The organism is Pseudomonas sp. B34(2017), from assembly GCF_002112915.1.
In the GTDB taxonomy this organism is placed as follows: Bacteria; Pseudomonadota; Gammaproteobacteria; order Pseudomonadales; family Pseudomonadaceae; genus Aquipseudomonas; species Aquipseudomonas pharyngis.
Genome location: NZ_NEJA01000003.1, coordinates 170,456 through 284,136 on the forward strand (window position 1 = coordinate 170,456; position 113,681 = coordinate 284,136).

Annotated in this window: 101 protein-coding genes (2 of these 101 running past the window's edge); 59 read left to right on the forward strand and 42 right to left on the reverse strand. The window is 61.2% G+C overall.

The features are described from left to right. A protein-coding gene (locus CAF80_RS10400; RefSeq protein ID WP_039765022.1) for a LysE family translocator crosses the window boundary here: on the reverse strand, positions 1-33 show its 5' portion. It extends 597 nt beyond the left edge of the window; the window shows 33 of its 630 coding nt (coding positions 1-33); the start codon lies at positions 31-33; the stop codon falls past the left edge of the window. Between the two features lie 144 nt (positions 34-177). Between CAF80_RS10400 and CAF80_RS10405 the strand changes: the two genes are divergently transcribed. Further along, positions 178-651 (forward strand): Lrp/AsnC family transcriptional regulator, encoded by a 474-nt coding sequence (locus tag CAF80_RS10405; RefSeq protein WP_007954205.1) that lies wholly within the window; start codon positions 178-180, stop codon positions 649-651. A 37-nt stretch (positions 652-688) separates the two neighbouring features. Here CAF80_RS10405 and lpdA read toward each other — a convergent pair whose 3' ends face one another. Further along, positions 689-2,089 carry a dihydrolipoyl dehydrogenase gene (gene lpdA, locus CAF80_RS10410; protein ID WP_074689859.1) on the reverse strand — a complete coding sequence of 467 codons (1,401 nt, stop codon included), beginning with the start codon at positions 2,087-2,089 and terminating at the stop codon, positions 689-691. A gap of 210 nt (positions 2,090-2,299) precedes the next feature. Between lpdA and hflK (CAF80_RS10415) the strand changes: the two genes are divergently transcribed. The 5 genes from hflK (CAF80_RS10415) to cfaB all read left to right on the forward strand — a co-directional run bounded on the left by hflK (CAF80_RS10415) (position 2,300) and on the right by cfaB (position 9,613). After that, positions 2,300-4,246 (forward strand): protease modulator HflK, encoded by a 1,947-nt coding sequence (gene hflK, locus CAF80_RS10415; protein ID WP_074689861.1) that lies wholly within the window; start codon positions 2,300-2,302, stop codon positions 4,244-4,246. Then, a complete protein-coding gene (hflC, locus tag CAF80_RS10420; protein WP_045121726.1) occupies positions 4,243-5,289 on the forward strand; it encodes a protease modulator HflC in 1,047 nt (348 codons plus the stop codon). Before hflK (CAF80_RS10415) ends, hflC begins: the two co-directional genes overlap by 4 nt. Next, positions 5,286-6,344, forward strand: a complete 1,059-nt coding sequence (gene hflK, locus CAF80_RS10425; RefSeq protein ID WP_074689863.1) for a protease modulator HflK — start codon at positions 5,286-5,288, stop codon at positions 6,342-6,344. Before hflC ends, hflK (CAF80_RS10425) begins: the two co-directional genes overlap by 4 nt. Further along, positions 6,341-8,248, forward strand: a complete 1,908-nt coding sequence (locus tag CAF80_RS10430) for a heavy metal translocating P-type ATPase (protein WP_074689865.1) — start codon at positions 6,341-6,343, stop codon at positions 8,246-8,248. Before hflK (CAF80_RS10425) ends, CAF80_RS10430 begins: the two co-directional genes overlap by 4 nt. 177 nt (positions 8,249-8,425) lie before the next feature. Next, a complete protein-coding gene (gene cfaB / locus CAF80_RS10435; RefSeq protein ID WP_085667318.1) occupies positions 8,426-9,613 on the forward strand; it encodes a C17 cyclopropane fatty acid synthase CfaB in 1,188 nt (395 codons plus the stop codon). A 2-nt stretch (positions 9,614-9,615) separates the two neighbouring features. Here cfaB and cls read toward each other — a convergent pair whose 3' ends face one another. Next, positions 9,616-11,055, reverse strand: a complete 1,440-nt coding sequence (cls, locus tag CAF80_RS10440; protein ID WP_039765034.1) for a cardiolipin synthase — start codon at positions 11,053-11,055, stop codon at positions 9,616-9,618. A 146-nt stretch (positions 11,056-11,201) separates the two neighbouring features. On the opposite strand from cls, the gene CAF80_RS10445 reads away from it, so the two are divergent. After that, the gene (locus CAF80_RS10445; RefSeq protein WP_007954220.1) at positions 11,202-11,720 is read left to right on the forward strand and encodes a DUF3617 domain-containing protein; all 519 of its coding nucleotides are present in this window, start codon (positions 11,202-11,204) and stop codon (positions 11,718-11,720) included. A gap of 46 nt (positions 11,721-11,766) precedes the next feature. Here the strand turns inward: CAF80_RS10445 and CAF80_RS10450 are convergent, their stop codons facing one another. From CAF80_RS10450 to folE2, 6 genes are read right to left on the reverse strand one after another with little or no spacing between them, the layout of a single operon-like run. Further along, positions 11,767-13,104, reverse strand: coding sequence for a dihydroorotase (locus CAF80_RS10450; RefSeq protein WP_085667319.1), 1,338 nt, complete (start codon positions 13,102-13,104; stop codon positions 11,767-11,769). Between the two features lie 3 nt (positions 13,105-13,107). Further along, a complete protein-coding gene (locus CAF80_RS10455) occupies positions 13,108-13,668 on the reverse strand; it encodes a carbonate dehydratase (RefSeq protein ID WP_074689871.1) in 561 nt (186 codons plus the stop codon). Next, positions 13,665-14,540, reverse strand: coding sequence for a metal ABC transporter substrate-binding protein (locus CAF80_RS10460; RefSeq protein WP_085667320.1), 876 nt, complete (start codon positions 14,538-14,540; stop codon positions 13,665-13,667). The genes CAF80_RS10455 and CAF80_RS10460 overlap by 4 nt, the downstream gene beginning before the upstream one ends. Positions 14,541-14,551: 11 nt before the next feature. Then, complete coding sequence (locus tag CAF80_RS10465) at positions 14,552-15,418, reverse strand: metal ABC transporter permease (RefSeq protein WP_085667321.1); 867 nt, start codon at positions 15,416-15,418, stop codon at positions 14,552-14,554. Then, positions 15,418-16,086, reverse strand: coding sequence for a metal ABC transporter ATP-binding protein (locus CAF80_RS10470; protein ID WP_085667322.1), 669 nt, complete (start codon positions 16,084-16,086; stop codon positions 15,418-15,420). The genes CAF80_RS10465 and CAF80_RS10470 overlap by 1 nt, the downstream gene beginning before the upstream one ends. Further along, entirely contained in the window at positions 16,083-16,979 is an 897-nt protein-coding gene (gene folE2 / locus CAF80_RS10475) for a GTP cyclohydrolase FolE2 (protein WP_039765046.1), read from the reverse strand. Before folE2 ends, CAF80_RS10470 begins: the two co-directional genes overlap by 4 nt. An 84-nt stretch (positions 16,980-17,063) precedes the next feature. Between folE2 and CAF80_RS10480 the strand changes: the two genes are divergently transcribed. After that, positions 17,064-18,263: an N-acetylmuramoyl-L-alanine amidase gene (locus tag CAF80_RS10480; protein ID WP_085667323.1), complete on the forward strand. Its 1,200-nt coding sequence runs from the start codon at positions 17,064-17,066 to the stop codon at positions 18,261-18,263. Here the strand turns inward: CAF80_RS10480 and CAF80_RS10485 are convergent. Then, positions 18,260-18,634, reverse strand: a complete 375-nt coding sequence (locus CAF80_RS10485; protein ID WP_039765049.1) for a hypothetical protein — start codon at positions 18,632-18,634, stop codon at positions 18,260-18,262. The two genes, CAF80_RS10480 and CAF80_RS10485, sit on opposite strands and share 4 nt — an antisense overlap. A gap of 221 nt (positions 18,635-18,855) precedes the next feature. On the opposite strand from CAF80_RS10485, the gene zigA reads away from it, so the two are divergent. Further along, positions 18,856-20,061 (forward strand): zinc metallochaperone GTPase ZigA, encoded by a 1,206-nt coding sequence (gene zigA / locus CAF80_RS10490; RefSeq protein WP_085667324.1) that lies wholly within the window; start codon positions 18,856-18,858, stop codon positions 20,059-20,061. Next, a complete protein-coding gene (locus CAF80_RS10495) occupies positions 20,061-20,711 on the forward strand; it encodes a DUF1826 domain-containing protein (RefSeq protein WP_074689881.1) in 651 nt (216 codons plus the stop codon). Before zigA ends, CAF80_RS10495 begins: the two co-directional genes overlap by 1 nt. 4 nt (positions 20,712-20,715) lie before the next feature. Here the strand turns inward: CAF80_RS10495 and CAF80_RS10500 are convergent, their stop codons facing one another. Then, positions 20,716-21,072, reverse strand: coding sequence for an NADH:ubiquinone oxidoreductase (locus CAF80_RS10500; RefSeq protein WP_074689883.1), 357 nt, complete (start codon positions 21,070-21,072; stop codon positions 20,716-20,718). Between the two features lie 25 nt (positions 21,073-21,097). On the opposite strand from CAF80_RS10500, the gene CAF80_RS10505 reads away from it, so the two are divergent. Continuing rightward, positions 21,098-22,069 carry a GTP-binding protein gene (locus CAF80_RS10505; RefSeq protein WP_074689885.1) on the forward strand — a complete coding sequence of 324 codons (972 nt, stop codon included), beginning with the start codon at positions 21,098-21,100 and terminating at the stop codon, positions 22,067-22,069. A 1-nt stretch (position 22,070) separates the two neighbouring features. Here CAF80_RS10505 and CAF80_RS10510 read toward each other — a convergent pair whose 3' ends face one another. Then, entirely contained in the window at positions 22,071-22,484 is a 414-nt protein-coding gene (locus tag CAF80_RS10510; protein ID WP_039765057.1) for a DUF3301 domain-containing protein, read from the reverse strand. Between the two features lie 117 nt (positions 22,485-22,601). Here CAF80_RS10510 and pdxY point away from each other — a divergent pair, with 117 nt between their 5' ends. Beyond that, positions 22,602-23,474 (forward strand): pyridoxal kinase PdxY, encoded by an 873-nt coding sequence (gene pdxY / locus CAF80_RS10515; protein ID WP_039765058.1) that lies wholly within the window; start codon positions 22,602-22,604, stop codon positions 23,472-23,474. Positions 23,475-23,591: 117 nt separating this feature from the next. On the opposite strand, the gene CAF80_RS10520 is transcribed toward pdxY, so the two are convergent. Continuing rightward, the gene (locus CAF80_RS10520; protein WP_003229693.1) at positions 23,592-24,074 is read right to left on the reverse strand and encodes an acyl-CoA thioesterase; all 483 of its coding nucleotides are present in this window, start codon (positions 24,072-24,074) and stop codon (positions 23,592-23,594) included. 282 nt (positions 24,075-24,356) lie between these two features. Between CAF80_RS10520 and CAF80_RS10525 the strand changes: the two genes are divergently transcribed. Next, positions 24,357-26,120: a cation:proton antiporter gene (locus tag CAF80_RS10525; protein WP_039765059.1), complete on the forward strand. Its 1,764-nt coding sequence runs from the start codon at positions 24,357-24,359 to the stop codon at positions 26,118-26,120. Between the two features lie 21 nt (positions 26,121-26,141). Here CAF80_RS10525 and CAF80_RS10530 read toward each other — a convergent pair whose 3' ends face one another. From CAF80_RS10530 to uvrD, 4 genes are all read right to left on the reverse strand, one after another. Beyond that, a complete protein-coding gene (locus CAF80_RS10530; protein ID WP_007954245.1) occupies positions 26,142-26,549 on the reverse strand; it encodes an SMI1/KNR4 family protein in 408 nt (135 codons plus the stop codon). Positions 26,550-26,687: 138 nt separating this feature from the next. Next, complete coding sequence (locus tag CAF80_RS10535) at positions 26,688-27,566, reverse strand: Tim44 domain-containing protein (RefSeq protein WP_039765060.1); 879 nt, start codon at positions 27,564-27,566, stop codon at positions 26,688-26,690. A gap of 175 nt (positions 27,567-27,741) precedes the next feature. Further along, positions 27,742-28,182, reverse strand: a complete 441-nt coding sequence (locus CAF80_RS10540) for an EamA family transporter (RefSeq protein WP_085667325.1) — start codon at positions 28,180-28,182, stop codon at positions 27,742-27,744. A gap of 121 nt (positions 28,183-28,303) precedes the next feature. Continuing rightward, complete coding sequence (uvrD, locus tag CAF80_RS10545) at positions 28,304-30,487, reverse strand: DNA helicase II (protein ID WP_007954248.1); 2,184 nt, start codon at positions 30,485-30,487, stop codon at positions 28,304-28,306. A gap of 259 nt (positions 30,488-30,746) precedes the next feature. Here uvrD and CAF80_RS10550 point away from each other — a divergent pair, with 259 nt between their 5' ends. The 3 genes from CAF80_RS10550 (at position 30,747) to CAF80_RS10560 (ending at position 34,952) form a co-directional block, all read left to right on the forward strand. Then, entirely contained in the window at positions 30,747-33,620 is a 2,874-nt protein-coding gene (locus CAF80_RS10550; RefSeq protein WP_085667326.1) for a GGDEF domain-containing phosphodiesterase, read from the forward strand. A gap of 150 nt (positions 33,621-33,770) precedes the next feature. Further along, entirely contained in the window at positions 33,771-34,637 is an 867-nt protein-coding gene (gene hexR, locus CAF80_RS10555; RefSeq protein ID WP_007954250.1) for a transcriptional regulator HexR, read from the forward strand. Between the two features lie 108 nt (positions 34,638-34,745). After that, positions 34,746-34,952, forward strand: coding sequence for a PA3496 family putative envelope integrity protein (locus CAF80_RS10560; RefSeq protein WP_074689891.1), 207 nt, complete (start codon positions 34,746-34,748; stop codon positions 34,950-34,952). Here CAF80_RS10560 and CAF80_RS10565 read toward each other — a convergent pair. Next, positions 34,894-35,856, reverse strand: coding sequence for a LysR family transcriptional regulator (locus CAF80_RS10565; RefSeq protein ID WP_039765068.1), 963 nt, complete (start codon positions 35,854-35,856; stop codon positions 34,894-34,896). The genes CAF80_RS10560 and CAF80_RS10565 overlap by 59 nt on opposite strands. Positions 35,857-36,046: 190 nt before the next feature. On the opposite strand from CAF80_RS10565, the gene CAF80_RS10570 reads away from it, so the two are divergent. Beyond that, the gene (locus tag CAF80_RS10570) at positions 36,047-37,462 is read left to right on the forward strand and encodes an acetyl-CoA carboxylase biotin carboxylase subunit (RefSeq protein ID WP_007954255.1); all 1,416 of its coding nucleotides are present in this window, start codon (positions 36,047-36,049) and stop codon (positions 37,460-37,462) included. Between the two features lie 11 nt (positions 37,463-37,473). Beyond that, positions 37,474-39,282 carry a sodium-extruding oxaloacetate decarboxylase subunit alpha gene (oadA, locus tag CAF80_RS10575; protein ID WP_039765069.1) on the forward strand — a complete coding sequence of 603 codons (1,809 nt, stop codon included), beginning with the start codon at positions 37,474-37,476 and terminating at the stop codon, positions 39,280-39,282. Positions 39,283-39,386: 104 nt separating this feature from the next. Here oadA and CAF80_RS10580 read toward each other — a convergent pair whose 3' ends face one another. The 5 genes from CAF80_RS10580 to CAF80_RS10600 all read right to left on the reverse strand — a co-directional run bounded on the left by CAF80_RS10580 (position 39,387) and on the right by CAF80_RS10600 (position 45,997). Next, on the reverse strand, positions 39,387-40,775 hold the full coding sequence (locus CAF80_RS10580; RefSeq protein ID WP_371916410.1) for an autotransporter domain-containing protein: 1,389 nt from the start codon (positions 40,773-40,775) through the stop codon (positions 39,387-39,389). 278 nt (positions 40,776-41,053) lie between these two features. After that, positions 41,054-44,011 carry an autotransporter domain-containing protein gene (locus CAF80_RS10585; protein ID WP_085667328.1) on the reverse strand — a complete coding sequence of 986 codons (2,958 nt, stop codon included), beginning with the start codon at positions 44,009-44,011 and terminating at the stop codon, positions 41,054-41,056. A gap of 221 nt (positions 44,012-44,232) precedes the next feature. Further along, positions 44,233-44,904: a GNAT family N-acetyltransferase gene (locus CAF80_RS10590; protein ID WP_085667329.1), complete on the reverse strand. Its 672-nt coding sequence runs from the start codon at positions 44,902-44,904 to the stop codon at positions 44,233-44,235. 12 nt (positions 44,905-44,916) lie between these two features. Continuing rightward, positions 44,917-45,363 (reverse strand): GNAT family N-acetyltransferase, encoded by a 447-nt coding sequence (locus tag CAF80_RS10595; protein ID WP_039765078.1) that lies wholly within the window; start codon positions 45,361-45,363, stop codon positions 44,917-44,919. Positions 45,364-45,373: 10 nt separating this feature from the next. Next, positions 45,374-45,997, reverse strand: coding sequence for an FMN-binding negative transcriptional regulator (locus CAF80_RS10600; protein ID WP_085667442.1), 624 nt, complete (start codon positions 45,995-45,997; stop codon positions 45,374-45,376). A 92-nt stretch (positions 45,998-46,089) separates the two neighbouring features. On the opposite strand from CAF80_RS10600, the gene CAF80_RS10605 reads away from it, so the two are divergent. Then, a complete protein-coding gene (locus CAF80_RS10605) occupies positions 46,090-47,658 on the forward strand; it encodes a PLP-dependent aminotransferase family protein (protein ID WP_085667330.1) in 1,569 nt (522 codons plus the stop codon). On the opposite strand, the gene CAF80_RS10610 is transcribed toward CAF80_RS10605, so the two are convergent. The 4 genes from CAF80_RS10610 to CAF80_RS10625 form a co-directional block, all read right to left on the reverse strand. Then, positions 47,640-52,262: a dermonecrotic toxin domain-containing protein gene (locus CAF80_RS10610; RefSeq protein WP_085667443.1), complete on the reverse strand. Its 4,623-nt coding sequence runs from the start codon at positions 52,260-52,262 to the stop codon at positions 47,640-47,642. The genes CAF80_RS10605 and CAF80_RS10610 overlap by 19 nt on opposite strands. A gap of 117 nt (positions 52,263-52,379) precedes the next feature. After that, a complete protein-coding gene (locus tag CAF80_RS10615; RefSeq protein WP_085667331.1) occupies positions 52,380-53,480 on the reverse strand; it encodes a polyamine ABC transporter substrate-binding protein in 1,101 nt (366 codons plus the stop codon). Further along, on the reverse strand, positions 53,477-54,502 hold the full coding sequence (locus tag CAF80_RS10620) for a histone deacetylase family protein (protein WP_039765085.1): 1,026 nt from the start codon (positions 54,500-54,502) through the stop codon (positions 53,477-53,479). The genes CAF80_RS10615 and CAF80_RS10620 overlap by 4 nt, the downstream gene beginning before the upstream one ends. A gap of 132 nt (positions 54,503-54,634) precedes the next feature. Next, complete coding sequence (locus CAF80_RS10625) at positions 54,635-55,633, reverse strand: AraC family transcriptional regulator (RefSeq protein WP_085667332.1); 999 nt, start codon at positions 55,631-55,633, stop codon at positions 54,635-54,637. Positions 55,634-56,025: 392 nt separating this feature from the next. Here CAF80_RS10625 and CAF80_RS10630 point away from each other — a divergent pair, with 392 nt between their 5' ends. Next, positions 56,026-56,436, forward strand: a complete 411-nt coding sequence (locus tag CAF80_RS10630; protein ID WP_085667333.1) for a hypothetical protein — start codon at positions 56,026-56,028, stop codon at positions 56,434-56,436. 163 nt (positions 56,437-56,599) lie between these two features. Here the strand turns inward: CAF80_RS10630 and CAF80_RS10635 are convergent, their stop codons facing one another. From CAF80_RS10635 to aspA, 3 genes are all read right to left on the reverse strand, one after another. Next, complete coding sequence (locus tag CAF80_RS10635) at positions 56,600-57,604, reverse strand: asparaginase (protein ID WP_085667334.1); 1,005 nt, start codon at positions 57,602-57,604, stop codon at positions 56,600-56,602. A 99-nt stretch (positions 57,605-57,703) separates the two neighbouring features. Then, positions 57,704-59,149 carry a sodium:alanine symporter family protein gene (locus CAF80_RS10640; protein WP_039765093.1) on the reverse strand — a complete coding sequence of 482 codons (1,446 nt, stop codon included), beginning with the start codon at positions 59,147-59,149 and terminating at the stop codon, positions 57,704-57,706. Positions 59,150-59,590: 441 nt separating this feature from the next. Beyond that, complete coding sequence (gene aspA, locus CAF80_RS10645) at positions 59,591-61,015, reverse strand: aspartate ammonia-lyase (RefSeq protein WP_039765095.1); 1,425 nt, start codon at positions 61,013-61,015, stop codon at positions 59,591-59,593. 180 nt (positions 61,016-61,195) lie between these two features. Between aspA and CAF80_RS10650 the strand changes: the two genes are divergently transcribed. The 5 genes from CAF80_RS10650 to CAF80_RS10670 all read left to right on the forward strand — a co-directional run bounded on the left by CAF80_RS10650 (position 61,196) and on the right by CAF80_RS10670 (position 64,912). After that, the gene (locus CAF80_RS10650; protein ID WP_085667335.1) at positions 61,196-62,113 is read left to right on the forward strand and encodes a LysR substrate-binding domain-containing protein; all 918 of its coding nucleotides are present in this window, start codon (positions 61,196-61,198) and stop codon (positions 62,111-62,113) included. Positions 62,114-62,329: 216 nt separating this feature from the next. Then, on the forward strand, positions 62,330-62,821 hold the full coding sequence (gene purE / locus CAF80_RS10655) for a 5-(carboxyamino)imidazole ribonucleotide mutase (RefSeq protein WP_007954291.1): 492 nt from the start codon (positions 62,330-62,332) through the stop codon (positions 62,819-62,821). A gap of 10 nt (positions 62,822-62,831) precedes the next feature. Beyond that, complete coding sequence (locus tag CAF80_RS10660) at positions 62,832-63,914, forward strand: 5-(carboxyamino)imidazole ribonucleotide synthase (protein ID WP_011336621.1); 1,083 nt, start codon at positions 62,832-62,834, stop codon at positions 63,912-63,914. Between the two features lie 112 nt (positions 63,915-64,026). Beyond that, complete coding sequence (locus CAF80_RS10665) at positions 64,027-64,272, forward strand: GlsB/YeaQ/YmgE family stress response membrane protein (RefSeq protein ID WP_003229635.1); 246 nt, start codon at positions 64,027-64,029, stop codon at positions 64,270-64,272. Positions 64,273-64,375: 103 nt separating this feature from the next. Next, positions 64,376-64,912 carry a DUF3299 domain-containing protein gene (locus tag CAF80_RS10670; protein ID WP_039765102.1) on the forward strand — a complete coding sequence of 179 codons (537 nt, stop codon included), beginning with the start codon at positions 64,376-64,378 and terminating at the stop codon, positions 64,910-64,912. 47 nt (positions 64,913-64,959) lie between these two features. Here the strand turns inward: CAF80_RS10670 and CAF80_RS10675 are convergent, their stop codons facing one another. Both CAF80_RS10675 and CAF80_RS10680 read right to left on the reverse strand, forming a co-directional pair. Then, positions 64,960-65,859, reverse strand: a complete 900-nt coding sequence (locus CAF80_RS10675; RefSeq protein ID WP_074689919.1) for a D-hexose-6-phosphate mutarotase — start codon at positions 65,857-65,859, stop codon at positions 64,960-64,962. A gap of 57 nt (positions 65,860-65,916) precedes the next feature. Beyond that, positions 65,917-66,321 carry an acyl-CoA thioesterase gene (locus CAF80_RS10680; RefSeq protein ID WP_003229628.1) on the reverse strand — a complete coding sequence of 135 codons (405 nt, stop codon included), beginning with the start codon at positions 66,319-66,321 and terminating at the stop codon, positions 65,917-65,919. A 377-nt stretch (positions 66,322-66,698) separates the two neighbouring features. On the opposite strand from CAF80_RS10680, the gene CAF80_RS10685 reads away from it, so the two are divergent. After that, the gene (locus tag CAF80_RS10685) at positions 66,699-67,997 is read left to right on the forward strand and encodes an MFS transporter (protein ID WP_085667336.1); all 1,299 of its coding nucleotides are present in this window, start codon (positions 66,699-66,701) and stop codon (positions 67,995-67,997) included. Between the two features lie 14 nt (positions 67,998-68,011). On the opposite strand, the gene CAF80_RS10690 is transcribed toward CAF80_RS10685, so the two are convergent. Next, entirely contained in the window at positions 68,012-68,503 is a 492-nt protein-coding gene (locus CAF80_RS10690; RefSeq protein WP_039765106.1) for a nucleotide-binding protein, read from the reverse strand. Beyond that, positions 68,500-69,558: a helix-turn-helix domain-containing protein gene (locus CAF80_RS10695; RefSeq protein WP_085667337.1), complete on the reverse strand. Its 1,059-nt coding sequence runs from the start codon at positions 69,556-69,558 to the stop codon at positions 68,500-68,502. Before CAF80_RS10695 ends, CAF80_RS10690 begins: the two co-directional genes overlap by 4 nt. Positions 69,559-69,745: 187 nt before the next feature. On the opposite strand from CAF80_RS10695, the gene CAF80_RS10700 reads away from it, so the two are divergent. The 7 genes from CAF80_RS10700 (at position 69,746) to CAF80_RS10730 (ending at position 78,922) form a co-directional block, all read left to right on the forward strand. Next, positions 69,746-70,747, forward strand: a complete 1,002-nt coding sequence (locus tag CAF80_RS10700; protein WP_039765110.1) for a phosphate ABC transporter substrate-binding protein PstS — start codon at positions 69,746-69,748, stop codon at positions 70,745-70,747. A gap of 424 nt (positions 70,748-71,171) precedes the next feature. Next, complete coding sequence (locus tag CAF80_RS10705) at positions 71,172-73,205, forward strand: ABC transporter permease subunit (RefSeq protein WP_170844920.1); 2,034 nt, start codon at positions 71,172-71,174, stop codon at positions 73,203-73,205. 16 nt (positions 73,206-73,221) lie between these two features. Beyond that, positions 73,222-74,892, forward strand: a complete 1,671-nt coding sequence (pstA, locus tag CAF80_RS10710; RefSeq protein ID WP_011336614.1) for a phosphate ABC transporter permease PstA — start codon at positions 73,222-73,224, stop codon at positions 74,890-74,892. A gap of 93 nt (positions 74,893-74,985) precedes the next feature. Then, a complete protein-coding gene (gene pstB / locus CAF80_RS10715; RefSeq protein WP_007954333.1) occupies positions 74,986-75,819 on the forward strand; it encodes a phosphate ABC transporter ATP-binding protein PstB in 834 nt (277 codons plus the stop codon). A 124-nt stretch (positions 75,820-75,943) separates the two neighbouring features. Then, a complete protein-coding gene (phoU, locus tag CAF80_RS10720; RefSeq protein WP_007954334.1) occupies positions 75,944-76,705 on the forward strand; it encodes a phosphate signaling complex protein PhoU in 762 nt (253 codons plus the stop codon). Positions 76,706-76,882: 177 nt separating this feature from the next. Beyond that, positions 76,883-77,839, forward strand: a complete 957-nt coding sequence (locus tag CAF80_RS10725) for a response regulator (protein WP_039765117.1) — start codon at positions 76,883-76,885, stop codon at positions 77,837-77,839. A gap of 186 nt (positions 77,840-78,025) precedes the next feature. Continuing rightward, positions 78,026-78,922, forward strand: coding sequence for a M23 family metallopeptidase (locus tag CAF80_RS10730; protein ID WP_039765119.1), 897 nt, complete (start codon positions 78,026-78,028; stop codon positions 78,920-78,922). Positions 78,923-78,928: 6 nt separating this feature from the next. Here CAF80_RS10730 and CAF80_RS10735 read toward each other — a convergent pair whose 3' ends face one another. The 3 genes from CAF80_RS10735 to phoB form a co-directional block, all read right to left on the reverse strand. Then, positions 78,929-80,269, reverse strand: coding sequence for a hemolysin family protein (locus tag CAF80_RS10735; protein ID WP_007954342.1), 1,341 nt, complete (start codon positions 80,267-80,269; stop codon positions 78,929-78,931). Between the two features lie 111 nt (positions 80,270-80,380). Continuing rightward, positions 80,381-81,667: a phosphate regulon sensor histidine kinase PhoR gene (phoR, locus tag CAF80_RS10740; protein ID WP_254778420.1), complete on the reverse strand. Its 1,287-nt coding sequence runs from the start codon at positions 81,665-81,667 to the stop codon at positions 80,381-80,383. Positions 81,668-81,806: 139 nt separating this feature from the next. Beyond that, complete coding sequence (phoB, locus tag CAF80_RS10745) at positions 81,807-82,496, reverse strand: phosphate regulon transcriptional regulator PhoB (RefSeq protein WP_003229608.1); 690 nt, start codon at positions 82,494-82,496, stop codon at positions 81,807-81,809. A gap of 151 nt (positions 82,497-82,647) precedes the next feature. Here phoB and CAF80_RS10750 point away from each other — a divergent pair, with 151 nt between their 5' ends. Further along, a complete protein-coding gene (locus CAF80_RS10750) occupies positions 82,648-83,031 on the forward strand; it encodes a hypothetical protein (protein WP_064600493.1) in 384 nt (127 codons plus the stop codon). 63 nt (positions 83,032-83,094) lie between these two features. Here the strand turns inward: CAF80_RS10750 and ubiA are convergent, their stop codons facing one another. Together ubiA and CAF80_RS10760 are read right to left on the reverse strand one after the other, a co-directional pair. Continuing rightward, positions 83,095-83,985: a 4-hydroxybenzoate octaprenyltransferase gene (gene ubiA / locus CAF80_RS10755; RefSeq protein ID WP_074689927.1), complete on the reverse strand. Its 891-nt coding sequence runs from the start codon at positions 83,983-83,985 to the stop codon at positions 83,095-83,097. Beyond that, positions 83,985-84,536: a chorismate lyase gene (locus CAF80_RS10760; RefSeq protein ID WP_074689928.1), complete on the reverse strand. Its 552-nt coding sequence runs from the start codon at positions 84,534-84,536 to the stop codon at positions 83,985-83,987. The genes ubiA and CAF80_RS10760 overlap by 1 nt, the downstream gene beginning before the upstream one ends. Positions 84,537-84,735: 199 nt before the next feature. Between CAF80_RS10760 and CAF80_RS10765 the strand changes: the two genes are divergently transcribed. The 3 genes from CAF80_RS10765 (at position 84,736) to CAF80_RS10775 (ending at position 86,539) form a co-directional block, all read left to right on the forward strand. Continuing rightward, entirely contained in the window at positions 84,736-84,903 is a 168-nt protein-coding gene (locus CAF80_RS10765; protein WP_007954349.1) for a rubredoxin, read from the forward strand. 21 nt (positions 84,904-84,924) lie between these two features. Next, positions 84,925-86,073: an NAD(P)/FAD-dependent oxidoreductase gene (locus tag CAF80_RS10770; protein ID WP_074689930.1), complete on the forward strand. Its 1,149-nt coding sequence runs from the start codon at positions 84,925-84,927 to the stop codon at positions 86,071-86,073. Positions 86,074-86,263: 190 nt separating this feature from the next. Beyond that, positions 86,264-86,539 (forward strand): HU family DNA-binding protein, encoded by a 276-nt coding sequence (locus CAF80_RS10775; RefSeq protein ID WP_003213368.1) that lies wholly within the window; start codon positions 86,264-86,266, stop codon positions 86,537-86,539. A gap of 99 nt (positions 86,540-86,638) precedes the next feature. Here CAF80_RS10775 and CAF80_RS10780 read toward each other — a convergent pair whose 3' ends face one another. The 3 genes from CAF80_RS10780 to CAF80_RS10790 are packed head-to-tail and all read right to left on the reverse strand — an operon-like array spanning position 86,639 to position 88,798. Next, on the reverse strand, positions 86,639-87,583 hold the full coding sequence (locus CAF80_RS10780; protein WP_039765128.1) for a phosphatidate cytidylyltransferase: 945 nt from the start codon (positions 87,581-87,583) through the stop codon (positions 86,639-86,641). Then, complete coding sequence (locus CAF80_RS10785; RefSeq protein WP_085667338.1) at positions 87,580-88,179, reverse strand: 1-acyl-sn-glycerol-3-phosphate acyltransferase; 600 nt, start codon at positions 88,177-88,179, stop codon at positions 87,580-87,582. The genes CAF80_RS10780 and CAF80_RS10785 overlap by 4 nt, the downstream gene beginning before the upstream one ends. Beyond that, positions 88,166-88,798, reverse strand: coding sequence for a CDP-alcohol phosphatidyltransferase family protein (locus tag CAF80_RS10790; RefSeq protein WP_039765131.1), 633 nt, complete (start codon positions 88,796-88,798; stop codon positions 88,166-88,168). The genes CAF80_RS10785 and CAF80_RS10790 overlap by 14 nt, the downstream gene beginning before the upstream one ends. Positions 88,799-89,489: 691 nt before the next feature. Here CAF80_RS10790 and tssA point away from each other — a divergent pair. From tssA to CAF80_RS10895, 22 genes are all read left to right on the forward strand, one after another. Continuing rightward, positions 89,490-91,052 carry a type VI secretion system protein TssA gene (gene tssA / locus CAF80_RS10795; RefSeq protein WP_039765132.1) on the forward strand — a complete coding sequence of 521 codons (1,563 nt, stop codon included), beginning with the start codon at positions 89,490-89,492 and terminating at the stop codon, positions 91,050-91,052. Between the two features lie 32 nt (positions 91,053-91,084). Further along, positions 91,085-91,588 carry a type VI secretion system contractile sheath small subunit gene (tssB, locus tag CAF80_RS10800; RefSeq protein WP_003229587.1) on the forward strand — a complete coding sequence of 168 codons (504 nt, stop codon included), beginning with the start codon at positions 91,085-91,087 and terminating at the stop codon, positions 91,586-91,588. Positions 91,589-91,616: 28 nt separating this feature from the next. Next, positions 91,617-93,092, forward strand: coding sequence for a type VI secretion system contractile sheath large subunit (gene tssC / locus CAF80_RS10805; RefSeq protein ID WP_011336600.1), 1,476 nt, complete (start codon positions 91,617-91,619; stop codon positions 93,090-93,092). A 9-nt stretch (positions 93,093-93,101) separates the two neighbouring features. Then, positions 93,102-93,509, forward strand: coding sequence for a type VI secretion system baseplate subunit TssE (gene tssE / locus CAF80_RS10810; protein ID WP_039765135.1), 408 nt, complete (start codon positions 93,102-93,104; stop codon positions 93,507-93,509). Positions 93,510-93,520: 11 nt separating this feature from the next. Beyond that, the gene (locus CAF80_RS10815; RefSeq protein WP_085667339.1) at positions 93,521-94,045 is read left to right on the forward strand and encodes a PAAR domain-containing protein; all 525 of its coding nucleotides are present in this window, start codon (positions 93,521-93,523) and stop codon (positions 94,043-94,045) included. 57 nt (positions 94,046-94,102) lie between these two features. Beyond that, entirely contained in the window at positions 94,103-95,071 is a 969-nt protein-coding gene (locus CAF80_RS10820) for a DUF6402 family protein (protein ID WP_074689936.1), read from the forward strand. Beyond that, entirely contained in the window at positions 95,068-95,481 is a 414-nt protein-coding gene (locus CAF80_RS28545; protein WP_074689938.1) for a hypothetical protein, read from the forward strand. Before CAF80_RS10820 ends, CAF80_RS28545 begins: the two co-directional genes overlap by 4 nt. Before the next feature lie 49 nt (positions 95,482-95,530). Next, positions 95,531-95,974, forward strand: coding sequence for a hypothetical protein (locus CAF80_RS10825; RefSeq protein WP_074689940.1), 444 nt, complete (start codon positions 95,531-95,533; stop codon positions 95,972-95,974). Between the two features lie 17 nt (positions 95,975-95,991). After that, entirely contained in the window at positions 95,992-96,423 is a 432-nt protein-coding gene (locus CAF80_RS10830) for a hypothetical protein (RefSeq protein ID WP_074690212.1), read from the forward strand. Between the two features lie 27 nt (positions 96,424-96,450). Beyond that, positions 96,451-98,238 carry a type VI secretion system baseplate subunit TssF gene (gene tssF / locus CAF80_RS10835; protein WP_011336593.1) on the forward strand — a complete coding sequence of 596 codons (1,788 nt, stop codon included), beginning with the start codon at positions 96,451-96,453 and terminating at the stop codon, positions 98,236-98,238. After that, positions 98,202-99,209, forward strand: a complete 1,008-nt coding sequence (tssG, locus tag CAF80_RS10840; RefSeq protein ID WP_039765146.1) for a type VI secretion system baseplate subunit TssG — start codon at positions 98,202-98,204, stop codon at positions 99,207-99,209. The genes tssF and tssG overlap by 37 nt, the downstream gene beginning before the upstream one ends. A gap of 11 nt (positions 99,210-99,220) precedes the next feature. Beyond that, complete coding sequence (gene tssH, locus CAF80_RS10845) at positions 99,221-101,878, forward strand: type VI secretion system ATPase TssH (protein ID WP_074689942.1); 2,658 nt, start codon at positions 99,221-99,223, stop codon at positions 101,876-101,878. A gap of 10 nt (positions 101,879-101,888) precedes the next feature. Further along, positions 101,889-103,415, forward strand: coding sequence for a sigma-54-dependent Fis family transcriptional regulator (locus CAF80_RS10850; RefSeq protein ID WP_074689944.1), 1,527 nt, complete (start codon positions 101,889-101,891; stop codon positions 103,413-103,415). 93 nt (positions 103,416-103,508) lie between these two features. Continuing rightward, entirely contained in the window at positions 103,509-103,649 is a 141-nt protein-coding gene (locus tag CAF80_RS10855) for a hypothetical protein (RefSeq protein WP_003229566.1), read from the forward strand. Between the two features lie 18 nt (positions 103,650-103,667). Beyond that, entirely contained in the window at positions 103,668-104,861 is a 1,194-nt protein-coding gene (tagH, locus tag CAF80_RS10860) for a type VI secretion system-associated FHA domain protein TagH (RefSeq protein ID WP_039765152.1), read from the forward strand. A gap of 5 nt (positions 104,862-104,866) precedes the next feature. Further along, positions 104,867-105,367 (forward strand): type VI secretion system lipoprotein TssJ, encoded by a 501-nt coding sequence (gene tssJ, locus CAF80_RS10865; RefSeq protein WP_011336587.1) that lies wholly within the window; start codon positions 104,867-104,869, stop codon positions 105,365-105,367. Between the two features lie 2 nt (positions 105,368-105,369). Then, positions 105,370-106,701 carry a type VI secretion system baseplate subunit TssK gene (gene tssK, locus CAF80_RS10870; RefSeq protein ID WP_039765155.1) on the forward strand — a complete coding sequence of 444 codons (1,332 nt, stop codon included), beginning with the start codon at positions 105,370-105,372 and terminating at the stop codon, positions 106,699-106,701. A 5-nt stretch (positions 106,702-106,706) separates the two neighbouring features. Further along, positions 106,707-107,582 carry a type IVB secretion system protein IcmH/DotU gene (gene icmH / locus CAF80_RS10875; RefSeq protein ID WP_011336585.1) on the forward strand — a complete coding sequence of 292 codons (876 nt, stop codon included), beginning with the start codon at positions 106,707-106,709 and terminating at the stop codon, positions 107,580-107,582. Between the two features lie 13 nt (positions 107,583-107,595). Next, positions 107,596-111,135, forward strand: coding sequence for a type VI secretion system membrane subunit TssM (gene tssM / locus CAF80_RS10880; RefSeq protein ID WP_039765157.1), 3,540 nt, complete (start codon positions 107,596-107,598; stop codon positions 111,133-111,135). Further along, complete coding sequence (locus tag CAF80_RS10885; protein ID WP_039765158.1) at positions 111,135-111,863, forward strand: PP2C family serine/threonine-protein phosphatase; 729 nt, start codon at positions 111,135-111,137, stop codon at positions 111,861-111,863. The genes tssM and CAF80_RS10885 overlap by 1 nt, the downstream gene beginning before the upstream one ends. Then, the gene (locus CAF80_RS10890) at positions 111,860-112,861 is read left to right on the forward strand and encodes a serine/threonine-protein kinase (RefSeq protein WP_085667340.1); all 1,002 of its coding nucleotides are present in this window, start codon (positions 111,860-111,862) and stop codon (positions 112,859-112,861) included. Before CAF80_RS10885 ends, CAF80_RS10890 begins: the two co-directional genes overlap by 4 nt. A 28-nt stretch (positions 112,862-112,889) precedes the next feature. Beyond that, positions 112,890-113,681: the 5' end (the start) of a type VI secretion system tip protein VgrG gene (locus tag CAF80_RS10895; RefSeq protein ID WP_085667341.1), read on the forward strand. The gene runs 1,245 nt beyond the window's last position; the window shows 792 of its 2,037 coding nt (coding positions 1-792); it begins with the start codon at positions 112,890-112,892; its stop codon lies off the right edge, out of view.

Below are 113,681 nucleotides of genomic sequence, written 5' to 3' on the forward strand. Positions count from 1 at the left end.
CAGCGCCAGGAAAAACAGCCAGAGACTTGCCATATCGCACCCCTTTCGTTGTCGATTCGGTAGCCTCAGTCTAGGGCCGAAGGGCAGGGCAGGTGGTTGCGTAGTCAGCTTCTAAAGGCCTCTGGATTGGCATAATCTGCGCTCTTTCACCGCGAAAACCATCAGGATCTGCCAACCATGAAACTGGATGCCTTCGACCGCAAGATTCTTGCCGCACTGCAACGGGACGGACGCCTGAGCAACGTACAACTGGCCGACGAAATCGGCCTGTCGGCATCGCCGTGCCTGCGCCGGGTGCGGATGCTCGAAGAGGCCGGGGTGATTCGCGGATATCAGGCCAATCTGGACCGTGATGAAGTGGGGTTGGGGCTGACGGTGTTTGTCGGGGTCAAGGTCGAGCGCCACAACGACGAACAGGCCGAGGCATTCCACCGGGCGGTGACCGCATTGCCGGAGGTGATTTCAGCGTTTCTGGTGTCCGGGGAATCGGACTTTCTGCTGCAAGTGGTGGTGCCGGATCTGCGCGCCTACGACCGCTTTCTCACCGGTTGCCTGTTGAAGCTGCCGGGGGTGAGCGATATCCGCAGCAATTTTGCGATCCACACGGTGAAAACGCCCGGCGCATTGCCGCTGGGGCATCTGCCGTCCTGATACTTCCCGCATTGCGCGGGAAGTATTCGCACAGTGCTTACATCTGCGTCGCCATCCCTTCGACATTCATTGCCGCCTGACGCAACGCTTCGGAGCGGGTTGGATGCGGGTGACAGGTCAGCGCGATGTCTTCGGCCGAGGCGCTGAATTCCATGGCCACGCAGAACTCGCCGATCATTTCGCTGACGCTCGGGCCGACCAGGTGTACGCCGAGGACTTCGTCGGTGCGCTCATCAGCGATGACTTTGGCAAAGCCTTCGGTCTCGTGATTGATCTTCGCCCGGCTGTTGGCGGTGAACGGGAATTTGCCGACCTTGTACGCCCGGCCTTCAGCCTTCAGCTGCTCCTCGGTCTTGCCGACGCTGGCCAGCTCCGGGCGGGTGTAGATCACGTTGGGAATCAGCTCGTAATTGACCTCGCCGGCCTTGCCGACGATCTGCTCGATGCAGGCCATGGCTTCGTCTTCGGCCTTGTGCGCGAGCATCGGCCCGGACGTCACGTCACCGATCACCCACACGCCAGGCGCTTCCGTGCGATGCTGTTTGTTGGCGAGCATGCCGCGTTTGTCGGTGCTCAGGCCGACGTTTTCCAGGCCCAGGCCCTGGATGTACGGACGACGACCGATGGCCACCAGCACATAATCGGCCTCGAGGATTTCCGCGCTGCCGCCAGCGGCAGGCTCGACGCTGAGTTGTACGCCAGTGGCCGAGGAGGTGGCGCTGGTCACTTTGGAGCTCAGCTTGAAGCTGATGCCTTGTTTACTCAGTGAGCGTTGCAGAGTCTTGCCGGCTTCGCCGTCGACACCGGGGCAGATGCGGTCGAGGTATTCCACCACGGTTACCTGCGCACCGAGCCGGCGCCAGACCGAACCGAGTTCGAGGCCGATCACGCCTGCGCCGATCACCACCAGATGTTTGGGCACTTCGCTCAAGGACAGCGCGCCGGTGGAGTCGAGGATGCGCTTGTTGTCGATCTCCACGCCGGGCAGGGGAGTGGGCTCGGAGCCGGTGGCGATGACGATGTCCTTGGCAGTCAGCTCGATCCGGCTACCCTGATCGCCGGTCACGCTGACTTTTCCGGGGCCGTCGATGTGGCCCCAGCCTTTGATCCAGTCGACCTTGTTCTTGCGGAACAGGAATTCGATGCCTTTGGTCAGGCCGCTCACGCTTTCGTCTTTCTGCTTCATCATTTGCGCAAGGTTGAGCGTGGGTTTGACCTCGATGCCGAGGTTGGCGAACTCCGCTCCCAGCGCCGCTTCGTACAGCTCTGACGCATGCAAAAGCGCCTTGGACGGCATGCAGCCGACGTTCAGGCAGGTGCCTCCCAGCGTGGCGCGGCCCTCGACGCATGCGGCCTTGAGGCCCAGCTGGCCGGCGCGGATCGCTGCGTTATAACCGCCGGGGCCACCGCCCAGAATCACCACGTCATAGTTGCTCATGCTTTTACTCCTGGCTGAAGGATGCGGATCGGTAAAAGTAGTTGGTGCTTAAAATTACGAACGTAATATGTGCGTTTCCAGACATTTCGGTCAAGGCTTCAGGCAAGCGACAGGTTGCCCATCTTTGAATGATGCAAATGAGTACAAATATTTCACGACTTTCGTTATATCGTAACGATATGTGCAGTGAGCCAAAGAGTTTGGGGGGATATGCAAGTCGATCTGGATGAAGGCACGCCGGTGACCGGGTTGCCGCGCTTTCAGCAAGCGGCAACGCAGGGCCGGCGTTTGCGTCGCCTGGCGATCGGTCTGGGCGCGCTGGCCGGGGCAGGGTGGGTGCTGGCATTTTTTGTCGGGCTGTTTGCGCCGCAATCGCTGTGGCCCGCGTTGCTGGTCAATCAGAGCGCGGCGTTGCTGGTGCTGGTGGCCGGTCTGCAATCGGCGTGGTGGGTGACGCAATGGCGGGCGCGGGTGATCAATCCCGTGGTGCCGGTGACGGTTGCTGAAGAACCTGCGCCGGATGGCTGGTACGAGCGGCTGCTGGATCGCATGAGCCAGCGCAGTCTGCAGCTGCTCGGACAGATCGGCGCGGCCACGGTGTGGCTCGGCGGTTGGTCGTTGCTGGTGCTGCTGAGCCTCGAGCAGACGTGGAATCTGACGCTGCCGGCGGCGGGTGTGGGGTTGTCCGCCACGGTCGGCGCGGCTATCGCGTTGCTCTTGGCGTTCGGTCTGCTGGTGCTGGAGCGGCAACTGGCGCAGGAAAACCCGGCGCAATGGCCCGAGGCCGGAGCGCTGGCGCAACTAACGCGAGTTGCAATCATCAGTCTGGTGCTGGGCGCGTTGTGCCTGTTGTTCGCCAGTGACAGTGCGATCTGGCCGGTGCGTCTGGCAGTGTTGATCGGCATTCTGCCGGGGCTGGTTGCCCTGGAATTGCTGCTGCGTGCACTGCTGTCGTTGTTCAGCCCGCGCCGCGAACAACTCGAACCGGTGCTGCTGGCCCGTAGTTTCGTCGCCGATCTGCTGCGCTGGCCGCCACAACCGTTGCTTGCGTTGCAGCATGAGTTGCATAACCGCTTCGGCATCGATCTGCGTCAGATCTGGGCCTTCAGTTACATGCGCCGCGCGTTCTTGCCGGTGTTGGTACTGGTAGCAACGGTGGGCTGGTTGCTCACCGGCCTTCACGAAATTCCGATGCAAAGCCGTGGCATTTACGAGCGTTTCGGTAAACCGGTGCAGGTGTTCGGGCCGGGGCTGCATGCGGGTTTGCCCTGGCCGTTGGGGCGTGTGCTGAATGTCGAGAACGGCGTGGTCCATGAATTGGCGACCAGCGTCGGCGAGAACCCGGCACCCGTGCAGTTGGACCCGGCAGAAGGTCCGGCGCCACTGACAGCCAACCGTTTGTGGGACGCCAGTCACGTCAATGACAAGTCCCAGGTTATCGCCAGCAGCCGGGGCGATCAGCAGAGCTTTCAAATCGTCAACATGGACGTGCGCTTCGTCTATCGCATCGGCCTGAGCGATCAAGCCGCACTGGCCGCCACCTACAACAGCGCCGATGTGCCGACGCTGATCCGCAGCACCGCCAGCCGGATTCTGGTGCATGACTTTGCCTCGCGCACACTCGATGGTTTGCTTGGCGAGGACAGGACCGGACTCGCCGAAGAAATCGGCCGCGCCGTGCAAAGCGATCTGCAGAAACTCGACAGCGGCGTGGAAATTCTCGCCACAGTGGTCGAAGCGATACACCCGCCGGCCGGTGCGGCCAATGCCTATCACAGCGTGCAAGCGGCGCAGATCGGCGCTCAGGCGTTGATCTCTCGCGAGCGCGGCGCCGCTGCCGAAGCGAGTAACCAGGCGCAGTTGCAGGCCAGCCTCGCTCGGGATCAGGCCAGTGCCAACGCCCATGAAATCAATGCCACCGCCCGGGCGGCGGATCTGAAGTTCAGCGCCGAACAAAAGGCCTACGCCAGCGCCGGCCAGGCCTTCGTGCTGGAGCAATACTTCAGCCAACTCAGCCAGGGTTTGAGCAAAGCCAAACTGTTGGTACTCGACCATCGCCTGGGCGGCAGCAGTAACGCACCGACCATCGACCTGCGTACGTTCACGCTGCCGGCAGATCCGGCGCGCACCACCGCTCAGCCAGGAGCCACCCATTGAGCCAGTCGCACACTCACGATCACCATGACCACAGCGGCCACGATCATGCTCATGGCGGCGGTCATCACCATCACGGGCATCATCACCATCACCACGGTGCGCCGGAAGAGGCAGGGCCTTTTCCGTGGAAACGTATGGGCTGGGCAGCGTTGCTGGTGGCGTTCGCCATCGCGGCGGCGAGCCTGGTGCAAGTGCGCTCCGGTGAAGCCACGGTCATCACCCGTTTCGGCAATCCGTCCCGCGTGTTGCTGGAGCCGGGTCTGAGCTGGCGCTGGCCGGCACCGTTCGAAGCGGCGATTCCGGTGGATCTGCGTTTGCGCACAACCTCCAGCGGCTTGCAGGACGTCGGCACCCGCGACGGTTTGCGCATCATCGTTCAGGCGTACGTGGCCTGGCAGGTGCAGGGCGATCCCGACAACGTGCAACGCTTCATGCGCGCCGTGCAGAACCAGCCGGACGAAGCGGCGCGGCAGATTCGCACGTTTGTCGGCTCGGCACTGGAAACCACGGCCAGCAGTTTTGATCTGGCCAATCTGGTCAATACCGATGCCAGCCAGGTTCGCATCGCCGATTTTGAAGCGCAGTTGCGCCAGCAAATCGATCAGCAACTGCTCGCCACTTACGGCGTGCGGGTGGTGCAGGTGGGCATCGAACGGCTGACATTGCCATCGGTGACCCTCACTGCAACGGTTGACCGGATGCGCGCCGAGCGCGAAACCATCGCCACCGAGCGCACGGCCATCGGCAAGCGAGAGGCAGCGCAAATCCGCTCCGCCGCCGAACGCGATGCGCGCATCGTGCAAGCCGATGCCACGGTGAAAGCTGCCGATATCGAAGCCCAATCGCGGGTGGAAGCGGCGCAGATTTACGGACGTGCTTACGCCGGTTCGCCGCAGCTGTACAACTTGCTGCGCTCGCTGGATACCCTCGGCACCATCGTTTCGCCGGACACCAAACTGATCCTGCGCACCGACGCCGCGCCGTTCCGGGTGTTGGTCGACGGTCCGCCCAATCTCGACAGCAAGAGCGGATCGCAGCCATGAATGAAGTTCCACGTGGAACACATTCGCTGAACAGTCCGTGGATTCAAGCGGGACGTCTGGCGTTTTTCGCTCTGTATGCGGTGACAGTGCTCGCGGCATTGGCCTGGGCGTTTTCCAATGTCCGGCAGATTGACCCGCAAAACCGCGCGGTGGTTTTGCATTTCGGAGCGCTGGATCGCATTCAGAATGCCGGGTTGTTGTTGGCGTGGCCGCAGCCGTTCGAACAGGTGGTTTTGTTGCCGGCGGCGGATCGGGTGATCGAGCGCAGAGTGGAAAACTTGCTGCGCAGCGATCAGGCCCTGCAGGCGGATCGCGTGGCAACCTTCGCCACGCCGCTGAGTGATGCGCTCGCCGGTTCCGGTTATCTGCTCACCGGTGACGCCGGTGTTGTGCAGCTGGATGTGCGGGTGTTCTACAAGGTCACCGATCCTTATGACTTTGTGCTGCAAGGCGAGCACGTGCTGCCGGCGCTGGATCGAGTGGTGACCCGCAGCGCAGTGGCGCTGACGGCCGCGCGGGACCTGGACACGATTCTGGTCGCACGACCAGAGCTGATCGGCGCTGACAATCAGGCCGGCGAACGTCGCGAACGACTGCGCGGTGATCTGGTGCAAGGCATCAACCGCCGCCTCGCCGAGTTGAAGGCGAGCGGTCAGGGCATCGGCATCGAAGTGGCACGGGTCGATGTGCAATCGAGTCTGCCGGAGCCGGCGGTGAGTGCGTTCAACGCCGTCCTCACCGCCAGCCAGCAAGCCGACAAAGCGGTCGCCAATGCCCGCACCGAGGCCGAGAAACTTACCCAGTCCGCCAACGAACAGGCTGACCGCACGCTGCAAGTCGCCCACGCCCAGGCCGGTGAGCGCCTGGCCAGAGCTTCCGCCGACACGGCGACGGTATTGAGCCTGGCCAAGGCGCAACAGCAGGGCACTGACCCGCAAATGCTGTTGCGTCTGTACCGCGAGCGGATGCCGAAGATTCTCGGTCAGGCCGGTTCGGTCACCACGGTCGATCCAAAAGACGATTCACGCCTGATCATTCAGGGAGCCAGCAAATGACTGCCACCACCACCGCACCGAGCTTGTTGTCCTCGGCCGAACAACGCCGCGCCGCGCGCCAGTTGACCTTGGCAATGCTCGCCCTCGGCTTGCTTGGTCTGGGGTTGATCTGGCGCTGGTTGATGCCGGAACAGACGGGCGTCAGTCAGTTGCTGCTCGGATTTGCTTCTTTGTTAGTCGCGGTGCCGGTAATGCGTTCGGCGTGGTTCAGCCTGCGTTATCCGAGCCTGCACGGCATCACCGACCAGTTGATCGCCCTGGCGATGATCGGGGCCTGGGCCACGGGCGATCTGCTCACGGCGGCGCTGTTGCCGATCATCATGATCTTCGGCCACGTGCTGGAAGAACGCAGTGTGATCGGTTCCGAGGAAGCGATTCATGCCCTCGGCCAATTGACCCGCAGCCACGCGCGCAAGGTGCAGGCGGACGGCTCGATCATCGAAGTCGACAACGGCACGCTCAAGGCCGGCGACAAAGTCGAAGTGCGCGCCGGGGATCGAGTGCCGGCGGACGGTCGGGTTTTATCCGGCCAGGCCAGCCTCGATACGGCGTCGATCACCGGTGAGTCGGTGCCGGTCGAGGCGGGCGTCGGCATGGCGGTATTCGGCGGTGCGATCAACCTCGACGGGCTGCTGCGAATCGAAGTGACTCGCACCGGGGATGAATCCACCCTCGGCAAGGTCATCGCGCTGATGCAGAACGCCGAACGCTCCAAGCCACCGATCACCCGGTTGCTCGAACGTTATGCCGGCAGCTACATGGTGCTGGTGTTGCTGCTCGCGGCGGTGACCTGGTTTATCACCAACGATGCGCAGGCGATGCTCGCGGTGCTGGTGGCAGCATGCCCATGCGCGCTGGTGTTGTCGGCACCTGCCACGGCGATTGCCGGGGTGGCGGTGGCGGCGCGGCACGGGATTCTGATTCGCAGTTCGGCATTCCTTGAGGAGCTGGCCGATCTCACTTCGCTGGTCGTCGACAAGACCGGCACCCTGACGTACGGCACGCTGCGCTTGCAATCGATCAACAGCCTGCGAGCAGATCACGGGTCGGTGATGGCGCTGGCTGCAAGCCTGGGTGCGGCTAGCAGCCATCCGGTCAGCCGCGCGCTGGCCGGACTGGTCAGCGCAGAAGAGGCGCTGGTGCTGACCGATATTCATGAGCGGCAGGGGCTGGGCGTAGTGGCCAAAACCGCGCAAGGCGACGCCGCACTCGGGCGTCCGGAGCTGTTTGCGCAGTTGGGCATCCCGACCACCGCCATCCCCGAACACGATGGCCCGATTGCCGGGCTGGCACTGAACGGCGAATTCCTTGCCTGGCTGTTGCTGGCCGACACCGTCAAACCGGAAGCGCGATTTGCGTTGAGCGAACTGCGTGATCTCGGGTTGGGGCGGCAACTGCTGTTGACCGGTGACCGTCAGAGCGTCGCGCAAACCCTCGCCAGGGATGTCGGCCTGCACGAAGTCGAAGCCCAGGCGTTGCCCGAAGACAAGCTCAATCGAGTGCTCAAGGAAATCGACAACGGCTTCCGGCCGATGGTGGTCGGCGACGGGATCAACGATTCGTTGGCGCTCAAGGCGGGTGTTGTGGGTGTGGCGATGGGCGCGGGCGGCGCGGATATTGCGCTGGCATCCGCCGATATCGTACTGATCGGCAGCGACCTGCGGCGGCTCGGCACCTGTGTGCGCCTGAGCCGCCAGTGCCGACGGACCTTGCAGGTGAACGTGATCATCGGTCTGGGCTGGACGCTGGCCATCGTGGTGTTCGCGGCCTTCGGCTGGCTCGGTGCGGCGGGGGCGATGATCGCCGCGTTGCTGCACAATCTGAGTACGCTGTTGGTGCTGGGCAATGCCGGACGCTTGCTGCGTTTTCAGGAACCACTGCTGAAGCTCAAAGCGTCGGACTGATCAATTTTCGAACTGTGCGCCGGTCTCGCAGTCATTTGAGAAGGCGCACTGAACCAGGGATGACAGCGCGATGACAGCCTCTGAGGCTGATAGTCGGCGACTATCAAATCGATAGCCTGCTAATTTTCAAGGATGGTCTACCCTCAGATCAGACGTCTGAAACCAGGGGGATATTCCATGCTCGCGCAACTTCCACCGGCCTTACAGAATCTGCAGCTTCCGCTACGCCTGCGACTCTGGGACGGCCATGAATTCAATCTGGGCCCGACGCCCAGTGTCACCATCGTGGTCAAGGACCCGTTGATGGTGTCCCAGTTGACCCATCCAAGTCTCGACGCGCTGGGGGCGGCGTTCGTCGAGGGCAAACTCGAACTGGAGGGCTCGATCAGCGAGGTCATCCGGGTGTGCGATGAGCTCAGCTCGGCGCTGCTCGATGAGGACGAAGACAGTCACCCGGTGCGCACGCTCCATGACAAGGAAACCGACGCCAAGGCCATCTCCTATCATTACGACCTGTCCAACGCGTTCTACCAGCTGTGGCTGGACAGCGACATGGCGTATTCCTGCGCGTATTTCGAAACCGGCAGCGAATCCCTGGAGCAAGCCCAGCAAGCCAAGTTCCGGCACCTGTGCCGCAAGCTGCGCCTGCAGCCCGGCGACTATCTGCTGGACGTGGGTTGTGGCTGGGGCGGACTGGCGCGGTATGCCGCCCGTGAGTTCGGCGCCAAGGTCTTCGGTATCACCCTGAGCAAAGAGCAACTGGCCCTGGCCCGCGAGCGAGTGAAAGCCGAAGGTCTGGAAGACCAGATCGAACTGCAACTGCTCGACTACCGCGATCTGCCCCGGGACGGGCGTTTCGACAAAGTGGTCAGCGTCGGCATGTTCGAGCACGTCGGCCACGCCAACCTCGCCGAATACTGCAAAACCCTGTTCGGCGCGGTGAAAGAGGGCGGTCTGGTGATGAACCACGGCATCACCGCCAAGCACACCGATGGCCGCCCTGTGGGGCGCGGCGCCGGGGATTTCATCGAGAAATATGTGTTCCCCAACGGCGAGCTGCCGCACCTGGCGATGATCTCGGCCGAGATCAGCGAAGCGGGTCTGGAAATCGTCGACGTCGAGAGTCTGCGCCTGCACTACGCGCGCACGCTGGACCACTGGAGCGAACGGCTTGAGGACAACCTCGAAGCCGCTGCGAAACTGGTGCCGGACCAGGCGCTGCGTATCTGGCGTCTGTACCTGGCGGGCTGCGCTTATGCGTTCGCTCGCGGCTGGATCAACCTGCACCAGATCCTCGCCGTGAAGGCCCATGCCGATGGCAGCCATGAACTGCCGTGGACGAGGGACGACATCTACCACCCTTGAACCTAGAGGATCGGTGAAATCAGCCGGGCGATCCGCATACCGACCTGTTGCAGGCGGTGGATCTCCCGGCTTTCTTCTTTGGCGACTTCGTAAGCCTGGGCGAAGTCATCGTTGAGCATCTGTTCCACGCTGGCGGCGAATTCGCTGTCGACGGTCAGCAGCATTACCTCGAAATTCAGCCGGAACGAGCGGTTGTCCAGGTTGGCACTGCCGATGGCGCTGATTTCGCTGTCGATCAACACCACTTTCTGATGCAGGAAACCCGGTTCGTAGCGGAATACCCGCACGCCGGCGCGCACCGCTTCGAACGCATACAGGCTGGAGGCGGCGTAGACGATGCGGTGGTCGGGGCGCGAAGGCAGCAACAGGCGCACGTCGACTCCGCGCAGCACCGCGAGGCGCAATGCTGCGAATACGGCTTCGTCGGGAATGAAGTAGGGGCTGGTGATCCACACGCGCTCGGTGGCGGCGTGGATGGCTTCGACGAAGAACAGCGAGCAGGTTTCGTAAGCATCCGCCGGGCCACTGGCGAGCAATTGGCAAAGCACGCCGTCCTCCGGGTACGCGTCCGGCAGGATCAGCGGCGGCAATGACCGCGCGGCCCAGAACCAGTCTTCGGCAAACGACTCCTGCATGCACGCCACCACTGGGCCGCGCACCTGGACGTGAGTGTCGCGCCACGGCGCCAGCGGTGGTTTTTCACCCATGTACTCGTCGCCGACGTTGTGGCCGCCGACAAACCCGATCAGCCCGTCGACCACCACGATCTTGCGGTGGTTGCGAAAATTCACCTGGAACCGATTGAGCCAGCCGCTGCGGGTGGCGAACGCCTTGACCTCGACGCCGCCATCGCGCAGCGCCTGCACGTAGCTGTGGGGCAGGGCGTGGCTGCCGATGCGGTCGTAGAGCAGATGAATCACCACGCCTTCGGCGGCTTTCTTCAGCAACAGGTCACGTAAACGCTGGCCGAGGCGATCATCGTGAATGATGAAAAACTGGATCAGCACCGCTTCCCGCGCCTGGTCGATTGCGTGGAAAATCGCCTCGAAGGTCGCCGCGCCGTTGATCAGCAATTGCACTTCATTGTTGGCCAGGCACGGCATGCGCCCCAGCTTCGGCATTGCCCGCAACGAGTCGTAAGCATTCGAGGCGCGGGCGGTCAGGGCCTCTTCCACCCACGGCCGCCAGTTGAGCTCGGAAATCGCCAGGCGCATTTGTTCGTTGGCCTGGCGGCGGGCCTTGATGTAGCCATCGAAGGTGCTGCGGCCGAACACCAGATAAGGAATGAGGGTGAGGTAGGGAATGAAGATCAGCGACAGCGCCCAGGCGATCGAGCCTTGGGCGGTGCGTACGGTCAATACGGCATGGATCGCGGCGATCGAGCCGAGGGTGTGTATCAGGGCGATCAGGTAACCGAAAATGTGCGGTCCGAAATAATCCATGGGGCAACCTTGCTCCTGAAGATTCAATGCTTAACAGACCATGTTCCATGGCGATTGTCGCTATTTGTTTTCACGCCGTCAGCGCCCGCCATGAACCGAAACAGGCGGCCGGCGTCTAACGGCCACTACTGATCAGGAGTTTTTCAATGAACGTTCGTCTGCTGGGTTTGGCGCTGGGCCTGGGTTTGGCCTTGCCGGTGGTTGCTCAGGCGCAAATGCTGCAGCCGGGGTTGTGGGAAATGACGTCGAGCAATGTGAAGGTCGATGATCAGGTGATGGATGTGCAATCGATCCTCGGCCAGATTCAGGGCCAGATCACCCCGCAGCAGCGGGCGGAACTGGAGAAGCAGGGGATCAATATCGGTGGCAAGGGTATCCGCGCCTGCCTGACGCCGCAGCAGGTGGCGACCAACGATATTCCGCTGGCGGACCCGCAGTCGGGCTGCAAACAGCAGATCACCGAGCGTGTCGGCAACCAGTGGAAATTCCGCTTCAGTTGCCCGAAAGCCCAAGGCACCGGCGTCGCGACGTTCCTCAGTGACCGCGAGTTCACCACCGTCGCCAATGGCACTTTCAATGCGATCGGGATCAACCAGAAGGGCAGTCTGGAAACCCGGGCAGTCTGGCTGGGTCAGGATTGCGGCACGGTCAAACCGAGAGCGTAACGTCATTATCGAAACCGCCTCCACATCGAGTGGAGGCGGTTTTTTTTCAGCGCATGAAACGCAGCGGCAATCCTTGGCAGTTGTCGTGGATCCGATGGTCATGCCACGCGATCTGCCCCGACACCATCGTCGTGCTGACCCGATGCCGAAAGCTGCGCTGAGCGAACGGCGTCCAGCCACATTGCGACAGAACCGGTTGGCGGGACACCGCGACACCCCCAGGCTCCGGTTGAACCAACACCAGATCCGCCCAATATCCTTCACGTAAATAACCGCGATCCGGAATGGCAAACAGATCGGCCACCCGGTGGCTGGTCTTCGCCACCAGCGTGGTGATCGGCAATACGCCATCCGCCACCAGTTCCAGAAGCGCCGGCAGCGCGTGTTGCACCAGTGGCAGTCCAGACGGCGCCTGTTCATACGCTTGCTGCTTTTCCGCCCAGGTGTGCGGTGCGTGATCGCTGCCGATCACGTCCAGTCGATTGCTCAGCAGTGCCTGACGCAAGGCATCACGATCGGCTTGGGACTTGATCGCTGGATTGCATTTGATCAGGTTGCCAAGCTTCGGATAGTCACGGTCATCGAACAGCAAGTGATGCAGGCAGACTTCGGCGGTGACGCGTTTTTGCGACAGCGGTTTGTCTTCGAACAACGCCAGCTCGCGGGCCGTTGTCAGGTGCAGGACGTGCAGGCGAGTGCCATGACGTTTGGCCAGATCCACCGCCAGAGACGATGAACGAAAGCAGCTGTCGGCATTGCGGATCTGCGCGTGGGCATCGGGCGGCAGTTGGTTGCCGAAGCGTTCGCGCAGGTTCGCGGCATTCGCATCGATGCTCGGCGTGTGTTCACAGTGGGCCAGCAGAATCGTCGGCACTTTGGCGAACAGACGCTCGAGGGTGTTGGGGTCGTCCACCAGCATGTTGCCGGTGGACGCGCCCATGAACACTTTGACCCCGGCCACTTCGCTCGGGTTGAGTGCTGCGACCGTGTCCAGATTGTCGTGACTGACGCCGAAGTGAAAACCGTAGTTGGCCACCGAGTTGATTGCCGCCCGGCGCTTTTTGTCGGCCAGCGCTTCGAGAGTCAGAGTGGCAGGGTGGGTGTTGGGCATGTCCATGAAACTGGTGATGCCGCCGGCCACGGCTGCACGGGACTCGGTGTGGATGCTGCCCTTGGCCGGCGCACCCGGCTCACGGAAATGCACTTGGTCATCAATCATTCCCGGCAGCAGCCATTGACCGTCGGCGTCGATTTCACGGGTCGCGTTTTCCCCTTCGATGCTGCCGGCGATCTTGACGATGCGCCCGTGGCTGACCAACAGATCGGCGTCGAACTCACGCCCCTCGTTCACCAGCCGCGCATTGCGAATCAACACACTGCTCATGATTCAGAACTCGTTCTGCAAGGCTTTGTAGCCGCGCACCAGGTCGACGTTGGTGCGCGCCACATCTTCGGAAAACTCCGAAGCGCTCACGCTCACCGGCGGGAATTGCGAGAGGTCGGTGCCCGGGCCGATGCGCGTGGTGGAGGGCACGTAGAACGCGTCCGGCAGATCTCGGCCGTCGACCACCGAGTTGTGCCGCACCACACAGCCGTTGCCCACCACGCAATTGAACAGCACGCTGTTGAAACCGATGAACACCCGGTCGCCGACCGTGCACGGGCCATGCACGATCGAGCGGTGGGCGATGGAGCTGAATTCGCCGATAGTCACCGCCGCGCCGGATTTGGAGTGGATCACCACGCCGTCCTGGATGTTCGAATTGGCGCCGATGGTGATCGGCTCCATGTCGCCCGTGGCGTCCACTTCATCGGCGCGGATCACCGCGTACGGGCCGACGAATACGTTTTCACCGATGACGACTTTGCCGCAGATGATCGCGGTTTTATCGACGTAGGCAGACTCGGCAATCTGCGGCAAATCACCGGAAGGATTTTTACGGATCATGGTTGGCTCAGGGCTTGGTAAAGAGTGTTGAGGTTGTATTCGAACAGCCCTGTGAAGGTGCTGGCCGGACCGCTGGCGGCGAGGGCGTCGGAGTACAGCGTGCCGCCGATGTGTGCGCCGCTTTCGTCGGCGATCTGTTTGAGCAGGCGCGCGTCCTTGATGTTTTCCATGAACACCGCTTTAACCTTGGCCTGACGAATCTGGGTGATCAGCGCGGCGACTTCGGCAGCGGAAGGTTCGCGTTCGGTGGACAGACCTTGTGGCGCCATGAAGTCTATGCCGTACGCCTGACCGAGATAACCGAAGGCGTCGTGGCTGGTGACGATCTTGCGGTTGCCCGGCGGCAAGGAACCGAGCTTCGCTTTCGCTTGGGCGAGGAGGGCGTAGATCTGTTTCAGGTAGGCCTGGCTGTTGCGCTCGTAGTCGGCTTTGTTTGCCGGGTCAGCGGCGATCAGCGCCTTGGTGATGTTGGCGATGTAGAGCTCGGCGTTCGCCAGGTTGTGCCAGGCGTGAGGATCGGGAACGGTTTCGCCGTCCTCATCCAGCGACCGCGGAATCACGCCGCGACTGGCGCTGATCACCGGGGCTCTGGTGTCGGTGCTGGCGACCAGCCGATCCAGCCACGGCTCGAAACCCAGACCGTTCTTGACGATCAGTTTCGCCTTGAGCAGGGCTTTGGCGTCGTCCGGAGTGGGTTCGTAAGTGTGGGCATCGGCGTCAGGGCCGACCATGTTGGTGATCTGGATATGCTCGCCGCCGACCTGATGCACCATGTCGGCAAGGATGCTGAAACTGGTGACCACCGGCAGTTTTTCCGCCGCCGATAACGACATCGACAGCATCAGGCTGAACAGCACGAGTAGAGCGCGCATCGGGAAACACCTCATTGGGATGTGAGCAAAGGCGGGCGGCGCAACAGACCGTGCACCGGTCCGAACACCACGGATAACAGGTAACCGCCGCCGGCGACCAACACGATGGCCGGGCCGCTGGGCAGCGAGTAGTAGAACGACAGCAACAGGCCGAGCCATACCGATGCGCAACCGATGAGCGCGGCGATGGCAATCAGGACCGGCAGGCGTCGGCTCCAGAAGCGTGACGCGGCGGCGGGCAGCATCATCAGGCCGACTACCATCAAGGCGCCGATCGCCTGGAAACCGATCACCAGATTGAGCACCACCAGCGTCAGGAACACGCCATGGGCGACGGGGCCGAGTCGGCTGACCGTGCGCAGGAAAAACGGATCGAGGGTGTCGAGCAGCAAGGGTTTGTAGATCAGCGCCATGGCCACGAGGCTGAGTGCCGACACCCACAGCATGCCGTTGAGGGTCGGCCCATCGACCGCCAAAGCGGAGCCGAACAGCAGGTGCAGCAAATCGAGTCGCTTGCCGGCGATGCCGAGAATCAGCACGCCGCTGGCCAGCGAGATGGGATAGATGGCCGCGAGGCTGGCGTCTTCGCGCAGGCCGGTGCGGCGGGTGATCCACGCAGCGAGTCCGGCCATGCTCAGGCCGGCACCGAGTCCGCCGAGGGTCAGCGCCGGCAGACTCAGCCCGGCGAACCAGAACCCCAGCGCGGCGCCGGGGAGGATGCCGTGGGCGACGGCGTCGCCAATCAGGCTCATCCGGCGCAGGATCAAAAACACGCCCAATGGCGCGGTGCTGCACGCCAGGACCAGACCGCCGAGGAGGGCCCGGCGCATAAAGACGAACTCGTGGAACGGTTGCCATAAATGGCTCAGCGTGAGCATCAGGCCACCTGCGTGTGAGGTGTTTGCTGAATGAGGTCGGTGCTGCTGCCGAATGCGCAGCCGCTCTGTTTGATCAGCAAGGTCTGTGGAATGTGTTGGCGCACGGCGGCAAGGTCATGGCAAACCACCACCAGGGTTCGTCCCTGCTCATGCCAGGCGTGCAGGTGTTGCCACAACAGTTTCTGCCCCAGCTCGTCGAGCGCGGCATGGGGTTCGTCGAGCAGCAGCAACGGAGTGTCGGCCAGACTCAATCGGGCGAGCAGGGCGCGTTGCAGTTCTCCGCCGGAGAGGGCCATCAGGGGACGATGTTCCAGTCCGCTCAGATGCCAGTCTTCCAGTGCGGATTCGAGACGCTGGGCTCTGAGATGCGACGACAGTCGGCGTCCCCAGAAACCGGCTGCCACCAACTCTTGAAGACTGATCGGGAACTGTCGATCCAGATGCTGTTGCTGAGGCAGGAAGGACAAACCGCTTTGGCGTGGAACACCTAGTTCGACTTCGCCAGCCAGCGGTCGCTGTAATCCGGCGATGACTTTGAGCAGGCTGCTTTTGCCACTGCCGTTGACGCCGATGATTGCCGTCAGGCTGCCGCTTTCCAGCCGAAGGTTCAGAGGTGCAGTGAGCGGTTGGCCGGGTGTTCCCCAGCTCAGGTTCTGGCAACGAATCATGGCTGCTCCCGGCGCCAGTGACTCTCGGCGACAGCGTCGTGAGCATGGAGGCTTTCGGCGTGGATGACTCGGACATGGAATTCGCTGACACCGGGTGAGCGACGCAGTGCCAGGTTCAGGCGGCGGGCCGCGTCTTCGCAGAACATCAGGTTCTGGCCGTTGGCGAGGGCGAAGGCTTGTTCGTCGGCGCGTTTCACAGCGGTTTGCACGGCGGTGCCTAGGGCTGCTTCGGCGTCGTTGATGATGGACGTCAGCGGCAATTCGTCGACGAATTCGTCCAGATGCAGATGCAACTGGGCGGTACTGCGTTGGCTGTGAGGTGTGGCCACGATGCCTTGGGTCGAGCCCAGCCACGCCAACACGTCGGCGTGCTGCAGTGGCTTGTTGGCAAAGTCTTCGATGAATTGTTGCTGGATCAGTTGCCTCGCCAATGCTGCAGAACACGGGCAAGTCGACGAGTAAGCCACCTCCATTTTCAGTTCCACGTGGAACATTTTGCTTTTCAGGTGGGCTGAAACAGTGACGGGGTAGGTTTTCCATCCTGCCAAAGGACTGACCAATGCCGACCTTCTCAGCAATAAATCTGTGTGGATATTGAGATAGGCGGCTTCGGAAAGATCTTCGTGGCTGTCGAGAAAACGCTGCAGAACTTTTCGCAAAAGGGCGGGAGAAAGGTTCTCCTGCTCCAGCGCTTCCAGCCCCAGATAGAGCCGCGACATGTGAATGCCGCGTGCGTCTCCATCATCAAGACTGACGCCTGCATCCGCTTTTGCAGCCAAGCGTTGGCCTTCGATAAACACAGGTAATGCAATGCCGCACATTCCCACCCATTCGAGTGGCAGGGCCTGGCGGGCGGCTTGAGCCGCGACATCCGGCAAAGTCAGCGCGTTCATGAGCAGTTCCATCATGGTGATTGAATTTAATGTTACATTATAACAATTCAAACCACGATGCCTTTTTCATGAACAGGCTTTCATATGCACAGACGCCACTTGCTCAACCTGATGCTGGCCAGCGCGGCCTTTGTTTTGCCTTTTTCGGTGTCCGCCACGCAGATACGCAATGCGCGGCTTTGGCGTTCGGATGACAAGCTTCGGCTGGTGTTCGATCTGAGTGGTCCTGTGAGCTACAAGACCTTCACCTTGAGTGCGCCGGAGCGGTTGATCATCGATTTGAGCGGCGCCAGCCTGAGTGGGGATTTCAGCCAGTTGGCGTTATCCGGCACCCCTATTCATTCGATCCGCTCCGGCCATTTTGGCCAAGGGAACACCCGGATCGTGCTGGATCTAAGCAGCCCGGTTCAGCTCAACTCATTTTTGTTGGCGCCTCAAGATGGGCAAGGACATCGCCTGGTTTTGGACTTGATGAGCGCATCATCGGGGCCGCCTCCAAGCGTTCCACGTGAAACACCCCAGGAAAAATCCCACCCCAAGCGCGACATCATGGTGGTGGTCGACCCTGGTCATGGCGGAAAAGATCCGGGTGCAATCGGCGCCAAAGGCGAGCGGGAAAAGGATGTGGTTTTGTCTATTGCACAACTACTCGCACGTCGGCTTAAACGAGAGAAAGGATTTGATGTGAAGCTGGTTCGTAACGACGATTTCTTCGTCCCGTTGCGCAAGCGTGTGGAGATTGCGCGTCAGCACAAGGCCGATATGTTCATCTCGGTGCACGCCGATGCTGCACCGCGTCTGACGGCTTCCGGGGCGTCGGTGTACTGCTTGTCCGAAGGTGGCGCTACGTCCGCCACCGCGCGGTTCATGGCGCAGCGTGAGAACGGTGTGGATCTGCTCGGTGCAACCAGCCTGCTCAATCTCAAAGACAAGGACCCGATGCTCGCCGGCGTGATCCTCGACATGTCGATGAACGCAACCATCTCCGCCAGCTTGCAACTCGGAAACACAGTGCTGGGCAGTCTGGCTGGCATCACCACGCTGCACCAAAAGCGCGTGGAGCAGGCTGGATTTGCCGTTCTGAAATCGCCGGATGTGCCGTCAATTCTGGTGGAAACCGGGTTCATTTCCAACGCACGGGACAGTCAGCGCTTGGTGACCGCGCGTCATCAGCAGGCCGTGGCGGACGGTTTGTTTGAGGGCTTGCAGCGCTATTTCCAGAAGAATCCACCTGTCGACAGCTATATGGCCTGGCAACAAGAGCAGAAAGGATCGCGGGTTTAGCAGCCAGTGATCCGGCTGCAGGTGAACTTCGCACTGCTGCCGCCTGAGCTGGAGAACCGATTGATCGTCGTCCAGCCCACTCGCCGGTTGTAGCCAACCCAGGCTTCTCCATCGGAAGCGATGCCGGTGAAGAAGGTCAGTTGCCCATAGCGGCTGTTGGTTTGTGCCCAGTAGCGGTTTCCCGCTTTCTCGAATCCGCGCAGGTAAATCGTGCTGCCGACGGTGTTGACGCTGTAGGCGTTGCCGTTGGCATCGATGCACGCCAAAAGGTTCGCGCTGCGCGTGCAATTGGCGAGTCCCGGCACTTGTGCTTCGGCCTTCAGCGTCAGCAATGCCAGGCAGATAAACGAGTATTTCAGCGCGGTTTTCATGACTTAACTCGGCGACGACCTATTGCAGCTTCCGGCCCTTTGTCACTTTGGGCAAGAAGAGAGTGGATTGATTTTGTTGTTATACTATAACATTAATCGGACAAGGCTTTCCGTGGCTTCCATTTCAAGCGTCTGCTTCCCTGGTGATCTCATCGAAGCTCAAGAACGCTCGCCCCGAGAGCCTCAGCGTTGTTTAGCGATCGTCTGATGAGGTTTATCCAATGTCTTCCCGACTTCCCGTGACCGTTTTGTCCGGCTTTCTCGGTGCCGGAAAAAGTACACTTTTGAATTACGTACTACGTAACAGAGACGATCTGCGCGTCGCCGTTATCGTCAACGATATGAGCGAGATCAATATCGATGGCAGCGAAGTCCAGCGTGATGTCAGCCTGAACCGTGCAGAAGAGAAGCTCGTGGAAATGAGCAATGGCTGTATCTGCTGTACGTTACGTGAGGACCTTCTGGAAGAGGTCAGTCAGTTGGCCCGCGAAGGCCGCTTCGACTATTTGCTGATCGAGTCCACCGGAATCTCCGAGCCGTTGCCAGTGGCCGAGACATTCACCTTCCGTGATGAGCAGGGGCAAAGCCTCGCCGACATCGCTCGCCTCGACACCATGGTCACTGTAGTCGACGGTATGAGCTTCCTGCCGGACTACCTGGCCGCTGAAAACCTCGCCTCCCGTGGCGAATTCCTCGGTGAAGAAGATGAGCGTTCGATCACCGATCTGCTGATCGAGCAGATCGAATTCGCCGACGTCCTGTTGATCAGCAAGATCGACCTGATCAGCAGTCGCGAGCGGGAAGAGCTGATGGCCATTCTCAGACGCCTCAACGCTCAGGCCGAGATCATTCCGATGGTCATGGGTGAGGTACCGCTGGAGAAAATTCTCAATACCGGTCGTTTCGACTTCGAAAAGGCCGCCCAGGCCCCGGGCTGGTTGCAGGAATTGCGTGGCGAACATGTGCCGGAAACCGAGGAGTACGGCATCGCATCCACGGCCTATCGGGCGCGCCGGCCCTTTCATCCGCAGCGTTTCTTCGACTTCATCGATCGTCCTTGGGTAAACGGCAAACTGCTGCGCTCCAAAGGCTTCTTCTGGCTGGCCAGCAAACCCACCGACGCCGGTAGCTGGTCTCAGGCAGGTGGCCTGATGCGCCACGGTTTCGCCGGGCGCTGGTGGCGCTTCGTGCCTAAAGAACAGTGGCCGCAGGATCAGGAAAGTACCGCCGCGATTATGGAAAACTGGATCGCCAGCGTAGGCGATTGTCGCCAGGAGCTGGTGTTTATCGGGCAGAACATCGATTTCGCACAGCTGTCGTCGGAACTCGATGATTGCCTGCTGACCGATGCCGAGATGGCGCTCGGTACTCAAGGCTGGCTACAGCTACGTGATCCTTTTGGCTCCTGGCACGACGAGGTCGCCTGATGCTCGCCCTGAAACCGCTGCCAGGCAGCACGCGTCACCAGTCTTTCGGCCAGACCCCTCAGGCGCTGGCGAACATACTCGACAATGAAATCAACCTCGCGGTCTGGCAACGACAGCTTCCGCTGCACATTGCCGAATTTGCGGACTTATTGTTGTCTCTGAACGAACCTTACGCCGAGGCGCTGTGCCTGGAATTGCCGGACGAAGACGCAGAACCGGATCTCACGGGACTGGCCAGCGGCTTTCGCGATCTGGAAGGCTACGAAGGGTTTGTCGCCGACTTGAAATGGCTGGTCAGCGCCTTCGCCTGCCTGCTGGGCGCGCGGCGAATCGGCTTGCGCCTGCGGGTGCTGGACAAGGCGATGTGTCCGCGTTTCCACGTCGATCATGTGCCGGTGCGGTTGATCACCACGTACGCCGGTGTCGGCAGTGAATGGCTAAGGGAAGGGCAGATGGACCGTCGGCAACTGGGACAACCGCAAGCCGAGCCCCAGGATATGTCACGGATTCAGCAATTGAATCGCGGCGAAGTGGCATTGCTCAAGGGCGAAAAATGGCACGGCAACGAAGGTTTCGGCCTGATTCATCGCTCGCCGCAACCGGCGCCAGGTGAGCGGCGGCTGATGCTGACCCTCGACTGGCTCGGATAGCGCCTCAGGGCTTGAGCCATTTCCCCTGGCTCTGAGCCTCGCAATAGGGCTGCAAATACGCCGTATCGGTGGCCACGCCGTAATAGTGGATATCCTGGCGATAAGGCATATTGGCGACTTGCGCGTTGCTGCACACGCCGAACGCGCCGGCGGGGCACTGGTCGACGTATTGAACCTCGACTTTCTGCCCGGCCAGGGTCGGCTGGCAGAAGCCGTCGCTGAACAGTTTTTCCGGGATGTTGCGGTTCTGCTGGCAGACCTTCACGTCGAGCCGCTCCGCCTGGCTGTGCACCACGCAGGCCTGTGCCAATACCTCGGCCGACACCAGCGTCAGCAGCAACGACCATCCCATCCACCGCATCTTCGACCTCCAGAAAGCCTTGATCATGTTGCAGAACATTCCCACCCACGTCATCGCCGGCCCCTTGGGCGCGGGCAAGACCAGCCTGATCCGCCAGCTCATGGCCCAGCGACCGGCGGGTGAGCGCTGGGCGGTGCTGATCAACGAGTTCGGCCAGATCGGGCTCGACGCGGCGCTGTTGACCCGCGACGCCGATGGTATCGCACTGGGCGAAGTGGCCGGGGGCTGTTTGTGTTGCGTGAACGGTGCGCCTTTCCAGATTGGTCTGGGGCGTTTATTGCGCAAGGCGCGGCCGGATCGCTTGTTCATCGAGCCATCCGGGCTCGGACATCCGGCACAGTTGCTGAAGCAGCTGAACGAGGCGCCGTGGCAAGGCGTACTCGCCATACAACCTTGCGTGCTGGTGCTGGACGCCCAGGCCCTTGCCGCGGGCAAACCGCTGCCGGACGCGCAGCAGGAAACCTTGTCCAGTGCAGGCCTGCTGCTGTTGAACAAGGCGGAAAACCTCGACGAGCCCACGCGTGAGCGAATCACCCGACAGTTGCCGTCTGTCAGACTGATCTGGACGCAACAGGCGATGTTGTCGCTCAGCGAGCTGCCGGGGCTGGCCGTACAGGCGCAGGCAGGTGTTGATAAGTTGGTCGTGCCTCAGGGGCTGGCACAAATTCCGGCCATCTGGAGCGATCCGGCGTTGCCGATCTGCCTGAGTCAGGCGCAGGAGGGTGGCTGGAGCATCGGTTGGCGCTGGCATCCGAGCCAGGTGTTCGATGTGTCGGGAATAACCCAATGGCTGAAAAGCCTGAACTGGCGCCGGGCCAAACTGGTGATTCACAGCCCGGTCGGCTGGCAGTCAGCCAATGCGCTGGATAATGCCGAGCTCAGCTGGCTGCCCAGTGAATGGCGCAAGGATTCCCGGATCGAGCTGATTTTCGACGAGCCGCAAGCGGTCGGTGAATTACAGGCCGGGCTAGCCCGTTGTCGGCTTCAGGCGAGCTGATTCAAGGCTTCCACTTGGTGTGCTCCTGACGCCACTGGCTCAGCTCAATCACTTCACCACGCGGTTTTGTCACCTCCACCACGGGTGGTGTGTCATCGAACGGTGCCGGGTAGGGCGCCAGTTCAATCTGCGCGCTGTGCGCACCGAACTGGGTGATGGTGCCGTTGTGCCGGGTTTCGCCGGTCACGGTAAATTCGAAATTGTAGACCCGGGCCAGACGTCGCCGACCGCTGGCGTCCTTGATCAGGCCGATCTTCTTCAGCGCCACGTTACCGTCGAGCAACTCGACGCCGACATTCACGCAATGCTGTTTGACCCGCTCCAGCGCCCGCTCGCGCAAGCCGTGGTTGTGCCAGAGCCACGCACCGGCGGCAGCGAAAAGCATCAGCACGAAAATGTTTTCCAGGGTGAGCATCAACACGAAACTCCAAATGATTGCGTCAGCTTAACTGCGTCGCCGGTCTGTCGTACAGGCTGCGTTTCGTCGCATACTGCGCGGCTTGAATTTCAATCGTTTTACGGAAAAACCCGAATGAAACGTACGCCTCATCTGCTCGCCATCCAGTCCCATGTGGTGTTCGGCCACGCCGGCAACAGCGCTGCGGTTTTTCCGATGCAGCGGGTCGGGGTGAATGTCTGGCCGCTCAATACGGTGCAGTTCTCCAACCACACCCAGTACGGCCAGTGGGCCGGTGAAGTGCTGGCACCGCACCGGATCCCCGAGCTGGTCGAGGGCATCGCCGCGATCGGTGAGCTGGGCAATTGTGATGCGGTGCTGTCAGGTTATCTCGGCAGTGCGGCGCAGGGGCGGGCGATTCTCAGTGGCATCGAGCGGATCAAGGCGGCCAACCCGAAAGCCCTTTATCTGTGCGACCCGGTGATGGGGCATCCGGAAAAGGGTTGCAGCGTTCCTGCTGAAGTCAGTGACTTCCTGCTGGAGGAGGCCGCTGCCGTTGCGGATTTCATGTGCCCGAACCAGTTGGAGCTGGACAGCTTCTCCGGGCGCAAGCCGCAGTCGCTGTTCGATTGTCTGGCGATGGCGCGTGCGCTTCTGGCGCGTGGACCGAAAGCGGTGCTGGTCAAGCATCTGGATTATCCGGGCAAACCGGCGGATGGCTTTGAAATGTTGCTGGTGACGGCCGAGGGCAGCTGGCATTTGCGGCGTCCGCTGCTGGCGTTTCCGCGTCAGCCGGTGGGGGTGGGCGATCTGACGTCCGGTCTGTTCCTGGCGCGTGTGCTGCTCGGGGATAGCCTGGTGGCGGCGTTTGAATTCACCGCAGCAGCGGTGCATGAAGTGCTGCTGGAAACCCAGGCCTGCGCCAGTTACGAGCTGCAGCTGGTGCGGGCGCAGGACCGGATTGCGCATCCGCGGGTGAAATTCGAGGCTACGCCGATCAGCCTGTAAGACCGAGTTGCCCCCGTTCGCGAGCAAGCCCGCTCCCACAGGAGGAACGCATTCCAAATGTGGGAACGGGCTTGCTCGCGAAAGCTATCTACGGAGCGCCGTAGATCGAAGGGCTGATCAGGCGTCGCCCTTGATTTCCTGATAGCGCTTTTCCAGCTCCTGACGGATCTGCCGGCGTTGTTGCGCCTGCATGTAGCGGCGTTTGTCTTCGCTGTTCTGCGGTTGCAGCGGCGGTACGGCGGCGGGTTTGCGCTGATCGTCAACCGCGACCATGGTGAAGAAGCAGCTGTTGGTGTGGCGCACCGAGCGCTCGCGGATGTTCTCGGTCACCACTTTGATACCGACTTCCATCGAGGTGTTGCCGGTGTAGTTCACCGACGCCAGGAAGGTCACCAGTTCGCCGACGTGGATCGGCTCGCGGAAAATCACCTGATCCACCGACAGGGTCACCACGTAGCGGCCGGCATAACGGCTGGCGCAGGCGTAGGCCACTTCGTCGAGGTATTTGAGCAGGGTGCCGCCGTGGACATTGCCAGAGAAGTTGGCCATGTCGGGGGTCATCAGTACCGTCATCGACAGCTGGGCGTTTCCGGGTTCCATAACGTTCTCACGGGTCAAGGCAGGGTTGCTGGAAGAAACACCTCTGCGGGTGCCTGGTCGCTTTTCAAAAGCACCGTTATCGGGACGCCAGGCAACTGGCCGCCGTCACGCCCGAATCGATCTGTTTCCATATATTGCACCGCCTTTCAGCCGGAAGTCGCGGTGTTACCCTGCAAAAGCGCCTCCCCAAGGGCGATTCCTACACCCAAAGCGGATTTTTACTCAGCTCGCCCAGACATTTCCCATGCCTGCGTGAGCCTCGTCATTCAAGGAGCCCACACCATGCATGCCATCAGCTTTATTCAGGATCTGGCGGTGATCATGTTGGTCGCAGGTGTGGTGACCGTGCTGTTTCACCGCTTCAAGCAGCCGGTAGTGCTCGGCTACATCGTTGCCGGTTTCATCATCGGCCCGCACACACCGCCGTTCGGCCTGATCCACGATGAAGAAACCATCAAGACCCTCGCCGAGCTGGGGGTGATTTTCCTGATGTTCTGCCTTGGCCTGGAGTTCAGCCTGCGCAAGTTGTTCAAGGTCGGCGCCACGGCCTTCATCGCAGCGTTCCTCGAAATTGTCCTGATGATCTGGATCGGCTACGAAATCGGCCGCTGGTTCGACTGGAACACCATGGATTCGCTGTTCCTCGGCGCGATCCTGGCGATTTCCTCGACCACCATCATCGTCAAGGCGCTCAACGACCTGAAGATGAAGAACGAGCGCTTCGCGCAGCTGATTTTCGGTGTGCTGATCGTCGAGGACATTCTCGGCATCGGCATCATCGCCTTGCTGTCGAGCATCGCGGTCAGCGGCACGGTGAGCTCCGGCGAAGTGTTTTCCACGGTCGGCAAGCTCTCGCTTTTCATGATTGTCGCCCTGGTGGTCGGCATTCTGCTGGTGCCGCGTCTGCTGGCTTACGTCGCCAAGTTCGAAAGCAACGAGATGCTGCTGATCACGGTGCTGGGCCTGTGTTTCGGTTTCTGCCTGTTGGTGGTCAAGCTTGAGTACAGCATGGTGCTGGGGGCGTTCCTGATCGGCGCGATCATGGCCGAGTCGCGGCAGCTGCTGAAAATCGAGCGCCTGATCGAGCCGGTTCGCGACCTGTTCAGCGCGATCTTCTTCGTCGCCATCGGCCTGATGCTCGACCCGATGATCCTTCTGCAATACGCGTGGCCGATCGCGGTAATCACTGTTGCCGTGGTGCTGGGCAAGATGCTGTCCTGCGGCCTCGGTGCGTTTATCGCCGGCAATGACGGACGCACCTCACTGCGGGTCGGGATGGGGCTTTCGCAGATTGGCGAATTCTCCTTCATCATCGCGGCGCTGGGGATGACCCTGCAGGTCACCAGCAACTTCCTGTATCCGGTGGCCGTGGCGGTTTCGGTGATTACCACGTTGCTGACGCCGTACCTGATCCGGGCTGCCGATCCGCTGTCGATCAAGCTGTCTGCCGCCATGCCGCAGCGAGTCGGTCGAGTGTTCGGGATGTACGGCGAGTGGCTGCGCAGCATTCAGCCGCAGGGTGAGGGCGCGATGCTGGCCTCGATGATCCGGCGGATTCTGCTGCAGGTCGGGGTCAATCTGGCGCTGGTGATCGCGATCTTCTTTGCAGGCGCTTTCTTTGCCGGGCGCCTCTCGATCTGGATGCAGGACTGGATCAGCGATCCGAGCTGGCAGAAGGCGTTGATCTGGGGTGGGGCGTTGCTGGTGTCGCTGCCGTTCCTGATCGCGGCCTATCGCAAGCTCAAGGCGCTGTCGATGCTGCTGGCGGAGATGGGTGTGAAGCCGGAAATGGCCGGGCGTCACACGCAGCGAGTGCGCCGGGTGATAGCCGAAGTGATCCCGATCATCTCGCTGCTGGTGATTTTCCTGCTGCTGGCAGCCTTGTCGGCCAGTATCTTGCCGACCAACAAGTTGCTGGTGCTGATCGCCGTGGTCGCAGCCGCCGTGGCGGCGCTGCTCTGGCGCTGGTTCATCCGGGTGCACACGCGGATGCAGGTGGCCTTGCTGGAAACCCTCGACAACCACAAGGAGCCGTCGGGGCACTGACCACCCATGGGATGGGGCGTTTCAGCTTTCCAGCCAGACGTCCCGAGCCCAGTGCCAGACCGATTCCCAAGACTCTTCGGTGATCAGTTCTTCCTCACCCGACCACAGCACCACGGTGCCGTCTTCTTCGACGCAGTAGTAGTCGTCCCCATCCTGGCAGATCGGGATCAGGTCGCGCGGCACGCCGGCATCCCAGGCGTTGGCGGCGACGTCCGGCAGGTAGGTGTGGGATTGCGGGTCGGTGACGGTCACCGGCTCCAGGCTGCCGTAAACCACGTCACTGACGGTCAGCAGAAACTCTTTGAAGACGAACGGGATGTTGATGAAGAGTTCTTCTTCGATTTCCACCAACTGGTCTTCGTCAGGCAATTCCAAAGGAACCGGTACGGGTTCGTTGGCTTCGCGCAGTTGTTCGATGATTTCTTCCACGTCCGGGATCCTCTTGCTTGAATGGCGCGGTTTATATGGGCCGGTTTATACAGTAGCTCGCTATAGATGCAACCGCGAAATAGAAAACCCCGGCCGAGGCCGGGGTTTTCATTACTGCGCGTAAAACGTCGGAGGTGATCAGCCGTTCTGGCGGATACCGGCGACCAGCCAAGGCTGGTTGTCGCCCTGTGGACGCTCCATGTTCCAGCTTTCGCTGAACACTTCGCCCTGCTGGTCGAAACGCGAAGTCTTCGACACGCCGTTGAAGGTCAGGGTAGCGATGGTCTTGTCCGCACGGTCATCCACGCCATCCAGTTGTACCTGGAGGTTGTCGATGAAGGTGGACTGGAAGGCATCGCCCAGTTCCGCGCGCTCGCGCTTGAGGAACTCGAACATTTGCGGGGTCACGAACTCGGCGATCTTGTCCATTTCGTTGGCGTCCCAGTGCTGCTGCAGCGCCTGGAAGTGGCTGCGGGCAGCTTCAAGGAAGCGCTGTTCGTTGAACCAGGCCGGAGCGTTGATCACCGGACGGGCGGCAGCAGGCGCGGCCGAACCACCGAAGATCGAACCCATGGCTGCTGGTTTCTGTTCGAACACTTCACGCTGCATCGGCGCGCCGGCCGGAGCGAACTGCTCCTGCTGCTTGCGACGACGGGCGGCGATGAAGCGGAAGATCACGAACGCGATCACGGCCATGATCAGGATGTCGAAGAACTGCATGCCTTCGAAGCCGCCGCCCATGAACATGGAAGCGAGCAGGCCACCGGCCGCGATGCCGGCCAGAGGGCCGAGCCATTTCGAAGCACCGCCGGCCTTGGCCGCAGCGCCCGCGGCACCGGCAGCACCAGCGGTCGCCGCAGCGCCGCCCATGCCTGGGGAAGAAGGAGCCATCTGGCTGGTCTGGTGCGTCGGCGCAGCGCCGGCGCTTTTGCCACCACCAAAGCGCTTGGCGTTGGCGTCGAGGCTCATCGTCAGGCCGATGCACAACGCCATGGCGATGCTAAGAAAACGTTTCATAAAGGGAATTCCCGTTTGTGGAGACACGCGCGCCATGTTGCACAGCTGAAGTGTTACTGGCTAGCGAGAGAGTGTTTCGGGCTTTTGCCTGACAGGTTACGTTCAGCTCGGTCGGGGCAATAAGGCTATGTACTTTTGTCTGTAGGAAAAGGAGATAGGTTCAGCAGGAAATAGATCAGCGCCGCAAGGCCAGCATCACCACACCAGCGGTGATCAGGCCGATGCCGCCCAACTGGCGCAGGTCGAGTTTCTCGCCCAGCAGGACCACACCAAGCACCGCCACGAAGACCACGCTGAGCTTGTCCACCGGGGCGACCAGCGACGCCGGGCCGACTTTCAACGCCCGGAAGTAGCACAGCCACGAAGCGCCGGTGCCAAGGCCCGACAACAGCAGGAACAGGTAGCTCTTGGCGGAGATCGATCCCAAGGACTGATATTGGCCCGTGGCGTACAAAATCAAGGCCAGACTGACCAATACGACGATTGTGCGCAGCAGGGTGGCGAAGTCGGAGTTGACGTTTTCGATGCCGATCTTGGCGAAGATGGCCGTCAGCGCGGCGAAAGTGGCCGAGAGCAGGGCCCAGAATGTCCAGGAGGAAAAGAAGCCCGAGCCCATGGATGTTGCCTCCAGTGTTCGTGTCCGATCGTTCCCACGCTCTGCGTGGTAACGCCGCCATGGACGCTCCGCGTCCACAGTGACGCAGAGCGTGGGAACGATGAGCAACGACGGGCTGCTCTTAAATGGCTTCCAGCTTCGCGTACCCGAGCATCAGCCACTTGCTGCCTTCGGCGAAGTTCACCTGCACCCGGGCCTGGGCGCCGGCGCCTTCGAAGTTGAGGATCACGCCGTCGCCGAAGATCGAGTGACGGACAGCCTGGCCAAGGCTCAGGCCGGTTTCCGGAATCTCGCTGCCGCTGAACAGGTTGCTGCCGCCCATCGACTGGTTGCCGCCGAACGGTCGGCTGACGCTGTTTGACAGGCGTACTTCCTGAATCAGGCCTTTCGGTACTTCCCGTACGAAACGCGACACCTTGTTGTAGGTTTCGCTGCCGTACAGGCGTCGGGTTTCAGCATAGGTCATCACCAGATTCTGCATCGCCCGGGTAATGCCGACATAGGCCAGACGCCGTTCTTCCTCAAGGCGTCCAGGCTCTTCCAGGCTCATTTTGTGCGGGAACAGGCCTTCTTCCATGCCCACCAGGAACACGTAAGGGAATTCCAGGCCCTTGGCGCTGTGCAGGGTCATCAACTGAATGCTGTCTTCGTGCTCGTCGGCCTGGGTGTCGCCGGCCTCCAGCGACGCGTGGCCGAGGAATGCCGCCAGTGGCGTCAGCTCTTCGTCTTCTTCGGTGTTCTCGAAGTTACGCGCGGCGCTGACCAGTTCCTCAAGGTTTTCTACCCGGGCCTGGCCTTTCTCGCCTTTTTCCGCTTCGTGGTAGGCGATCAGTCCGGATTGCTCGATGACGGTCTGGGTCATCAGGTGCAACGGCATCTCGGCGCACTTGGCGGCGAGGTTCTCGATCAGCTCGATAAACGCACCGAGTGCACCGGCGGCGCGACCGGTCAGACCTTTATTGGCCACCAGCTGGCGCATGGCTTCCCACATCGACACATCGCTGTGGCGTGCATGGTCGCGGATCGCTTCGACGGTTTTTTCGCCGATGCCACGCGCCGGGACGTTGATTACCCGCTCGAGCGCCGCATCGTTGCCGCGACCTTCCAGCAAACGCAGGTAGGCCATGGCGTTCTTGATTTCCGCCCGCTCGAAGAAGCGCTGGCCGCCATAGATGCGGTACGGAATGCGTTCACGCAGCAAGGCTTCTTCAAGAACGCGCGATTGGGCGTTGGAGCGGTAGAGAATCGCGATATCGCTGCGAGCCAGGCCGGTTTTCAGCGCGCTTTCGATGGTTTCGACAACGTAGCGCGCTTCATCGTGTTCGTTGAAGGCGGCGTAGAGGTTGATGGCTTCGCCGTCGCCGCCATCGGTCCAAAGCTCTTTGCCCAGACGTCCGGTGTTGTTGGCGATCAGGGCGTTGGCGGCTTTCAGGATGCCGGCCGTGGAGCGGTAGTTCTGCTCCAGACGGATGGTCACCGAATCCGGGAAGTCGGAAGAGTACTGGTGGATGTTCTCGATTTTCGCGCCGCGCCAGCCGTAGATCGACTGATCGTCGTCGCCGACCACCATCAGGCTGTCGCCGCCCTTGCCCAGCAGACGCAACCAGGCGTACTGCACGGCGTTGGTGTCCTGGAATTCGTCCACCAGAATGTGTCGGAAACGCTTCTGGTAGTGCGCCAGCAGGCCCGGGTGGTCGCGCCACAGGTCGAGGGCGCGCAGCAGCAGTTCTGAGAAATCGATGACGCCGGCCCGCTGGCATGCCGCCTCGTAGGCTTCGTAAATGCCGCGCATGGTGGCCAGGAACAGATCGCCGCTGGCTTGAATGTGTTGCGGACGCAGACCTTCGTCTTTCTGCCCGTTGATGAACCACTGGGCCTGACGGGCCGGCCAGCGTTGCTCGTCCAGCCCCAGCTCGCGGATCACCCGCTTGACCAGGCGTTGCTGGTCGTCGCTGTCGAGAATCTGGAAAGTCTGGCTCAGCCCGGCTTCCTGCCAGTGCGCCCGCAGCAGGCGGTGCGCCAGGCCGTGGAAGGTGCCGACCCACATGCCGGCCGGGTTGATGCCCAGCAACTGCTCGATGCGGTGACGCATCTCGGCAGCGGCCTTGTTGGTGAAGGTCACCGACAGAATCGAGTGGGGCGAGGCGTTCTCGACCTGGATCAACCAGGCGATACGGTGCACCAGCACTCGGGTTTTGCCGGAGCCGGCACCGGCCAGGACCAATTGACGACCAACGGGAGCCGCTACGGCCTGGCGTTGGGCATCGTTGAGGGAGTTCAGCAGAAGGGAGAGATCATCGCGCATCGGGGCATTCTAGGGTGCGCCGCAGGCCCGGGCAAACCGAGCTTTGCATTAGCCGATGAAAGTGCTGCCGATGACGACCGGTCGGTCACCGGCTACAGGCGTTGGCCCGCCTGAGCTCAGGGCTTTGGTGGGGGCTGGGCGGGGGAAAAGTTTCGGTGAAATTATGATCTGGGGCAGTTTGGCAAGTGGTTCGGCTTGTGTATGCTCCGTCCACGTTTCCGGGCGCATGCTCACACTTATAAGAACAAGAACGTTGCCTATGACCCTCAGCTTCGACCTGTCGGGCCCCTCCGTGGAGCCTCGGGTGATCCGCAAGCTTTACGCCACCCAGATGGCGGTCGAGCGCACGCGCCTTCTTTATCAGGGTTCGCTGCTGCCCACCCTGTTCATGTTGATCAACGGTCTGGTCTGCGCCGCTCTGCTCTGGAGCCCGCAGCGTTACTTCGTGGTCAGCGTCTGGCTGGTGTGGCTGTTGTCGCTGGTGGCGTTGCGGGTGATTCAGGTCGCCGCGTTCGACTCGGCGATTCCCGATCGCCAGGCCCAGCCGATCTGGGGGCGCATGTTCCTGCTCGGCTCGACCATGACCGGCCTGACCCTGGCCGGCGTCGGCATCGCGCTGGTCCCGGCCGACAACTTCATGCAGCAGGCCTGGGTGTTCGGCCTGATCGGAGCCGCGACCCTGTCGGCCAGCGTGGCTTACGCCGTGAGCATTCCGGCGTTTCTTTCCTTTACCTTGCCGTGCCTGCTGCCGGCCATCGGCTACCTGTTCTGGGGCGGTGACGAACTGGCGCGGGGTTGGGGCTGGCTCGGGCTGATCCTGCTCGGCTCCCTGAGCGTGGTGGCGTGGCAGGTCAATCGGCTGATCGATCGCGGTTTGCTGCGGCGCTTCCAGAACCAGCACCTGATCGAGCACCTGCAACAAACGCAAACCCGCAGCGAACAGCTCAATCAGGAGCTGGCGAAGGAAATCGAGCAGCGGCGTTGCGCCGAGGGCAAGCTGCGCGAGGCGCAGGTCGAGCTGGAGGATCGGGTCGCCCAGCGCAGCCGAGAGCTGGATGTCGCCAACCAGGCGCTGAGCAAAAGCGAGGCGCGCCTGGCCCTGGCGTTGAAGGCCAGTGAGCTGGGGCTGTGGGACTGGAACCTGCAGACCGACGAGGTTCACCACACACAGATTCAGGAACTGTTCGGCCTTGACCCGCAATACGTCACCGGGCTGCTCAGGCATCTGCGGCCAAGGCTGCACCCGGATGATGTGCCGCCGCTCAAACGCGCGCTGACCGAGCACTTGAAGGGGCGCACCGAGGATTATCAGATCGAATACCGCGTACGCCACGGCGACGGCCACTGGGTCTGGATCGAAGACCGTGGACGGGCGGTGGAGCGCGACGAGAGCGGGCGCGTCATCCGGATGGTTGGCACCCGCCGTGACATCAGCGTCAGCAAAAGTCTGGAAGCCCAACAGCAATTGGCGGCGACGGTGTTCGAGGCCGCCAGCGAAGGCATCGTGATCCTCGACCCGAATTATTCGCTGATCGCCATCAACCAGGCCTTCAGCCGGGTCACCGGGTATGACATCGACGACATGCTCGGGCGCAACGTCGTCGAATTGCCGTGCAGCCGCGACGCCCGCCGGCACTACGTCGCGATCCGCCACGCGCTGGAGCAGCACGGCAGCTGGCAGGGCGAACTGGTGGAAACCCGCAAGAACGGCGAGCTGTATCCGCAATGGCTGCAACTGAATGCCGTGCGCGACGGTCGGGGAAATGTCAGCCATATCGTCGGCTTCTTCGCCGATCTGTCGGCGCGCCGTGAATCCGAAGAGCGCATGCGCTACCTGACCCACTACGACGAGCTCACTGGCCTGGCCAATCGCTCGCTGTTCCGCGAACGCCTGCACGAAGCCCATCAGCGCGTGCGACAGGGCGGGCGCCGGAGTCTGGCGCTGCTGCACATCAATCTGGATCGCTTCAAGCTGCTCAATGACAGCCTTGGCCACGAGATCGCGGACCAATTGCTGCAAAAGATGTCTCGGCGGCTGGTCAACGCCTTGCCGGAAGCCGACACCATTGCCCGGCTGTCCGGCGATGAGTTCGCGGTGCTGTTCGACGCCTACGGCAACCTGTCGAGCCTGGCGCGGGTCGCCACGCGACTGTCGAGCAAGCTGCGCCTGCCGTTGACCGTGGAAGGGCATGAGCTGGTAGTCAGTGCCTCAATGGGCATCAGCATGCTGCCGGACAACGCCCGGGAGATTTCCGCACTGGTCAGTCAGTCGAACATGGCCATGCAACATGCCAAGCACCTGGGCGGCAACAACTTCCAGTTCTACACCGACAGTCTGCAGGCCAGCACGCTGGAGCGCCTGCAACTGGAAAACCAGCTGCGCAAAGCCATCGAGGAAAAGCAGCTCAAGGTCTTCTATCAACCGAAGCTGTGTCTGGGGACCGGCCGTCTCAACGCGGCGGAAGCGCTGGTGCGCTGGGATCATCCGACCATGGGGCGGGTGCCGCCGGGGGACTTCATCGGTCTGGCCGAAGAGACGGGGCTGATCGGGCCGATCGGCGAGTTCGTCCTGCGTCAGGCCTGCTGGCAGGCGTGCGAATGGCAGCGTCAGGGGCTGGCGCCGATCCGGGTTTCGGTGAACCTGTCGGTTCATCAACTGCGCCAGGGCAAACTGGTCAGTCTGGTGCGCCAAGTGCTGGAGGAAACCGGCCTGGCGCCGCATTACCTTGAACTGGAACTGACCGAAAGCCAGCTGCTCGACAGCGTCGAACACATCATCGCCACGTTCCAGCAGTTGCGGGATCTGGGGGTGAAACTGGCGATCGACGATTTTGGCACCGGCTATTCATCGCTGAGCTATCTGAAGCGGATTCCGGTGGATTACGTGAAGATCGATCAGGCCTTTATTCGCGGGTTGGGCGAGGGCAGCGAAGACGCGGCGATCACCCGGGCGATCATTGCGATGGCTCATGGGCTGTCACTTAAAGTGGTCGCCGAAGGTGTCGAGCGATCCGAGCAGCTGGCGTTTCTGAAAGCTGAAGGTTGCGATGAGGTGCAGGGCTATCTGATCAGTCGTCCGGTGGAGGCGGTCGGCCTTGCCGCGTTGCTGCGTGAACAGGAAAAACCGCTGTAAAGGGCTACATGCAGCGCATCTCGCCTGATCCGGGGGGATCCGGTTACGCATTGAGCAGGCAAAAAGCCGATTCATGTAGTATAACTACAAGCTTGCTACATCCCTGGCATCTGGCCAAAGCACATCTTTCCATAACAAGAGTCCAGCCCCTTGAATCTGCTGCAACACATCGCCCAGTCACGTCACCTGTTACGCAAGTCGGAGCTCAAGGTCGCCGACCACGTGCTGCTTGACCCTGCGGCAGTGATGCACAGTTCCATGGCCGACCTGGCTCACAGCGTCGGCATCAGCGAGCCGACCATCGTGCGCTTCTGCCGGGCCATCGGTTGTTCCGGTTTCCAGGATCTGAAACTCAAGCTCGCGCAAAGTCTCGCGGCCGGCGCCAGCTTCGGTCAGTTCGCGATCCATGAAGACGATTCCGTCGCCGACTACAGCCTGAAAATCTTCGACACCACGTTGCACACGCTGATGGAGGTTCGCGAGAAGCTCGATCCTCTTGAGCTGCAGCGGGCGGTGACGTTGATGTCCCAGGCCCAGCGCGTCGAATTCTATGGTTTTGGTGCGTCGGGCGCGGTGGCGGCGGATGCGCAGCACAAGTTCTTCCGTCTGCTGCTGACGGCGGCGGCGTATTCCGACCCGCACATGCAGGCGATGTCGGCGGTGACGCTGAAGCCGACCGACGTGGCGATCTGCATTTCCCAGTCCGGCCGTTCCAAAGATTTGCTGATCACCGCCAACCTCGTTCGCGAGAGCGGTGCGTCGCTCATTACCTTGTGCCCGAGCCAGACACCGCTGGCCGAGTTGTCGACCGTCAACCTGGCGATCGACGTTCACGAAGACACAGAAATCTACACGCCGCTGACTTCGCGTATCGCTCACCTGGTGGTGATCGACGTGCTGGCGATGGGCGTGGCCATGGCGCGCGGGCCGAGCCTGGTCAACCACCTCAAGAGCGTCAAGCGCAGTCTGCGCAGCTTGCGGCTGTCGCCAAAATCGGTGAAAGCGCTGGATGACTGATTGTTGTGGGGTGCAGGCAATATTCATCTGCCTGTAACCCCGACGAAGCCAAACCGTCATCCCCCGGGCCTATCGTGAAACTCCCGTAATCGCCTTGGGAGACTCGAAATGGCTCAGCCTTACGAAGAACGCAACAGCGCCGCGAAAACCCGTCGTCAGCAGGAAGACCAGCGCCGCATGGAGTTTCGCCGCGCCATCGAAGATCGCTTCGAACTTCGCCAGCTTCAGGCCGAAATCGGCGATTTTCCCGAGGACATCAATCACTGGCAGGCAGCGCCGGCAGCTTCCCGTCGAAGCGCTCAACCAGTGCGCTGATCTGCACCCTTTCGCTGCGGATAAACGCCAGGAAGGCGTGCGCCACCGGTGACAGCCGTTTGGCTTTGGCTTGCACCAGGCACCAGCTGCGAAACAGCGGCAACTCTTCGACCGGCAGCTCGACCAGGCCGCCGGTCGCCAGCTCCAGGTTCAGGGCGTGGCGCGTCAACAGCGCCAGGCCCAGACCCGCCACCACGCATTCACGCTGGGCTTCGGCCGACGCCACTTCCTGGGTCTGGGTGAAGTGCACGCGCTTCTCCTTGAAATACTCCTCGCAGGCCAGCCGCGTACCCGAACCGGGTTCGCGGATCAGCAAGGTGTAAGGCTCCAGATCCTGCAAGCGCAGCGGGCCCATGTGCGCCAGCGGATGATCCGGCCGCGCCACGGCGACGATCGGGTTGTTGAGGAACGGCAGGAACTCCAGACCCATGTCCTGCGGGACCATCGACATGATCACCAGATCGTCGCGGTTATCGGAGAGCCGGCGGATTACCTGGCCGCGGTTGACCACCGTCAGCTGCAGGTTCACTTCCGGATGCTGGCGCTTGAACGCCGCGAACAGGTGCGGCACGAAGTATTTGGCGCTGGATTCCACCGCTAGCTTTAACTGGCCCTGCAGCGAGCCCTGCATGTCCGACAGCTGCATGTCGAGGTTTTCCAGTCGGCCAAAGATGTCCCGGCTGGCGCGCTGAAGTGCTTCGGCCGCTTCGGTCATGTAGAGTTTTTTGCCGACGTAATCGAATAATGGCTGCCCGATCAGTTCTTCGAGCTGACGAATCTGTAGGCTGACGGCCGGTTGTGTGAGCGACATTTCCTCGGCCGCTCGGCTGTAGGAACGTAAATCACACACTTCGTTGAAGATCTGCAATTGACGCAATGTCATACGCATCAAGGACTTACGCATTTTCTAACGACTCTGGCCATTGGCTGATGCGATGACTATAAGTCTTTACTTATGCCTGACCCAATTTTTATTCATTTTTGTTAATCCCTTGTCAGCGCTAGTGTGGAGCCGAGACCAGATTGAAACATTTGGTCACGTGCCGACCTGGGTCTAGCAGGTCGTGGTGCCACCGGCTCAAGGGAACCTCCAAGTGATAACAAAGATCCTGATCGCCAACCGTGGTGAGATTGCCGTACGAATCGTGCGTGCCTGCGCCGAGATGGGCATCCGCTCGGTCGCGATCTATTCCGACGCCGACCGGCATGCCTTGCATGTGAAGCGTGCGGACGAGGCCCACAGCATTGGTGCCGAGCCGCTGGCCGGTTACCTGAACCCGCGCAAGCTGGTGAACCTGGCCGTGGAAACCGGCTGCGATGCGCTGCACCCCGGCTACGGTTTCCTCTCGGAAAACGCTGAGCTGGCAGACATCTGCGCCGAACGCGGGATCAAATTCATCGGCCCGTCGGCGGAAGTCATCCGCCGCATGGGCGACAAGACCGAAGCGCGCCGCAGCATGATCAAGGCCGGTGTGCCGGTCACGCCGGGCACCGAAGGCAACGTCTCCGGCATCGAGGAAGCATTGAGCGAGGGCGACCGCATCGGTTACCCGGTGATGCTCAAGGCCACTTCCGGTGGTGGCGGTCGCGGTATCCGTCGCTGCAACAGCCGCGAAGAACTCGAACAGAATTTCCCTCGGGTCATTTCCGAAGCCACCAAGGCTTTCGGTTCGGCGGAAGTGTTCCTGGAAAAATGCATCGTCAATCCGAAACACATCGAAGCGCAGATCCTCGGCGACAGCTTCGGCAACGTCGTGCATCTGTTCGAGCGTGACTGCTCGATCCAGCGTCGCAACCAGAAGCTGATCGAAATCGCCCCGAGCCCGCAACTGACCCCGGAACAGCGCGCCTACATCGGCGACCTGTCGGTGCGCGCAGCCAAGGCCGTGGGCTACGAGAACGCTGGCACCGTGGAGTTCCTGCTCGCCGAGGGCGAGGTGTACTTCATGGAGATGAACACCCGGGTGCAGGTGGAGCACACCATCACCGAAGAAATCACCGGGATCGACATCGTCCGCGAACAGATCCGCATCGCCTCCGGCCTGCCGCTGTCGGTGAAGCAGGAAGATATCCAGCATCGCGGTTTTGCCCTGCAATTCCGGATCAACGCCGAAGACCCGAAGAACAACTTCCTGCCGAGCTTCGGCAAGATCACGCGCTACTACGCCCCCGGCGGCCCTGGCGTGCGCACCGACACGGCGATCTACACCGGCTACACCATTCCGCCGTTCTACGACTCGATGTGCCTGAAACTGGTGGTCTGGGCGCTGACCTGGGAAGAGGCCATGGACCGTGGTCTGCGCGCCCTCGACGACATGCGTCTGCAAGGCGTGAAGACCACCGCCGCGTACTACCAGGAAATCCTGCGCAACCCGGAATTCCGTAGCGGCCAGTTCAATACCAGCTTCGTCGAAAGCCACCCTGAGCTGACCAACTACTCGATCAAGCGCAAACCCGAAGAGCTGGCCCTGGCCATCGCCGCCGCCATCGCCGCCCACGCAGGCCTGTGAGGAATACAAGAATGAGCAAGAAGATCTTCGTTACTGACACCATCCTGCGCGACGCCCACCAATCGCTGCTCGCCACCCGTATGCGCACCGAAGACATGCTGCCGATCTGCGACAAGCTCGACAAAGTCGGCTACTGGTCGCTGGAGTGCTGGGGCGGCGCGACGTTCGACGCCTGCGTGCGTTTCCTGAAAGAAGACCCGTGGGAGCGTCTGCGCCAACTGCGCGCCGCGCTGCCCAACACCCGTCTGCAAATGCTCCTGCGCGGGCAGAACCTGCTGGGCTACCGCCATTACAGCGATGACGTGGTCAAGGCGTTCGTCGCCAAGGCCGCAGTCAACGGCATCGACGTGTTCCGTATCTTCGACGCAATGAACGACGTGCGTAACCTGCGCGTGGCCATTGAAGCGGTGAAAGCTGCCGGCAAACATGCCCAGGGCACTATCGCCTACACCACCAGCCCGGTGCACACCATCGATGCGTTCGTTGCCCAGGCCAAGCAAATGGAAGCCATGGGTTGCGACTCGGTGGCGATCAAGGACATGGCCGGTCTGCTGACCCCATACGCCACCGGTGAACTGGTACGTGCACTGAAAGCCGAACAGTCGCTGCCGGTGTTCATCCACTCCCACGATACCGCTGGCCTGGCAGCGATGTGCCAGCTCAAGGCCATTGAAAACGGTGCCGACCACATCGACACCGCGATCTCCAGCTTTGCTTCGGGCACCAGCCACCCTGGCACCGAATCGATGGTTGCTGCGCTCAAGGGCACCGAGTTCGATACCGGTCTGAACCTGGAGCTGCTGCAAGAGATCGGTCTGTACTTCTACGCCGTGCGCAAGAAGTACCACCAGTTCGAAAGCGAATTCACCGCCGTCGATACCCGTGTTCAAGTCAACCAGGTGCCGGGCGGGATGATTTCCAACCTGGCCAACCAGCTGAAAGAGCAGGGGGCTCTGAACCGCATGGGCGAAGTGCTGGCGGAGATTCCGCGCGTGCGTGAAGACCTCGGCTTCCCGCCGCTGGTGACCCCGACTTCGCAGATCGTCGGCACCCAGGCGTTCTTCAACGTGCTGGCCGGCGAGCGCTACAAGACCATCACCAACGAGGTGAAGCTCTATCTGCAAGGCGGTTACGGCAAAGCGCCTGGCACCGTGAACGAGAAGCTGCGTCGTCAGGCCATCGGCAGCGAAGAGGTGATCGACGTACGCCCGGCCGACCTCCTCAAGCCGGAAATGGCCAAGCTGCGTGCCGATATCGGCGCACTGGCCAAGTCCGAAGAAGACGTGCTGACGTTCGCCATGTTCCCGGACATCGGCCGCAAGTTCCTCGAAGAGCGTGCCGCCGGCACCCTTACCCCGGAAGTGCTGCTGCCGATCCCGGAAGCGGGCAAGGTGGCTTCGGCCGGCGGCGAAGGCGTACCGACCGAGTTCGTCATTGACGTTCACGGCGAAACCTACCGCGTGGACATCACCGGTGTCGGCGTCAAGGCTGAAGGCAAGCGTCACTTCTACCTGTCCATCGACGGCATGCCGGAAGAAGTGGTGTTCGAACCACTCAACGAATTCGTCGGCGGCGGCAGCAGCAAGCGCAAGCAGGCTTCGGCACCGGGTCACGTCAGCACCACCATGCCGGGCAACATCGTCGATGTGCTGGTCAAGGAAGGCGACACCGTCAAGGCGGGCCAGGCCGTGCTGATCACTGAGGCGATGAAGATGGAGACCGAAGTCCAGGCTGCGATTGCCGGCAAGGTCACCGCCATTCACGTTGCCAAGGGCGACCGGGTGAACCCGGGCGAAATCCTGATCGAGATCGAAGGCTGAGATAACAGCCTCGATACAACGCTTTAAACCTCGGGGGGGCATGTGCTCCCCTTTTTTTTGCTTTCGAAGTGCTGCCGCAACCTGCGGCAGCAGCCAGTCCGGACTCAGAACGCCATTCGCCACTGGCCCGATACACCATGGTTTCGGCTGTCGGTACCGATCTCACCCGACAAGCCAACACCGAGTGTGTGATTGGCCGAGACGGTCAGATCAAGCCCGGTGTCGAGCGTCAGGCTGTTGCGGTCCAGCTCTGCGCCATAAACGGTGTAGTCACGGCCGCCGGTAGCCAGACGTTGTCGGGTGCTAGTGTCGGTCTCGCCGTAAACATGTTTCCATCCCGCGCTGAGTCGTGGCGTGAGGCGCATGCCGTTATCCAGCGTGCTGACTTTCGCCATGCGCAGGCCGACGGTGGTGTTGAAGTTGCCCTGGGATTGATCACCCACCCGGAGCGCCGCATCCCCGCCTTTTTCGGTGTAGCCGTCGCGGTGGTAGCGTTGATAACCGAGGCCGGCAAACGGCTCGATGCTGATGTTGGCCTGACCCAGGTTGTATCCCGACTCGATGAACGCTTGCTGGGTAGTGGCCTGGTAGTTGCCTTTCAGTCGGTCATGGAAGCGGCCGAACGCGACTTTGCGGCGGGTACTGCCTTCATGGTTGCTCCAGGCTACGCCTAACCGAAGTGACAGCGGGCCGGTCTGGCGCAAGGCGTAGGCACCGAGGTGCCAACTGTCGAGATCGCCGTCCAGCTCCTTGCTGTCCATGCGCGTGCCGGAGGTGCCGCCCATCAAGCCCAGTCGCCAGTCTTCGTCGAGCCGCCAGTCCGCACCGATCAGCAGTCCTTTGGTGGAATGCTGCATGGGCTCCACATCGCGATCCAGTTTCCCGCTGTGGCCGAGGGCCTGCAGCCAGACCCTGCCGCTCTCGGCGTTTCCGGCCGCGTGGCGCGGTGCGTTTGGCTGGTTTTCATGCAGGTTATCGAGCTGGTGCATGGCCGACAGCAGGCTGGCGCTGACCGGTGTGACGCTGCTCAAGGTGGCCTTGGCGAGGTTGGCGTTGTTGCCGCCGGCCAGTTGATCGTAGGCGAGGGCGGCCGTAGTTTCGTCGGCAGCGAGCAGGGCTTCGATGGCTGCGTTCCCCGGAGGTAGAGGGGAATCCGTTGACGGCGGCTGGTCTACCACTTCGGTTTGTTGAGCTGCGGACGTTTCGGCCAGAACCGATTCCGGTAAGGGCGCTGGTTTTTCCAGGCTTTCTTTGAGTGCGCTGCCGCTTTGCGTCGTGGCGACTTTCTCGGAGGGAATGTCATCGGGTGCAGGAAGGGGTGCCGCTGGAATCTCAGTGCTGACCGGAAATGTTTCTGGCGTCGGAGCGATACTTTCTGCAAGCAGTGGCTCTGGAGCGAGACTGGGCGGAGCAGGTTTTTCTTTCTTCTTGCGCGCAGGCTTGGGTTTCACTTCGTCCACGACGGGCGCGTCGGGCTCCGACTGCTCTGCCATAGAAAACTCCACGCAACCGACTACCAGCGCGACCGCCAGGACAAGATGTTGGAGCTTGTATTTGCATTGGATGGGCATTCCGTTCGCCTCAGGTGAAATGAGGCCAAACTGTAAAAGTCGATGCCGGTGCGCCGATGCCGGGCAATTCCGAACCGTGTGCAGGCGATGACGTCTGCTTTTGTAGCCCGAGCGCTGGCAGGTAATGAACCCGCCATGATTACCCGATCGACCAGACGCCTTTACCTACAGCTCCCGCTGAAATCCGGATTGGCGAAATCTCAAAAACTCATCTGCCACTGCCCGATCAACCCGTGATTACGGCTGTTGCTGCCAATCTCGCCGCTGTATCCCAGGCCCAGCGTATGCCGCGCGGAAACGCCCAGATCCAGCCCTGCTTCCAGCACCAGACTGTCACGATCCAGCGAACTGCCGTCGACACTGAACGCCGTGCCGCCGACCACAAACGCCTGACGGGTCGAGCTGCTGACATCGCCGTAGGTGTGCTTCCAGCCGGCGGCCATGCGCGGGGTGAGGCTCATGCCATTGTCCAGCGAGCTGAGGTGCGCCAGGCGTACACCGAAGGTGCTGCTGAAGTTGTCCTGGGTCTGGCTGTCGACCTGCAAGGCCGCCGCGCCACCCTTTTCCTGATAGCGCTCGCGGTGATAGCGCTGGTAGCCGAGGCTGGCGAACGGTTCGGCGCTCAGTCGGCCGCTGCCCATGGCATAGCCGAGTTCGGCGAAGGCTTGTTGGCTGTCGGCGTCGTAATCACCTTTGGGGCGATCGCTGAAACCATTGAACGCGATGGTGCGTTTGCTTTCGCCCTGATGGCCGCTGTAAGCCGCGCCGAGGCGCAGGGCCAGCGGGCCGTTTTGATGCAGCGCATAAACACCGGCGTGCCAGCTCTCGACATTGCCGTCGACACCGGTGGCGTCAAGGTCGGTCTTCGAATAGCCGCCGAGCACGCCCAGACGCCATTGTGGATTGAGTGCCCAGTCGGCACCGAGCACGCTGCCCTTGGTGCGCTGTTCCAGACCGCTGCTGCCGTGTTCGCCATCCAGCTTGCCGTAGCCGCCGATGGCCTGCAGCCAGAGCCGGCCCCGAGCGTTCGGGTCATTAAGGTTTCGCGCTTCTGACGGAACGCCGTTAGCCGCGAGGATCGGCGTATCACGCTGATCAAGACCGACCATCATGCCGGGACTGCCACCCATTTGCTGCATGGCCGAGAGCATGCTGCTGCCGACCTGGCTGCTGGCGCCGAGAGTGGCGCTGGTGAGGTTGGCGTTGCTGGCGCCGGCCAGTTGCTCGATGGCCGCGCCGGCGCTGGATTGCGTGGTGTTGAGCAGGGCGTTGTACAGCGCATTGTTCTTGCCGATCGAGGCCAGGCTGTTGGCGGCATTGCTGCCGTTGCCGGTGGCGGCGAATTCATTGAACGCCACGTCATTGCGGGTGTAAGTCAGGTCGACCTGCGTTGGCGTGTAAGCGAGGGTCGGTGTGAGGAACGCGTAGTCGCTGGTGACCGCGCCGAACGTGCCGTTGACCCGCGCTGCCTGCAGCACCGTGTAATGGCTCTGCCACGGATAAGTGCCGCTGCCGGGATTGACCGCCAGCGTTGCGCCGTTGAGGTTGGCCGTGCCGCCGATCTGGACTGGCGCGCTGCTGCCATCGGCGTTGACGCCGTAGGCGAGGGTGGATGCGCTGCCCATGTTCAAGTCGTGCGCGACGGTCGCGGTGCCGAGGCGGGAGTCAGTACGCAACGTGCCATTCACGTTGAGGTTGCCCACCGAACCACCACCCGCATACACACCTCCGGCGTCCACGGTCAGGTTGCCGGCGATACCGCCCTGGTTTATCAGCGTGGCGCCGCTGCGCACGGCACCGCCGTCGCTGAAGTCGCCGCTACCGGTGAGCGTCCAGGCGCCTTGCTTGACTTCCAGCCATTCAAAGTTGCGGCTGGCACCGAAGCTGCCGCCGGCTGCGTCATCCATCACTACGCGGTCGTAACCGCTGCCGCCATCGACCACGCCGACAAAGCGGCTGCCGCTGCGCAGGGTCAGGCTGTCATTGCCACCACCCAGGTCCAGCGCCAGGCCGTTGCTGCCGCTGATCGTGCCGCCGTTGATCACGCTGTCGGCGAACTCTCCGACGAATTTCACGCCGAAGCCGTCGAGGCCCTGGATAGTGCCGTAGTTCTCCAGCGTGGTGGCCGCCAGCCCCGAACCGCCGCTGCCGTCATCCACCAGAATGGCGCTGTTGGCGCCGCTGATCAGTGCATCCTTGGCGTTGAGAATGTAACCGCCGCCCAGGGCAATGCCTTCACTGCCATTGGCGAAACCACCCTTGTCCACACCGCCGGCACCGACGCCCTGGATGATGCCGTAGTTTTCGATGTGAGCGATGTTGTCGATGTCCACGCCGTCGCCGTCACCATTGGGTTGCAGCCCGGAATACGCGCCAGTGATGGTGCCGTGGTTGATCACCGTGCCGTCGCCATCGGAACCGAAACCGGAGCCGTTGCGCCCGGTGATCTGCCCGTAGTTGACCAGCGTCGCTCCCAGGTCAGTGGTGATGCCATGCCGCCCGCCGGAAATCACGCCGTAGTTGGTCACGCTGACGCCGGTCGCGGTGTCGATATCGATGCCGTCGAACTTCTGGTCGGCGTTGTGCGAGTCACCGGTGGAGATCTCGCCGTAGTTGCTGATGGTCGCATTGGCGCCGGTCTTCATGCCGTCGCTGGCGTCGCCACGAATCAGCCCGCCCGCGCGGTTGATGATCGTGGTTTTTACCCCGTCGCTGCGCAACGCATCCAGATCCAGGCCTTGGCCGGTGGTCGAGCGAATGGTGCCACTGTTGTCGATCAACAGGCTGCCGCTGACAAAGTTGCTGTCGATGCGAATCGCATCGTTGGAACCGAGAATCTGCCCGCCGCTGCGGTTGTAGATCGCGTAGTTGCGTGCCTGGGTCAGATCGCCGCTGCTGTCGATAGCCCGGCCGCCGCTGGAAATGATCTTGCCGGCGTTATCGATGATCACACCGACGCCGCTGGTGCCGTCCTTGAGGCTCACAGCCTTGCCGCTGTTGGTGATGCTGCCCGGCGCCGAAATCGTCAGTGTGTCGCCGCCACCCAATGTCTGCGATGCCGTCGTGGCGGTGTCGATCTGCACGGTCTTGCCGTGGGCGGCGCTGGTGGCGATCAGCAGGGCAATGGCAAACGACAGTCGCTGGGGCGGGAAGGGCATGGGCAGAACGTCCTTTTTGTTATAAGCGGGGCGTTCTGTATAGCTGAGGGTTTTTACAGAATGATGTACGGACTATGTGCATTCTTTTGCAGTTCAGGCCTCAGATTTGGACGTTCATCTGCAATTCATTGCAGATCCGACGGTGGCGAAGAGTCGAAATCGCAGCCTTGGACATCGCTTGAATGAGATGCCGCAGGCTGCGCTCTTTTACGTTCACTGGCTCAACCGCGGCACTCGACCAACCCCTTCACCTGCCCATCGGCCGTCTGATTCTCATCGCTCAACCAGCGCTCGAACCCCGCCGCAATCGCCGGCCATTCCGAGTCCAGAATCGAGTACCACGCGGTATCGCGGTTCTGGCCCTTGACCACCATGTGCTGGCGGAACACGCCTTCGAAGCTGAAGCCCAGGCGCTCGGCCGCGTATTTGGAGCGGGCGTTGCCGTTGTTGCATTTCCATTCGAGGCGGCGGTAGCCGAGGGCGAAGGATTCTTTGGCCAGCAGGTAGACCGCCTCGGTGCTTTTCGGCGAGCGCTGCATCGGGGCGCCGAAGGTGACGTGGCCGATTTCGATGCGGCCCTGGGCCGGGACGATCGACATCAGGCTGAGGATGCCTTGCACCTGGCCGCTGACGCGGTCGATGACACTGAAGAAATACGGGTCGCTGTGGGCCGCGTGGTTGTTCAGCCAGTCATTGAAGACGCTGCGTTCCGGAAACGGCCCGTAGGGCAAGTAATCCCAGAGTTTCGGGTCGGCGCCGGGGCCTTGCAGGGCGTTGAACAGGTCGTCGCCGTGGCGCGCCGGGTCGAGCTTTTCGAGGCGGATGAAGCGGCCTTCGATCAGGGTGGTGGAGGGCGGCGGCACACCTTTCCAGTCGGCGAGGGAAGTCGTCATGCATGTGGCTCCTTAAATGGCTTTGCGAAACTGGATGAAACCCGGGCGCTCGGCGATGCGCTCGTAGAGCTGGATCGCCGTGGCGTTGGTTTCGTGGGTCAGCCAGTGCACCTTGCAGCAACGATCGGCCTTGGCCGTGGCGTAGACATGTTCGATCAGCAGGCGACCGACGCCGGTGCCACGGGTTTGCGGCTCCACCAGCAGGTCTTGCAGGTAGCAGGAGTTTTCGATGCTCCAGTTCGAACGATGGTAGATGAAATGCACCATGCCCACCGCTTTGCCGTCGGCCCAGGCGAGGGCGGCGTGGGTCGGTTCGTTCGGGTCGAGAAAGCGCTGCCAGGTGCTTTGGCTGACGGCGTCCGGCAATTCCGTGTTGTAGAAGCGCAGGTAGGCCTGCCACAGCGGCAGCCAGGCGGCGTGATCGGCGGCGCTGACCGGACGGATGTCGATCTGACTCATGGTGATTTCCTTAACGCATCAAGTGAGCGAGGGTTTGATCGTTGATGTCGGGGCTGGCAGACAGGCCTTCGCGCACGCCGGCGATGTCTTCGGCGCTGCGGTTCTGGCTGAGCTTGCGCTTGCCTTCGAGGCGGTCGATCGGAATGGCGAACCCGACGATGGCCTTGAGCATGCCGTCGATGTAATCGGCCGGGGCATCGTCGACCGACCAGGGCTGGGCGCGGCCCGCTTCATGGCGATTGGTGAGGGTGCTGACGATATCCAGCAGGCGACCACCGTCGCTGAAGGTTTCGGCGTGACCGTAGGCGTGCACGGCGACGTAGTTCCAGGTCGGCACGACTTTGCCGTGCTCGGCCTTGCTCGGGTAAAAGCCCGGGCTGACGTAGGCATCGGCACCGGGGAAAATCAGCAGGGCCTCGGCGCCGTCGCGCAGGTCTTTCCACTGCGGATTGGCCTTGGCCAGATGCCCGTACAGCGTGCCGTTCGGACCTTGTTCGCGATGCAGCAACACCGGCACATGACTGGCCTGCAAGCCTTGTTCGCCGTGGGTCACCAGAATGGCGAGGCGGGTGGCGAGGATCAGTTCGTGCAGTTGGGACAAGTCGTCGATGGCAAAGGCGCGGGGCGTGTACATGGAGAAAATTTTCTTGGCGAATGCCTGCATCGTAGGCAGGCTATTGGTCTGTTGTAAGAGCCATTGATGACCAATTTCATAGGTCCATTGTCATGCCCGATTCGACCACGCTGTCGCTGCCGTTCAACCCTGCCGGTATCGAACTCGACCGCCGCAAAGGCTTGAGCCGCCAGCTCTACCAGGCCTTGCGCCTGCGGGTTCTCGACGGGCGCCTGGCCAGCGGCACGCGCCTGCCGGCCAGTCGCGATCTGGCGGCAGCGTTGGGGATTTCCCGCAACAGCGTGGTACGTGCCTACGATCAGCTGTATGCCGAAGGTTTCATCGAAGGCCGGGTCGGGGACGGCACTTATGTGGCGCAGTTGCCGCAATCGCTGGCGCCCGCGAAAAAATTATCCACAAAAGTATCCACAGGGTTTTCAACAAGCTTACCCACAGCCTTATCCACAATTTCGGCCAATTCCACTGGGGATTTATCCAGCAAGGTTATCCACAGCGGCGCGTTGCAGCGGCTTGAGCAGAATCATTTACCGACGCCACCAAGCGGTCCGCCGCGAGCATTCCGGGTCGGTGTTCCGGCCTTCGATCTGTTCCCTTTCGACGTCTGGGCCAAGCTGAACGCGGCGTTCTGGCGCAAACCCGATTTGCAGCAACTGTGTTACGGCGATCCGGCAGGCGATGCGCGCCTGCGCGGTCTGATTGCCGCTTATTTGCGCAGTTCGCGCGGCATGCAGTGCTCGGCTGAGCAAATTGTGATCACCAGTGGCGCGCAACAGGGAATCAGCCTTTGTGCACAGTTGCTGGTGGAGCCGGGCGCCGGGGTCGGTATCGAGAATCCCGGCTACCGCGCAGCCGGTCATGCCTTTGCGCTGGCCGGTGGTCGATTGCAAGGTATTGCCGTGGACGAAGAGGGTATCGACTGCGCGGCACTGGCGGCCGCCGAAGATTGCCGGGTGGCTTATGTCACGCCGTCTCATCAGTACCCGACGGGGGTGGTGATGAGTCTGGCGCGACGCCTGGAACTGCTGGCCTGGGCCGAGCGCACCGGCGGCTGGATCGTCGAGGATGACTACGACGGCGAGTATCGCTACACCGGCGCGCCCTTGGCCCCGCTGGCTGCGCTCGACCGCCAGGGTCGCGTGTTGTACGTCGGCACTTTCGGCAAAGTTGCGTTCCCGGCGCTGCGCCTGGGGTATCTGGTGTTGCCGCCGGGACTGGTGGAAGCCTTTGCGCAGCGGCGGGCGGTGGATGTCCGGCATTCCGAAGTGAGCACTCAAGCGGTGATGGCCGAGTTCATGGCAGCCGGGCATTTCCAGCGGCACATCCGACGGATGCGCCGGGCAGCGCTGAGCCGGCGCAACACTTTGATCAACGGTTGGCCGCTAGGCCTGGCGGGTGTCGGCGAACTGCCGGCGGTGTCGGCCGGACTGCATCTCACCGTGGCGGTCGACAGCGTGGCCCGCGAACAACAACTGATCGAACAGGCCGCCAGCGTGGAGGTGGAGATCCATGGCCTGAGCAATTATTGGCTGCCGGATTCGACGACGCCGCTCGATCAGCGTGCCGGCCTGGTGCTGGGTTTTGCGGCGGTACCGGAGCCGGCGATCGAGTCGGCTCTGGTCCGTTTGCATGAAGTGTGGCGCCGTTATTCGTCTTTCGGTTGAGGCTCCGGCTCCGGCTCCGGCTCCGGCTGTGGTTTGAGGAACAGATCGCGTACCTGCGGATCGACAATACGCCGTAGTGCATTATCGACGGCATCGAAGGTGCTCAGTGTCTGACGGGATTTTTCATCGAGCGTCTGCAGATAGGCATCGGCCGGTTTCAGATGGGCGATGGTGTACTGCTCATCGGCATCCTTGAGCTGGTCGTAGTGGAAATGCGCCACCCACAACGGCTTGTCCGCCCGGGACTTGTCGAGAATTCGATACTCCTGGAAGTAGTCTCCGCGATGGCGGGTGCGAATACGACCGCGTGGATCCTTGCTGACCTTGAGCTGCCCATGGTCGTGCAGCCAAAGGAAGTAGGCTTCCCGAGGTTTGCGTTGTTTAAGCATGGCCGCATAGGCCGCAATACCTTCAGCGTGGGTGCGGGTGGCAGCTTCGCGCAGATCGCCGCTCAACGAAGTGACGGGCCACGGATCCTTTTTCGCGTTTTTTCTGCGGATGATCGCTTCGTCGACATCGCTGGCCGCTTTTTTGAGGCGTTCGACCTGCTGCTCGAACATGTCGCGGATGTCTGCGGGAATACGCCCTGGCCGCCTGGCGTCCTCGCGGGTCTTGCGGTTGAAACGGTCGATGTCTGCTGCAAGCTGCATGGCTGATGAAATAAGGTCTTCGTCATCGGCAGGCGCTTTCGGTTCGGGCCGTTGGGTGGAAAATTTGACGAATGCGGTCTCGCTGTCGGCGTCGCCTTCCGGGGCGGTCGAAGCCTGTTCGTCCACCTCAGGGCGTGGACGACTCTTGGTGATTTTCACTTTGGACTGCGATGTGGACGGCTGCGGCCGGGACTTGACGGGCGTCGGTCGCTCTTGCGGTTCGGGCAACTCCGTGGTCAGGCGCTCGCGGGCGACCGCACGGAATTCGCCGATCAGTTCGCGGATCCTGTCGAGCCTTGCCTGGACGAACTGACCGGGGTGCTCGGCGGGCAGCTGTTCGACGCGTTCTCCGAGACTGGCGAACAGGTCGTTCCATCGCGACAAACGTTCGATACGTGCCGGCTGCCCATCCGCCGCCACCTCTGTTTTGCTCAGCAGGCTCAACTCATGAGCAGCGTCGGCAGCGGTGGCCGTAATGATCCCGATCGCGACGCGGGCTTCATTCATGGCGGCCCCCGGTTGCTCCACGACACAGCGTTCGTAGGACATGCCGATTTCATTGGCTTTCAGGTCCAGCGGGGTGAAGTCCGGCAGTAGAAGCTCCAGCTTCTCTGCCACCTTCCGGGCCTTGCTCGAATGGCCGCTCAAGACTTGCAGTGAGTGATCCAGCGTCTCCAGGTTGACAATCATTTGATCGCTCAACGCGGTGGCGACGGTGGCGATCTCGATCTGTTGCTTGCGCGGTAGCGGTGTCCGGTGGTTCACACTGTCGACGAATATCTGTGTGGTTTTGGCGTAGATCCGCATCTTCACCCGCAGCCAGGAGCCAAAGCAGCGATGCTGACCCAGGGTCAGCGTCATCAGTTTGGCCTGATGCAGTGAACCGCCGCCTCCTGACTGGCGCCAGAGTTCGAGTTGGGCCAGGGCCTGGGTGTAGTCGTTGCCCAGTTTCGTGGCCCTGTCCAGATAAGTGGAAGCGGCGCGTTCAAATCCGGCCTCGCTGGTATCTTTTGGAAGGGATACCAGCGCTTGCAGAAGTCGTGTTTTTTCCTGGGTTTCACGCGCTTCGAATTGCTCCAGCTTGGTCCAGGCGGCGTCCATCGTCTGCTTTTTGGAGCGACGGAAGGCCTCGATCCGGCTTTTCGGCATGCCCCCGCGCAAGCGCAACTTCGGATCCCAGTGCCATTGTCCGTTTGTCTCGTCATATTTCACGGCCATGCCGATATGCAGCGGATCGACCGGATCGACAAGGTGCACCGGCTCGTCTTTTTCGGCGCTGACCTGGAACCAGCGCGTGCCGACCTGGACGCAGGTCTTGCCCTTCAGGGTGTACAGATGAGTGTGCGGCGAGGGTTGTTTGCCGATCAAGTCAGGTTTGGGGATCTGGAACCGGTCGAGCATCTTGATGAAGCGTGTGCTGTTGTCCGGTCGCAGCAGTGCCCCCTGTTCGATTTGAGTGAGATGTGCGGCAGGCACTTCTCCGATAAGGGGTGTTGGATCGAGTGTGACGGATGGCGTGGCCTCTTCCGGGGCGGGTTCTGTTTTCTGCGCAGGCAATCGGACGGCTTCGTCCTGCTGTTTCAGGCGCGGCAGCCACGAATGATTGCGTCGCGCCACGACGTGCTGGGTCAGGATGATGCCGAGCGTCAGCAGCACATCGCCGGTGGATTTCCAGGCCACCACAGTGTCGTCACGTTCATGGGCATCGATCGCCTGCTGGATCTGCGTGATGGTCTGCCAGACCCAGACGGCGGTGCCCGCCGCGCCGCTCATGAAGTTTGCGGCGACATTGAAGGCTGCCCAGCCACTGTCCGTCAGAAGCGCCCAGCGGCGCTCGCTGTTGGACTGTGACTGGCGGTTCGCAAGTTCAACCAGCGCCTGACTGTTCGCCGCGTACAGCGACGCGAGAATGTCCCCGTGGAGTGGTGCGTTCTCCAGTTCGATCGGACCGGTCAGGTCGAGGTGCATGAAGGGTTCGGTGCCCAGTTGGGTGATGATCCATGGCGAGGGCAGACCGACCGGGAAGGCGTACTGCGAGTACTCGAAGCTCCGCGCCGCGTTGTCCAGCCAGGCCAGTACCGAGCTGCGCAATTCGCCATCCTGATAAAGCGCATACATAAGGTTCTGCAAAGACGCGAACTGCATCAATGGCGTGTCCAGCAGCGGACGGTATAGCAGGCAAGGCCCCTGGGTGTGTACGCGCGGGCAAATGATGAACATGTTGGTGACTACGTCCGAACGCCGGCTCAAACGGCGGCGAGGGACAAACGCCAGAGGACGGATGGTGACCGGATGTTCGGGTGTCGGCAGTTTGCGGGTGATGGCATCCATCAATTGGCAGACATACGCATAACCGTGTTCATCGACGCCGCCCTGCTGCTTGAGTTTGCACTCCAGCGCCAGCAGCGGCAGAAGCGTCGGCAATTGGCGCAGGTAGCGGGTCTTTTGCGCAGCCGAACGGATCGGGTCATCAATCAACGCGCGTTTGATCACTTGCGGGTAGTGACCGCCGATGTCGACCTTTTGCGCGATGCCGCTCAGAAAATCCACAGTCAGCCAGGCAGGCACGGCCCGGCCATTGTCGAAGGCGATTGTGGCTTGATAGGGCGGAGCGTTTTGCAGGGCGAATTCGCCCAGGGTTTCGTGAGTCCGGTCAAACGGGTTGGGCAGCGTGAAGCCGCCGGTTTCGAAGCTGTGGGTGACGATGATGCGCAAGTGTTCAAAAGGCAGGTCGGCAGCTCCGGTGGCGCTTTTGTCGGCGATGATCGCTTCGCGCATCCGGCGTTCGGCATAGGGTTCGATCAGCGGGATGTCGTCTTCCTTGAACACGCCATTCTCGGATTCGTTGCGCAAGGTTCCGAGCTCGGCAATGTAGCGACTGTAGTCTTGCAGATCATCAGCAGAGCCGGCTTGCAACCAGTCGGGAATGACCTCTTCCAGTTTGTCGAGACGGGCTCGCTCGAGCGAACTGAAACGTGCACGGCTTTGTCGCGCGGAACCGGCGCGGGCACTGATTGACGAGCTGGCGGGATCCAGCGCCTCGATGGCTTCGAGCTGATTGCTGATCAGCGCTTGTGCCACGGCATCGAAAATATTCCCTTCAGGTTCGATCAGGCGCCATTTCAGTGAGCGACCGGCCAGCTCCGGGGCGATCCGCTGCGGGAGCGTTTCACCCAGCTCGGTCAGTGAATCGAATGACTCATAGCCATCGGCAACGGTGTACATCAAGACGCGTTGCCGCTGTTTGACGGTCGCGGTCAGCACCAGCGCGCCGGCGATGATCAGGTGTGTGCTGTCGTCGCCTTCGACCAGGTCGATATCCATCAGGCAGGCCTTGAGCCCGACGTAATCGCTGTTCACGCCCGATCGTCCGGCCCGGTCCGGGTGCTGCGCGACAAATCGTGCCAGTGCGCAATCGTCGGCGCCCCAGCCGCTGGCCGTCTGCACATTCGCAGCCGAACACAAAAGATCGGACAGCTCTTGCCAGCGTGGCCGGCTGCCGGGCGATTCGTTCCAGTAATCAAGCTGGCGCTGCTGGTATTCGAGGAACAGAAACGGGGCGTGATCGTTCATCAGCGAAGTGATGTCGTCCATGCTCACCGGCAACAGAATCGGCGGGACGGCTTCGGGTGATCGGGTCAGGAAGTGCTCCCCGTCAAGATAATCAGCCTTGGTCTTGTGCAGGGAGTGCTGGATAAAGGCGTGAGTCAGGGACTCGTAGGCGAAGGCTCTGGAGGGGCTCTGCAAGGGATCGGATTCGCGCAGGGGCGTCGCAAGCAGGGTTCGATCCGGATCGATGTGTTGCTCGGGATGGTTTTTGCTCAGCGCTTTGCGCAATAACGCCGAGGCGACCTGATGCAGCGAGTAACCCTGGCCGATCAGTTCAGCCAGCAGGCTCTGTTTCAACAAGGGAGGGGAAACACTGGGTACAGTGATGGCGGTAGATTCTGTCATGGTCATGTCCATGGGAAAAATCCGGACACTAGAACCTCGGTCGCGACGCAGTGGGGTACATAAATCTTGCAGGCAAAAAAAGACCCGCGAAGGCGGGTCTGTTCAGGTTGTCAGGTTTCAGGTGCCGGACTTGATTTTGGTCCACGCCCGCGTGCGTGCCCGTTCCGCATCGCGCGGCAACGGTTGCAGGGTGTAGAGCGTATTCATCGCCGCATCGGTCGGGTACAGATTCGGATTGTTGCGAATTGCCGGATCGACCTGCGCGGTAGCGTCCTTGTTCGGGTTCGGATAGCCGACAAAATCGCTGACCGGCGCAATCACCTGCGGTTGCAGCAGGTAGTTGATGAAGGTGTAGGCGTCCTGGGGATTCTTCGCGCCTTTCGGGATCGCGAGCATGTCGAACCAGATCGGCGCCCCTTCCTTCGGCAGGCGCATGTCGACCACCACGCCGTTCTTCGCTTCCCTGGCGCGGTTGGCGGCTTGCGAGAAGCTGCCTGAATAACCGACCGCGACGCAGATGTCACCGTTGGCGATATCGGCCATGTACTTGGACGAATGGAAGTAGGTCACATATGGACGGATCTTCATCAGCAGCGCTTCAGCCTTGGCGTAGTCCGCCGGGTTCTTGCTATTGGGATCCAGGCCAAGGTGTTGCAGGGCCAGCGGCAGGATCTCCGAAGGCGAATCGAGCAGGGCCACGCCGCACTGCTTGAGCTTGCTGATGTTCTCTTCCTTGAAAATCAGGTCCCAGCTGTCCACTGGCGCGCTGTCACCCAGCGCTGCCTTGACCTTGGCCGGGTTGAAGCCGATCAGGATGGTGCCGTACATGTACGGCACGGCGAACTGGTTGCCCGGGTCGTTGGCCTCGATCAGCTTCATCAGTTTCGGGTCGAGGTGGTTCCAGTTCGGCAACTGGCTGCGATCCAGCGGTTGGAACACCCCGGCCTCGATTTGCTTGGCGAGGAACACGTTGGACGGGACCACCACGTCATAGCCGGAGTTGCCGGTCAGCAGTTTGGCTTCCAGTGCTTCGTTGGTGTCGAAGATGTCGTAGACCAGTCTGGTCTGGCTGTTCTGCGCCTTGAAATCCTCCAGTGCCTTTGGGGTGATGTAATCGAACCAGTTGTAGACGCGCAGGGTGCGTTCTTCAGCGTGTGCGGCGCTGCTCAGCAGCGCTGCACACAACGCTGGCGCGATGAAGTGCTTGAGTCTGCTCATTGTTCGAAACCTTCGAGCACGTTCACCGCGTTGATGCCGATTTCTTCCACCGCGTAGCCACCTTCCATGACGAACAGGGTCGGTTTGCCGAGGGCCGCGATGCGCTTGCCCATCGCCAGGTAATCCGGGCTGTCGAGCTTGAACTGGGAGATCGGGTCGTCCTTGAAGGTGTCGACGCCCAGCGACACGACGATGATGTCGGCGCCGTAGTTGTCGATCTGCTGGCAGGCCTGATCCAGTGCCGCACTCCAGACATCCCAGCCAGAACCGGCCGGCAGTGGATAGTTGAAGTTGAAGCCTTCACCGGCGCCTTCGCCGCGTTCATCCTCGTAGCCGAGGAAGAACGGGAATTCCGCTTCCGGGTGGCCGTGGATCGAGGTGAACAGCACGTCGCTGCGCTCGTAGAAAATCGACTGGGTGCCGTTGCCGTGGTGGTAGTCGACGTCGAGGATCGCGACTTTCTTGTGGCCCTGATCGAGGAACGCCTGCGCAGCGATGGCGGCGTTGTTGAGGTAGCAATAACCGCCCATCAAATCGCCGGCGGCGTGGTGTCCCGGTGGACGGCACAGGGCGAAGGCCCCCCGCGCGCCGCGCTGGATTTCCGCTTGTGCGGTCAGCGCCACTTGCGCCGCGCTGTACGCCGCTTGCCAGGTGCCGGCGGTGATCGGTGCGCCGCCGTCGAAGCTGTAATAGCCGAGCTGGCCGTGCAGGCTGGTCGGTTTGACCTGACGCAGGGTCCGCGCCGGCCAGGTGTAAGGCAGCAAGTCGCCGTCGGTGTTGAATTCGGTCCAGCGCGCCCAGGCACCTTTGAAGAAGTCGAGGTAGTCGCGGCTGTGGATGCGCTCGATCGGCCCGAGGCCGAAATCCTTCGGCGCCTCGACCGGGCCGAGGTTTTGGTTTTTCACCCGCTGCAGCACGTGGTCGGCGCGCGACGGCATCTCGAAGCAAGGCTTGAGCTGCCCGTCGATCAATTCGCAGCGGCCATGGTGCAGGTGGTGATCGTCAGAGTAGATCGTCAGCATTTGTTGTTCTCCGCAGGGGCTGATTCGGTTGGCTCCAGTGTTGCGGCGCGGAGCGAATCGGAGAACGGCCAGAGAGGCCAAAAGGGGATCGATGTGGCCAAAAATACTGACCTGATATCGCCCCTCGACGGTTTAACCGTGTGGTCGGAACTGACTCGGCGCCACGCCGCTCCAGCGCACGAAGGCATGGCGGAAGCTCGCGGTCTCGCTGAAGCCCAGGGTTTCGGCGATGCGGTAGATCGGCAACTGATCCTCGCAAAGCATCTGCTTGGCCCGCTCGAAACGCAGTTCGTCGAGCAGCTCCTGGTAGCTGCAACCCATGTCCTTCAGATGCCGGCGCAAGGTACGCGGCGAGCAGTTCATCTGCTGCGCCAAACCTTCCAGCCCCGGTGCGGCGTTGAGCTGAGCGCTGAGCAACTGGCGGATTCGCCCCAGCCACGCCTGACGGCCGGTGAACTCGGTGTTCTGCTTGCGGCAGCGTTCGGCCATGGCCTGGTGGGTGATGATGTCGGCCAGCGGCAGCGGCTGGTCGAGCCAGCGTCGGTCGAAGGCGAAGGCGTTGTCCTTGGCGCCGAAATGCACGGGCGCCTTGAAGTGCTCGGCGTAGCTGTCGCGGTAATCCGGCGCGGTGTGTTCAAAGCGGGTGGCCAGCAATGGCAGCGGATGGCCGAGCAGGTCGTCGCAGATGACTTTCAGTGACACCAGACAGAACTCGGCATTGAACACCGCCATCGCCGGGCTCTCGCGGTAATCGGCGGCGACAAACCAGACGCGCTCGCCGTCGTCTTCCAGGCTCAGCTCGTAAAGTGTTCCCAGCAGCGCCGGATACCGGATCGCCAGCCGCAAAGCGTCACCGAAGGTGGCACAGGTCAGCAGCGCGTAACCGAGGATGCCGTAGCAGGAAACGTGCATGCGCCGGCCCAGTTCCAGACCGATGTCATGCTTGAGCGCGACTGCATTGGCGCAGACCTGCATCTCCTGGTTGGTGGTGATGCGAGTGTCGGCCCGGCTCAGATCCGCCGCGCTGATGCCGCTGCCGGCCAGCAGCGCTTCGCTGGACAGGCCCTGATCCCTGAAGGTGTTGAGCACCAGGGAGACAGCGTTGAGGGTGGTGAGGTGGGAGTGGAGCATGGGGCAATCCGGGCTGAAAAGAACTGTATTAGTGCAAGTTGCGTGCCGGGCAATTTGGGTTTGGCGAGAGCGCCGGATGATAGTTGGTTTAAGTTTTTTACGTGGAGTTTTAATATTTCGTAAATGTTCACAGCGGAAATATTCTGAGTTGTTGGATTAAAAATATAAAGTCAGAGCTGGGGGCTTCAATTTACATGCTTGATTGTGAGCTAACCACTGTCAGAAATTACAGGTCGGATCTATAAATACGACCGCTTGTCGGTTAATTTAAATTCTCGAATTCTATTTGACATGAATTTTTTTGACTTCTATTGTGAAAGTTGTCGCCCCGCCCGAAGTCAGCAGTTGGAATGCGACCATTTTTGATTCGCTGGAAAGCAAAGGAGATTGAAATGAGCAAGAAAGCAGACTTTGACGACATCATTGCCGATAAATTTAAAGGTTTGAAAATGGGTCCGGCCGAGGGGAGTATGAAGGTAAGGATTAATGGTCTGGAAAAAGTATTTAGTACGACTAAGGGTTCCAACTATGAGAGCAGCATGATTATCATTTACAAGTATGAAGACATAAAGATCAATATTTTCTGCATTAAGGAATATGGTGTAGAAATACCCTTTGATATCTGGAGTGACACCGTTCTGCAATTTGTAACGCCTGAAGGTATTCAGTATCCAAGTGAAGGCGGTGTGACCCTATATGAGGGTACAGAACCTAATTCATATCATGGGGTTTTTCATGCGAAAATTGCGGAGGGATCGACAAGCCTGGATAAAGGGGTTTTTGATGTAGTATTCCCTCAATGAGTAGTATGGAAAGGTGGGTACTTTTGGAGTGTGATCAGAAGGGTAACTCCAAACTCACGCTAGGAGGATTTGCATTTACGTAAGATTGATTGTTTTAAAACCTTCCTGCAGAAGTTCTGCAGGAAGGTCAATTGATGTTAAAAAATTGTATTTACAGCCCTGATCAGATGAGTTCGCCGCACAGATCGAGTTCGACCAGTCGCCGCACTTCAGCTGTCTCAAGACTCGCACCAAGCAATCCGTTCAACTTGCCGAACGCTGCCTCGCGAGTCATCCCGCCACCAGACAACACGCCAACACCACGCAAGCGGCTGCCCGCTTCGTAGACATCCAGCTCCACGCCGCCTTCATGGCACTGCGTAACCGCAACTACGACCACGCCGTTGTCCCGCGCCCGGCCGAGGCTGGCGAGGAATTGCGGGTTATCGCTCGGCCCGGTGCCGCTGCCGTAGCATTCCAGCACCAGACCCTGAATGCCGCTGTCGAGCAGGCCGTCGATGATCTCGGCGCCAATGCCTGGGAACAGCGGCAACACCGCAACCTTGGCCAGTTGCTTCGGTTGGTTGTAGTTCAGCGCGGCCGGCAAGGAAGTGGCTTTCACGCCGCCGCCCTGACGCTCCAGGCGTTTGAACGGATGACGGCCGAAGCTGCGCACTTTCGCGCAGCGGGTCGGGGCCAGCAGTTCGCCGTGGAAATACAGATGCACGCCCGGCGCCAGGCCGTGGCCGAGGGCGACCAGTGCGCCGCTGAGGTTTTCCCAGGCGTCGCTGTCGGTGACGCCGGCCGGCAGCATCGAACCGGTGAAGCACACGCGGGCATGCAGGCCGAGCAATTGGAAGCTCATGGCGGCGGCGCTGTAGGCCAGGGTGTCGGTGCCGTGCAGGATCAGTACGCTGTCGCAGCCTTGCACATCGACGGCGTCGACCACCGCTTCTCGCAGTTGCTGCCAGTAGGCCGGGTTCATGTTGGCGCTGTCGATCAGCGGCGACATCTCGCGAAAGCGCCACTGCGGCACCACCAGCTCAGGCTGGCTGTGCAGGTAATCGCGCATCCGCGCTTCGAAACCGGACGCCGGGGCCAGGCCATTGGCGCTGGCCTGCATGCCGATGGTGCCACCGGTGTACAGCACCATGACGTGCTGGGCGGCAGGGTAGGTCGAGGAATTCATGGGGAGTTCTCCTGAACGAGGACAGCATGCGGTCGAGCATGACGCCGACCGCTGCTTGTGTCACGCCGGGCGCAAGAACTGCGCCCGGTTTTTACCCGATCAGCGTTGCGCTGCGGGGATGCCTTGCGGCTGAGCGTTGGCCTGAGTGTCGGCCGTCGGATTGGCGGGCCAGGCCTTCAGGTCCAGATCCAGGTCGCTGAACTTGCTGGAGTCGAACACCGGCTGGTCGACGCCTGCGCGGCGCTGCGCATCGTAGTCGCGCATCACGCGCATGCCGACCTTGAACAGCAGGGCCAGGGCCATCAGGTTGACGAAGGCCAGGCAGGTCATGGTGATGTCGGCGAAGGCGAACACGGTCGACAGGTCCTGCATCGAACCCCAGACCACCAGCGCCAGCACCAGACCGCGGAAGGTCATCAGCGCAGCGCGGTTGCGGGTGAGGAACTGCAGGCTGTTTTCGCCCAGGTAGTAGTTGTAGAGGATGCACGTGAAGACGAACAGCGACAGTGCGACGCTGACGAACATGCGGCCCCAGTCACCGACCACGGCGGCCAGCGAGTTCTGGGTCAGGACGATGCCGTCACCTTCGAAGCCTGGGGTGTAGAAGCCCGACAACAGAATCAGCAGCGCGGTGCAGGTGCAGATCACGAAGGTGTCGAGGAACACGCTGAACGCCTGAACCACGCCCTGAGCACCCGGGTGCTTCACGGCGGCCACGGCGGCGACGTTCGGCGCACTGCCCAGGCCCGCTTCGTTGGCGAACACGCCACGCTTCACGCCCATGACAATCGCGCTGCCGAGCAGGCCGCCGAAGGCCGGGTCGAGACCGAAGGCGCTTTTGAAGATGGTCACCAGCATGGCTGGCACGTGTTCGATCTGGGTGCCGATCACGTACAGGGTCACACCGATGTAGGCCAGGGTCTTGATCGGCACCAGCAGGTCGGACACCGAAGCAATACGCTTGATGCCACCGATGAAGGTAATGGCCAGCAGCACCGCCAGGACGATGCCGGTGTGTTGCGGGTCGAAGGCAAAAGCGTTCTGCAGCGAGTGGGTCACGGTGTAGGACTGCAGGCCGATGAAGGCGAAGCCGTAAGTGACCAGCAGCAGGATCGAGAACACCACCGCCATGCCTTTGAGCTTCAGGCCGTGCTGGATGTAGTAAGCCGGGCCGCCACGGTACAAACCGTCGCCATCGGCGCGCTTGTAGACCTGGGCCAGCGTACATTCGAAGAAGCTGCTGGACATGCCGACCAGCGCGGTCACCCACATCCAGAACACTGCACCCGGACCACCGAGGGTCACGGCGATGCCGACACCGGCGATGTTGCCTGCACCGACGCGGCCGGCGAGGCTGAGCATCAGGGCCTGGAACGAGCTGAGTTGCCCGGCGCTGCCTTTGAGGCTGTCGCGGAACACCGCGAACATGTGGAAGAAGTGGCGCAATTGAACGAAACGCGAGCGAATCGTGAAGTAGCTACCGAGCCCGACAATGAGCACGATCAGTACTTTCCCTGAGAGGAAGTCGTTGATGACTTCGAGCATGGATTTTTCCTCGCTGTTTATTGTTTAAGCAAATGCTGGATGGTCAGAAACATCGCGTTACACCGGTGTGCGCGCGGCACAACGGGCGAGGCGAGGGTTCGTCCCGGATCCATATCGCGGGTTTGTTATTAGTTCGGGTTTCGCATGGGTTATGGCCTCGTTACCGACGACCGCTCACGCGAAGAGGGGCGGCACTATACCGATCAGTGCGGCGCCCGTCTGCACGGTTGTGGTGCAAGCGACGAAACGAAGCTTTGAAACACCCGACGTTACCGGCGTCGGGCTTGTCTGGGAGCCGGTTTGCAGCCAGCTTCCATACATACGGTTCTCAGGTTCAAACAGTTAAAAAAAAGGGCTCGGGGAATCATCCCCAAGCCCTCAAAAGGTGAGAGGTGTCTAGTCCCTCGACCTGGTGAGCGGTGCTACAAGTCACGCGTCGGCTCAGGCTTTGAGCGGAACCAGACGCGGAGCAATCATGTTTTCCGGGCGCAGGATGTCGGCGAGCATGGCTTCGTCGAGCAGACCTTCTTCGCGCACCAGTTCCAGCACGCCGCGGCCGCTTTCAAGGGCGATACGGGCGATGCGGGTGGCGTTTTTGTAGCCGATGTACGGGTTCAGTGCAGTGACCAGACCGATCGAGTGTTCGACCAGTTCGCGGCAGCGCGCTTCGTTGGCGGTGATGCCGACGATGCAGTGCTCGCGCAGCATGTCCATGGCGCGTTGCAGCAGGCGGATCGAGTCGAGGATCTTGAAGGCGATCAGCGGCTCCATTACGTTCAGTTGCAGTTGGCCGCCCTCGGCTGCCATGGTCAGCGCCAGATCGTTACCGATGACCTGGAACGCCACCTGGTTCACGGCTTCCGGAATCACCGGGTTGACCTTGCCTGGCATGATCGAGCTGCCTGGCTGACGCGCCGGCAGGTTGATTTCGTTGATGCCGGTGCGCGGGCCGCTGGACAGCAGGCGCAGGTCGTTGCAGATTTTCGACAGCTTGACCGCGGTGCGCTTGAGCATGCCGGAGAACAGCACGAAGGCGCCCATGTCGGAAGTGGCTTCGATCAGGTCGGCGGCTGGAACCAGCGGTTGACCGCTGATCAGCGCCAGACGCTGTACGGCCAGGGCCTGGTAGCGCGGGTCGGCGTTGATGCCGGTGCCGATCGCGGTGCCGCCCAGGTTCACTTCGGTCAGCAGTTCCGGGGCCAGCGTCTTCAGACGGGCCAGGTCTTCGCCCATGGTGGTGGCGAAAGCACGGAATTCCTGACCCAGGGTCATCGGCACGGCGTCTTGCAGCTGGGTACGACCCATCTTCAGGACGTGGTTGAATTCTTCACCCTTGGCCGCGAACGCCTGAATCAGGCTGTCGAGGCTGGCCAGCAGTGCGTCGTGACCCAGCAGCAGACCCAGGCGGATCGCGGTCGGGTAGGCGTCGTTGGTCGACTGCGCCATGTTCACGTCGTCGTTCGGGTGCAGGTACTGGTATTCGCCTTTCTGGTGACCCATCGCTTCAAGAGCAATGTTGGCGATCACTTCGTTGGCGTTCATGTTGGTGGAGGTACCGGCGCCACCTTGAATCATGTCGACCACGAACTCTTCGTGGAAATCGCCGCGGATCAGACGGGCACAGGCTTCGCTGATGGCAGCGTGCTTGGCTTCGCTCAGGTGACCCAGCTCGCGGTTGGCGTCAGCAGCGGCCTGTTTGACCATTGCCAGACCGACAACCAGCTTCGGGTAGTGCGAAATCGGAACGCCCGAGAGACGGAAGTTGTTCACCGCTCGCAGGGTCTGGATGCCGTAATACGCTTGAGCAGGGACTTCGAGGGTGCCAAGCAGGTCGTTTTCTGTGCGGAATGATGCAGCGGAGGACATGATAGAAATCATCTCGATAGGGACCCGGTCTGTGCCGGAACGCTGCGAATGCTAGGCTTGTGGGAATTTTTGGGCCAATGCTGTTAAACACTGCCCTATGCACATTCGGCATAATGCCCGTGTGACGCCGCGTGCACGGCAGACGTGTGACCTGTTTTGGTGCGTGTCCGGGAGGACGTGATGAATCTGGAAAGCAAATGGCTCGAGGACTTCAGTGCTCTGGCCGCCACCCGCAGCTTCTCGCAGGCGGCCGAACGGCGCTTCGTGACCCAGCCGGCCTTCAGCCGGCGGATCCGCAGCCTGGAAGCGGCGCTCGGGCTGACGCTGGTCAACCGCTCGCGCACGCCGATCGAGCTGACGGCGGCGGGGCAATTGTTCCTGGTAACCGCGCGCACCGTGGTCGAACAGCTCGGTGAAGTGTTGCGCCATTTGCATCACCTCGAAGGTGGGCAAGGCGAAGTGATCCAAGTCGCAGCGGCGCATTCGTTGGCGCTCGGATTCTTCCCGCGCTGGATCGCTCAACTGCGCAACGAAGGCCTGAACATCGCCACCCGGCTGGTCGCGACCAACGTCGGCGACGCGGTGCACGCGCTGCGTGAAGGTGGCTGCGATCTGATGCTGGCGTTCTACGACCCGGACGCGGCGATGCAGATGGACCCGGAAATCTTCCCGTCGCTGCACCTTGGCCAGACCGAAATGCTGCCGGTGTGTGCGGCGGATGCCAATGGCAAACCGCTGTTCGATCTGGAAGGCGAGGGCAGTGTGCCGTTGCTGGCGTACAGCGCCGGGGCGTTTCTCGGGCGCTCGGTGAATGGCTTGCTGCGCCAGCGTCAGCTGCGCTTCACCACGATTTATGAAACCGCCATGGCCGACAGCCTGAAAAGCATGGCGCTGGAAGGCCTTGGTATCGCCTGGGTTCCGCAACTGAGCGTGCGGGCCGAACTGGCCCGGGGCGAACTGGTGGTCTGCGGCGGTGCGCAATGGCATGTGCCGCTGGAGATTCGCCTGTACCGCTGCGCGCTGGTGCGCAAGGCCAATGTGCGGTTGTTGTGGCGCAAGCTGGAAGGCGGGGCGGCGCAAGGTCCGGCCGGTGCGTGAAACATGTCCCGGTCACTGACCTTCGAGTCAATAAAACCGGGCTTTTGCGGCAGATGACAGATGGTCGCAACGGGGGCTGTTTATTGCTTTCTTTGCGGTATACTGCGCGGCCTTCGGCCGGTTCGTCCGGCCATTTTTCCTACAACAAGCCACGCATCCTGCGTGGCTTGTTGTTTTTGACGCGCCTGCGGGCGCCCAGAGAGAAGAGGCGCGACGATGAGTGCACTGGTTGGCGTGATCATGGGCTCCAAGTCCGATTGGTCCACCCTTAGCCACACCGCCGATATGCTGGAAAAGCTCGGCATCCCGTACGAGGTCAAGGTGGTTTCTGCCCACCGCACCCCGGATCTGCTGTTCCAGTACGCCGAAGAGGCTGAAGGCCGAGGAATCGAGGTGATTATCGCCGGTGCCGGTGGCGCAGCCCACCTGCCAGGCATGTGTGCGGCCAAGACCCACCTGCCGGTGCTGGGCGTGCCGGTGCAGTCGGCGATGCTTTCGGGCGTCGACTCGCTGCTGTCGATCGTGCAGATGCCGGCCGGCATTCCGGTCGCCACCCTGGCCATCGGCAAGGCCGGCGCGATCAATGCCGCGCTGTTGTCGGCGAGCATCCTGGGCGCCAAGCATCCACAATTCCACGCGGTACTGAAAACCTTCCGTGCCGAGCAGACAGACAGCGTCCTGGACAATCCAGACCCACGTATTGCCTGAGGTTGTTGAGATGAAGATCGGTGTAATCGGTGGCGGCCAGTTGGGTCGCATGTTGGCCCTGGCGGGTACTCCGCTGGGCATGAACTTCGCTTTCCTCGACCCTGCGCCGGACGCTTGCGCCGCTGCGCTGGGCGAACACCTGCGGGCCGATTACGGCGATCAGGATCACCTGCGTCAACTGGCCGATGAAGTCGATCTGGTGACCTTCGAGTTCGAAAGCGTCCCGGCGGAAACCGTAGCTTTCCTTTCGCAATTCGTGCCGGTCTACCCGAGCGCTGAAGCCCTGCGCATCGCCCGCGACCGCTGGTTCGAAAAGAGCATGTTCAAGGACCTGGGGATTCCGACCCCGGCGTTCGCCGACATCCAGTCGCAAGCCGACCTGGACGCCGCCGTTGCGTCGATCGGCCTGCCGGCCGTGTTGAAAACCCGCACCCTGGGTTACGACGGCAAGGGCCAGAAAGTCCTGCGCAAGCCGGAAGACGTGGTCGGTACGTTCGCCGAACTGGGCAGCGTGCCTTGCCTGCTGGAAGGCTTCGTGCCATTCACCGGTGAAGTGTCGCTGATCGCCGTGCGCGCCCGCGATGGCGAGACGAAATTCTATCCACTGGTGCACAACACCCACGACAGCGGCATTCTCAAGCTGTCGGTCGCCAGCTCCGATCACCCGCTGCAGGCCCTGGCCGAAGACTATTCCAGCCGCGTACTCAAGCAGCTGGATTATGTCGGTGTGATGGCGTTCGAGTTCTTTGAAGTCGACGGTGGCCTCAAGGCCAACGAAATCGCCCCGCGCGTGCACAACTCCGGGCACTGGACCACCGAAGGCGCCGAGTGCAGCCAGTTCGAAAACCACCTGCGGGCCGTTGCCGGTCTGCCGCTGGGCTCGACCGCCAAGGTCGGCGAGAGCGCGATGCTCAACTTCATCGGTGTGGTGCCACCGGTCGAGAAGGTCATCGCCATCGACGATTGCCACCTGCATCACTACGGCAAGGCCTTCAAGGCCGGGCGCAAGGTCGGTCACGCCAACCTGCGCTGCAAGGACAAGGCGACCCTCGAGCAGCAGATCCTCAAGGTCGAAGCGCTGATCGCCGAGTAACGACAGTTTCATCCGGCAACGGCGGAACCATTGCGGGGCCGCCGTTCTCTGATGGCAGGATGCGAAAGTCTGGCTAGGCTTCATCGCATATCTACCATTCAGAGGAAATGCCATGGGAATTATCGGAACCATCTTTATCGGCCTCATCGTCGGCCTGCTGGCGCGGTTCCTGAAACCGGGCGATGACAGCATGGGCTGGATCATGACCATCCTGCTCGGTATCGGCGGTTCGCTGGCAGCCACCTACGGCGGCCAGGCCCTGGGCATCTATCAGGCCGGTCAGGGCGCAGGTTTCATCGGTGCGCTGGTTGGCGCCATCGTATTGCTGGTGATCTACGGCCTGATCAAAAAGAACTGATTCAAAGCGACAAAGTCCTCTCCGCCAATCCGGCGGGGAGGGCTAAAATGCTCGGCGATTCAGCGTCCCCTCCCTTTTCGAGCATCCTTTACCGAGCACCTTCATGCGCCGTCTTCTGTTGACTCTCCTTTTGCTGGGCAGCGGTATGGCCCACGCCGGCGAACTGCCGGAAACCGACTGGCTGGAACTGATGCCCAAGTCGGACCAGAAAGCCCTCGAGGCCATGCCTGAAATCGACCACAACTCCCCGGAAGCCACCGGCACCTTCACCCAGAAAGGCGGGATGAAGCAGGCCAAAGGTTTGCCGGCGGTGATGTATTCGACCAAGACCGTGGCGTCGATGAATGACAAACACATCCGCATCGGCGGTTATCCGGTGCCGCTGGAATCCGACGCCAAGGGTCGCAGCACGCTGTTCTTCCTGGTGCCGTACCCGGGCGCGTGCATCCATGTTCCGCCACCGCCACCGAATCAACTGGTGCTGGTGCGCTATCCGAAGGGTTTGAAGCTGGACGATATCTACACGCCGTTATGGGTGACCGGCACGCTGAAGATCGAAAAGGTCAGCAATGACCTGGCCGATGCGGCGTATGCGCTGGAAGCGGACAAGGTGCGGGTGGTGCAGGAATCGGATCTGTAATTCAGACCCGCAAAAAAAACGCAGCCTCAGGGCTGCGATTTTTGTTTTCAGAGTGGCTCGCTGCCAATACTGACACCCATTGTGTGACCGGCATCCGGCGCCAGAGTCATCACATCACTCATCACGTTCGCCGTCTCGATGCACAGCATGCGCTGCCAGCCGTCGTTATCCATGTCGCTGAGCGCGGCGGCGCGGTCTATCCACGGGTTCCAGATCACCGCCGTGCGTGAACCGGTAGCGGTCAGCACGATGCGCCGTTCCCAGGCCGGGTCGACGATGCTCAGTTGCGACGGAGCGTCGAGATAGATGCGGTCGATTTCCCCGGCAAAACGCAGGTCGCCTTGCTGGGTGTGAGTCTTCCAGTCGTCCAGGGTCTCGATGTAATCCAGGCCATCCACGCCTTCGACGCGCACGTTGCGCACATCGCTGACCGCGAAATAGCTGTGCAGCGCCTGGCTGATGCTGACGGTGTCGGCGCCACGGTTGTGGCTGGTCAGGCTGATGTGCAACTGATCGTCGAGGCGCAGGGTCAGGGTCAGGTCGACCTGATGCGACCAGCCCGGAAAACCGCCTTCGGGGTAGGGCAGGGTGAACTCCACCTTCAGGCTTTCACCTTCGGTTTCGATGCCGCCTAGTTCCCAATCCATCGCCCGGACAAACCCGTGGGCGGCGGCCGGTTCCTCGCTGACGCGCATCGCCTGCACGCTCTGCGGGTTGCGTTCGAACTTGCCGAACCACGGCCAGCACACCGGCACACCGGCGCGGATGCTCTGGCCGGTCTTGAACACGGCCTTGTCGTTCAGCCAGATGATCGGCGGCTGGCCGTCCACCTGATAACTGAGGATGTGCGCGCCTTGCTGGGCCACCAGCACTTCGGCCTGACCGTGGCGGATGCGCCAGCAGTTCAGTTCATCCAGTTTCACGGCTTCAACGTTGGGCGTGTTCATGGGACAACTCTCGATCAGCAACTTGGACGACTATCGACCGTGAAACGGTCGCGAGGTTTAACGTGCGCGTGGCGGAACCGAGCGGGTGCGACCGCTGCCATCGATGGCAACGAACACGAACACCGCTTCAGTCACTTTACGCCACTCGCTGGACAGCGGGTCGTCGCTCCACACCTCGACCATCATCTGGATCGAGCTGCGGCCGATTTCCAGGGTCTGGGTATAAAAGGACAATTGCGCGCCGACAGCCACCGGCACCAGAAACGCCATGCGGTCGATGGCGACGGTCGCGACACGGCCACCGGCAACACGGCTGGCCATGGCCGTGCCGGCCAGGTCCATCTGTGCGACCAGCCAACCGCCGAAAATATCGCCGAAGCCGTTGGTTTCGCGGGGAAGTGCGGTGATTTGCAGGGCCAGGTCGCCTTGCGGGATCGGATCTTCTTGTTCGAGCTCTATCATGCCGGGGGTGCCTCTGACCCGTGACTCTTCGTTGGTGCTGCTGGTGGTAGCCGTCTTCGGGAAAAACGATTCAGCACCGAACATACTACGTTCGTCACGTTTTCCATCAGGCGCCTAAGGAGAAACTCTGCGAAACCGGCTAATCCCGAGCAAAGGCCGGGCCAACGACGTTTTCGCACAGCAACCCCCTACAAACCGGAGCAAGGTTGCGAGTATATCGGTCGGTAGACTCCGCGACGACCGTCCGGTTCTGATTTCGACTGGCAAATACGCACCTCTATGTGCTTTTTCGAACAATTTGCTATGGTGCCGAACCTGCCCGAGCCACAGCCAGCGTTGTTGTGGCGGCAGATCCGACTATAAGAGAAGACCTTGCCATGACCACAGCGCCCTCGAGCCTCGCGCAGCCCGACCAACCCGCACGACCGTTGACCCGCAATGACTACAAGACTCTGTCGCTATCGGCCCTGGGGGGCGCGCTGGAGTTTTACGATTTCATCATCTTCGTGTTCTTCGCCACCGTGGTCGGCAAATTGTTCTTCCCGGCCGACATGCCCGAGTGGCTGCGCCTGATGCAGACCTTCGGCATCTTCGCCGCCGGCTACCTCGCGCGGCCGCTGGGCGGGATCGTCATGGCGCACTTCGGCGACCTGCTGGGGCGCAAGAAGATGTTCACCCTGAGCATTTTCATGATGGCGGTGCCGACCCTGATCATGGGCCTGTTGCCGACCTACGCGCAGATCGGCCTGTGGGCGCCGATCCTGCTGCTGTTGATGCGCGTGATTCAGGGCGCGGCGATTGGCGGTGAGGTGCCGGGGGCGTGGGTCTTCGTTTCCGAACACGTACCCGGCAAGCACATCGGCTACGCCTGCGGCACCCTGACCAGCGGCCTGACGGCAGGCATCCTGCTGGGATCGCTGGTCGCCACCGCGATCAACAGCCTCTATACGCCAACGGAAGTTTCGAATTACGCCTGGCGGATCCCGTTCCTGCTCGGCGGTGTGTTCGGCCTGTTCTCGGTTTACCTGCGTCGCTGGCTGCACGAGACCCCGGTGTTCGCCGAACTGCAACTGCGCAAGGCCCTGGCCGAAGAAGTGCCGCTGCGCGCCGTACTGCGTGACCATCGCGGAGCCATCGCGGTGTCGATGCTGCTGACCTGGCTGCTGTCCGCCGGCATCGTCGTGGTGATCCTGATGACCCCGACCGTGCTGCAAACGGTCTATCACTTCTCGCCGACCACCGCGCTGCAATCCAACAGCCTGGCGATCGTGTTCCTGAGCTTTGGCTGCATCATTTCCGGCGCGCTGGCGGATCGCTTTGGTGCCGGTCGCGTGTTTGTGTTCGGCTGCGCGGCTCTGCTTGCCAGCTCCTGGACCTTCTACCACAGCCTCGCCGACCACCCGAACTGGCTGTTCCCGCTGTACGCGTTGACCGGTTTCCTGGTCGGCACCATCGGCGCGGTGCCTTATGTGATGGTGAAGGCTTTCCCGCCGGTGGTGCGCTTCAGCGGTCTGTCCTTCTCTTATAACGTCGCTTACGCGATCTTCGGCGGCCTGACCCCGATGGTCGTCAGCCTGCTGCTGAAAGAAAGCGCGATGGGGCCGGCCTACTATGTGGCGGTGCTGTGCGGGATGGGGATCCTGGTCGGCGCGTGGTTGTGGAAGAAGGGACGCTGATTTAGTTCCAGAACTCAGGGCTTTCGCCAGCGCGAAAGCCTTGTTTCACACTCGCCAATCGGCAGGCGAGCACCGTGTTCGAGCATGTGAGCCAAAGCATTTGCAGCTTCTGTTTCGTCGATGACTTGGTGCTCTACCATTAAATCGAGCAGCCATAGCGCGCCGTGTACCTGTAACCCATCTCTTTGGGCCTGACGGCGCAACCTGCCATCTCCGGTGAGTAAAGGACGGCCCGTTTCCTGCGCAAGCAAGTAGCAGGAGACGTCGGCTAAAGAGCTGTTGTTGTGCTCGATCCTCAGCCCCGACAATCTTATTACACCTGCCTCATCGAACGATTCGACAATCAACCCTCGGTCGAGCAGCTCGTCGTGTGAAAAGTCGTCGAGTTCGTACATTACGAAGTCAGTGCAACACAGCGTAAACGGCAAGCTGAACATCTGCTCCAGCAATCCGGCATTTCTGAAGTCGATCCAGATATTTGTATCACTGATATAGATCAGACTCATGCACTCTCCAGTGAGCCCAAGAAATTGGGGTCAAGTGCGCTCACTGGTTTGCGCAGGAGTTCAGCAGCCCGCGACTTGGTGATCAATCCTTCTGCCAATCCCCAGAACACCAGGGAATCAAAGCGCTGGGGCGGTTTGCACGGCATAGGTTCGGGCTCTGCTTTGCGCCAGCCGTTGGCACTGAATTGAATAGTGAGGGATTTGTAGCCACTTTCGCTAAGTAGCTTCAGATCCTTCAGTCGTCTCAACGCAGCGTGCATCGATATTCCGTATTGGCGTTTGGCGATCAGTAGCTCTCGTGGATGGACTCTGGACCGGGGATGGCTGCCGAAATCGCCGGTTACGCTTTTGGCGGGATAGAGAAATGCGCCGGCAAAACGGTGACAACAGTTTTCTTTGTCTCTCTCCGGCATGTCTCCAGGCAACGCCATAACCCAATGGCCGAGCTCATGAGCAGCCGTAAATCTGACTCGCTCACCTGGACGGTCAGCATTCAAAGCAATTAGTACATGTTCGCCGTCACCGGTAGCAGCACAAGCGCCATCGAAATCATCTGGGCCGTTCAGCATTGCAACCTTGATGCTGTGCTCTTCCAGTTGCTCAGTCAGATTGGCGATGGGATCGCTACCGATTCCCCAAAACTGGCGAAGCTTCTCGGCTGCCAGCTCAGCCTCCTCAAGGGTTGAAACAGGGAGCATCTGTGCGGGGGTAGCAGGGGTCTGGATATCTGCAGGATCGAAACATTGCTCAAGTGAAATGTAGCGCTCGAGATGTTCCCGAATTTTTTCTTCAACTTGAGCTTGGCGATACTTGGGCATTCTGGCCAGCTTTCGAAACTCAAGAGGTGCCAGAGGAATAACCTCCGCGCGGAAAAAATATTCGGGGCTGACCTGAAGTGCCTTGGCCAGTTGCAGCAGGCGAGAAGAGTTTGGAGTGCTCAACCCTTTCTCATATTTGCTTAACGCTTGTTTGGTGATGTCGCCAAGCTGGGCCGCCAGACCCTCTAGGGTGAGGCCTCGTTGCAGGCGGGCGCGGCGAATTCGGTCGTTTATCATGAGTTCCTCTCGTGGTTGACAAGGCTATCTTTTGGATTCGATTTGTCAACCTGCTGCGGAATTCATTTTTTGCGACACCTCGGATGCTGGCCTTTCATCCAATTGTCATATTTCAGCCATAGAGTGTTCACACGGCCTGCTGATACTTGGCCCCGACTTAACACACCCTATCTGCTAGGAGTAAGGCATGAAACTGAAGCGTTTGATGGCGGCAATGACTTTTGTCGCTGCTGGCGTTGCGACTGCCAACGCGGTTGCCGCTGTTGACCCTGCGATCCCGAGCTACACCAAGACCACTGGTGTGTCGGGCAACCTGTCCAGCGTCGGCTCCGATACCCTGGCCAACCTCATGACCCTCTGGGCTGAGAACTACAAAAAAGAATACCCGAACGTAAACATCCAGATTCAGGCCGCTGGCTCCGCCACCGCACCACCTGCGCTGACTGAAGGCACCTCCAACCTGGGCCCGATGAGCCGCAAGATGAAGGACACCGAACTGGCGGCCTTCGAACAGAAATACGGCTACAAGCCAACCGCTATCCCGGTTGCCGTGGACGCCCTGGCTGTCTTCGTACACAAGGACAACCCGATCCAGCACCTGACCATGGAACAGGTTGACGCAATCTTCTCGTCCACCCGTCTGTGCGGCGCCAAAGCCGACGTGAAAACCTGGGGCGACCTGGGCGTGACCGGCGACCTGGCGAACAAGCCGGTTCAGCTGTTTGGCCGTAACTCGGTATCCGGCACCTACGGCTACTTCAAGGAAGAAGCCCTGTGCAAAGGCGACTACAAGCCTAACGTCAACGAACAACCAGGCTCGGCTTCGGTCGTGCAGTCGATCAGCTCCTCGCTGAACGGCATCGGTTACTCGGGCATCGGCTACAAGACCGCCAGCGTGAAAACCGTGGCCCTGGCCAAGAAAGGCAGCTCGGACTTCATCGAAGACACCGAAGAAAACGCCCTGAACGGCAAGTACCCGCTGTCGCGTTTCCTGTACGTATACGTCAACAAGGCCCCGAACAAGCCTCTGGCCCCGCTGGAAGCCGAGTTCGTGAAACTGATTCTGTCGAAACAGGGTCAGGAAGTGGTCGTGAAAGACGGTTACATCCCACTGCCGGCCAAGGTTGCTGCGAAAGCACTGGCTGACCTGGGTCTGCAGGAAGGCGGCGCTGAAGTCGCAAAAAAGTAACAAACTGAGTCAGGGGTGAACCCCGCCTGACTCACGTGTGGGGCCCGGCCCGCAAGCGGCCTGGCCCCCACACTCCCCGAATTCTTCTATCCACTGCCAGTGCCCTGCTGGCGGCGGATTTGGTGCGTCACTGCATTGTCATCTTTCTGTCATACAGGATCGCTAGGGTGTGCGCATGAATGATCTGGCCAATTCCAAAATGACTACGAACCCTCCCAAGCGCATTGACTTCAATACGCCTGAGTTGCAACGCAAGCGCCGCATTCGCGCGCTCAAGGATCGCTTCACCCGCTGGTACGTCCTCGTCGGCGGTCTGGCGGTACTGGCAGCCATCACCCTGATCTTCTTCTTCCTCGCCTACGTGGTCGCGCCGCTGTTCAAGGGTGCCGACCTGACCGCGAAAGATGCACTCACCCCGGCCTGGATGCAGGACGCCGGCAAGCCGCTGATGATTTCGCTCGAAGAGCAGAATCAGGTGGCCATGCGCGTTTCCGACAAGGGCCAGGCGCTGTTCTTCGACATCGACAGTGGCGCTGAATTGAAGCGCGTCGATCTGCCCCTGCCGGCAGGCGCCAGTGTGACCTCCATCGGCGAAGACCAGCCGGGCCATCCGCTGGTGGCCGTGGGCCTGTCCAACGGCCAGGCGCTGGTGTTCCGTCACACTTATAAAGTCAGCTACCCGGATGGCAAGAAGACCATCACCCCGGCCATCGAGTATCCGTACGGCGAGACACCGATCGCGCTGAACGAAAGTGGCGGTGCGCTGGAGCACGTCAGCCTCAATGCCACCGATTCGACCCTGATGCTGGTCGGCTCCACCGGTTCGCAACTGAATGTGCTGTCGCTGACCAGCGAAGAAAACATGATGACCGGCGAAGTCACCAACGAGCAGAAGCGTATCGATCTGCCGCAGATGACCGAGCCCGTAAAAAACATCTTCGTCGACCCGCGCCAGCAATGGCTGTACGTGGTCAACGGGCGTGCTCAGGCCGACGTGTTCAGCCTGCGCGACAAGAGCCTCAACGGTCGCTACAAGCTGCTGGAAAACGCTGACGCTGAAGTCACTGCGACTACGCAACTGGTCGGTGGTATCTCGCTGATCGTCGGTGACTCCAAGGGTGGCCTGGCCCAGTGGTTCATGGCCCGCGACACCGATGGCGAGCTGCGCCTGAAGCAGATCCGCACCTTCCAGATGGGCACCACGCCGATCGTTGAAATTTCCGCCGAAGAACGTCGCAAGGGCTTCCTGGCCCTGGATGCCAGCGGCAAGCTCGGCGTGTTCCACAGCACCGCGCACCGCACCTTACTGGTTGATCAGGTCGTCGAAGGCCAAGGCCTGTTCGGCCTGTCGCCGCGCGCCAACCGCGTGATCGTCGAAGCCGGCGGCAAGCTGCAGCCGTTGCTGCTCGACAACCCGCACCCGGAAGTCTCGTGGAGCGCGCTGTGGAGCAAGGTCTGGTACGAGAACTACGACGAGCCTAAATACGTCTGGCAATCGACTGCGGCCAACACCGATTTCGAACCGAAACTGAGCCTGTCGCCACTGACCTTCGGCACCCTGAAAGCTGCGTTCTACGCGATGCTGCTGGCGGCACCGCTGGCCGTCGCCGCTGCGATCTACACCGCGTACTTCATGGCCCCGGGCATGCGCCGCAAGGTCAAACCGGTGATCGAGCTGATGGAAGCGATGCCGACGGTGATCCTCGGCTTCTTCGCCGGTCTGTTCCTCGCGCCTTATGTAGAAGGGCATCTGCCGGGCATCTTCAGCCTGCTGATGCTGCTGCCGATCGGCATTCTGATCGCCGGTTTCACCTTCAGCCGCCTGCCTGAATCGATCCGCCTGAAAGTCCCGGACGGCTGGGAAAGTGCACTGCTGATTCCGGTGATCCTGTTCGTGGGCTGGCTGTCGCTGTACATGAGCCCGTTCATGGAGAACTGGTTCTTCGGCGGTGACATGCGCATGTGGATCTCTCACGACCTGGGCATCACCTACGACCAGCGCAACGCTCTGGTGGTCGGTCTGGCCATGGGTTTTGCGGTGATCCCGAACATCTACTCGATCGCCGAAGACGCCGTGTTCAGCGTGCCGCGCGGCCTGACCCTGGGCTCGCTGGCCCTCGGTGCCACGCCGTGGCAGACCATGACTCGCGTGGTGATCCTGACTGCCAGTCCGGGCATTTTCTCGGCGCTGATGATCGGCATGGGCCGTGCGGTCGGCGAAACCATGATCGTGCTGATGGCCACCGGCAACACCCCGGTCATGGAAATGAACCTGTTCGAAGGCCTGCGCACCCTGGCCGCCAACGTCGCGGTGGAAATGCCGGAGTCGGAAGTCGGCGGCAGCCACTACCGCGTGCTGTTCCTCTCGGCGCTGGTGCTGCTGTTGTTCACCTTCGTCATGAACACCCTCGCGGAACTGATTCGTCAGCGTCTGCGCAAGAAATACTCGTCGCTTTAAGCAAAGGTAGAAGTCTGTGAAACAGAACTCCCTGAAAGGATGGTTCAAGAGCGGCGCCCCGGGCGTCTGGATCAGCGGCGGCGCGGTGTCCATCGCGGTCATCATGACCATTGGCCTGCTGGCGGTGATCGCCGTGCGCGGTCTGGGTCACTTCTGGCCGGCGGATCTGATCCACGCCAGCTATGACGTACCGGGCCAAGGTCAGCATCTGGTCGTGGGCGAGGTGGTGCAGAAAGAAGAAGTGCCGCGCGCCCGTCTGAAGAGCGCCGGCCTGCCGGTGCCGGACGAAGGTCCGGAATTCATGACCCGCGAGCTGATCAAGGTCGGCAACCGTGACCTGAACGGCAACGACTTCACCTGGATCGTCGGCGAGTGGCTGACCGACCAGAAGAATCCGCCGGAGCTGATGGCGCTGGAGCGTCGTGAGTGGGGCAACTTCTACGGCTACCTGGTCAACGTCAAACAGGACGGCAAGGTGATCGCCGAAGGCGAAGCCGCCTGGCCTGAGCTGCAAGCGCGGATCGATCGCGTGAACAAACTTGCCGCCCAGCTCAAGACTCTGGAAAAAGTCGATATCGGTGCGATCAACGCCGGCCTCGAGCGCATCCGTCTGCACGGTCGCAAGCTGGAACTGGAAGGCAAGCTCGACGCCACCGCGCAAGCGGACATGGAATCCGAGCGCGCCGAGCTGAACGCCCGCTATCAGGACATCGAAGCCCGTCTGGCCGACCTGCACGCCCAGTTCAACCGTGACGCTTTGACCGCTCGTGATGCGAACGGCAAGGAAATCGAAATCGGCCTGGGTAAAGTGGTTCACGCCTACCAGCCGAACGCGATGGGGACGTTCACCAAGATCGGTTTCTACTTCAGCAAGGTCTGGGAATTCCTGTCCGACGACCCGCGTGAAGCGAACACCGAAGGCGGGATTTTCCCGGCGATCTTCGGCACCGTGATGATGACCCTGATCATGGCGATGATCGTGACCCCGTTCGGCGTGTTGGCGGCGGTGTACCTGCGTGAATACGCCAAGCAGAACACCCTGACCCGGGTGATCCGGATCGCGGTGAACAACCTGGCGGGTGTTCCGGCGATTGTTTACGGCGTGTTCGGTCTGGGCTTCTTCGTCTACGTGCTCGGTGGCTCGCTCGACCGTCTGTTCTTCCCGGAAGCGCTGCCGGCACCGACCTTCGGTACGCCGGGTCTGCTCTGGGCTTCGTTGACCCTGGCGCTGCTGGCGGTGCCGGTGGTGATCGTGGCCACCGAAGAAGGTCTGGCGCGTATCCCGCGCACCGTGCGTGAGGGCTCGCTGGCCCTCGGTGCGACCAAGGCTGAAACCCTGTGGAAGATCGTTCTGCCGATGGCCAGTCCGGCCATGATGACCGGCATGATCCTCGCCGTGGCTCGCGCCGCCGGTGAAGTGGCGCCGCTGATGCTGGTGGGTGTGGTGAAACTGGCGCCGTCGCTGCCGGTGGACGGCAACTACCCGTACCTGCACCTGGATCAGAAGATCATGCACCTGGGCTTCCACATCTACGACGTCGGCTTCCAGAGCCCGAACGTCGAGGCCGCGCGGCCGCTGGTGTACGCCACGGCGCTGTTGCTGGTGCTGGTGATCGCCACCCTGAACCTGTCGGCGGTGTACATCCGTAACCACCTGCGCGAGAAGTACAAAGCTCTAGACAGCTAAAGCCATTAGCCACAAGCGGCAAGCTACAAGCCGCTTTTGCTCAAACTTGCAGCTTGCAGCTAGAAGCTTGCAGCTACGAACGGAGTGAGACCCATGCAGCACGAAACACATACCCACGGCATCAACATGTCTGCCCTGGGCCGCGACAAGCAGAGCCTGAACCTCGAGCAGGAAACCGTGGCCATCGAAGTACCGGGCCTGAGCCTGTACTACGGCGAGAAACAGGCGCTGTTCGACGTCAGCATGAACATCCCGAAACAGCGCGTGACCGCCTTCATCGGCCCGTCCGGCTGCGGCAAGTCCACGCTGCTGCGTACCTTCAACCGCATGAACGACCTGGTGGACGGCTGCCGTGTCGAAGGCGCGATCAACCTGTACGGCAACAATATCTACCGCAAGGGCGAAGACGTGGCCGAGCTGCGTCGCCGGGTCGGCATGGTGTTCCAGAAGCCTAACCCGTTCCCCAAGACCATCTACGAAAACGTGGTCTACGGCCTGCGCATCCAGGGCATCAACAAGAAGCGCATCCTCGACGAAGCCGTCGAGTGGGCACTGAAAGGTGCGGCCCTGTGGGACGAAGTGAAAGACCGTCTGCATGACTCGGCCCTCGGCCTGTCCGGTGGTCAGCAGCAGCGTCTGGTGATCGCCCGCACCATCGCCGTGGAACCGGAAGTGCTGCTGCTCGACGAACCGTGCTCGGCACTTGACCCGATCTCGACCCTGAAAGTCGAAGAGCTGATCTACGAGCTCAAATCCAAGTTCACCATCGTCATCGTTACCCACAACATGCAACAGGCGGCGCGGGTGTCCGACTACACGGCGTTCATGTACATGGGCAAACTGGTGGAATTCGGCGACACCGATACCCTGTTCACCAATCCGGCCAAGAAGCAGACCGAAGACTACATCACAGGGCGATACGGCTAGCCGTACAGCTGCAAGCGGCAAGCTTCAAGCGGCAAGTTAGAAGCGATGCGGCAGGGAACACCACATAACAGCTTGCAGCTCGTAGCTTGCAGCTCTTGGTTAAACGCTTTTTCGGAGCGAACGCATGATTTCCAAAGAAGGCCTCACTCATCACATTTCCGCGCAGTTCAACGCCGAACTGGAAGAAGTGCGCAGCCACCTGCTGGCCATGGGCGGGCTGGTCGAGAAGCAGGTCAACGACGCGGTCACCGCGCTGATCGAGGCCGACTCGGGCCTGGCCCAGCAAGTGCGCGAGATCGACGACCAGATCAACCAGATGGAACGCAACATCGACGAAGAATGCCTGCGCATTCTGGCCCGTCGTCAGCCGGCGGCCTCCGACCTGCGTCTGATCATCAGCATCTCCAAGTCGGTGATCGACCTGGAGCGTATCGGCGACGAAGCGACCAAGATCGCCCGCCGTGCGATCCAGTTGTGCGAAGAAGGCGAAGCGCCGCGCGGTTACGTCGAGGTTCGCCACATCGGCGACCAGGTGCGCAACATGGTCCGCGATGCGCTGGACGCCTTTGCACGCTTCGACGCCGACCTGGCGTTGTCGGTGGCGCAGTACGACAAGATCATCGACCGCGAATACAAGACCGCCCTGCGCGAGCTGGCGACCTACATGATGGAAGACCCACGCTCTATCTCGCGGGTCTTGAGCATTATCTGGGTGCTGCGTTCGCTGGAGCGGATCGGCGACCACGCGCGCAACATCTCGGAGCTTGTGATTTATCTGGTGCGCGGCACCGATGTGCGGCACATGGGCCTCAAGCGCATGAAGGAAGAAGTTGAAGGGACAAGTGGCGAAACCGCTAATGTTCCGGGCGATGCTGACGATAAGTAAGATTGCCTGAGAAAAGCGCCCGGCCCTTTGGCCGGGCGTTTTTGTTTCTGCTTCTCATAGGCAGAACCGAAATAAAAAGCAGCACCCGCGAACGAAAAGTCCCGGCGTGACTGAAGAGTTTTGGCAATGTGCCATCAGCCAGCGTTATGCTTGCCGGGATTTTAATAGGGGTGTTGGATGAGCAAGATCAGTGTGTTGGTCGTGGACGATGCATCGTTCATTCGTGACCTGGTGAAAAAGTGCCTGCGTAATTACTTCCCGGGGATCCGCACCGAGGACGCCATCAATGGCAAGAAGGCTCAGGCCATGCTGGCCAAGGAAGCCTTCGACCTGGTGCTGTGCGACTGGGAAATGCCGGAAATGTCCGGTCTCGAACTGCTGACCTGGTGCCGTGAGCAGGACAACCTCAAGACCATGCCATTCATCATGGTCACCAGCCGGGGCGACAAGGAAAACGTCGTGCAGGCGATCCAGGCCGGCGTTACCGGTTACGTCAGCAAGCCGTTCACCAACGAGCAACTGCTGACCAAGGTCAAGCAGGCCCTGAACAAGGTCGGCAAACTCGACACCCTGATGAACAGCGCCCCGACCAAGATGAACTCGGCGTTCGGCAACGACTCCCTGAGCGCGTTGACCGGTGGCAAGGCTGCCGTGGTTGGTTCTCCACCGACGGCTGCGGCAGTGAATCCGTTTGCCAAGCCTGCCGCTGCGGCCCCGGCACCTGCCGCCGCGCCACAGCGTGGCCTGCTCAACAGCCCGCCTGTGAAAGCCCCGGCAGCCTCCAGCGCTCCGGCCGGCGGTCGCGGTCAGGGTCAACTGCGCCTGCCAAGCGGCACCCAGCAATGCGTGATCAAGGCCCTGAGCATCAAGGAAGCGCTGCTGGTGGTGAAACGCACCGACACCCTGCCGCAGATCCTCGACAGCGCCGTGCTCGATCTGGAGCAGGGCGACAACGCCGAAATCGCCCGTCTCAACGGCTACCTGCACGCCGTCGTTGCCCACGAACCGAAACCCGACAGCGACTGGCTGCAACTGACCTTCCGCTTCGTCGACCAGGACGCGCAGAAGCTCGACTACATCTCCCGCCTGATCGCCCGCGGCACGGCGCAGAAGCACTTCGTTCCGGGCGCGTAAGCGTCGTTTTACGCTGATCGTTCCCACGCTCCGCGTGGGAATGCCTCAAGGGACGCTCTGCGTCCCCACGCAGAGCGTGGGGACGATCATCTCCTGCACCTGCCATTTTGAAACATCTGTCGACTAGCCTGGTCTGCTTCAGCTGCTAGGCTCATTCCCAGGCCTTACTCGACAGAACTTTTGCCCATGCCCCTGCGCCTGCTGTTTTTCTGTGGTCTGTTCATGGCCTCCACCTCGACGGTGGCCATGACGATCTACAAATCCACCGATGCCAACGGAGTGGTTTCGTACAGCGACCGTCCGAGCAAAGGCTCCCAGGTGTTCGTGTTTCAGGACCGGATGGTCGAGCGCCTGGAGCGCCAGGTCTATCTCGACATCAAGAAGCAGAAGGGCGCGGACGTGGTGTTCGTGCGCAACGACCTGTATGCGCCGGTCGAGGTTGCCCTGGCGTTTACCGGGATGAGCAACGTGCGCGGCGCACCGGCGCAAACGATTCGCCGGGTGCTGCCGGCGCGCAGCAATACGCGGCTGGCGTTGCTGACGCCGGTATCCGGTGGCAAACCGCTGGTGTACACGCCGATGTTCCAGTATTCCCTCGGCGATCCGGCTGGCGCGGCTCAGGGCTATCGTTATCCGTTTCCATGGCGTGGCGGGCCGTTTCGCCTGAGTCAGGGCGCCAATGGTGATTACAGCCACTTCGGGCCGAAGAACAAATACGCGATGGACATTGCCATGCCGGTCGGCACGCCGATCATCGCGGCGCGCGCCGGGGTGGTGGTGAAGACCGAGAATTCCCAGAACGGACGCGGCACGGATCCGTCCGGCAACTTCGTGCGGATCCTGCACGACGACGGCACGATGGGCGTGTACCTGCATCTCAAACAAGGGTCGGTGAGTGTGCGCGAGGGGCAGCGAGTGGCGGTGGGCAGTCCGCTGGCGCTGTCCGGCAACACCGGCAACAGCAGCGGCCCGCACCTGCACTTCGTGGTGCAGCGCAATACCGGGATGGGGCTGGTGTCGATTCCGTATCAGTTCAACCGGCCGCTGGGGGCGTTGCCCAACTTTGCGCTGGGCAAGCAGTAAACCCCGTCAGTCGAGCATCAGCACCTTGGCCAGAATGATCTTCGGACCTTTCATCTTTTTGATGATGATCCGCAGGCCTTCGACTTCCAGCACTTCTTCCTCTTCCGGCACCCGTTTCAGGGTTTCGTAGATCAGCCCGGCGAGGGTTTCGGCTTCGATGTGATCCAGGTCGATCCCCAGCAGGCGCTCGACCTTGAACAGCGGCGTATCGCCCCGCACCAGCAACTTGCCCGGCTGGTAGGCGAGGATGCCGCGCTCGGCCTTGCGGTGTTCGTCCTGGATGTCGCCGACCAGAACTTCCAGCACGTCTTCCATGGTCAGGTAGCCGATGATGTTGCCGTCGGCTTCTTCAACCACAGCGAAGTGCGAGCCGCCCTTGCGGAACTGTTCCAGCAGCTGCGACAGCGGCATGTGCCGCGACACGCGTTCCAGCGGGCGGGTCAGTTCGGCGAGGTTGAACGACTCGGGAATGTGATCCAGCGCCGCCAGCTCCAGCAGCAGATCCTTGATGTGCAGCAGGCCGACGAACTCCTTGCGCTCGCTGTCGTACACCGGATAACGGCTGAACTTGTGGCGACGGAACATCGCCAGGATTTCTTTCAGCGGGGCGTTGAATTCGAGGGTAATCAGGTCTTCCCGGGAGTTGGCCCAGTCGACCACTTCCAGTTCGCCCATTTCCACCGCCGAGGCCAGCACGCGCATGCCCTGGTCGCTCGGGTCCTGACCACGGCTGGAGTGCAGGATCAGTTTCAGTTCTTCACGGCTGTAATGGTGCTCGTGATGCGGGCCGGGTTCACCTTGTCCTGCAATGCGCAGGATGGTGTTGGCGCTGGCGTTGAGCAGGTAGATCGCCGGGTACATGGCCCAGTAGAACAGGTACAGCGGCACCGCCGTCCACAGCGACAGCAGCTCGGGTTTGCGGATCGCCCAGGATTTGGGTGCGAGCTCGCCGACCACGATGTGCAGGTACGAAATGATGAAGAACGCGGTGAAGAACGAGATGCCTTTGACGACTTCCGCCGACTGCACGCCGACCGCGCTCAGCAGCGGTTCGAGAATGTGCGCGAACGCCGGCTCGCCGACCCAGCCCAGGCCGAGGGAGGCGAGGGTGATACCGAGCTGGCACGCCGAGAGGTAAGCATCGAGCTGACTGTGCACCGTGCGCAGGATGTGCCCGCGCCAGCCGTGCTGTTCAGCGATGGCTTCGACCCGGGTCGAGCGCAGTTTGACCATGGCGAATTCCGCCGCAACGAAGAAGCCGTTGAGCAGAACCAGGATCAGAGCGAAAAGAATCATGCCGAAATCGGCGAATATTGTTGCGAGGGACAAGCCAGGGGAAGGGTCCATGATGGAGTTTTGCGGGTTCCGTGTGATTCGAAAGAAAGAAAAATCCGCACCTGAAAGGCAGGCGCAAGTCAGCCAATGTAGCGGCTGACCTGGCGATTGCCTAGTCCGGCATTACTCAGTGGCGCTGATGACCCGTGCCTGAGCGACCTGCGCCGGGGCGAAATGGCAGGTGAAGGTGCTGCCATGACCGGGCACGCTGCTGATCTCCATCCGTGCGCGATGGCGCAGCAGCACGTGTTTGACGATGGCCAGGCCCAGGCCGGTGCCGCCGGTGTTGGAGTTGCGGCTGGAGTCGACGCGGTAGAAGCGTTCGGTCAGGCGCGGCAGGTGTTTGCTGTCGATGCCGATCCCGGAATCCTGCACGCTGAGGTGTGCGCCTTGATCGTCGCCCCACCAGCGAATGCTGATATTGCCTTCGGCCGGGGTGTATTTGACCGCGTTGAACACCAGGTTGGAAAACGCACTGCGCAGTTCCGCCTCGCTGCCCTTGAGCAGAATGCTGGTGTCGGCTTCCAGGGTGATTTTCTGATTCTTCGATCCTGACAGCTGCTGCGCGTCGCTCTTGATCGACTGCAACAGGGTGTCGATGTGCACCGGCTGGTTGTCCGACGGGTAGTCGGTGGCTTCCAGCTTGGCCAGCAGCAGCAGGTCGTTGAGCAGGGTCTGCATGCGTCCGCCCTGTTGCTGCATCTGCTGCAGGGCACGGCTCCAGCGCGGGTTCACTTCCTCGACGTTGTCGAGCAGGGTTTCCAGGTAGCCGCAGATCACCGTCAGTGGGGTGCGCAGCTCATGGGAGACGTTGGCGATGAAGTCCTTGCGCATCTGTTCCAACTGATGGATGCGCGTGACGTCGCGGACCAGCATCAGGTGCTCGTTGTTGCCGTACCGCGTGAGGTACAGCTGGATGCGTACGCGATCGTTGGTCGGCGAAGGGATTTCCAGCGGCTCGGCGTAGCTTTCCTGCTCGAAGTATTCCTTGAAACGCGGATGGCGGACCAGGTTGGTTACCGGTTGGCCGCTGTCCTGCGGGGTCTTGAGGCCGAGCAGGGTTTCGGCGGCGCGGTTCCACCACTCCAGGTTGCCGTCGCTGTCGAGCATGATCACCGCGTCTTTCAGCGCGGCGGTGGACTCCTGAACGCGGTCGATCACCGCTTGCAGGCGTCCGCGTACCCGTTGGTCGCGGCGTTGCAGGTGGTAGATGCTGTCGAACACCTCGCCCCACAGGCCGTAGCCGTCGGGCGGTGCTTCATCGGGTTGGTGCAGGCGCAGCCATTCGTGCAGGCGCAGCAGTTGCTTGAGCGTCCAGGCCAGATAAAGGCCCAAGCCCGCCGCCAGGCTCCAGCCGTAGTAGCCGGTGATCAGGCCGATCACCAGGCAGCCGGTGACCAGCAACAGCATGTGGCGAATCAGGGTGCCATGCCAGTTTTGGTTCACGGAACGTCCTTAAACGCAGCGTCGAGTGTCGAGCTGCAAGCTTCAAGCTAAAGCGGATCGGCTTTTACTTGCCGCTTGTAGCTAGAAGCTTGCAGCTGCCTATTTATGCTTTGGTGGAGAACCGGTAGCCGGTGCCGCGCACGGTTTGTACCAGATTTTCGTAGGCGTCGCCGAGAGCCTTGCGCAGGCGCCGGATGTGCACGTCGACGGTGCGCTCTTCAACATAGACGTTGCCGCCCCAGACCTGGTCCAGCAACTGGCCACGGGTGTAGGCGCGTTCCTGGTGGGTCATGAAGAATTGCAGCAGGCGGTATTCGGTCGGGCCCATCTCGGCCGGACGGCCATCGATGGTCACGCGGTGGCTGATCGGGTCGAGCAGCAGGCCGCCGACTTCGATCGGCGCTTCGCCATCGGTCGGGCCGGCGCGACGCAGCACGGCCTTGAGGCGTGCCACCAGTTCGCGGGGGGAAAACGGTTTGGTGATGTAGTCGTCGGCGCCGACTTCCAGGCCCTGGATCTTGTTGTCCTCTTCGCCCTTGGCAGTGAGCATGATGATCGGGATGTCCCCGGTCAGCTCGTCACGCTTGAGGCGGCGGGCCAGCTCGATGCCGGAAGTGCCGGGCAGCATCCAGTCGAGCAGGATCAGGTCCGGTTTGCGGTCGACGATGATGGCGTGGGCCTGCTGCGAGTTCTCTGCCTCGAGGCAGTCATAGCCGGCCATTTCCAACGCAACGGCGATCATTTCGCGAATGGGCGCTTCGTCGTCGACGATCAGAATGCTCCTGCCAACCATGCCTTAATCCTCTTGTCATTTAACTGTCTTGCGCCGCATTAGATAACGGAATTATTGCAGTCGTGTGACAGTATTTTAGTCCGGCGGCGATTGTGCGAATCCTGAACTAAGCTCTAAGTCCGAATCCTGACAACCACAAGAGAAGGTTTCCATGACTCAAATGACTGCTTCCTTTAAGGCTTTGCTGATGGCTGCTGCCCTGACTCTGCCCGGACTGGCGATGGCGGCCGAGCCGGCCATGATGAAAGACGGAATGATGGTCGACCACAAGGGCATGACGCTTTACACGTTCGACAAGGACAGTGGCGGCAAGTCGATGTGCAACGACGATTGCGCCAAGAACTGGCCGCCGTTGATGGCGCCGGCGGATGCCAAGGCTGAAGGTAAATGGACAGTCATCAAACGCGATGACGGCATGATGCAGTACGCCTACGACGGCAAGCCGCTGTACACCTTCGTGAAGGACGAGAAGCCCGGAGAAATGAAGGGCGATGGCATGAAGGACGTGTGGCACGTGGTTCACGAGCACAAGTAATTCATTGGCAGTGAATCAGGATCGCGGCCCGCAGGCATTGCCTCGGGCCGCGATTTCTTGAGATCAGCGCAACGCGTAATCCAGCACGATCCCTACGAAAATCGCCAAACCGGCCCAATGGTTGTGCAGGAACGCCTTGAAGCAACGCATCCGGTCCCGGTCCCGGGTGTACCAGAATTCCCAGGCGTAGCACCCGGCGGCTACCAGCAGGCCGAGGTGGAACCAGATTCCCAGCTCGAATTTCGACCCCGCCAGCACCAGACAGCCCAGCGACAGCGCCTGCAAGGTCAGGATGATCACCCGGTCTGCATCGCCGAACAGGATCGCCGTGGATTTCACGCCGATCTTCAGGTCATCGTCGCGGTCGGTCATTGCGTAATAAGTGTCGTAGCCCACCGTCCACAGCAGATTGGCGATCCACAGCAGCCAGGCGGTTGCCGGCAGCTCACCGGTTTCGGCGGTGAACGCCATCGGCATGCCCCAGGAGAACGCCGCGCCCAGCACCACTTGCGGGTAATAGGTGTAACGCTTCATGAACGGGTAGGTGAACGCCAGCGCCAGACCGCCCAGCGACAGCCAGATGGTCGCGGCGTTGGTGCACAGCACCAGCAGGAAACTCACGCCCATCAGCAGCGCGAAGAACACCAGTGCCTCTTTCGAGCTGATCCTGCCGGCAGCGATAGGTCGCTGCGCAGTGCGTTTGACGTGGCCGTCGACCTTGCGGTCGGCCCAGTCGTTGATCACGCAGCCGCCGGCACGGGTCAGCACCACGCCGAGGACGAAAATCACGATATTGGCCAGCGACGGCGAGCCTTTGCCGGCAATCCACAGCGCCCAGAGCGTCGGCCACAGCAGCAGGTAAATGCCGATCGGCTTGTCCATCCGGGTCAGCTGGATGAAGTCCCAGGCACGCGGGTTCAAGCGATTCAGGGATTTGAGCAGACTTTGGTACATCAGCAGTTCTCCGGACGGGCGCGGACGGCATCCCACAGCGTAGGCAGGAAAATCTCCGCCACCAGTACGCTTAATGCATCACGGTCGAAACGCGAACGCCGTCCCCACAGGCCGGCAGCCCGGGAGCCTTCCGGCAACCAGTGTTCCGGGTAATGGCAGACTTCGATGGCGCGGCGCTGGAAGGCGTGATCGCAAAACAGCAGTTCGCCCAGCGAGCGGCTGCCCAGTTCATCCATGTGCAAGCCGTCGCCCTGCAAGGCACTGCGCGACGCCACGCTGCGGGCGAACACCCAGGCCTGGCCATGCCCGCGCAGATACACCTCGCGCACCCAGCCCTCGCTGCCTTCGGCCAGGTCCAGCGCGGCGCATTCGTCGTCTCGCAGGGTCTGCCAGCCTTCGAACAGCGGCGTCACGCTGAAGCCGTCATCGGACAGGCGCGTCAGCCGGCGGGTCAGGGAGCCTTCGTCGAACAGCCAGTCGCGCGTGGATGTGTCGGGGAGGGGTGTCAGTTCGCTTTGCGGGCGCCACAGCGGAGCGTTTGTGTGTTGCACAATGAGTCATTATTGGCAGCAAATGAGGCGGCGAGCTTACCATGGCGAGCCGCGAGTTTGATTGATCCGGGTCGCCGCTGCGCCGAACAGGCTTGCATCTGCCCGGCACGATCAGTACAAAACGCCCTGAGCCGGACGGCAGCGCTGCACCATCGACCGTCCGCGCCGGTTAAAGCCTGAACCCTGAGGAAGTACCTGAATGAAAAAGTGGCAATGTGTGGTCTGCGGCCTGATTTACAACGAAGCCGACGGCTGGCCGGATGACGGCATTGCGCCGGGCACCCTGTGGCAGGACGTGCCGGAAGACTGGCTGTGCCCGGACTGCGGCGTCGGCAAGATGGACTTCGAAATGATCGAAATCAACTGAGAAAACACTGAGGAGTAGGGCATGAGCGCACCTGTCGTAATCGTTGGCACCGGGCTTGCGGGTTACAACCTGGCTCGCGAGTTTCGCAAATTCGATGGCGAAACCCCGTTGCTGCTGATTACCGCCGATGACGGTCGCTCCTACTCCAAGCCGATGCTGTCCACCGGCTTCGGCAAGAACAAGGACGCCGACGGCTTGAGCATGGCCGAGCCGGGCGCGATGGCCGAGCAGTTGAAGGCCGAGATCCGCACCCATACCCGCATCAGCGGCATAGATCCGGGCCACAAGCGGCTGTGGATCGGCGAGGAAGCAGTGAGCTATCGCGACCTGATCCTCGCCTGGGGCGCGGAAACCGTACGTGTGCCGATCGAAGGCGACGGCGGGGATCTGGTGTTCCCGATCAACGATCTCGAAGACTACGCGCGCTTTCGCGCCGCAGCCGCTGGCAAGCGCCGAGTGTTGCTGCTCGGCGCCGGACTGATCGGCTGCGAGTTCGCCAATGACCTGATTCTGGGTGGCTACGAGGTGCAACTGGTTGCACCGTGCGAGCAGGTGATGCCGACCCTGCTGCATCCCGCTGCGGCGGCTGCGGTGCAGGCCGGGTTGGAAAGCCTCGGTGCGCGTTTCCATCTCGGCCCGGTGCTGACCCGTCTGCAAAAAGTCGCGGATGGGCTGGAAGCACACCTGTCCGACGGCCAGGTCATCCCTTGCGATGTGGTGGTCTCGGCCATCGGCCTGCGCCCGCGGATCGATCTGGCCGCAGCAGCCGGCATCCAGACCAATCGCGGCATGGTGGTCGACCGTCATCTGCAAACCTCTCACGCCAACATTTACGCCCTGGGCGACTGCGCCGAGGTCAACGGGCTGAATCTTCTGTACGTCATGCCCCTCATGAGTTGTGCGCGAGCGCTGGCACAGACCCTGGCCGGCAACCCGACCGTGGTGAACTACGGACCGATGCCGATCACCGTGAAAACCCCGGTCTGCCCGCTGGTGGTTTCCCCGCCGCCACGGGGCCGCGAAGGCGTCTGGACGGTCGAAGGGCAGGGCGCCGACATCAAGGTGCTGTGCCACGACGCAGACGGGCAATTGCTCGGTTACGCCCTGACCGGCGCGGCGGTGATGGAAAAACTCGCACTGAACAAACAGCTTCCGGCCTTGCTGGCGTAAATACCGGTCGTTCTGTCGGAATCACCCCGCTTTTGCCCCCACAAACGTCGCGGGGAGACTGGCGCCGCCTTTAACCGCGTGCCATCCTCACTCCCGTCTGCCGCAGAGTAGAGCCTGCGGCGCCTTGGGCGCTGTTCCAACGAGAACAGCACGGACATAACAACAAAAAACCGTCAAAGGGGCTTCACTAATGCGTAAACCAGAACTCGCCGCTGCAATCGCTGAAAAAGCGGATCTGACCAAAGAGCAGGCCAACCGCGTTCTCAACGCCGTTCTCGAAGAAATCACCGGCGCCCTGCACCGCAAGGACAGCGTCACGCTGGTGGGCTTCGGCACCTTCCTGCAACGCCACCGCGGTGCCCGCACCGGCAAAAACCCGCAAACCGGTGAACCGGTGAAGATCAAGGCCAGCAACACCGTTGCGTTCAAGCCAGGCAAATCGTTGAAAGACAGCGTTAATCCATAATGGCGGTAAACGCCCGGTCAGCCGGGCGCGCTGCATGAAAAATGGGCATACCGATTGCGGTCGGATGCCCATTTTTTGTGCTCGATGATTGGGGCCGGATCAGGCCGAGAAGAAGTACCGGGTCAGGTGAAAGAAGATCGGCGCGGCGAAACAGATCGAGTCCATGCGGTCGAGCATCCCGCCGTGGCCCTTGATCATCGTGCCCCAGTCCTTGGCGCTCAGGCTGCGTTTGATCGCCGACATGACCAGGCCGCCGAGGAAGCCCATCACCACGATGACCAGCGACATCAGCAGCGACTGCCAGAAGCTGAACGGCGTCATCCAGAACATGCAACCACCGATCAGCGTGGCGGACAGCCCACCGCCGACCAGCCCTTCCACGGTTTTTGACGGGCTCACCAGCGGCGCAACTTTGCGTTTGCCGAACAGCTTGCCGAACACGTACTGCAGCACATCGCTCATCTGCACCACGAATACCAGGTAGAACAGCAGCAGGGCGTTCTGACCCTGGAAACCCTGCAGGTCCAGCAACAGCAGCGCCGGCGCATGGCTGATGCAGTAGATGCAGATCATCACGCCCCACTGAATCTTCGCCGTGCGCTCCAGAAAGCCCTCGGTGTCCTGGCTCAACACGGCAATCGCCGGCAGCAGCAGGAATGCATACACCGGCACCAGCAGGGTGAACATCGAATACCAATGGGTGCCGATCAGCAGGTATTGCAGCGGGATCAGGATGAAAAACGCCGAAAACAGCGCGTTATGGTCACCGCGTGCGGTCGGCGTGAGTGTTATGAACTCGCGCAGCGCAAACAGCGAAATGAAGCCGAACAGCACCACCGTCGCATTGGGGCCGAGCAGCCAGGACACAAAGAAAATAATGACCATCCCCCACCAGGCATTCACGCGCTGGTTGAGGTTTTCGATGGTCGCGATGGAGCTTTCGCTTTTCGCCCGCCGTGCCAGTACGCCGCCAATCAGCGAAGCCACCGCCAGCAACCCGGCGATTGCCGCGAAGAACCACAGGAACTTGGTTTCCAGACTCATTTCGACAACCTCACGATGGCGTCACGCGCCCGTTCCAGAAACGCCTGTTTCTCCTCACCGGCAATCCTCTGCAGCGGGTCGCCGATGCGGATCGTGCAGATGATCGGCAGCGGCACGTGTTTGCCTTTTGGCATCGAGCGATGCAGGTTTTCCAGGTAGATCGGCACCAGATCGACGTCCGGAAAGGTTTCGGCAAGGCGGAAGATCCCGGACTTGAATTCCCCCGGCAGCGCCTGGGTGGAGCGGGTACCTTCGGGGAAAATGATGATCGAGTGGCCGGCCCGCACTACATCGAAAATCGGCTCCAGCACATTGGTGCCCGGTGCCGGATTACGCTCGATCAGCACCGCGTTCAGGCCTTTCTGCGAGATGTACAATAGAAAGCGGTTCTTGCCCCAGTAGTCGGCGGCGGCCACCGGTTTCACGTTCAACCGGGCTTCCGGCGGCAGTGCGGCGATGATCGCCAGGGTGTCCATGTGGCTGGTGTGGTTGGCGTAGTAGATGCGCTGGCGCGTGAGGTCCGGCGGGCTTTCCCAGCGGGCGGTCACGCCGATCAAGAAGCGCAGCACCGAAATCAGCGCATTACTGATCCACATGGGCCTTCCCCTTCAGTTGTCTGGCGATGGCCAGGGTGCGCGTCACGCAGGTCGCGACGGAGCCAAGGGCGATGATCACCAGCGCGATCAGCAAAGCGTAGTGGGTCGCGTAGTAAATGGTTTCGAACACGTTCAACAGCAACGCCACGGTCATCACCGCCATCCGGTGCTGCTTGGCCATCGGTCCCATGAAGCTCTGGGTGAGCCCTAGAGCGCCGCCGAACACACGGACATACGCTGTCAGCGCAGCGGCCAATGCTGCGAACCAGCCAAGATCGGACTGGCCGATGGCAAAACCCAAGCCGACGATCAGCAGACTGTCGGCTACTCGATCCGGAAACTCGTTGTACAGGCTGCCAACGGCCGACTGCTTGCCGCCTTCGATCGCCACCATCCCGTCGAACAGATTGCACAGCAGCCGCAGTTGAATGCCGACGATACACAGGATCGAACCGGCCACGCCGTTATCGATGTACAGCGTCACCGCGCCGAACAGCGCGAAGAGCATGCTGATGACGGAGATCTGGTTGGGGGAGATGTCCCGCTTGACCAGTTCATCCGTGAAGCGTTTCGCCCAGCCCGCGGAGCGGGTCTTGATGGGCCGTCTGTTTTCATCCATTTGCCAATATCCGTATCAGTGGTAAGCCGTCAATTGATGACTGAGGCTGGCAATATAAAGGCACGTGCGCAGCATGAAATATATTGATGTAAGAACAGTCCGCGACATTTGTCAGAACAATCCACATCGAAAGTGTGTGCTTAAGCAGGGCGAAGGCTTGATGGATTGACGGCGCCTTGCGGGAAGTCCTGCAATTGTGCGGCTAAAGAAGTCTTGTGAAGTATGCAAAGTGTGCGATGACATCAAATTGATGGCACTTTTATTGATACCAGTTGTCCTCCTCGATTTGTTTAAAGATGCCTATCTGTTTTCGGAAGATTCCTACTTTATTTTCTTTCCAGTGTTGTCATGCTTTCGTCCGTATTTTGGAACGTGCGTTCAAGGAGGTGTCGGCGGGTTTCAGGCAGCCGCTCTGGGACGCAGGTTACGCCGGGGTTTGAAAGGCACGGTTGATATAAGCCGATATCAGGGAAACCCCTGAGACATATAGGGCGATCTCCTACAGCGCCCAATGAACAGTTCGTCTTGTTGTTTAATCGGATGCTTGCTAGTGGCCATCATTGTGATTACGATGCGCGCACTTGAAAGAGCAAACACTCAATTGGATGAGTCTTCCGACTGCTCTTCGATACTGTCCCGCGCCGCTGCAACTCCAATAGGCGCACGACCGTAATCCTTATAAAGGCCATGGATGTCCTACTCAAGCAAACTTTCCGCCCATTACCTCGAACTCGCTAAAGTCTCTGTTTCCAAAGAGAATTTTGCGGGCGAAGACGTTCGTTTCTCGAGCGAATTCGAGGCCCTGGAAAGCGAGCTGGCCAAAGCCTCGTCGATGCACGAAAGCGGGCAGATCGACTGGCTGAAAATTCGCGAAAACAGCGAAAACCTCCTGCGTACCCAATCCAAGGATTTGCGTGTCGGCGCCTGGCTGACCTGGTCGCTGTACCAGCGTGAATCCTTCCCCGGCCTGCTGGCCGGCCTCGGTTTTCTGCACCACTTGTCGGAAAACCACTGGGCCGAGATTCACCCGCTCAAACCCCGCACCCGGGCCGCCGCCATCGGCTGGCTGGTGCCGCGTCTTGAGCAGGTGATCACCGAAAATATCGCGATCAAGGAACAGCTGCCGATGTTCCGGCAGTTGTCCGAGCATCTGTCCGGTCTCGACGCCGCCTGCACCGAGCATCTGGGCGATGATGCGCCGCTGCTGCTGCCGCTCTCCCGCCGCCTGAAAACCATGATCCAGCGCGCCGCCGACAACCAGCCGGCACCCGGTGTGGTGGGCGCGGCGGTGGCGCAGGTCAAGCAGGCCGCCAGCCAGTTGCTGGCACCCGGCGCGCCGATCGACAACGAGAAAGAAGCCCACAAGGCCCTGCGCGCCCAGCAGGAAAGCGCCCGCCCGCTGTGCGCCTGGTGGCTCAAGCAGAAAGCCACCGACCTGCGCGCCCTGCGCCTCAACCGCACCTTGCTGTGGATGACGATCGACGCGGTGCCCGAGCGCAACGCCGAGCAGATCACCGTGCTGCGCGGGTTGCCGGTGGACAAGCTCAAGCAGTATCAGGACCGTTTCGATCAGGGCAAATACGCCGACCTGCTGGTGGAACTGGAGGCGAGCCTGGCGAAGGCGCCGTTCTGGTTCGATGGCCAGAGGATGGTCTGGGAATGTCTCCAGAACCTCAACGCCGAGCTGGCCATGCGCGAAGTGGAAATCCACTTCGCGCTTTTGATTCAACGCCTGCCCGGCATCATCGAGCTGCGTTTCCATGACGGCGCGCCGTTCGCCGATCCGTCCACCCGGGCGTGGATCGCCGGCAACGTCATGCCGCACCTGCAAAGCGCCAGCGCACCGCGCAAGGTCGAGACCGAGAACGCCGAAACCCAGCCGGCCTGGGAAAAGGCCCTCGAAGAAGTCCAGCCGATCCTGCGCAAGGAAGGCCTCAAGCCCGCAGTTCAGATCCTCAAACAGGGGCTGCAATCGGCGCACGGCGGCCGCGAACGCTTCTTCTGGCAGTTCGCCCTCGCGCGGCTGTGTTTCCTGGCCAAGAAATACGAGCTGGCCAAGAACCAGCTCGAAACCCTCGATCAGACATTACAGGACTCAGGCCTGCACGCCTGGGAGCCCGATCTTGCATTGGAAGTGCTGCACCTGCTGCACAGTTGCTGCGAGTTGTTACCGCAGAACCATGCCGTACGTGAACGCAAGGAAGAGATTTATCGCAGGCTGTGCCACCTCGACCTCGAAGTGGTACTCGAATAGGCCCCAGGGCCACAACCGCAAGGAGAAAAGCCATGGCCAAAGAAGGCTCGGTAGCCCCCAAGGAACGCATCAACGTCACCTTCAAACCCGCCACCGGCGGTGCTCAGGAAGAGATTGAACTGCCGCTGAAGCTGCTGGCAATCGGTGACTACACCCACCGCAAGGACGATCGCAAGATCGAGGATCGCAAGCCGATCAGCATCGACAAGATGACCTTCGACGAAGTGCTGGCCAAGCAAGAGCTGGGTCTGACGCTGAGCGTGCCGAACCGTCTGCAGGAAGATGGCGAGGCCGACGAGCTGGCTGTGCAACTGCGCGTCAACTCCATGAAGGACTTCAACCCGGCCAGCCTGGTCGAGCAAGTGCCTGAGCTGAAAAAACTGATGGAACTGCGCGACGCGCTGGTGGCCCTCAAAGGCCCGCTGGGTAACGCACCTGCGTTCCGTAAAGCCATCGAAGGCGTGCTCGCCGACGATGAATCCCGCGGTCGCGTACTCGGTGAGCTGGGCCTGAACGCCGCAGCTCCGGACGCTTGAGACTCCAGCAGCCAAGGAAGCCAACACAATGAGCACTAGCGCAGCACAACAGAACGCCGCGGAAAACGGCGAATACAGCATCCTCGACAGCATCATCGCCGAAACCCGCCTGACGCCGGACGACGAAGCCTACGACATCGCCAAACGCGGTGTGTCGGCGTTCATCGAAGAGCTGCTCAAGCCGCAGAACAATGGTGAGCCGGTCAAGAAAGCCATGGTTGACCGCATGATCGCCGAGATCGATGCCAAGCTCAGCCGTCAGATGGACGAAATCCTGCACCACCCGGACTTCCAGGCCCTGGAATCGTCGTGGCGTGGTCTGCAACTGCTGGTCGACCGCACCAACTTCCGCGAAAACATCAAGATCGAAATCCTCAACGTCTCCAAAGAAGACCTGCTGGACGATTTCGAAGACTCGCCGGAAGTCATGCAGTCGGGCCTGTACAAGCACATCTACACCGCTGAATACGGCCAGTTCGGTGGTCAGCCGGTTGGCGCGATCATTGCCAACTACTACATGTCCCCAAGCTCGCCGGACGTGAAGCTGATGCAGTACGTGTCCAGCGTAGCCTGCATGTCCCACGCGCCGTTCATCGCCGCCGCCGGCCCGAAATTCTTCGGCCTGGAAAGCTTCACCGGTCTGCCGGACCTGAAGGATCTGAAAGATCACTTCGAAGGCCCGCAATTCGCCAAATGGCAGAGCTTCCGTACCTCGGAAGACTCCCGCTACGTTGGCCTGACCGTGCCGCGTTTCCTGCTGCGTAACCCGTACGACCCGGAAGAGAACCCGGTCAAATCGTTCGTGTACAAGGAAAACGTTGCCAACAGCCACGAGCACTACCTGTGGGGCAACACCGCTTACGCGTTCGGCACCAAGCTGACCGACAGCTTCGCCAAATTCCGCTGGTGCCCGAACATCATCGGCCCACAGAGCGGCGGCGCGGTTGAAGACCTGCCTCTGCACCACTTCGAAAGCATGGGCGAAATCGAAACCAAGATTCCTACCGAGGTTCTGGTTTCCGACCGTCGTGAATACGAACTGGCCGAGGAAGGCTTCATCTCCCTGACCATGCGTAAAGGCTCCGACAACGCGGCGTTCTTCTCCGCAAGCTCGGTGCAGAAGCCGAAGTTCTTCGGCATCAGCGCAGAAGGCAAGGCTGCAGAGCTGAACTACAAGCTCGGCACCCAACTGCCGTACATGATGATCGTCAACCGCCTGGCTCACTACCTGAAAGTGCTGCAGCGCGAGCAACTCGGTTCGTGGAAAGAACGTACCGACCTCGAGCTGGAACTGAACAAGTGGATCCGCCAGTACGTGGCCGACCAGGAAAACCCGAGCGCCGAAGTACGTGGCCGTCGTCCGCTGCGCGCTGCGCAAGTGATCGTCAGCGACGTTGAAGGCGAGCCGGGCTGGTACCGCGTCAGCCTGAACGTGCGTCCGCACTTCAAGTACATGGGTGCCGATTTCACCCTGTCGCTGGTTGGCAAGCTGGACAAAGAGTAAGAGCGACTCATGGACGGATACGGCAGCCTTTTCGAACGCCTCAACGGCGACGCGGAACTACGCAAGGGCAGGAGCCTCGAGGCTTCGGCCATGGCGTCGGTGGCTGCCCATCTGGCCAAAATGCTCAGCACCCGGGCCGGCAGCGTGCAAACGCTGTCCGACTACGGGTTGCCCGATCTCAATGACATGCGCCTGAGCCTGCACGACTCCCTGAGTCAGGCCCGCCTGGCCATCGAAAGCTTCATCGAAGCCTACGAGCCGCGCCTGAGCAACGTGCGTGTCATTTCCCTGCCGCGTGACCACGATCAGCTCCGCCTGGCCTTCAGCATCGAAGGCCTGCTGGAAGTCGAGGGTTTCAAGCGTCAGGTCAGTTTCTCCGCGCGCCTGGATGGCAGCGGTCAAGTGAAGGTCAACTAAGGAGAACCCCGATGTCTGGCAAACCTGCAGCACGCGTATCCGACCCCACCGCTTGCCCGCTCCCCGGCCACGGCACCAACCCGATCGCCGCCGGTTCCGGCGACGTGTTCTTCGACGGCCTCGCGGCCGCCCGCGAAGGCGATGCCTCCGCGTGTGGTGGTGCGATGGTCGGCGGTTTGGCCACGACGGTGAAAATCAATGGCAAGTCTGCTGTCACTGTGGATTCCGTGGGCTCTCACGGTAACAAAGTCACTGCCGGTTCCGGGACGGTGATTATCGGCAATTCACATTCGCCGGCGCCGTTTGTGCCGCCGTTGCCGGTTGAACTCAAATGGCCATTTAACGAGCACTTCGTGATCAATTGCGAAGAGACAGGCAAGCCGCTAGCTGGGGTGGAATACACACTTAAAACAGCTTCGGGGAAAATCATAAACGGTGTGACAGGTGCCGACGGGAAAACTCAAAAAGTGTTTTCCACTACTGCAGAAGCGGTTGAGCTGATCATAGAGCCACAGAGTAGGGTTGTTCTCGCTTAGTTGTTGAACTTTAAAACTGGCGAAATTTGCGTGAAGTGATATCAGAGGGATGTGAAGATGGCTGCAACGACAGTAGCAACGACAATGACTCCGGCGAGTAACAAGTCCGGCCAGACTGCTACTGCACGTCAGTTCAAGATTACTGATATTCCGAACACGATGAGAAAAATCAACTGGCCTGTTGCAGCGGATCTGATGGCCCATTGGTTCAATGGCAAACCGTGGCCAAACGAAAGTGGTGGGATGGATGATGCTGTTAAAAGGCATGAAGCTTTTGCACCGGCAGAGTACATCGAAGAGTCCATAGTAAAAATGAGTTGGGTCCTTGGGTTTGAGCGTGCAAATACCGCATTCAAACAACTCAAGGCAAATTGGAATAGTCCCCTTGGGACCGATCTGATAAAGCAGAGATTGCGCAAGGCTTTTTCCAATAGTGCTCCTGGTTGTTATCCACTGGCTTTCAATGGAGTGGCCAGTGCTGCTGAAAAATTTGGTTACTCCAATAATAAAGTTGTCGAGTTCGAGCAGACCGGTGCTGATGACGTAAACGAGCTTCGAGCAGCACTCGCTAACTTTAATTTGCGTGTCATCGCCGAAGGCTCAGTGGTCGTTACAGGCAAGAGCATTGTTTTTACTCCATCAAAAATTGGTTTTTATATTGAAGATGCATACGACTTTAATGATGGAATTGCTCTTTTTAGTCAGGTTCTAGGCTACTGGAACTTTGATAAATTGATTACTGATCCCGCCGTCGGTTTTAAAACAAACGCAAAGCTGGCCGCCGAAATGAATTCTGTGGTGGCCGAGTCAACGTACAAGCAGGTAACGGGGCAGCAATCCCCTCAGCAAAAAGAAGAAGCCATACGTCGTTATAGAGAACTGGAAGGCAAACATTACATGCTTGTTCAAAATAGCGATTTTCGTGATTATCGGGATAAAAATAAAAAAGGCGGAGACTTTCGCGTTTATTCGGACATCTTGTACGAAACTGTATCAGTCGCGCCTATTGAGGTCCTTTTCAAATGAATTCATGGCGTAAGACTTTTATAAGCTTTGTAGCGCTTTTTGCTAGTTTGGTAATTGCTGTTGCTTTCATTGTAAATGGTGTTTTGAGTCGTGCGTCTGATGTCTCTAAAAAAAGTCCGTCCGGACAGTACCTTATAGAGTCTGTTCCTGCGAGTTCAATTTTAACTCCGAGAGATTCAGTTTATTTGCGTTTCACAGACTTAAATGACCCTGGTCGTGTTTATCGTACTCCTCTGTTTTCAGATGTTTCGTTGGATATGAGTGCGGATGAGGATGAAGAAACGGTGGGCGTTATCTTCATTGCGCTCAGCAAGAAAAGTAAGCAGTTCACGCTGGCATTGTCCAATCCACGAAAGCACTGGATGGATTTCTTTATTAGCAATACCCCTTACAAGGTTTTGGAAAATTGAAGGTCGCAATTCATGGTGCAGGTACTTGGTACGGGAATGTGAAGCCGGCATGAACATCTACGCCCGCGTTGCCATGAACCTGGCTTTCCATGCCGCTGGATGTGTTGCGTACGTTTTCCTGAACGACGCAGTGGTCGTTGCCTACAAAGCATTCAACGGCGGCTTCACCACCCGTGGCGTAGGCATCGGCATCGCACATTACATGTTCATTTATATTTTTTTCGCGGTGAACGCACTGGTTGCTGTGTTCCCGAACCTATGGGCAAAACTCGGCCTGCTCGCGCTGATGGTCTCTTGGATTCTATTCATGATGGTGCCCGACAACCCGTTGCGGGCGCTGTTCTACACCGTGGCTCAGGGCGGGGTGACGTTGCTGGCGATTCTGGCCACGCAGGTCATTGAGCTGCGCCTGGAAAAGCGCGCGTTGATGCGGCAGGCATTGCCTGCGATTGCTTCGCAGGTCGTGGTTTCGAAGATGAGGGCCTGCCCGTGATCGGTGTATCGAACGAGATGCCCATCCTCAGCCGCGCGCAGCTGAGTTTTTTCATGGGTGCCTTGTGGACGCCATTCTTGGCCATGCTGGCATTTTCATCCTATGGCCTGTGGATTGGCGATTATTCGACATTCGATTCGTCCGAGACCCACTGGGTGTATCTGTTGTGGTTCGGCATGCCCGGACTGTTGTTGTTTGCGCTGTGGGTATCGCGGGCCGCGAAGAGCCGCAATGAGCAGCAGGCGCTGCGGATGATCTGGTTGGCGCCGTTGAAGTTCATCCCTTTCTACGCGGTGCCATGGATGCTTTATGGCTTGTGCAGCCTGGTCGTCGGGCCGTTCGACAATGCTTTCATGGCCTACGGATGGATCCTGCTCGTGCCGTACCTCCTGATCGGCGGTTACGTGTGTGCCGGTGTGACAGTCGCGCTCTACAGGATATTTTTTTGATGAGTTCCACTACCAGGCAGGTAACCCGTGTCCTTTAACCACTACTACCAAAGCGAACTCACCGCACTGCGCCAACTGGGCCGCCGTTTCGCCGAGCGTAGTCCGGCGTTGGCGCCGTTCCTGGGGCAGGCCGGGCGGGATCCGGATGTGGAGCGGTTGCTGGAAGGCTTTGCGTTTCTGACCGGGCGGCTGCGCCAGAAACTCGATGACGAGTTGCCGGAGCTCAGCCACTCCCTGATGCAATTGCTGTGGCCGAACTACATGCGTCCGCTGCCGGCGTTCAGCATTCTGCAGTTCGATCCGCTCAAGCGTTCCGGGCCGGCGCTGAAGGTCGAGCGTGACACGCCGATCGAGAGCGTGCCGATCGAAGACGTGCGCTGCCGCTTCCGCACCTGCTACCCGACCGAAGTCATGGCCCTGGATCTGGCCGCGCTGAACTACTCGGTGAAGGGCGACGGTTCGTTGCTCAGCCTGCGCCTGGAGATGAGTGCCGACGGCCACCTCGGCGAGCTGGAGCTGAGCAAGCTGCGCCTGCACTTTGCCGGCGAGCGCTACATCAGCCAGATGCTCTACCTGAGCCTGCTGCGCAACCTCGACGGCATCGAACTGATCCCGCTCGACGGCGCCGGCAAGCCGATCGATGGCGTGAGCGGCAAGCCGATGGCGTTCAAGATTCCGGGCGACCGCGTGAAGCCGGTGGGCTTTGCCGAAGAAGAAGCGTTGATCCCGTATCCGCTGAACACCTTCCGCGGCTATCGCTATCTGCAGGAATACTTTGCCTTCCAGGACAAGTTCCTGTTCGTTGATGTCCACGGTCTGGACATTCTCAAGGCGCTGCCGGAAGACACCCTCAAGCAGATGCGTGGCCTGGAATTGCGCTTCGACATCCGCAAGAGCGGCATCATGCGCATGCGTCCGACCCTGGATAACGTGAAGCTGTTCTGCACGCCGATCGTCAACCTGTTCAAGCACGACGCACTGCCGATCCGCCTCGACGGCAAACAGGACGAATACCTGCTGCTGCCGGCCGAATACGATCTGGAAAACTGCGGCGTGTTCTCGGTGGAGACCGTGACCGGCTGGAAACCCGGCGGCCTCGGTTATCAGGAGTACGTGCCGTTCGAATCCTTCGAGCACGACCCAAGTTTCGACGTGCCCAACAGCCGTCCGCATTACAGCATCCGCCAGCGTTCGTCGCTGCTGCACGACGGCCTCGACACCTACCTGAGCTTCGGCATCCGCCACACCGAAGCCCATGAAACCCTGTCGATCGAGCTGGTCTGCACCAATCAGAACCTGCCGCGCAAACTCAAGCTCGGGCAGATCTGCATGGCCTGCGAAGAGACCCCGGAGTTCCTGAGTTTCCGCAACATCACCCCGGCCACTTCCAGTTTCGCGCCGCCGCTGAACCGTGACTTCCTGTGGAAGCTGATCAGCAACATGTCGCTTAACTATCTGTCGCTGGCCGACGTCAATGCATTGAAGGTGATTCTCGAAACCTACGACCTGCCGCGCTACTACGACCAGCACGCGGAGAAGGTCAGCAAACGCCTGCTCGGCGGCCTCAAGCACATCAAGCATCACCACGTGGATCGCTTGCACCGTGGTTTGCCGGTACGCGGTCTGCGCACCGAACTGACCATCGACCCGGAAGGGTATATCGGTGAGGGCGATCTGTTCGTCTTCGCCTCGGTTCTCAACGAGTTTTTCGCGCTTTACGCCAGTCTCAATTCATTCCATGAGCTGCGGGTAAAAAGCACACAGGGAGAGGTGTACCAATGGACACCACGTATGGGCCTGCAGCCCCTGCTTTAAGCGGGCTGACGAAGGTAATACGCGAGTACTCGCTGTTTCAGGCCGTGCTGCTGGTGATCGACCGGCTGCGCGATGCGCACCCGTACCTGAGCGAAGACGACCTGTACGACCAGCTGGAATTCCAGGCCAATCCGAGCCTCGGATTTCCGCGCAGCGACGTCGATCGCGTGGAGTTTTTCGAAGAGCACGGGCAGATGCGCGCGCGCCTTCGGTTCAACCTGATCGGTCTGGTCGGTTCCGGTTCGCCGCTGCCGGCGTTCTACGGCGAGCAAGCCCTGGGCGACAGCGAAGACGGCAATCCGACGCGCAACTTCCTCGACCTGTTCCACCATCGCCTGCAACGGCTGATGCTGCCGATCTGGCGCAAGTACCGCTATCGCGCGAGCTTCCAGAGCGGCGCGGTCGATCCGTTCTCGTCACAGCTGTTCGCCCTGATCGGCCTCGGCGGCGACGAGATCCGCAAGGCCAAGGAGCTGAACTGGAAACGCCTGCTGCCGTACCTCGGCCTGCTCAGTTTGCGGGCGCACTCGGCGGCGCTGATCGAAGCGGTGCTGCGTTATTACTTCAAGCACGAAGACCTGGTCATCGAGCAGTGCATCGAGCGCCGCGTGGAAATCCTCGAAGAACAGCGCAACCGCCTCGGCTTCGCCAACAGCGTGCTGGGTGAAGACCTGGTGCTGGGCGAACGCGTGCGCGATCGCAGCGGCAAATTCCGCATTCACATCACCGAACTCGACTGGGAACGCTTCCACGAATTCCTGCCCATCGGTTTCGGTTACCAGCCGCTCTGCGCGCTGGTGCGGTTCACCCTGCGTGACCCGCTCGATTACGACATTCGCCTGGTGCTGCGCCCGGAAGAAATCCGCGAACTGCGCATTGGCGAGAAGAACGACTGTCGCCTGGGGTGGACCAGTTGGCTGGGCTGCGAAAAAGCAGACGGCGTGGTGACCCTGGGCAGCAAAATTCATTAAGGACGTGAGCCATGATCAACGTAGACCTGCAACAACTCATCCAGGCGCTGGACGCCGAAACCCGTCGCGATCTGGAGCGTTCGGCCGAGCGCTGCGTGGCCCGTGGCGGCAGCAAGATTCTGGTCGAAGACTTGCTGCTCGGCCTGCTGGAGCGCCCGAACGGTCTGCTCTCCCGTGCGCTGCAGGATGCCGACGTTGATGCCGGCGAACTGAGCGCCGCGCTGCAATCGCGGGTCGAGCACAGCGCTTCGCGCAACCCGGTGTTCGCTCCGGAACTGGTGCAGTGGCTGCAGGACGCGCTGCTGGTGGCCAACCTTGAACTGGGCCAGACCTCGGTCGAAGACGCGGCGCTGATCCTCGCGCTGCTGCGCAACCCGATGCGTTACGCCGGCAGCCGCTACCAGCCGTTGCTCGCCAAACTGAACATCGATCGCCTGAAGGAATTTGCCCTGTCGCAACAACCTCAGGCAGCGGCCAACGGCAAACCGGCCGCCCAGGGCGAATCGCTGCTCGAGCGCTTCACCCACAACCTGACCCAACAGGCCCGCGACGGCAAACTCGACCCGGTGCTGTGCCGCGATGGCGCGATCCGCCAGATGGTCGACATCCTCGCCCGTCGCCGCAAGAACAACCCGATCGTGGTCGGTGAAGCCGGTGTCGGTAAAACCGCCATCGTCGAAGGCCTGGCCTCGCGCATCGCTGCCGGTGAAGTGCCGCAAGTGCTCAAAGGTGTCGAGCTGCTGTCGCTGGACATGGGCCTGTTGCAGGCCGGCGCCAGCGTCAAAGGTGAGTTCGAGCGTCGTCTGAAAGGCGTGATCGACGAGGTCAAAGCCTCGCCGAAGCCGATCATCCTGTTCATCGACGAAGCCCACACCCTGATCGGCGCGGGCGGCAATGCCGGCGGTTCCGACGCGGCCAACCTGCTGAAGCCGGCGCTGGCCCGTGGCGAGCTGCGCACCATCGCCGCGACCACCTGGGCCGAGTACAAGAAATACTTCGAGAAAGACCCGGCGCTGGCCCGTCGCTTCCAACCGGTTCAACTGCACGAACCGACCGTGAGCGAAGCGGTGACCATCCTGCGTGGCCTGGCTCAGGTCTACGAAAAGAGCCACGGCATTTACCTGCGCGATGACGCGGTGGTTTCGGCAGCGGAACTATCCGCCCGTTATCTGGCCGGTCGGCAACTGCCGGACAAGGCTGTCGATGTGCTCGACACCGCGTGCGCCCGTGTTCGCATCAGCCTCGCTGCGGCTCCGGAAAGCCTGGAACGCCTGCGTGGTGAGCTGGCTGAAGGTGGCCGTCAGCGTCAGGCCCTGCGCCGCGATGCCGAAGCCGGTCTGCTGATCGACCACGAAGCGCTGGAGGCACTGGAAGCGCGTCTGGACGAAGCCGAAGCGGAAAGGGTCGCACTGGAAACCCAGTGGACCGAGCAGAAACAACTGGCCGAGCGCCTGCTGGAACTGCGTCAGCAACTGGCCAAGGCCCGTGAAGCCGCTGCGGTCGAGCCGGTGGTCACCGTTGAGGAAGACGCCGAAGGCACCGTGATCGAAACCCACGCCGCCGACATCGACGAAGCCCTCAGCGTCGAGGCGCTGGAAGCGCAACTCAACGAAACTCATAGCGCCCTGACCGCCGCTCAGGTCAAGGAGCGTCTGGTCAGCTTCGAAGTCTGCCCGCGTCTGGTGGCCGAAGTGATCAGCGCCTGGACCGGCGTGCCACTGGCGCAACTGGCCCGAGAGCACAACGCCAAGGTCGCCAGCTTCGCCACCGACCTGCGCACTCGCATCCGTGGTCAGGAACAAGCCGTGCACGCACTGGATCGCTCGATGCGCGCCACCGCTGCCGGCCTGAACAAGCCTGACGCACCGGTCGGCGTGTTCCTGCTGGTCGGCCCGAGCGGCGTCGGCAAGACCGAAACCGCACTGGCACTCGCCGACCTGCTGTACGGCGGCGACCGCTTTATCACCACCATCAACATGTCCGAGTTCCAGGAGAAGCACACCGTTTCCCGCCTGATCGGTGCACCGCCAGGCTACGTCGGTTACGGCGAGGGCGGCATGCTCACCGAAGCCGTACGCCAGAAGCCGTACTCGGTGGTGCTGCTCGATGAAGTCGAGAAGGCTGACCCGGACGTGCTCAACCTGTTCTACCAAATCTTCGACAAAGGCGTGGCCAACGACGGCGAAGGGCGCGAGATCGACTTCCGCAATACGTTGATCCTGATGACCTCGAACCTGGGCAGCGACAAGATCAGCGACCTCTGCGAAGACGGTGCGCGCCCGACCGCCGAAGTGCTGGAAGAAACCATTCGCCCGGTGCTCAGCAAACACTTCAAACCGGCGCTGCTGGCGCGGATGAAAGTGGTGCCGTACTACCCGGTCGGCGGCCCGGTGCTGCGCGAACTGATCGAGATCAAGCTCGGTCGTCTGGGCGAGCGCCTGAACCGTCGCCAGCTGGACTTCACCTGGTGCCAGAACCTCGTCGATCACTTGTCCGAGCGCTGCACCCAAAGCGAAAGCGGTGCACGCCTGATCGACCATTTGCTCGACCAGCACGTGCTGCCGCTGGTGGCCGACCGCTTGCTCGACGCCATGGCCACCGGTGAAAGCCTCAAGCGTGTGCATGCGACGCTCGACGGTGAAGCCAGCGTGACCTGCGAGTTCGCCTGAGGTGAGTGTGATGTTCACTCAAGTGCCGCAGCCACTGCTCTATGCCGAAGCCTTGCTGGCGCAGTTCGCCAGCCTGTCGCGGGCGGCGGACGGTGCTGCGCTGCTGGGTGACTTCGTGCGCGGTCTGGCCGGGCTGAGCGGTTGCGAACTGACGCAGCTGTACTTGCTGGACGCTACGCACACGTCGCTGGGGATGAATGCCGAATGCCTCGACGGCGTGCTGCAACCGCGCAGCGCGGCGAGTCTGCCGGCGGACTACAACGGCGAGCAACTGTTGCAATTCGCCCTGTGCCAGAACCGCGTGGTGTGCTTCGACGACCTGGGCGGCAGCCTGCACGAAACCAGTTTTCTGCCGGCGTCGTCCACGCCGTGGCAGTCGCTGTTGTGCGTGCCGCTGGTCAATCAGCAGAAGGCCGTCGAAGGCCTGTTGCTGTGCGCCAGCCGTCGCCACATCAACCTGCAAGGGTTTGCCGATTCTCTCGGCCAGCTCGGCTCTTTCGTGCTTGGTCAGTTGCACTTGCTGCAACGCCTGCGCCAGCCAGTGGATGCGGCGGCGCCGGTCGTGCGCAGCCTGCCGAGTGCCAGCGGCTACGGCCTGATCGGCAAGAGCGCGGCAATGCGTCAGACCTACTCGCTGATCAGCAAAGTCCTGCACAGCCCGTACACCGTGCTGTTGCGTGGCGAGACCGGCACCGGCAAGGAAGTGGTGGCGCGGGCGATCCACGATTGCGGCCCGCGCCGGTCCCAGGCGTTCATCGTGCAGAACTGCGCGGCGTTCCCGGAAAACCTGCTGGAAAGCGAGCTGTTCGGCTATCGCAAAGGCGCGTTCACCGGGGCCGATCGAGACCGCGCCGGGCTGTTCGACGCGGCCAACGGCGGCACCCTGTTGCTCGACGAAATCGGTGACATGCCGCTGTCGCTGCAAGCCAAGTTGCTGCGCGTGTTGCAGGAAGGCGAGATCCGTCCGCTGGGTTCCAACGACACCCACAAGATCGACGTGCGCATCATCGCTGCAACGCACCGCGATCTGTCGGTGCTGGTCAGCGAAGGCAAATTCCGCGAGGACCTGTACTACCGCCTAGCGCAATTCCCGATCGAATTGCCGGCCCTGCGTCAGCGCGAAGGCGACATCCTCGACCTGGCCAAGCACTTTGCCGATAAGGCCTGCACTTTCCTGCAACGTGATCCGGTGCGCTGGTCGGACGCGGCGCTTGAACACCTGTCCGGTTACACCTTCCCCGGCAACGTGCGTGAACTCAAAGGCCTGGTCGAGCGGGCGGTGCTGTTGTGCGAGGGCGGCGAGTTGCTGGCCGAACATTTCTCGCTGCGTCTGGAATCGGCGTCGGTGCCGGAAGACCACTGCGGCCTCAATCTGCGCGAACGACTGGAAGCGGTCGAACGCAATCTGCTGCTCGATTGCCTGCGCAAGAACGACGGCAACCAGACGCTCGCCGCCCGCGAACTGGGCCTGCCGCGCCGCACGCTGCTGTACCGGCTCGGCCGCTTGAACATCAATCTGGGTGATTTCGATGGGTAGGCGAAAGTCCGTCGGATTCACCTCGAACACCTATGTCAGCGCCGCCCGCAAGGGTCGGCGCTTTGTGCTTTGTCTACACCTGGAGACCCTCTGATGTCTGTTCGTCACTGGCACGCTGTCCTGCTGACCCTCGTCGTTCTATGCGGCCTCGGCGGTTGCAGCGGCAATTACAAATTCAACGATAACGATTACCGCCCGTTGGGTGATCCGCAGGCGGTCAATCGCGGCAAGTGACCGCAAGGAGCATCAAACATGGAATTGGTTTTCGAAATGCTGAACACCAAGCAGTTCGTGCCCACCGAGCTGTGCCAGCGGACCTTCAAACAGGCCGGTGGCGTGATCGGGCGGGGCGAGGACTGCGACTGGATCATCCCTGACCGCAAGCGGCACTTGTCCAACCACCACGCGATCGTCAGCTATCGCGAGGGTTCGTTCTTCCTGACCGACACCAGCAGCAACGGTGTGCAGGACGGCGACAGCGGCGCACGCCTGCACAAGGGCGAACCGGTGCGCATCGAGCACGGCAGCACCTACGTGCTGGGCGACTTCGAGATTCGTGCGCGCCTGGTGCGCGACCCGGCGACCTTCGACGGTGAAGTCGGCCTGCCACGTGCCGCCGGCAGCATCATCCCGGACGACGCGTTCCTCGACCTCGACCCGCTTAAGTCGCTGGAGCAGCAAGAGCGCGTGTACTCGGAATTCGAGGAAATGCTCGCACCGGTGACCGACCCTGAAGACTCCCGTCAGCGCGCCGACTACGCGCGCATCGACATGGAAAGCCTGATGGTGCCGGAGCTGATCGTCGAGCCCACGCCTGAGCCTGCGCCGGCGCCGAAAGCGGTCGAGCGTCAGAGCGAAACCTTCTGGGATAAATTCGGCGCGGCCCTTGGCGTGAACGTGAAGAACCTCAGCCACGACGAGCGTGAAGCGCTTGCGCTGAACGCTGCACGTCTGCTGCGCCAGAGCATCGGCGGTCTGCAACAGAGCCTGCGCACCCGTTCGGAGCTGAAAAACGAACTGCGTCTGGCCCAGACCACCGTACAAGGCACCAACAAGAATCCGCTGAAATTCGCCGTCGATCCGAGCGAGGCGCTGGACATCCTGTTGCAACCGCACAAGCCGGGCCATTTGCCGGCCGAGCAGGCGATCTCCCGGGCGTTCCGCGATTTGCAGGCGCATCAGGTGGCGCTGCTGACCGCCAGCCGCGCGGCGGTGCGCGGCACTCTGGAGCACTTCTCGCCGGAGCAGTTGACCCTGCGTTTCGAGCGCGACAACAAGCCGTTGCTCGCCACCGCCGGCGGGCGCTGGAGAGCGTTCAACCGTTACCACCATGCGCTGCGTCAGGACGACGACTGGAGCGAGCGCTTGCTGGCCCGCGACTTCGCCCAGGCCTACGAAGAACAGATCCGCCTGATCTCCACCCTCCACACCGACCACCAAGGATGATGCGCATGTCTCGCCGCTCGACCGCTTTTTTCAAGACGCTGACCGCGCTCACCCTGTTGGTGCTGCTCGCCGGTTGTTCGTCGCTGTCGCCGTATTCGAAAGTGACCAAGATCAACCTGAAGCTGACCGGCAGCGATCAGCTGAACCCGGACCTCAACGGTCGTCCGTCGCCGATCGTGGTGCGCCTGTTCGAACTCAAGCACCCGGTGACCTTCGAGAACGCCGATTTCTTCAGCCTCTACGAGCGCGCCAAGGAATCCCTCAACCCGGATCTGGTGGCCAGCGAAGAACTCGAACTGCGCCCGGGTGAAACCGTGGAACTGAAACTCAGCGTGGAGGAGGGCAGCCGCTTCATCGGCATCCTCGCCGCGTACCGCGACCTGCCGGAAACCAAATGGCGCCACACGTTCCCGATCACGCCGCTGGAAGTCACCGAAGCCGATCTGACCCTGGATCAGGCCGGTATCCGCAAGACCAACGAAGTGCTCGCCAAGGCGGATGACTGATCATGAATACCCATAAAGTCATCTGGCAGGAAGGCATGCTGCTGCGTCCGCAGCACTTCCAGCACAACGACCGCTACTACGATCACCAGATGAAGACCCGCACCCGGTTGCTGGGCGGCTACACCTGGGGTTTCCTGAACCTTGAGATCGACTTGCAGTTCCTCAACATGGGCAAACTGGTAATCAGTGAAGCCTCGGGAATTCTGCCGGACGGCAGCCTGTTCGAACTCGGCGGCAACACCGAACCGCTGGCGCTGGACGTGCCGCCGAACACCGGCAACACGCCGATCTACCTGGCGCTGCCACTGGTCACCGGTAACCACATCGAGGCCCGTCGCCCGGAGCAGTCCGACGTGCTGGCGCGTTACACCGCATATGACGCCGAAGTGGCCGACTCCAACGCCGGTGATGATTCCGCCAGCCAGGTCAGTTGCGGTCGCCCGGACTTCAAGCTGTTGCTCGGCGAGCAGCAGAGCGACCAGGCCTACGTGAAGCTGAAAATCTGCGACGTGCTCGACACCACACCGGACGGCGTGATCAGCCTCGACCCGGATTTCGTGCCGACCTACATTCAGGCGCACGCCTCCAGCTACCTGCTGTCGTGCCTGAAAGAAGTGATCAGCATGCTCGGTCACCGGGGCGACACCATTGCCGAGCGCATTCGCTCGAACGGCAAGGTCGGCGGCGCGGAGATCGGCGACTTCATGATGCTGCAACTGATCAACCGCACCGAACTGTTGCTGCGCCACTACCTGGGTCTGGAGCAGGTTCACCCGGAAGAGTTGTACCGCACGCTGCTGACCATGCTCGGCGATCTGGCGACCTTCTCCAGCGACAGCAAACGCCCGCGTCTGGACAGCCGCTACTCCCACGCTGACCAGGGTGCGAGTTTCCGCAAACTGATGGAGTCGATCCGTCAGGTGTTGTCGATGGTGCTGGAACAGCACGCCATCGAACTGATCCTGCAAGCGCGTCAGTACGGGATCATCGTGTCGCCGCTGCACGACCACAAACTGCTGGGCTCGGCGTCGTTCGTGCTGGCAGCCAGTGCCAACTGTGATTCCGAAGAACTGCGCAACCGCTTGCCTGCGCACCTCAAGGTCGGCCCGGTGGAGCGCATCCGCCAACTGGTCAACCTGCACCTGCCGGGGATCAAGGTCAAACCGTTGCCGGTGGCCCCGCGGCAGATCGCGTTCCACTCCAACAAAACCTATTTCATCCTCGAACTCAGTTCCGAAGACCTGGCACAACTCGAGCGCTCCGGCGGCTTCGCGTTCCATGTGTCCGGAGAATTCGCCGAGCTTGAACTGAAATTCTGGGCCATCAGGAACTGACCGACATGATCAAGGACATGGAACACAACCAGGACGACAAAACCGTCCTGCTCGACCGTCAGGGCCATGGCCCGGCGGCGAGTCCGCTGACCGACTTCGCCGCGCCACCGCGCTTCGAGCAACTGGAAGAACGGATGATCTACGCCGCGCGCCTGCGCCCGGCGGAAGCCTTCAACATCAGCCTCAATTCGCTGGTGGCGGCCTCGTCCGAACTGTTGTCGGAAGTGGTGCGCCTCAAGCACAGCGAAACCCGCGAAGACCTCTACGCGCTCAACGAGCGCCTGACCGCCGGGCTCAAGCTGTTTGAAGTACGCGCCCTGCACAACGGCGCCGAAAGCAGCCAGGTGATGGCCGCTCGTTACGTGCTCTGCACCGTGGTCGACGAAGCCGTCGTGACCACGCCGTGGGGCAACGAAAGCGAGTGGTCGCAGATGAGCCTGCTCAGCAGCTTCCACAACGAAACCTTCGGTGGCGAGAAGTTCTTCCAGCTGCTCGATCGGCTGTCGAAAAACCCGGTCAAGCACCTGCCGATGCTGGAGCTGATGTACCTGTGCCTGTCCCTCGGTTTCGAAGGCAAGTACCGCGTACAGGCGCGCGGCATGCTGGAACTCGAAGGCATCCGCGACGCCCTGTACCGGCAGATCCGTCAGTTGCGTGGCGACGTGCCGCGCGAATTGTCGCCGCAGTGGGAAGGCCTCAACGATCAGCGCCGCAATCTGGTGCGCATCGTGCCGGCGTGGATGGTGGTGCTGTTCACCTTCGTCTGTCTGGTGATGATGTATTCGGGCTTCGCCTGGGTCTTGGGCGAGCAGCGCGACACCGTTCTGCAACCATATCAGCCGCTTGATCCGGCCGCGGCGCAGCCGCAGTCGCAGCCGTAAACAGGGACGTGTGATGAAAAAGTTTTTCAAGAAAGTCGGCGCCTTCCTGCGCCAGACCTGGGTCTGGACCTTGCTGCTGGTGCTGTTCGTGGCGCTGCTGGTGTGGTTCGTCGGTCCGTTGTTGGCAGTGGATGACTACAAGTTCTGGGAAAGCGCGACGTCGCGTCTGCTGACCATCAGCGTGCTGTTCCTGATCTGGGGCCTGACCATGGTCTTCGTCAGCTGGCGCGCCGGTATCCGCAAGAAAGCCGTCGAAGAAACCGAAGACGGCCAGGACCGTATCCGCCGCGAAGAGTTGATCGACGAAGAGCAGAAAGAGTTGAAGGAGCGTTTCAAGGACGCCCTGAAAACCCTCAAGACTTCGAGCCTGTACCGCGGCCGCAGCGAGCGCTGGCGCAATGACTTGCCGTGGTACTTGCTGATCGGCCCGCAGGCCAGCGGCAAGACCAGCCTGCTGGACTTCTCCGGGCTGGAATTCCCGATCAACAAGATCGACCGCAAGCTGACCCGTGATACCCACGGCACCCGTCATTGCGACTGGTACTTCGCCGATCACGGTGTACTGATCGACACCGCCGGCCGCTACCTGACCCAGCCGGATGCGGAAGTCGACGGCAGCGCCTGGACCACCTTGCTGGAACTGCTGCGCAAGCGTCGTCGCGGTCGTCCGCTGAACGGCGTGCTGGTGACCATTCCGGTGGAAACCCTGACCGGTGGCAGCGAACAGGACATCGAAACCCTGGCCCGCCAGGTGCGTGCGCGTCTGCAAGACGTCTATCAGAAGCTGCACGTCGATGTGCCGGTGTATCTGGTGCTGAGCAAGGCCGACAAGCTGCTGGGCTTCGACGAGTTCTTCGATCAACTGACCCGCGAAGAAAGCGATCAGGTGCTGGGTACCAGTTTCCGCAAGGATCAGGTCGGCACCGACGTGACGGTACTGCGCAACGAGTTCGAAGAGCTGCTGCGTCGCCTCAACAGCCAGGTGATCATGCGCATGCACTCCGAGCGCGACACCCAGCGCCGTGGCCGCATCCTCGACTTCCCGCACCAGATGGGCCAGATCGGCGAGCGTCTGTGCCTGCTCGTCGATATGGCGTTCACCGGCAACCGCTACCAGCGTGCGACGCAACTGCGTGGTTTCTACCTGACCAGCGCACCGCACCTGACTCAGGAAATGGATTCGACCACCGCCGGCATCGGCGCGAGTCTGGGCATGAGCGCCGGCGTGCTGCCGACATTGCGCAGCGGTCGTTCGCGTTTCATCCATCACTTGCTCAGCCGGGTGATTTTCCCCGAGGCCGATCTGGCCGGTCTGGACAAGCGCGAGCGCAGCCGCATCCACTGGGGCCAGCGTGCGTTGTACGTCGGCGCACTGGGTGCGCTGGTCCTGTTCGGCATGCTCTGGGCCGGTGGTTTCTCGGCCAACTACGAACGTCTGGAAAACCTGCGCAATCTGGCGCAGAACTGGACGCAGCAACGCACGGCACTGTCGCCGCGCGATGACGCCATGGGCGCACTGAAAACCCTCGACACCAGCTACGCTGCCACCCAGGTGTTCCCGAAAAAAGGCGACGCTGCCTACCACGAACGGATGGGTCTGTATCAGGGCCAGGACGTCAATCCGGTGGTCAAGGAGGCTTACGAGCGCGAGCTTGAAAAGCAACTGCTGCCACGCGTCGCGACGATGCTTGAAGGCCAGATCCGCGCCAACATGAAGGACCGCGAAAAGCTGATCAACAGCCTGCGCGCGTACCTGATGCTGAACATGAAGGATCGTCGCGACGCGGCATGGCTCAAGGACTGGATCGCGGCGGACTGGTCGCAGCGTTACACCGGCAACACCGCAGTGCAGAACGGTCTGAACACGCACCTCGAGCGTCTGTTGCAGCAGCCGTTTATCTATCCGCTCAACGAGCAACTGGTGGCCCAGGCGCGTCAGATCCTGCGCAGCGAGTCGCTGGCGACCGTGGTTTACCGCATGCTCCGCGAGCAGGCGCGCAACCTGCCGGATTACCGTTTCAGCCAGCACCTCGGGCCGCAGGGCTCGCTGTTCATCGGCACTGAATACGTGATTCCGGGCTTCTACACCCAGACCGGCTATCAGCAGTATTTCTCGGTCCAAGGCGCGTCGCTGGTGACCGACATCCTGCGTGACAACTGGGTGCTGGGCGAAGGCGCCGGCATCAGCGACATGGACTTGCGTCGCCTGATGGTCGAGCTGGAGCAACTGTACTTCCGTGACTACGCCAACTACTGGAGCGAAGCCGTTGGCCAGGTGGCGCTGCCGCCGATCAGCGATGCCGGTGAAGGCGCCGAGCAACTGGCGGGCCTGACCTCGGCCAACTCGCCGGTGCTGGCGCTGCTGACTGAAGTGCGCGAGAACACTCGTTTCCCGGCCGCTGCCGATCCGGTGGACGAGGCGGGTGACGCGGCTGATGCGCTGGCCGGACAGAAAGGCAAACTGGGCAAGGTGGGCAAACTCGCCGCGGCGGCAGCGGACAAGGCCTCGGCCCTGAACGTGGCGAAGAACCTGCCGGACACCGCCAAGAAGTCCCTGCAACGTCGCTTCGAGCCGCTGCACAAATTGCTCGACGACAACAATGGCCCGGCCGCTGACCTGACCCCGGCCTTCACCGCGCTCAACGACCTGCAACTGCAGCTGGCGGGCCTCGCCCGTTCCAGCACGCCGGAGCAGGCCGCGTTCGAGCTGGCCAAGACCCGCATGAGCGGCCAGCGTGATGCGCTGACCAACCTGCGCAATGCGTCCGGTCGTCTGCCGCGTCCGCTGAGCGTGTGGTTCAACGTGCTGGCCGAAGACTCGTGGCGCCTGGTGCTCAACGATGCCTACCAGTACCTGAACGGCCGTTATCAGAACGAGCTGTACAGCGTGTATGGCAAGACCATCAACAAGCGTTACCCGTTCAGTGCCTCGAGCACCAGCGATGTGGCGATCAGCGATTTCCGCGAGTTCTTCCGCGCTCAAGGCACCATCGACCGCTTCTTCGACAGCTACATGCGTCCGTTCGTCAGCGGTGATCCGGGCAACTACCGGATGCGCAGCGTCGACGGCCGCAGCCTGCCGGTGTCGAAGGTCTTCCTCGATCAGATGGCGGCGGCCCTGAACATTCGCCAGAGCTTCTTCTCGATCAACCCGGCCGAGCCGACCGTGCAGTTCAAGCTGGAGCCGTACACCCTCGATCCGGCGGTCAGCCGTTCCGAGTTCAAGTTCGGCGACAAGACCATGGAGTACCGCCACGGTCCGATCCTGCCCATGAGCTTCAAGTGGCCGACCGATGCTGAAGACGGTCGCACCAGCCTGGTCATGGACAAGATGGCCGGGCGCCCGATCGGCATCGAGAAGAACTCCGGCCCGTGGTCGCTGTTCCGTCTGTTCGACCTGATGCAGACCGAGTACCTGACCGGTCGCGACGTGCTGGTGCTCAAAGCCGACGTGGGTGGCCTGCGCGCCAACTACCTGCTGACCAGCCAGCGCACGCCGAACCCGTTCGACATGGGCGTGCTGCGCACCTTCCGTATGCCGGTGCAGCTCTGATGCTGGTGGCCAGTCCCTGGCGCAGCGCGGCGCGAACCGACCCGGGCAAGGTGCGGTCGCGCAACGAAGATGCCTTCCTCGACACCCCGCAGCATGGGCTGTGGGTGGTCGCGGACGGCATGGGCGGTCATCAGGGTGGCGACATCGCCAGCCAGTTGATCGTCGCCAGCCTGGCTGAACTGCCGCAGCACGAAGATTTCGACGAACGCCTCAAAGCCATCCGCCAGTGCCTGCACTGGCTGAACCGGCGCCTGGGGCAGGAGTTGACCGTCACCGCCGGGCGTCACGACAGCATCATGGGCAGCACCGTCGTGGCGCTGCTGGTGGAAGGCAACCGTGCGGCCTGCATCTGGGCCGGCGACAGTCGTTGTTATATGTGGCGCGGGCAGCGGTTGTATCAGCTGTCGAAGGACCATTCGCTGCAACAGCAATTGATCGACGAGCAGCAGATGAGCGTCGAACAGGCAGCGGCGCACCCGGCAGCCCAGGCCTTGACCCGGGCGGTCGGCGCGGCGGAACAACTGACGCTGGATGTGCTGGAACTCGAGGTCTATCCCGGTGATGTGTTCCTGCTGTGCAGCGATGGTTTGTATCAAGGCCTGAGCAGCGATGCCCTCGGCAACGCCCTCAGCCTGGCGGCGCCGCATGTGGCGCTGGAACGTCTGTTCGACGGTGCCCTGCGGGGCGCCGCCCGGGACAACCTGACGGCCGTGGTGATTCGCCAATGACAGAAATCGAATCCTCAGTCGATGACTTGCTGATGAGCGAAGAGCAGGCCAACAACCTGACCTATTTCGCTTTTGCAAAGCAGCACAACGCCGAACCCGCGCTGGCGCCAACCAAGGCCAGCGTCGGCGCACTGCCGGATGTTCTGGCAGGCCGCTACCACCTCGAGCGTCTGCTCGGGGCCGGTGGCATGGGTGCGGTTTACCGGGCCCGGGATCTACTGCACGAACAGTTCGGCGATCCCGATCCTTACATTGCGCTGAAAATCCTCAGCGAAGAATTTGCCGAGTCGCCGGACGCCAGTGCCTTGCTCTACAGCGAGTTCGCCCTGACCCGACGCCTGCGCCACGACAACGTGCTGCGACCGCACACGTTCGAAGTCGACACCGATTGCCAGCGGGCCTTCATCACCATGGAACTCATGCGTGGCCTGACCCTGGACAAACTGCTCTGCGAGCGGCCACTGGGCCTGCCGTGGAAAGAACTGCGCGACATCGCGCTGCCGCTGCTCGACGCGCTGGCTTACGCCCACCGTCGCGGCGTGCTGCACGGTGACATGAAACCGAGCAACGTCATGCTCAGCGAAGACGGCGTGCGCCTCTTTGACTTCGGTCTCGGGCAGGCCGAGGAGGGCATCCTGCCCGGCCTGCCGCACCTGAGCCGCGAGCGCTTCAACGCCTGGACTCCGGGCTACGCTGCCCCCGAACTGCTTGAGGGCCAACCGCTGTCGGCCAGCGCGGACGTGTACGGCGTGGCCTGCGTGATCTATGAACTGGCGGGCGGCAAACACCCGTTCCGCCGCTTGCCCTCGACCCAGGCCCGTGACGAACACCTGGAGCGCGAGCTGCAAGCCCCGGCAAATCTACCGACACACTGCTGGCCCGCGCTGCGCACCGCGCTGGCCTTTGACGCGGCAGAGCGCACCATCACTGCCGACCAATTGCGTGACGCCTTGGGCGCCACTTCGTCCTGGCTGCAGCGTTTGCGGCTGAGGGCGTAACGGATGACATTCGAACAGGGAGCACTTTATGTTCAACCCAGCTAACGAAACGCACTTCAGCCTGACTGTTGAAGATTACGTAGGCGACCTGCAAGTCCTGTCGTTCACCGGCACCGAAGGCATCAGCCAGCCGTTTCGTTTCGACATCGAACTGGTCAGCGAAAACCCGGATCTGGACCTGGAAAAACTCCTGCACAAACAGGCCTTCCTCGCCCTCGATCCGCAGGGCTCCGGCATCCACGGCCAGATCTACCGCGTGGCCCAGGGCGATGCCGGCAAGCGCCTGACCCGCTACAAGGTTTCGCTGGTGCCGCAGCTGCAATACCTGCATCACCGCACCAACCAGCGCATCTACCAGCAGATGTCGGCGCCGAAAATCATCGCGCTGATCCTCGACGAGCACGGCATCAAGGGCAACGCCTACAGCTTCCAGCTCAGCCAGCCGTGCCCGGATCGCGACTACTGCGTGCAGTACGACGAAACCGATCTGCACTTCGTCCAGCGCCTGTGCGAAGAAGAAGGCATTCACTACCACTTCCAGCACAGCAAGAAAGGCCATCTGCTGGTGTTCGGCGATGACCAGACCGTGTTCCCGAACCTCGGCCAACCGACCGCGTATGTGCAGGGCAGCGGCATGGTCGCCGAAGAACCGGTGATCAAAGGCTTCAAGCTGCGCCTGGAAACCCGCACCAGCCGCACCACCCGCCGCGACTACGACTTCGAAAAACCGCGCCTGCAAATGGAAGCCGCGTACAAACCGGACGGCGAGAGCACTGAACCGGATCTCGAAGACTACGACTACCCCGGCCGCTTCATCGAC

Bases quoted from the DNA above. Each gene is read 5' to 3' on its own strand.
- CAF80_RS10405 (WP_007954205.1), top strand. From the start codon at position 178: ATGAAACTGGATGCCTTCGACCGCAAGATTCTTGCCGCACTGCAACGG.
- lpdA (WP_074689859.1), bottom strand. From the start codon at position 2,089: ATGAGCAACTATGACGTGGTGATTCTGGGCGGTGGCCCCGGCGGTTAT.
- hflK (WP_074689861.1), top strand. From the start codon at position 2,300: ATGCAAGTCGATCTGGATGAAGGCACGCCGGTGACCGGGTTGCCGCGC.
- hflK (WP_074689863.1), top strand. From the start codon at position 5,286: ATGAATGAAGTTCCACGTGGAACACATTCGCTGAACAGTCCGTGGATT.
- CAF80_RS10430 (WP_074689865.1), top strand. From the start codon at position 6,341: ATGACTGCCACCACCACCGCACCGAGCTTGTTGTCCTCGGCCGAACAA.
- cfaB (WP_085667318.1), top strand. From the start codon at position 8,426: ATGCTCGCGCAACTTCCACCGGCCTTACAGAATCTGCAGCTTCCGCTA.
- cls (WP_039765034.1), bottom strand. From the start codon at position 11,055: ATGGATTATTTCGGACCGCACATTTTCGGTTACCTGATCGCCCTGATA.
- CAF80_RS10445 (WP_007954220.1), top strand. From the start codon at position 11,202: ATGAACGTTCGTCTGCTGGGTTTGGCGCTGGGCCTGGGTTTGGCCTTG.
- CAF80_RS10450 (WP_085667319.1), bottom strand. From the start codon at position 13,104: ATGAGCAGTGTGTTGATTCGCAATGCGCGGCTGGTGAACGAGGGGCGT.
- CAF80_RS10455 (WP_074689871.1), bottom strand. From the start codon at position 13,668: ATGATCCGTAAAAATCCTTCCGGTGATTTGCCGCAGATTGCCGAGTCT.
- CAF80_RS10460 (WP_085667320.1), bottom strand. From the start codon at position 14,540: ATGCGCGCTCTACTCGTGCTGTTCAGCCTGATGCTGTCGATGTCGTTA.
- CAF80_RS10465 (WP_085667321.1), bottom strand. From the start codon at position 15,418: ATGCTCACGCTGAGCCATTTATGGCAACCGTTCCACGAGTTCGTCTTT.
- CAF80_RS10470 (WP_085667322.1), bottom strand. From the start codon at position 16,086: ATGATTCGTTGCCAGAACCTGAGCTGGGGAACACCCGGCCAACCGCTC.
- folE2 (WP_039765046.1), bottom strand. From the start codon at position 16,979: ATGAACGCGCTGACTTTGCCGGATGTCGCGGCTCAAGCCGCCCGCCAG.
- CAF80_RS10480 (WP_085667323.1), top strand. From the start codon at position 17,064: ATGCACAGACGCCACTTGCTCAACCTGATGCTGGCCAGCGCGGCCTTT.
- CAF80_RS10485 (WP_039765049.1), bottom strand. From the start codon at position 18,634: ATGAAAACCGCGCTGAAATACTCGTTTATCTGCCTGGCATTGCTGACG.
- zigA (WP_085667324.1), top strand. From the start codon at position 18,856: ATGTCTTCCCGACTTCCCGTGACCGTTTTGTCCGGCTTTCTCGGTGCC.
- CAF80_RS10495 (WP_074689881.1), top strand. From the start codon at position 20,061: ATGCTCGCCCTGAAACCGCTGCCAGGCAGCACGCGTCACCAGTCTTTC.
- CAF80_RS10500 (WP_074689883.1), bottom strand. From the start codon at position 21,072: ATGCGGTGGATGGGATGGTCGTTGCTGCTGACGCTGGTGTCGGCCGAG.
- CAF80_RS10505 (WP_074689885.1), top strand. From the start codon at position 21,098: ATGTTGCAGAACATTCCCACCCACGTCATCGCCGGCCCCTTGGGCGCG.
- CAF80_RS10510 (WP_039765057.1), bottom strand. From the start codon at position 22,484: ATGCTCACCCTGGAAAACATTTTCGTGCTGATGCTTTTCGCTGCCGCC.
- pdxY (WP_039765058.1), top strand. From the start codon at position 22,602: ATGAAACGTACGCCTCATCTGCTCGCCATCCAGTCCCATGTGGTGTTC.
- CAF80_RS10520 (WP_003229693.1), bottom strand. From the start codon at position 24,074: ATGGAACCCGGAAACGCCCAGCTGTCGATGACGGTACTGATGACCCCC.
- CAF80_RS10525 (WP_039765059.1), top strand. From the start codon at position 24,357: ATGCATGCCATCAGCTTTATTCAGGATCTGGCGGTGATCATGTTGGTC.
- CAF80_RS10535 (WP_039765060.1), bottom strand. From the start codon at position 27,566: ATGAAACGTTTTCTTAGCATCGCCATGGCGTTGTGCATCGGCCTGACG.
- CAF80_RS10540 (WP_085667325.1), bottom strand. From the start codon at position 28,182: ATGGGCTCGGGCTTCTTTTCCTCCTGGACATTCTGGGCCCTGCTCTCG.
- uvrD (WP_007954248.1), bottom strand. From the start codon at position 30,487: ATGCGCGATGATCTCTCCCTTCTGCTGAACTCCCTCAACGATGCCCAA.
- CAF80_RS10550 (WP_085667326.1), top strand. From the start codon at position 30,747: ATGACCCTCAGCTTCGACCTGTCGGGCCCCTCCGTGGAGCCTCGGGTG.
- CAF80_RS10560 (WP_074689891.1), top strand. From the start codon at position 34,746: ATGGCTCAGCCTTACGAAGAACGCAACAGCGCCGCGAAAACCCGTCGT.
- CAF80_RS10565 (WP_039765068.1), bottom strand. From the start codon at position 35,856: ATGCGTAAGTCCTTGATGCGTATGACATTGCGTCAATTGCAGATCTTC.
- oadA (WP_039765069.1), top strand. From the start codon at position 37,474: ATGAGCAAGAAGATCTTCGTTACTGACACCATCCTGCGCGACGCCCAC.
- CAF80_RS10580 (WP_371916410.1), bottom strand. From the start codon at position 40,775: ATGGCAGAGCAGTCGGAGCCCGACGCGCCCGTCGTGGACGAAGTGAAA.
- CAF80_RS10585 (WP_085667328.1), bottom strand. From the start codon at position 44,011: ATGCCCTTCCCGCCCCAGCGACTGTCGTTTGCCATTGCCCTGCTGATC.
- CAF80_RS10590 (WP_085667329.1), bottom strand. From the start codon at position 44,904: ATGACGACTTCCCTCGCCGACTGGAAAGGTGTGCCGCCGCCCTCCACC.
- CAF80_RS10595 (WP_039765078.1), bottom strand. From the start codon at position 45,363: ATGAGTCAGATCGACATCCGTCCGGTCAGCGCCGCCGATCACGCCGCC.
- CAF80_RS10600 (WP_085667442.1), bottom strand. From the start codon at position 45,997: ATGTACACGCCCCGCGCCTTTGCCATCGACGACTTGTCCCAACTGCAC.
- CAF80_RS10605 (WP_085667330.1), top strand. From the start codon at position 46,090: ATGCCCGATTCGACCACGCTGTCGCTGCCGTTCAACCCTGCCGGTATC.
- CAF80_RS10610 (WP_085667443.1), bottom strand. From the start codon at position 52,262: ATGACAGAATCTACCGCCATCACTGTACCCAGTGTTTCCCCTCCCTTG.
- CAF80_RS10615 (WP_085667331.1), bottom strand. From the start codon at position 53,480: ATGAGCAGACTCAAGCACTTCATCGCGCCAGCGTTGTGTGCAGCGCTG.
- CAF80_RS10620 (WP_039765085.1), bottom strand. From the start codon at position 54,502: ATGCTGACGATCTACTCTGACGATCACCACCTGCACCATGGCCGCTGC.
- CAF80_RS10625 (WP_085667332.1), bottom strand. From the start codon at position 55,633: ATGCTCCACTCCCACCTCACCACCCTCAACGCTGTCTCCCTGGTGCTC.
- CAF80_RS10630 (WP_085667333.1), top strand. From the start codon at position 56,026: ATGAGCAAGAAAGCAGACTTTGACGACATCATTGCCGATAAATTTAAA.
- CAF80_RS10635 (WP_085667334.1), bottom strand. From the start codon at position 57,604: ATGAATTCCTCGACCTACCCTGCCGCCCAGCACGTCATGGTGCTGTAC.
- CAF80_RS10640 (WP_039765093.1), bottom strand. From the start codon at position 59,149: ATGCTCGAAGTCATCAACGACTTCCTCTCAGGGAAAGTACTGATCGTG.
- aspA (WP_039765095.1), bottom strand. From the start codon at position 61,015: ATGTCCTCCGCTGCATCATTCCGCACAGAAAACGACCTGCTTGGCACC.
- CAF80_RS10650 (WP_085667335.1), top strand. From the start codon at position 61,196: ATGAATCTGGAAAGCAAATGGCTCGAGGACTTCAGTGCTCTGGCCGCC.
- purE (WP_007954291.1), top strand. From the start codon at position 62,330: ATGAGTGCACTGGTTGGCGTGATCATGGGCTCCAAGTCCGATTGGTCC.
- CAF80_RS10660 (WP_011336621.1), top strand. From the start codon at position 62,832: ATGAAGATCGGTGTAATCGGTGGCGGCCAGTTGGGTCGCATGTTGGCC.
- CAF80_RS10665 (WP_003229635.1), top strand. From the start codon at position 64,027: ATGGGAATTATCGGAACCATCTTTATCGGCCTCATCGTCGGCCTGCTG.
- CAF80_RS10670 (WP_039765102.1), top strand. From the start codon at position 64,376: ATGCGCCGTCTTCTGTTGACTCTCCTTTTGCTGGGCAGCGGTATGGCC.
- CAF80_RS10675 (WP_074689919.1), bottom strand. From the start codon at position 65,859: ATGAACACGCCCAACGTTGAAGCCGTGAAACTGGATGAACTGAACTGC.
- CAF80_RS10680 (WP_003229628.1), bottom strand. From the start codon at position 66,321: ATGATAGAGCTCGAACAAGAAGATCCGATCCCGCAAGGCGACCTGGCC.
- CAF80_RS10685 (WP_085667336.1), top strand. From the start codon at position 66,699: ATGACCACAGCGCCCTCGAGCCTCGCGCAGCCCGACCAACCCGCACGA.
- CAF80_RS10690 (WP_039765106.1), bottom strand. From the start codon at position 68,503: ATGAGTCTGATCTATATCAGTGATACAAATATCTGGATCGACTTCAGA.
- CAF80_RS10695 (WP_085667337.1), bottom strand. From the start codon at position 69,558: ATGATAAACGACCGAATTCGCCGCGCCCGCCTGCAACGAGGCCTCACC.
- CAF80_RS10700 (WP_039765110.1), top strand. From the start codon at position 69,746: ATGAAACTGAAGCGTTTGATGGCGGCAATGACTTTTGTCGCTGCTGGC.
- CAF80_RS10705 (WP_170844920.1), top strand. From the start codon at position 71,172: ATGCAGGACGCCGGCAAGCCGCTGATGATTTCGCTCGAAGAGCAGAAT.
- pstB (WP_007954333.1), top strand. From the start codon at position 74,986: ATGCAGCACGAAACACATACCCACGGCATCAACATGTCTGCCCTGGGC.
- phoU (WP_007954334.1), top strand. From the start codon at position 75,944: ATGATTTCCAAAGAAGGCCTCACTCATCACATTTCCGCGCAGTTCAAC.
- CAF80_RS10725 (WP_039765117.1), top strand. From the start codon at position 76,883: ATGAGCAAGATCAGTGTGTTGGTCGTGGACGATGCATCGTTCATTCGT.
- CAF80_RS10730 (WP_039765119.1), top strand. From the start codon at position 78,026: ATGCCCCTGCGCCTGCTGTTTTTCTGTGGTCTGTTCATGGCCTCCACC.
- CAF80_RS10735 (WP_007954342.1), bottom strand. From the start codon at position 80,269: ATGGACCCTTCCCCTGGCTTGTCCCTCGCAACAATATTCGCCGATTTC.
- phoR (WP_254778420.1), bottom strand. From the start codon at position 81,667: ATGCTGTTGCTGGTCACCGGCTGCCTGGTGATCGGCCTGATCACCGGC.
- phoB (WP_003229608.1), bottom strand. From the start codon at position 82,496: ATGGTTGGCAGGAGCATTCTGATCGTCGACGACGAAGCGCCCATTCGC.
- CAF80_RS10750 (WP_064600493.1), top strand. From the start codon at position 82,648: ATGACTCAAATGACTGCTTCCTTTAAGGCTTTGCTGATGGCTGCTGCC.
- ubiA (WP_074689927.1), bottom strand. From the start codon at position 83,985: ATGTACCAAAGTCTGCTCAAATCCCTGAATCGCTTGAACCCGCGTGCC.
- CAF80_RS10765 (WP_007954349.1), top strand. From the start codon at position 84,736: ATGAAAAAGTGGCAATGTGTGGTCTGCGGCCTGATTTACAACGAAGCC.
- CAF80_RS10770 (WP_074689930.1), top strand. From the start codon at position 84,925: ATGAGCGCACCTGTCGTAATCGTTGGCACCGGGCTTGCGGGTTACAAC.
- CAF80_RS10775 (WP_003213368.1), top strand. From the start codon at position 86,264: ATGCGTAAACCAGAACTCGCCGCTGCAATCGCTGAAAAAGCGGATCTG.
- CAF80_RS10780 (WP_039765128.1), bottom strand. From the start codon at position 87,583: ATGAGTCTGGAAACCAAGTTCCTGTGGTTCTTCGCGGCAATCGCCGGG.
- CAF80_RS10785 (WP_085667338.1), bottom strand. From the start codon at position 88,179: ATGTGGATCAGTAATGCGCTGATTTCGGTGCTGCGCTTCTTGATCGGC.
- CAF80_RS10790 (WP_039765131.1), bottom strand. From the start codon at position 88,798: ATGGATGAAAACAGACGGCCCATCAAGACCCGCTCCGCGGGCTGGGCG.
- tssA (WP_039765132.1), top strand. From the start codon at position 89,490: ATGTCCTACTCAAGCAAACTTTCCGCCCATTACCTCGAACTCGCTAAA.
- tssB (WP_003229587.1), top strand. From the start codon at position 91,085: ATGGCCAAAGAAGGCTCGGTAGCCCCCAAGGAACGCATCAACGTCACC.
- tssC (WP_011336600.1), top strand. From the start codon at position 91,617: ATGAGCACTAGCGCAGCACAACAGAACGCCGCGGAAAACGGCGAATAC.
- tssE (WP_039765135.1), top strand. From the start codon at position 93,102: ATGGACGGATACGGCAGCCTTTTCGAACGCCTCAACGGCGACGCGGAA.
- CAF80_RS10815 (WP_085667339.1), top strand. From the start codon at position 93,521: ATGTCTGGCAAACCTGCAGCACGCGTATCCGACCCCACCGCTTGCCCG.
- CAF80_RS10820 (WP_074689936.1), top strand. From the start codon at position 94,103: ATGGCTGCAACGACAGTAGCAACGACAATGACTCCGGCGAGTAACAAG.
- CAF80_RS28545 (WP_074689938.1), top strand. From the start codon at position 95,068: ATGAATTCATGGCGTAAGACTTTTATAAGCTTTGTAGCGCTTTTTGCT.
- CAF80_RS10825 (WP_074689940.1), top strand. From the start codon at position 95,531: ATGAACATCTACGCCCGCGTTGCCATGAACCTGGCTTTCCATGCCGCT.
- CAF80_RS10830 (WP_074690212.1), top strand. From the start codon at position 95,992: ATGCCCATCCTCAGCCGCGCGCAGCTGAGTTTTTTCATGGGTGCCTTG.
- tssG (WP_039765146.1), top strand. From the start codon at position 98,202: ATGGACACCACGTATGGGCCTGCAGCCCCTGCTTTAAGCGGGCTGACG.
- tssH (WP_074689942.1), top strand. From the start codon at position 99,221: ATGATCAACGTAGACCTGCAACAACTCATCCAGGCGCTGGACGCCGAA.
- CAF80_RS10850 (WP_074689944.1), top strand. From the start codon at position 101,889: ATGTTCACTCAAGTGCCGCAGCCACTGCTCTATGCCGAAGCCTTGCTG.
- CAF80_RS10855 (WP_003229566.1), top strand. From the start codon at position 103,509: ATGTCTGTTCGTCACTGGCACGCTGTCCTGCTGACCCTCGTCGTTCTA.
- tagH (WP_039765152.1), top strand. From the start codon at position 103,668: ATGGAATTGGTTTTCGAAATGCTGAACACCAAGCAGTTCGTGCCCACC.
- tssJ (WP_011336587.1), top strand. From the start codon at position 104,867: ATGTCTCGCCGCTCGACCGCTTTTTTCAAGACGCTGACCGCGCTCACC.
- tssK (WP_039765155.1), top strand. From the start codon at position 105,370: ATGAATACCCATAAAGTCATCTGGCAGGAAGGCATGCTGCTGCGTCCG.
- icmH (WP_011336585.1), top strand. From the start codon at position 106,707: ATGATCAAGGACATGGAACACAACCAGGACGACAAAACCGTCCTGCTC.
- tssM (WP_039765157.1), top strand. From the start codon at position 107,596: ATGAAAAAGTTTTTCAAGAAAGTCGGCGCCTTCCTGCGCCAGACCTGG.
- CAF80_RS10885 (WP_039765158.1), top strand. From the start codon at position 111,135: ATGCTGGTGGCCAGTCCCTGGCGCAGCGCGGCGCGAACCGACCCGGGC.
- CAF80_RS10890 (WP_085667340.1), top strand. From the start codon at position 111,860: ATGACAGAAATCGAATCCTCAGTCGATGACTTGCTGATGAGCGAAGAG.